Source organism: Brucella pseudogrignonensis, from assembly GCF_031454375.1.
In the GTDB taxonomy this organism is placed as follows: domain Bacteria; phylum Pseudomonadota; class Alphaproteobacteria; order Rhizobiales; family Rhizobiaceae; genus Brucella; species Brucella pseudogrignonensis_A.
The window spans coordinates 286,494-401,836 of record NZ_JAVDQT010000001.1; the positions used below are offsets into that span (position 1 = coordinate 286,494).

Sequence of the window (115,343 nt, forward strand, 5' to 3'; positions counted from 1 at the left end):
CGCAAGGTCGATAATGGTGCAACGCGGGCGATCACACAGTTCTTCTTCGATAACGATCTCTATGAGCGTTATGTCGAGCGTGTGCGTCGTGCAGGCATTTATATCCCAATTGTTCCGGGTGTCTTGCCGGTGCATAATTTCAAGCAGGTCAGCAATTTCTGCGCGCGCTCTGCCACACATATCCCAGCCTGGCTTGCAGAACGCTTTGACGGATTGGATAAAGACCCGCAGACGCACCAGCTTGTTGCTGCGGCCATTGCTGCCGAACAGGTTATGGATCTGATTGAGCGTGGTGTGCAGGATTTCCATTTCTATACGATGAACCGCGCTGACCTGCCATTTGCGATTTGCCATATGATTGGCATTCGGCCTAAAGCCGAGCCTGCGCTTGAAGTTGCATGATATGAAAAAAGCCCGGTTTAAAACCGGGCTTTTCTTTAAGTAAGACACATCAGTTCATCCTCAAAAACTGATGCCGTCTAATGGCTTAGGCTATCCCTCGTTCAGGGAATGACGCCTGCTATCAACGCTGCAACAAATGCAAATGCTGCACAGATCATGAGGACGTTCAAAGATCGTGTAAGTCCCATCGGTCTGTCTCCTTCTATGCACCCGACGAGCCAATGACTGATCGAATGCGCGCTGGTAGAGAACCTGAATCTAAGCGCAAAACGGTTTAAACAAAAGAAGATTTCTTACTGCAATATGGGGTGATTGCGAAAAAAACCTTCTGTTTACCACCTAAGTCTTTGAAATTTTGTCTGTAAAAATTTGTTCACATTTCATGAAAAAGCCATGAAACTGCAAATTTTGAGGGTGGCTTTTGCTGTTTTAGCGGATCAAGGCGAGAAAACCGGAGAGAGTCAGCACTGAAAGAACGGTCGAATAGAGAATGACATTCGACGTGATGGCAGCCTCGCGACGATAGTGTTCAGCCAGCATGAATGGGCCAGTTCCTGCAGGAAGGGCTGCAAGCAATGTGGCGCTTTGCGCGAGATGTGTTGGCAGATTGAAAACGTAAACCGCAAGCAGCCATGTTGCCAACGGCATGACAATGAGTTTGACCGAGACGAGGAAGGCGATGGCGTTGACGCTATCGCGCTCAATCTTACGCGGCTGCGCGAGGAACAGGCCAAGCGCAACCAATGCGCAAGGTGAAGCAGCACCACCCAGCATTTTTAAGAAGGTTTCGGCGGGGGCGGGAATGGTTAGGCCAGTCACAGGCATCAAGGCGCCGAGAAACGGCGCAACCAGTAGCGGATTACGCAACAGCGAGCGCGCAACTTTCCAGATAAGGCGCAGCGGCTTCTTTTCTGTTTGCAGACCGATTTCAATCAGCACAATCGCAAAAGCAAAAGTCACGCAGACGGTGATGATGATGGAGATTGTCGTTGCAGCAAGAACACCAGAGCCGAACGCAATCATCGAAAGCGGGATGCCCATATAGCCTGTATTTGGATAGGCTGCATTCAGACCATCAAGCGCATTATCCGCAAGTGAGAGCTTGCCGCGAAGACGAACAAGAAATGGAAGCACGAAAGCAATCGCGCTGCTGAGCAAAAAGACGCTGATAAAGCCAGGTTGCCAGAGATCGCTGCCATGGGTGTTGGCCATGATATCGAAAAGCAGGGCGGGCAGGGCGAGATAGACAACGAAGCGGTTGAGTTCTGCTATTGCATGCGGACCTAATATTTTTAGCTTGAACGCGAGCCAGCCTGAAAAAATCAGGGCAAATACGGGAAGGACGACGATCAAAGTAGAAAGCATGGCGAGATCAACTTACGAGGGGAATGCAAAAAGGCGCGGAGGTGGTCCGCGCCTTCGAGTTCTTCAATATCAGAGCTTTTCGAGCAGTTCCGGCGTTGGCCAGGAATCAGCAGGCATGCCCAAACGCAATTGTTCGGTGCGAACAGCATCGCGGGTCAGTACGCCGAAGACGCCGTCAATCTTGCCCATGTCGTAGCCACGCGCCTGCAACTTAGTCTGAAGTTCCTTCATTTGTTCCTGAGTCAGGCCTTGATCAGGATTGCCAGCGTTAAAGGCTGGAGCACCTGCAAGACGGGTCGCGAAATAGGCAGCGGTCGTTGCGTAAACAATCGACTTGTTCCATTCAACGAAGATGTCGAAATTTGCATAGGAAAGAAACGCGGGACCTTTGCGACCCAATGGCAGCAACAGCGATGCATCGCCATCATCCGGGCCGAGTGGACCGTTGAGGCCCGTTACACCGTGCTGCGCCCACCACGAATGTGGCTTGCGATTGGTGCGGATAGATTCTTCCCAAGGGAGATCCTGCGTGATGCGCACTTCTTCAAGCCATGGCTCGCCGCGCTTCCAACCGAGCTCGGAAATCATGCGGCCAGCGGTCATCATTGCATCAGGAATGCTATTCTTCAGATCCACCTTGCCGTCGCCGTCGCCATCAACGCCACGTTCAAGATAATCCTTCGGCAAAAGCTGCATCATGCCGATTTCACCAGCCCAAGCGCCGGTTGTGGCCGCATCGACAACGCCTGTGTCGAAAAGCTTAAGCAGAGCAATCAATTGCGGACGGAACAGGTCTGGACGGCGGCAATCGTAAGAAAGCGTTACCAGTGCATTCAGAGTATCGAAATCGCCCTGAATAGCACCGTAATCGGTTTCCAGTCCCCAGAAGGCTGCGAGAACCGGGCCGGGAACGCCATAGGTTTCTTCGACCTTTTTGAAGACATCAGCATGTTTGGCGAGGTTGTTCTGGCCATTTTTCAGGCGCGCTTCGGAGATCAGGCGCTTGGAAAAATCGGTGAAAGTGAGGTTGAAAACCGTCTGCTTGCGGTCGCGATCCAGAACTTTTTGTTCAAGCGTTGCCTTGTGCAGTTCAGCAATACCCTTTTCGCCAACACCTGCTTCGCGCGCTTCTTTGGTCAGATTTTCCATCCACTGACCGTAATCGATTTCGCATTCAGGCTTCGGCTGATTAGCCGTGTCCGTTGCGGCGGTCGGGGCCGGAGAAGCGAGAGCAGGGGAAATTGCAGTTGATGCCAGTAAAGCGGCAGCCATCACTGAAGCGATAAGTTTCATCGAGAGAACTCACAATTAAAGAGGGAAATAACGTCCCCATTTGTTTTTTAAGCTATTGCCTCATCACGTCATGGAAATGAAGCGAAACTTAGTGTGAGCTTCCGTTTATTGCTGAGTTAACGGACCTTGTTGCTTTCCAGCCACTTTTTCCATGCTCCCGCGCTGCCTGCGAAGACATTGATGTCTGCATCACCCTTGATGCCGGGAATGGTGCCGGTGCCGGTATATTGCCAGAATGTCCATGGATGCGGGCCGTATTTCTCCGTCGGATGACCGGCTGTCGAGCGCAACCAGAATGGATAACCGCTCAGCTGGTTGAGGTTGTTCTCATCGAAGAAGTCGACCGTCGTGTAAATGATTGGGCGCTTGCCATAATGCTTTTCGACGGCATCAAGGAAAATCTTCATTTCTTTGCGCACGACGACTTCATTCGGCCTCAGCTTGCACGAGGGCGAATGTGCGTTCCATTCCATGTCGAGTACGGGCGGCAATGCATTTGGATCACGCGGTACATTTTGGATATACCAGCGCGCTTGCTCGATAGCTGGACGGCAGAAATAATAGAAATGATAGGCGCTGCGCGGAATGCCAGCTTGTTTTGCGCCGTTCCAGTGTTCAGTGAAGCGATCGTCGAAGCGGTCGCCACCTTCAGTCGCTTTGATAAAGGCAAAGGAAATGCCGCTGCGCCGCACGGCGTTCCAGTCAACATCGACCTGATATTTTGAAACATCGGTGCCGTGGATTGGATAATGCCACGGCGTGCGGCCAGTCCATTCAAATGGCTTGCGATCACCAAAACGCGGTGCATTAACCGCGCCGGATGGTCGTGCCATTTGCTGCATTGAATTGCCGGATTTTTTAACGTCGGCGAAATCATAATCGACTGTCGTGCAAGCGGACAGAAGAAACGCCCCGAGGGCAAGAAAGCAGCGGCTGGCGGTAGCGTTCATACGATAGTCCCGGTGTCGCGAATCAGTCTTAATTAGGGTTACGCGATCCGGTTGTCTGCGTCACCCGCCGAGGCCGCAAAACTTTGCTTAGTATATATTGTGTCGCAGGTTTAGGGAGCTTTGCGGATAATAGCGATCCATGCAAAGCCGCGACGCAGGACTTTTCGCTCCAGATGAGCGCCTTGTTCTTTTGCAAGCTGCTCTGACACAGCAAACAGGTTTTCGCGCGGAGTGACATGAAACCAGTTAAGCCATGTGAAAAGGGCATTTTTGAAAAAGCTTGGTAGGCGTTGCTGATCGCCAAAATCGACAATATGCATTTCTCCGCCGGGCTTTAAGTGCCGAATGCTTTCCTGAATTGCCGACTGCCATTGCGGTATCATTGAGACGGCATAGGAAATGAAGATGCGTTCGAAGCTACCTACGTTGAAAAGTGAGGTGGGATCAAAATGTGTCGCGTCAGCGCGTTCGAGCTTTATGCGCTCCGCAATTCCGGCACGCTTTGCTGCAGATTTGGCGGTATCGAGCATCTCGGCTGAAATATCGATGCCGTAGAGTTTTGCGCTGGGGTAGGTCTTCGCGGTTTTGATCAGATTGCGTCCCGTACCGCAGCCTATTTCCAAGACGCTGCCACCTTCAGGCACGTTGAGACCTGCAATCATCGTATCGCGCCCTAGAAGGTAATATTTGCGCGTCGCATCGTAGAAGTGTCGCTGGTAGCGATAGACGCGGTCCATAAGACTGGCATGGTCTGCGCTGTTGATGTGTTTTTGATGGACGCTCATATTATGCGTCTTTCAAAACGTAGAGATGAAAGCCGCCATAGATGGAAGAGCGGTCGCGGTCATGCAAAGCACGAGATTGTTCAGCGCGATAATCCCAATGGTCGAGTATTGAGGTGTCAACCCGACCTGGCAGCAGGCTTGGCTCGGCTGCTGTGCGGAAGATAACGCGCGCACCGGGTGCAGCCGTGCGGGTAATCTCGCTCCAGAGCGCGTTGAGCTGTGCGTCGTTCATCCAGTCTTGCGCGTCGAGCAAGATATAGCGATCCACCGATGAAGCAGGCTTTTTGGCGAGAAATTCCGTATAATTGGCATTGCGCACGCTCATGCGATCAACGCGCGTGCGCACAGTGTCGAAGTTCACGCGCGAGAGATAAGGCGGCAGAGGGCCGGTCTCGTCGTCACTGCTATAGCCGCGTCCAAAAGCCTGCCATGCGAAATAGTTTTCGCTGAGAGGGAAGGCGCAGGCGAGTTTCTCAAGCCGAGCGCGGAGCACGAAAGCCATGTCGCCATTTCCAGCTGTTGCCAAGGCATCATATTGCTGTGGCGGAATGCCAAGGCCGAATAGCGATGATTTACGCGCTGTCGCCCAGCGGACCATTCGTTTTTCAAACAATGGTGCTAGGGCAGTATCAAAGAACGTGCGCTGTTCTTCCATGGTGCGTGCTTTGAGAATGTCGCGCGGGTCAATGCCATAAAGACGGGCAACGCGATGGCCCATGCCGATGAAAACGCCAAGCAGGCCATGGCGGTAGAGATCGCGAGAGAAAATCGAAATGCGCTGGCGGCCACTCCATTTGCGCTTTTCCCAATAGGCTCGGCTTTCGCTATCAAGATGCGGTTGGATAAAGCGCTGATAGGCCGCAAGATTGGCCTTGTCATCGGCTTTTCCATAGAAGCGGTAGAATGTTGAGTAGTCCGGCAAGTGTTTGAGCGCCGCGAGCTTCAGCCGATTAAACGCGACATGGGCATTGTTCAGATCGACCGCTTCTACCGAAGCCGGGTCAGCAGTCAGATAAGAAAGTGCGTTGCAGCCGCCCGACGCGATAGTCACTATACGGTGGCCTGTTTCAATGGCAAGCGCTGCCATATCAACTTCCGGGTCCTCCCATATTTGCGGATAAACCAGCCCTTTAAATAGCCAGGCAAATAGTCTTTCGGAAACACCGTCTTTTGAAAGTGCATTGTTTTGAGTGACTGCACGTTTGAGGATTGTATCGTTCGCGCTTCTCTTTTTCATGCCATGTTCCCGGTTATTGCGCTGCCAAATCACTGGTGAATCCAGACTTGTTTGGCAGAGTTAAACATTGTCGGGTAACAGGCGCGTGACGCAGAAAATTATGGTTAGCACTTTGTTATTATGGCGGTTTGTTACCGCTCGTAAGACTATTTGAGAGAACCTTTCCGCATGCTCGCCGTTTTCTAACGTGATGTTGGCGTCGTCAAACACATCGCTTGGAAATAGCTCTGGGGACAAAAGCGTGATGTGACGAATGTCTTTTCGAGGTGATTGGCCGCTAAACCGGTCACGCACAATAAATCAGAAAGCGTTGGCTATATCCCCGCAACGCTTCAATTTAGGGTAAGGAGAGCCACCGTGAAGAAGTTTTTGATTGCTTCAGTTGCTGCCGTATCGTTTTTGGGTCTTGCAGCTTGTAGCGACAATTCAAAAGACACCAGCAATGCTCCGGCTGCACCAGCGCCTGAAGCGCCAGCTGCACCAGCAGCGCCTGCTAATAACACGACAACGACTCCTGCTACACCTGCGCCTTCAACGCCGGGTACAACGGGAACTCCGCCTGCAAACTAGATTGCAGTTACGGTCGCGTGAATGCCCATGGTATTCGCCGGCTTCAGATAGCGGTCCATTTTCGGGCCGCTATTTGCCTCGAAGGGAGCGGAATAGGTGACAAATTCTGCGATTGTTAAAAACAAAGATGAGGTGAGTGCGTTTTCAGAGTTTAAACGTCGTCTTTCTTCAGTTATGGCTTTTGTCATGAGCCGTAATTTCTTGTTTTTGATTTCCGCTGTTGTTCTTGTTGCACTTGCTGCTTGCGGCAAGGGTAGTGACGATACGAACGCAGTATCCGCTGAACCAGAGCAAGAAACCTCTACTCCTGCGCAAGCCTTGCAAGAGCAGGATGGCCCTAATCTCATGAAGGCGCTGGAAGATAATTCCGGTGTGATGACACCAGAGCAGCAGGCTGCAGCCATTGAGCGTGCTCGCAGCAACGCAGAAGCCGCAGCCAAAGCAGTCGGACAAACCGAGCAACAGGCTCAAGCCGCAGGTGAAGCCGCTGCGAGTTCCGCGCAGCGTTCTTTTTCAGAACGTCAGTCCCAATAACTATTTTGTTTATTGCTAAATTATTGTTTTTTCGTCGATTGTCGCGAGTTGATGTTTCCAGCCTTTGCGGAATTCTATAGAAACGATTCATGTCGATCTGGGTTCAAATCGGTGATTTTTTCACCTCTATAACGCTCAGCGCTATTTCTAGCGTGATTGAAGCCGTGCGAACAGTTTTCGAAGGCGATGAAGACACGCGCAGACGTGTTGCTTTTTCCATTGCCATGATCGCACTGTCGGCCAAGATGGCTAAGGCCGATGGGGTCGTAACGCAGGACGAATTTCGCGCGTTTCAGCGGATCTTCTCCGTACCAGAAGAGGAACATGCGCATGTTGTGCGCCTCTATAATCTCGCACAGCAGGATGTCGCCGGTTATGAGAGCTATGCGCGTCAGCTTGCGGGGCTTTGTCGCGAAGGCGATGAGAATTGTCATCTGCTCGAAGATATCCTCGACGGGCTGTTTCATATAGCGACGGCTGATGGCTATGTGCATGAAAAGGAAATGGCGTTCCTATCGAACGTTGCTGAAATCTTTGGCTATGACGAAGAAGGTTTTGACCGCATCGCTTTGCGGCATGTCAGTCGCGGCGAGGGCGATCCCTTCGCCATCCTTGGTTTGAAACGTGGAGTTTCTTTTGAAGAAGCGCGCAAAAAATATCGCGCGCTGGTCAAGGAACATCATCCAGACAGGCTTTTTGCTGAAGGCCTTCCGCTAGAATTCATTAATATCGCAAATGCGCGCCTCGCTGCCATCAACAGTGCTTGGGCCAGTGTCGTGAAGCAACTGGAGGCCGTATGAGTGGTTCAGATATCAAGTCGATAGATGACTTGGCAGCGCTTGCGTTGGAAAAGCCGGATTATCCCACTGCTACTATTGATGCCTCGCCGAATTTCGGACCTCGTAAGGATGGTAAGACGGCGACTTATCTGATCCTGCATTATACGGGTCTGGCAACAGCAGAGGAAGCGCTCGAGGTTCTCAAGTCTCCTGAACGCGAAGTCTCGGCGCATTATCTGGTTCATGAAGATGGGCGCGTTGTGCAGATGGTGTCTGAAAAAGCGCGCGCATGGCATGCGGGAAACAGCTTCTGGAAAGGCGAAACCGATATTAATTCGGCTTCCATCGGTATTGAGATCGTCAATCCGGGTGTTCTCGAAAACTATCCGCCATTCGCTGAACGGCAAATCGCGGCGGTTATCGAACTGTGCCGCAGCATTTGCTCGCGTTATGAAATCCGTCCCGAAAACGTGCTTGCGCATTCAGACATAGCACCGGAGCGTAAGACTGATCCGGGGCACAACTTCCCATGGAAGCAACTGCATGAAGAAGGTATTGGCCATTACATCGAGCCAACGCCGATCCGTGGCGGTCGCTTTCTCGCACGTGGCGAACAAGGCCAGCCAGTCGAGGCTTTGCAATCGATGCTTGCGCTTTACGGATACAAAATTGAGATCAATGGTGCGTTCGATGAGGCCACTGAGATCGTGATTAAGGCCTTTCAGCGGCATTTTCGGACACAAAATGTGGACGGTGTAGCTGATGTATCTACTATAGATACCCTCTACAGGCTTATTTTTTCGCTGCAAAATGTTACCGCGTGAGCATCGCTATTTTTTAGGGTGCTCAGCGGCGAGAGTTTCATATTTCTGTAGTAATTTCATTAAATTAGACCGGAAGTCGCGCTGATTATTGATCTTTTTCCACTCATGCGCGCATCACGAAATGTGACAGCGTTTATTACAACCTGTAAGACTATTTTACTTCCCCTACCAATCTTCGGCTGCATTTCCCCATCACATGATCTGCCATTCCCGGCGGTGATGAGCGTGTGAAATGCTTGTTGAGCGGGATCATAAATAAAACGGCAATGCTGCCCCCAAGACCAGCAAAGCCCCATAAAAACGATCCAAGACGGTAGGTTATGAAGTCAAAATTTGTAGTTGTTTGCGCCCTCATTGGCGCCATGAGTTCTTTTGGTCTAAATTCTGCAATGAGTGCGCCGGTAAACGAGCCCACCAATCTCGCAGACCTTCTGAAAGCCCGTGCACAGAACCAGGCTGTTGAAGCCAACAAGTCAGAAAAGGCTTCGCGTTCCGCCCGCACAGAAACGAAGCAGACGGCTAAGAAGGCTTCGGTCATCACCAAGCGCGCAGCACCAGCAGCAAAAAGCGCAAAGCGTTCCAAGGCACGTGCTGACGCACCAAAGTCTGCACAGGTTAGCGGTAAGGCTTATTCGCAGATCATCAATCGTTATGCGTCAACCTATGGTGTGCCATCTTCATTGGCGCACGCTGTTGTTCGTCATGAGAGCAACTTCCAGCCAAATGTTCGCGGCGCAGCCGGTGAAATTGGTCTGATGCAGATCAAGCTTTCGACCGCTCGCGGTCTCGGCTACACGGGTTCTGCAAAGGGTCTCTACGAGCCTTCAACCAACATCCAGTTTGGCATGAAATATCTGGCGATGGCGCAGAAGCTTGGCGGCGGCAGCACTTGCGGCACCATCCTCAAGTACAATGCCGGTCATGGCGCAAAGCGTATGAACCCAACCTCTGCAAAATATTGCAGCTCGGTTAAGTCCTATATGGCTGGTCTGTAACATCTGAATTCATGTTGTCGGTCGCGTAGAGTTTCAGACTGATGATGTGAAAGAAAAGCCGGTAGCGGTTTCGCTGCCGGCTTTTTTGTTGTGTGGAGATTTTTTCGAAACACGGTTCCCACTTTGTCCGATCATGCTATATACGCGCCGTCAGTCGGTCGGGCAGCCGCGCTTGTCATATGTCGAAAGACGGCAGGTGAGGAAAGTCCGGGCTCCATGGAAATACGATGCCGGGTAACGCCCGGCGGGGGCGACCCCAGGGATAGTGCCACAGAAAGTAAACCGCCCCGTCTTCCGTACCGCTTGTCTAAGCGGCAGGGATGACGGGGTAAGGGTGAAAGGGTGGGGTAAGAGCCCACCGCGCCGGTGGCAACACAGGCGGCACGGTAAACCCCATTGGGAGCAAAACCGAATAGGGACGGCGCGCCGGTTCGCAAGGACCGGCAATCAGTTTCCGGATCAGTCGTCCGGGTGGGTTGCAAGAGGCGGGTGGCGACATCCGTCCCAGATGAATGGCTGCCACGTTGGACGCAAGTCCGGCCATACAAAACCCGGCTTATAGACCGACTGACACTCTATCCATTTGCTAGATCGGTACGCCCGTAAAGAAGTCGTAGATGAGCTTCATGTTTAGAACGACGATGATCACGGCGGTAATAGCAGCAAGGAATGTCACCCAGCGCGGTGCCACCAGTGCGCCCATCTTTTTCTTTTCTGCCGTAAACATTACAAGCGGAATGACGGCGAAAGGCAATTGTAGACTGAGAACAACCTGAGACAGGATCAGAAGCTCGCTGGTTCCCTGTGATCCATACATGATTGTAACGATAGCAGCCGGAACAATCGCGACAAAGCGTGTGATAGCGCGACGCAGCCATGGTTTCAGCTTGATGTCGATGAAGCCTTCCATCACGATCTGACCAGCCATAGTCGCTGTAATCGTCGAGTTAAGACCGCAACATAGCAGAGCTATTGCGAAGAGCGTTGGTGCCAGTGCTGAGCCGAGCAGCGGATTGAGCAAGGCATGGGCTTTGTCGAGGTCTTCGACGCCGGTATTGCCAGTCGCGTGGAAACTTGCGGCAGCGAGGATCAGGATGGAAGCATTGACCAGCAAGGCGAATGTCAGTGCGATGGTGGAATCAAGCGTGGCATAGCGAATTGCCTCGCGCTTTTCCGGCACTGTTTGCCCATAGTCTCGGGTCTGAATGATGCCCGAATGCAGATAGAGATTATGCGGCATGACCGTCGCACCGATGATGCCCAGTGCAATATAAAGCATATCCGGATTGCGCAGGATTTCGGTGGTTGGTGCAAAACCACGGATAACATCACCCCAATTTGGGTCTGCCATCAAAATTTGGATCAGGAAGCAGATTGCAATGACAGCGAGCAGCGCAATGATCAGCGCTTCAACACGACGAAAGCCTTTATTCTGAAGATAGAGAACCAAAAGCACATCGGCGGCGGTGAGGATGACACCAATTTCGAGCGGGATGCCAAACAGCAAATTGAGACCAATTGCCGTGCCGATGACCTCGGCAAGATCGGTGGCGCAGATCGCAAGTTCTGCCAGCAACCATAAAGGCCAGGCAAGAAAACGCGGATAGGCATCGCGGCAGGCTTGAGCAAGATCGCGTCCTGTCGCAACTGCCAGTCGGGTGCATAAAGCTTGCAGAAGAACGGCCATGAGATTTGAAAGCAGCACGACTGAAAGCAGCATATAGCCAAAGCGCGAGCCACTAGCGAGCGATGTTGCCCAGTTGCCGGGATCCATATAGCCAACGGCAACGAGATAGCCGGGGCCGAAGAAAGCCATGGCACGGCGGAGTTTAGAACCCGAGCGACTGACCCGTATCGAGCGATGAACATCTGACATCGACGCTTCGCCGCGATCCCGACGCCAGCCTTCAAAAGTAACGTCTTTCGCCGTGGTCGTCGTTGTATCCTGCGGGGCCATGCTTTGAGGTTCCAAAATGCAATTGCAAATTATTTGCAGTTAATAATCCTGTGCGGTGATTTCGTCAACGGTGGTGGGAAGGGCGCTCTTCATAACTATGTGATCGTGCATGCCGGATATTGGATGAATGAATTGTCGGCCAAACTGGCTCTGATGCAGCGAGGATAAGAGCAAACAAAAGTGCTTTAATTTATTGCGGGGAAAACTTTTCATACAAGACGGATTTATGAAGGTCGCTGCCAAAGGATAACGGTTCATTAAGCTTAATATCCGATAACTGTTTGAACGAATCCGCCAAATCGACACCCGTCTGAAATTGGCCGGAATGATGCGCAAAACACTGGATAGCGGGACGTGATCCCGGGAAAGGATCGTGATGATGGCTAGCCTCGGCGGAGACCAATCTCAAGCCGAAGGGGCTCAGGTCCGTCACGTTCCGGTGCTTATCTCCGAAGTGATTGACGCTCTGAAACCCGAAACCGGCAAAGTAATCGTCGATGGCACCTTTGGTGCTGGCGGTTATACGCGCTGCATTCTTGAGCAGAGCGCGAATGTCATTGCTATTGATCGTGACCCGACTGCGATTGCAGCAGGACAGGTTATGGTGAAAGAGTTTGACGGCAGGCTTGACCTTGTCGAAAGCCGTTTTTCTGCGCTGGATCAAGCGGTTGAACAGGTATTGGGAGCGGATGCCACGGTCGATGGCGTTGTGCTCGATATTGGCGTTTCTTCGATGCAGATTGATGAAGCCGAGCGCGGCTTCTCTTTCCAGAAAGATGGTCCGCTTGATATGCGCATGTCGCGCAAGGGACCAAGCGCTGCCGATGTCGTGAATCGTCTCAAGATGGGCGACCTTGCACGTATTTTTAATTTTCTGGGCGAAGAACGTCACGCTGGCCGTATTGCGCGGATGATCGAAAAGCGCCGTGAAGCACAGCCTTTTACACGCACGCTTGATCTCGCCAATGCTATTGAAGCGCTGGTCGGACGTAATCCAAAGGTGCCAATTCATCCTGCGACGCGTGTGTTTCAGGCGCTGCGTATCTATGTGAATGATGAGTTGGGCGAACTGGCGCGCGCGCTGCTTGCAGCCGAGCGCGTCTTGAAGCCAGGCGGGCGTCTTGTTGTTGTAACCTTCCATTCGCTAGAAGACCGTATGGTCAAGCGCTACTTTGCGGATCGTTCTGGCGGCAGTGCAGGATCACGGCATTTGCCAGCAACGCACGTGCGGCTGCCAAGCTTTACACCTGCGGTGAAGGGCGCTGTTGGCCCAACGGCTGAAGAAGAAGAGCGCAATCCTCGCTCGCGGTCTGCAAAATTGCGTGCAGGTGTGCGAACTGAAAATCCGCCTCTTGAAGATGATTTGACGCTTTTCGGGTTGCCTAAGCTGCCTGAAACGCACGAACTGGCCCGGAGTTGAACGAGTGCTGCGTACTTTTGAGCTCATCATGATTGCGGCGATGCTGGTGGCAGCAACGATCACCTATACCATCAAATATGATGCGGAGAGGCAGATCTCGGTTATTGCTAAACTCCAACGTCAGATTAACTCTGAGAAGGACACAATCACGCTTTTGCGCGCAGACTGGGCATTGATGAACCAGCCGGGACGTTTGCAGAGCCTTGTTGGTGTTTACTCTGAAGAGTTGAAGCTTGAGCCGATTGAAGCGCAGCAGCTGGCCATGGGTGTCGAAGATATTCCTGAGCGTCAGCTCGATGATATTCAGAAACTAATTTCCGGCAGCGACGAACTGGTCGCAAGCGGCGTTCTGGAACCAGACGCAACGACCACCGGAAGCGTTAAAAAGAATGGAGCGAGGCACTGATCATGCGGCTGAAGCTCGGATTTTCCAAGAAGAACAAAAATACGATTGATGACGGTAACATGCCGGCTGGCAATGAAAAGCTGGCTGGCAATATGGCGTTTGTGGGTTCGCGTAAGAAGCACGGCAATCGTGCGCGCAATCGTTTGTGGATGGCCATTGCCTGTTTCGTCGGTATCTATGGCGTTATTGGCGGCAAGCTCGTCTATTTCGGTGTCATTGGTGGCGAAGACGATGACTCCAACGGTCCTGCCGTACATCAGCTCGCTTCGCGTCCTGATATTCTGGACCGCAACGGCGAAATCCTTGCGACAGACATTAAGACCTCGTCGCTGTTTGCTGAACCACGCAAGATCGTTGATCCAGATGAAACCATTGAGCTGCTTTCAACGGTTATTCCTGATCTCGATTGGGAAGCCACCTACCGCCGCTTGAAGGGTGGCGCAGGGTTCGTATGGATTAAGCGCGGCCTCACACCGCGTCAGCAGAGCCAGATCATGGCGCTCGGTGTGCCGGGTATTGGTTTCCGTACGGAAAAGCGCCGTTTCTATCCCGGTGGTCCGACTGCATCGCATATTCTTGGTCTCGTCAATGTCGACAATCAGGGCATTGCCGGTATGGAGAAATATGTCGACAGTCAGGGACTAAGCGATTTGCGCGCGGCTGGCATGGCCACCGCGCAATCACTTGAACCAATCAAGCTGTCGATTGACATTCGCGTCCAGCACATCATGCGCGACGTACTCGTCAAAGCGGTCGAACGCTACCGCGCTATTGCTGCGGGTGCTGTTGTCCTCAACGTGAAGACCGGCGAAGTCATTGCTATGGCGTCCGTGCCGGATTTCGATCCGAACAATCCGGTGAATGCGCTGGATAAGGATCGCCTTAACCGTATGTCGGCGGGCACCTATGAAATGGGTTCGACGATTAAGAGTTTCACCACGGCTATGGCGCTCGACTCGGGCAAGTTCACGCTAAACTCGAAAATTGATGCCTCGCGTCCGTTGGTCATTGGTCGTCAGACCATCCGTGACTTCCACGGCAAGGGCCGTGTGTTGACGCTGCCAGAAGTCTTTATCTTCTCATCCAATATTGGTTCGGGACACGAAGCGAATGTCGTTGGTATTGAAGGCCATCGCGCGTTCTTGAAAAAGCTTGGTCTTCTGGATCGCATGCAGACAGAGCTTCCAGAAGTTGCGCGCCCGGTTGAACCGCGTGTCTGGAAGAAAGTTCATTCGATGACCATTTCGTTTGGTCACGGCATGATGACCACACCTTTGCAGACGGCAGTTGGTGCCGCGGCGCTTATGAATGGCGGCAAGCTGATCGAACCAACTTTCCTTGCGCGTACACAGGCTCAGGCCGATCAGGTTGCACAGCAGGTGATCCATCCGCAAGTCTCTGCCGACATGCGTTATCTCTATCGTCTGAATGCGACAGCACAGGGTGGTTCGGGTAAGCGCGCAACGGTTCAGGGCTATCGCGTCGGTGGAAAAACCGGCACGGCGGAAAAGGTTGTTCATGGCCGCTATTCGAAAGATGTACGCTTTAATGCCTTCCTTGCATCGTTCCCGATGGATGATCCAACCTATGTGGTTTTGACCATTATTGACGAACCGAAGCCGGAAGAAGGCAAGTACAGCGCGACCGCTGGTTTGAATGCTGCACCGATGGTTGCTGATATTATTCGTCGCTCAGCCACTTTTTTGGGGGTTAAGCCCGATTTTAAACAGGAATTTGCGCCAGCAGAGTCAGAAATCGCCGCGGCTGCTGCTGGATATGATTGATTCGTGTAATTGCATGTAGCGCGTGTTACGTCCCTTTATCTGGAATTGGTATGACCATGAAGTTGAAAGACATCGCACTTTTTAAGGATCTTACCTCCGGTTCCGCAGGTGATCTGGAAATTACTGGCGTTACTTCGGATTCCCGCAAAGTGGAGCCGGGCTTTCTGTTCGCAGCTTTGAAAGGCGTGAAGGCGGATGGCTCTGTCTATGCGATTGATGCGGCCAAACGCGGTGCCGTTGCGATTATTGCTGGTAAAAGCGCTGTTTTAGAAAATATCGGTGTGCCTGTCCTTCATGTTGAAGACCCGCGCCATGCGCTCGCGGTTGCGGCAGCTCAATTTTATGGCAAGCAGCCGGAAGTTATGGTTGCAGTAACAGGTACAAGCGGCAAGACTTCCGTGGCATCTTTCACGCGTCAGATTTGGGCCTATGCCGGTTTTCCTGCCGCTAACATTGGAACCACGGGCGTTTTTTCACCAACGCGCAGCGATTATAATTCGTTGACGACACCTGACCCGGTTGAGTTGCAGCGCCTTCTGGCCGAGCTTGCCGATGAAGGTGTGACCCACGCCGCGATGGAGGCTTCGTCGCATGGTCTTGATCAGCGTCGCCTTGACGGTGTGAAGCTTGCCGCTGGCGCTTTCACTAATCTTGGTCGCGATCACATGGATTATCACGCGACGATTGAAGAATATCTGCATGCCAAGATGCGCCTGTTTGATACGCTTTTGCCAAAAGGTGCGCCTGCGATTATTTTTGCAGATGACCAGTTTTCGCCACAGGCTATTGAAGCGGCAAAAGCCGCTGGCTGTGATGTAAAAACCGTTGGTCGTAAGGGTGATTTCATCACCATTAAGCGCGTTGAACATGAGCGTTTCCGCCAGCATGTTGAAGTGCGCATTGCTGACGAAATCTTCGAAATTGAACTGCCGTTGGCTGGTGACTTTCAGGTTGCGAATGCGCTGGTGTCGGCTGGTCTTGCAATGGTTACGGGTGTTCCTGCTGCTGCGGCAATGCGTGCACTTGAGCGTCTCAAAGGCGCTCCGGGTCGTCTTGATCTCGTTGGTGCTACAGAAGAGGGCGCTCCTGCCTATGTGGATTATGCCCATAAGCCGGAAGCGCTTGAAAATGTGCTGACGTCTGTGCGTCCGTTTACAACGGGCCGCGTGATCGTGGTATTTGGCTGTGGTGGGGATCGTGATAAGGGCAAGCGCCCGATCATGGGCGAAATCGCAGCGCGTCTTGCTGATGTGGCAATCGTCACCGATGACAATCCACGTTCAGAAGTGCCTGCGCAAATCCGCGCCGAAATCATGGCTGCGGCACCAGGCGCGACCGAAATCGGTGATCGTCGCGAGGCGATTTTCACAGCGGTTTCGATGATGATGCCGGGCGACACATTGGTTGTTGCGGGCAAAGGACATGAAGAAGGTCAGATCGTTGGTAATATTACATTGCCATTCTCTGATCATACGGAAGTGGCGGCAGCACTTGGCGCGCGCCTTGAGGAGCATAAGGGATGAGTGACTGGCTTTGGACATCTGCCGATATGGTGGAGGCCATGGAAGGTCGGCCTTTCGGTACGTTGCCTGCAGGAATTACCGGAATTTCCATCGATAGCCGCACGTTGAAAGAAGGCGAAGCTTTCTTCGCAATCAAGGGCGATTTGTTCGATGGGCATGATTTTGCAACGGCTGCCATGGCCGCTGGCGCAGGTCTGCTGGTGGTGAACGAATCTCGCCTTCCTGCGCTTGGTCATCTCAAAGTGCCGATGATTGTCGTTGAAGACGTGCTTGAATCTTTAACCAAGCTCGGGCTTGCCTCGCGTGATCGCTCCAAAGCGCAGATCATCGCTGTCACAGGCTCTGTCGGTAAGACGACGACCAAAGAGGCGCTGCGTCACGTGCTGGTAGATAGTGGTAAAGTTCATGCGTCGGTTGCCTCATTCAACAATCACTGGGGCGTGCCGCTGACGCTTGCCCGTATGCCAGCTGATACTGATTACGGTGTGTTTGAAATCGGTATGAACCATCATGACGAAATTCGTCCGCTGGTGAAGATGGTACGTCCGCATGTGGCGCTGATTACACTGATCGCGCCTGCGCATCTTGGCCATTTTGCCAATTTGGAAGAAATTGCAGTAGCGAAAGCTGAGATTTTTGAAGGCGTTGTTCCGGGCGGCTATGCGCTGCTCAATCGCGACGACAAGCGCTTCAAGCAGCTTGAAGAACTGGCTGAAAAGGCCGGCGTCGAGCACATCGTCACCTTCGGTGAAAATGCCCGTTCGGACTATCGTCTGCGCGAAGTCAAAATGCATCCAACCTGTTCATGTATGACCGTTAAAATCGGCAATGAAGAAGCTGTCGTCAAAGTCAGCATGCCGGGACGCCATATTGTGCAGAACATGCTTGCGGTTCTGGGTGCTGCTCATCTCGTTGGTGCGGACATGGCAAAGGTTGCCATTGCTATGGCAACGTTGAGCGCTGAAGGCGGTCGTGGTGCGCGTCATGTGCTGGAACATCCAGATGGCGGTTCTTTCACACTGATCGATGAGAGCTATAATGCCAATCCGACGTCTATGCGTGCATCGCTTTCGCTTTTGCAGGCAACGCCGCCGGAAGGTCCACGCGGTCGCCGTATCGCAATTTTGGGCGATATGCTGGAGCTGGGCCGTCAGTCTGGCAAGCTTCATGCTGACCTCGCGCGCCCGATTGTCGATGCCGAAGTGAACGTGCTTTATATCGGTGGCCGTGAAATGTCGGTGCTGAAAAATGCCTTGCCGGTTGAAATTCACGTCGAATACAGGCAGAGCACCGAGGAATTATTGCCATTGGTGATGAAAGCAGTCCGCCCCGGCGATGTGGTCATGGTGAAATCCTCCAAAGGGATCGGTTTCGCTAAGATCGTCAAGGCGCTGACAAACCAGTTTCCACCGGTGGTGCCTGCCGAATAGGCGTGTTTGAGGGATTTTTCTCCGTATGTTGATGCTTCTTGCAGTTTTTGCCGATCATGTGACACCGTTCAACGTGTTTCGCTACATCACGTTCCGCACCGGCGGTGCGATGATCACATCGGCACTGATCGTTTTCTTGTTTGGTCCTGCGATCATCAATTCGTTGCGTGCGCGACAGGGAAAAGGCCAGCCGATCCGTGCTGACGGACCTCAGACCCACTTCAAGAAAGCCGGTACGCCAACCATGGGCGGCCTGATGATTATGACCGGTATTCTCGTGTCATGTTTCTTCTGGGCAAATCTCTCCAGCGTTTATGTCTGGGTTGTGTTGATGGTCACGGTCGGCTTTGGCGCAATCGGCTTTTATGACGACTACCTCAAGGTCACCAAGCAGTCGGATAAAGGCTTTTCCGGCAAGTCGCGTCTTGGCATTGAATTTCTGATTGCCGCTGTTGCAGCTTTCATCATAATGCGAGCAGGGCAAGAGCCGTTCTCGTCGTCGCTGACATTTCCGTTTGTGAAGCAGTTCGTTCTTAATCTCGGTTGGTTCTTCATTCCTTTTGCAGCCTTCGTGATGGTTGGCGCAGGCAATGCGGTGAACCTGACCGATGGTCTTGATGGTCTCGCAATCGTTCCAGTGATGGTTGCTGCTGCTTCTTTTGGTTTTATTGCCTATCTGTCGGGTAATGCGATCTTTGCGGATTACCTGCAAATCCACTTTGTTCCGGGTACGGGTGAACTGGCTGTGGTTCTTGGTGCCGTGATTGGAGCGGGGCTTGGCTTCCTCTGGTTCAATGCGCCACCGGCAGCAATTTTCATGGGTGACACCGGTTCGCTTGCCCTTGGCGGTATGCTCGGAACTGTTGCTGTTGCCACCAAGCACGAGATCGTTCTTGCAATCATTGGCGGTCTCTTCGTTATGGAAGCGCTTTCGGTGATTATTCAGGTTGGTTCGTTCAAGCTTACTGGCAAGCGCGTGTTCCTGATGGCACCTATTCATCATCATTTTGAAAAGAAGGGCTGGACGGAAAGTCAGGTCGTGATCCGTTTCTGGATCGTGGCGATTATCCTTGCCATGATCGGCCTTTCCACACTGAAGCTGAGATAAGGCAGACGAATGATCCCGATCACCGCCCTTAAAGATAAGACTGTTGCCCTCTTCGGACTGGGCGGGTCGGGCATCGCAACGGCCAAGGCTATTGTGGCCGGTGGCGCAAAGATCATTGCCTGGGATGATAATCCCGACAGTGTGGCCCGCGCCCAAAGCGCAGGCATTGCAACAGGTGATCTGAGGCAGGCGGACTGGTCACAGTTCGCTGCCTTTGTGCTTTCGCCGGGTGTTCCGCTGACCCATCCAAAACCACACTGGACGGTGGATCTGGCACGCGCAGCTGATGTTGAGATTATCGGCGATGTTGAGCTTTTTGTGCGCGAGCGCAATCATATTGCACCCGATTGTCCGTTTATTGCCATTACTGGCACCAATGGCAAATCGACGACGACCGCGCTGATTGCGCATATCATCAAGGCATCAGGCCGCGATATGCAGCTTGGCGGTAATATCGGCACAGCGATCCTCACACTGGAAGCACCAGCGCCGAACCGTTTTTACGTCGTTGAGTGTTCGTCTTATCAGATTGATCTTGCGCCATCGCTTAATCCGACTGCTGGTATTCTGCTCAACCTGACGCCTGATCATCTTGATCGTCATGGTTCGATGGAAAACTATGCTGCAATCAAAGAGCGGCTGGTTGCGAAAAGCGGCGTGGCAATCATTGGCGTCGATGACGACTATTGCCTCAGCATTGCAGATCGCCTCGAAAACACTGGCGTAAAAGTCGCGAGAATTTCGAAGGACAAGCGCCTTGAGAATGGTGCTTTTGCGGACGGTGCAAAGCTGTATTCTGCTAAAGCTGGCAGCGTTGAAGAGCTTGCTTCGCTTGAAGGTATTGGTTCGCTGCGCGGCGCGCATAATGCGCAGAATGCGCTTGCTGCTATCACTGCCTGTCTTGCCGCTGGTCTGTCGATCGAAGAAATTCGTGCGGGCCTGAAAAGCTTTCCGGGCCTTGCGCATCGCATGGAGCAAGTGGGGCATCGCGGCAAGGTTCTGTTCGTGAATGATTCCAAGGCGACCAATGCGGAAGCAACAGCCCCTGCATTGTCGTCCTTTGCCAATCATATTTACTGGATCGCTGGCGGCGTGCCCAAGGCGGGCGGGATTGCCTCGCTTTCTGGTTTCTTCCCGCGTATCACCAAAGCCTATTTGATCGGTGAAGCTGCGGCGCAATTTGCTGCCACGCTTGGCGATGCGGTGTCGTTTGAGATTTCCGACACTTTGGCTGCGGCTGTTGAACATGCGGCGCGCGATGCTGGCAATGATGGCTCAAGCGAACCTGTTGTTTTGCTTTCGCCTGCCTGTGCGAGCTTTGACCAGTTTCAGAATTTTGAAAAACGCGGCGATGCATTCCGCAGCGCCGTTCTTGCGCTCCCGGGTATTGAGCCAATCGGAGGGAAAAGCTGATGGTAAGTCGCGTTGACCGTGGTGCTGTCGCCAATTGGTGGTGGACAATCGACCGTTACTTTCTGGCTGCATGTCTGGCGCTGATGGGCCTTGGTGTGCTGCTTTCCTTTGCGGCCAGTCCTGCTGTTGCACAGCGTATTGGCCTCGATAGCTTCCATTTTGTCGAGCGTCAGACGCTGTTCATGATTCCAGCTGTAGGCGTGATGATTGGCGTGTCGTTTCTCTCGCCACGCCAGATCAGACGTTTTGCATTGCTGCTGTTGGGCGCATCGCTGTTCCTGATGCTTGCGGCGCTGTTCATCGGCATTGAGATCAAAGGTGCGCGCCGCTGGGTTAGCCTTGCGGGTGTCTCCATTCAGCCGTCCGAGTTTATGAAACCCGCTTTCGTGGTGATTTGTGCGTGGCTTTTCTCGGAGCGCGAGCGCGGTGGCCATATGCCTGGCTATTTTCTGGCAATGGCACTGTTCTGTGTCACGGCTGGACTGCTGATGTTGCAGCCGGACTTCGGGCAGACAATGCTAACCACTGGCACATGGGGTGCGATGTTCTTTCTCGCTGGCCTGCCAATGTTCTGGATTCTGGTTCTTGGTGGTATCGCGGTTGTTGGTGCTTTCGGGGCTTACATGACGCTGGATCACGTTGCGGGCCGTGTGAACCGATTTATGACGGGTGAGGGCGATACGTTTCAGGTGGATGCAGGCCGCGAAGCCATTTTGCGTGGCGGCTGGTTCGGTCAGGGACCGGGCGAAGGCACGGTCAAGCGCATCATTCCAGACAGCCATACCGACTTTATCTTCTCGGTAGCCGCCGAAGAATATGGCATTATTCTTTGCATGATCATCATGGCACTGTTTGCGTTTATCGTGATCCGTGGCTTGTCGATTGCGCTTCGTGAGCGCGATGCTTTCACGCGTCTTGCTGTTTCCGGCATCGTGATCCTGTTCGGTTTCCAGTCGATCATTAACATGGCGGTTAATCTGCATCTGATGCCTGCAAAGGGTATGACGCTGCCATTCATTTCCTATGGTGGTTCATCGCTTGTAGCGATTGCGATCACGATGGGCATTTTGCTGGCGCTGACACGTCGTCGTCCGGAAGCGCGTATGACGCATACGGTCAGCATGGGTGAGCGCATTCCGGTTTTGTGAGGGGACTATGGGCAAAGGCGTAATCGTACTGGCTGCCGGGGGGACTGGCGGCCATCTGTTTCCAGCCGAAGCATTGGCGCATGAGTTGAAGTCTCGTGGCTGGGATGTGCATCTGGCAACCGATGCGCGCGCGCAGCGCTTTGCCGGGGCATTTGCAGAAGATCATGTGCATGTGATCCGTTCCGCTACCATTGCTGGGCGCAATCCGATTGCGCTGGCACGCACGCTCTGGTCGTTGTGGCAGGGCAATCTCGACAGCCGCAAACTGTTCCGTCGCTTGAAACCGAAACTGGTTGCTGGCTTCGGTGGTTATCCAACGCTGCCGCCGCTTTACGCTGCAAGCAATATGGGCATCCCGACGATGGTGCATGAGCAGAATGCTGTCATGGGCCGTGCCAATAAGGGTTTGGCATCGCGCGTGAAGGCAATTGCTGGCGGCTTCCTGCCAGAAACTGCCGGTACTTTTGCCGATAAGATTATTTCGACGGGCAATCCGGTTCGTCCGCCTGTGCTTGCGGCTGCCAAAACATCCTATCGACCAGCCAAAGAAGGTCAGCGTTTTCGCCTGCTGGTATTTGGTGGCAGTCAGGGTGCGCAGTTTTTCTCACAAGCTATTCCTGAAGCAATTGCGCTTTTGCCAGAGAGTGAACGTGCAAGGCTGCTGATTACCCAGCAAGCCCGCAAAGAAGACGAGGCGGCAGTTCGCGCCGCTTATCAGAATCTGCGTATTCTTGCGGATGTTGCGCCGTTCTTCAACGATATGCCAGCACGCATTGCCGATGCGCATTTTGTCATTTCACGTTCGGGGGCTTCGACTGTTTCGGAAATAGCAGCAATTGGCCGTCCGGCGATACTGGTGCCTTTCCCGCATGCGCTTGATCATGATCAGGCAGCGAATGCGGCAGCCCTTGCGAGTGCTGGCGGTTGCGAAGTCGTCCGACAGTCAGAACTGACGCCGCAGCGACTGGCTGACATCATCAGTGCAGCGATTAACGAGCCAGAAAGGCTTGAACAACAAGCTAAAGCTGCAAAAAGCGTTGGTAAGCCTGATGCCGCGCAGTTGCTTGCTGATCTTGCAGAGGCTATTGCAGCAGGACAATCAGTTCAGGAATTTAAAGAAGGAACTCGGCCATGAAAATGCCGCTCAACATCGGGCTTGTCCATTTTATCGGGATCGGCGGTATTGGCATGAGCGGCATTGCAGAGGTGCTGCACAATCTTGGCTATAAAGTTCAGGGCTCGGATCAGTCGGACAGCGCCAATGTGCAGCGTCTGCGCGAGAAGGGCATTGAAGTCTTTGTCGGCCATAAGGCTGAGAACCTCGGTGATGCGGAAGTGATTGTTGTCTCCACAGCAATCAAGAAGACCAATCCGGAACTGGCCGCTGCGCGCGAAAAGCTTCTGCCGATTGTTCGCCGCGCTGAAATGCTGGCTGAACTGATGCGCTTCCGTCGCGCGGTTGCCATTGGCGGCACGCATGGCAAGACCACCACCACATCAATGGTCGCAGCGCTGCTTGATGCCGGTCATCTTGACCCGACGGTTATCAATGGCGGCATCATCAATGCCTATGGCACCAACGCCCGCATGGGTGACGGTGACTGGATGGTTGTCGAAGCCGATGAAAGCGACGGCACGTTCCTTAAACTGCCAGCTGATATTGCGGTTGTAACCAATATTGATCCTGAGCATCTCGATCACTACGGTAACTTTGACAATGTGCGTGCAGCTTTCGCACAGTTCGTTGAGAATGTGCCGTTTTATGGTTTTGGCGTTATGTGCCTCGATCATCCCGAAGTGCAGGCTCTGGTGAGCCGCATTGAGGATCGTCGCATCGTGACCTACGGCCAAAATCCGCAGGCAGATGTGCGCTTCGTCAATCATCGCATGGAAGGTGCTGTCAGCGTATTTGATGTGCTGATTCGTTCGCGCAAGGGTGAGACGACCGAGATCAAGGATCTGCGCCTGCCGATGCCGGGTCTGCACAATGTTTCCAACGCAACGGCAGCCATTGCCGTAGCGCATGAGCTGGGCATTTCAGCCGATGATATTCGTCGTGGCCTTGGCGCGTTTGGCGGTGTGAAGCGTCGCTTTACGCATACAGGCTCGTGGAATGGCGTTGAGATTTTCGATGATTATGGACACCATCCGGTTGAAATTCGCGCGGTGCTGAAAGCCGCACGCGAAGCAACCAAGGGTCGTGTTGTTGGTATCGTTCAGCCGCATCGCTATACGCGTCTGCACAGCCTGTTTGATGAGTTTGCAGCGTGCTTCAATGATGCGGATACCGTCATTGTAGCTCCGGTTTACACTGCTGGCGAAGACCCGATTGAAGGCGTAAATTCGGAAACGCTCGTTTCGCGCATTAAGACCGCGGGTCATCGTGATGCACGTTATGCCAGTGGTCCAGAAACATTGGCACCGCTTGTTGCATCTGTTGCTGAACCCGGCGATTTCGTGGTTTTCCTCGGTGCGGGCAATATCACGCAATGGGCTTATGCACTTCCGAAAGAACTGGCTGAACAGGGTAAAAAGTAATGGAAAGCGGCGAAGCGCTTCTCAAAAAGCTCGACGGCAGGCTGTCTGGTCTTCGTGGGCGCATGATGCCGGACGCTGGCATGGACAAGATCACTTGGTTCCGTGCCGGTGGTCCTGCACAGGTCCTGTTTCAGCCCGCAGACGAAGAAGATTTGTCCGAGTTTCTGAAAGCTGTACCGGAAGAAATTCCGCTTCTGGTTGTAGGGGTTGGTTCCAACCTGCTTGCGCGTGACGGTGGTATTCCGGGCTTTGTGGTGCGTTTGTCAGCCAAAGGCTTCGGCAGTGTCGAGCAGGTGTCGGAAACGCAGTTGAGGGCAGGGACCGCAACGCCAGATAAGCGTGTAGCAGCGGCAGCCCTTGAGGCTGGTCTTGCAGGCTTCCATTTCTATCACGGCATTCCTGGTGCCATTGGCGGCGCTTTGCGGATGAATGCTGGTGCTAATGGTGTGGAAACCCGCGAGCGCGTGGTGGAAGTGCGCGCACTTGATCGCAAGGGCGAGCTGCACATTCTGTCCAATGCCGATATGGGCTATGCCTATCGTCATTCCTCAGCATCGCCTGATCTGATTTTCACCTCAGCTCTCTTTGAAGGTGTTCCGGGCGACCGTGACGACATTCAGAAGGCGATGGACGAGGTGCAAAACCACCGCGAAACGGTGCAGCCTGTGCGCGAGAAAACTGGCGGCTCAACCTTCAAGAACCCTGAAGGGTCTTCTGCTTGGAAGGAAATCGACAAGGCTGGCTGTCGTGGCTTGCGTGTTGGTGGCGCACAGATGTCTGAGATGCACTGCAATTTCATGATCAATACGGGTGACGCCACCGGATATGATCTCGAAATGCTAGGCGAGACAGTTCGCGCTAAAGTTTATGAGGCTTCCGGCATTCGCCTTCATTGGGAGATCAAGCGGCTCGGCTTGTTCCGCGAAGGGCAGGAAGTTAAAGAATTCGTATAAAAATTAATATTTTAAGAAGCCCGGATTTCCTACTGAAATTCCGGGCTTTTTTCTGCTTATTGAGTCGTTCGTAAGTTGCTCCCCTTTTGATAGGGGCTTGCCACGGAATCAACTCTCTGATTCTTTATGGTTAACCGTACAGTGATTTGATTCGTCAGAGTTTTCTGACTTGGGTGTCTGCTGCGTAGTGTAGCCGGGCTATCCTGATTCTATTTTTGATTCGAGCGCAGGGGATGCGCAGAGGGGATGACTAACGTGGCTGGACAGAAGGCTGTAAAGCATGTTGCCGTTTTGATGGGCGGTTTCTCTTCAGAGCGTTCTGTCAGTCTGTCGTCCGGTGCTGCTTGTGCAACTGCTCTCGAAGATCGCGGCTACCGCGTTACGCGTGTTGATGTTGATCGCAATATTGCCAGTGTTCTCGCTGAGTTGAAGCCTGATGTGGCGTTTAATGCGCTGCACGGCCCGTTTGGTGAAGATGGCACCATTCAGGGTATCCTTGAATATCTCCAAATTCCTTACACGCATTCCGGTGTGCTGGCTTCGGCGCTTGCCATGGATAAGGATCGCGCCAAGACGGTAGCGGCTGCAGCCGGCGTATCGGTTGCGCCTTCGCGCCTGATGAACCGTTTTGAAATCGGCAATGAGCATCCGATGCAGCCGCCTTATGTGGTGAAGCCTGTACGCGAAGGTTCAAGCTTCGGTGTTGTCATCGTTCAGGAAGATCAGACTCATCCTCCGCAAATCATCAGCTCAGCCGAGTGGAATTATGGTGCGGACGTTCTGGTCGAAAAATACATTCCGGGCCGTGAACTGACCTGCGCCGTGATGGGTGATCGCGCGATGGATGTCTGCGAGATCATTCCGGTGGGGCATCAGTTCTACGATTTTGATTCAAAATATGTGCCTGGAGCATCAACTCACGTATGTCCGGCAAAAATTTTACCAAATATTTACCAAAAAATACAAACAATGGCACTCACGGCGCATCGGGCAATCGGGTGTCGGGGCGTAAGCAGATCAGACTTCCGTTTCGATGACCGTTTTTCCGAAGAAGGCGAAGTTATTTGGCTGGAAGTTAACACCCAGCCGGGAATGACTCCTACCTCGCTCGTACCTGATATCGCGAAAGCGGCGGGTATCTCTTTTGGTGAATTGTTGAGTTGGTTGGTGGAGGACGCGTCTTGTTTGCGTTAAACGGCAGATCACATGAATACAGGCGTTCTGGCGCGATGCGTGATGCATCGGGTGCAGCCTTTGTTCTGCCGCGCTTTCTGCGCAAGCCCTTCCGCTTTGCTGTTCGTTTGTTTCAGGGCAACATCAATGTTCCGCGCTATGCTGGCACGATTGGTATGCTTGGCTTTCTCGGTGCAACCGGCGTTTACGGTATGGTTCTTGGTGGCCATTCCGAAAATATGGTCAAGGCAACTGCCTCGACTCTCGGTTTTGCAATCGAAGACGTGAAAGTCGTTGGTAACAACGAGACCTCCGATATTGATATTCTCGGTCAGCTTGAGCTGGATGGTGAAACATCGCTCGTTGGCTTGAGTGCTGAGGCTGCGCGTCAGGCGATTGCGAAGCTTCCTTGGGTTGAAAGCGCAGAAGTGCGCAAGGTTTATCCGGGCACGCTGCTGGTGTCGCTTGAAGAGCGTAAAGCTTTCGCGGTCTGGCAGAATGGTCAGGAGCTTTCGCTGATTGATTCTGCGGGTGATACAATCGTTCCGTTCCGTCCGGGTCGTTACAACGCTCTCCCGCTCGTGGTCGGTGAAGGTGCTGAAAAGCGCGTTAAGGGCTTCGTAGACGAGGTTGCCGCCTATCCTGCGCTGGCGGGCAAGGTTCGTGCTTATATTCGAGTTGCTGATCGTCGTTGGGACATTCTGCTGGAAAACGGCGTTCGCATCATGCTGCCGGAAAATGATCCGATGAAGGCTCTTGCCGAAGTCGAAAAGATGGATAGCGAAAAGCATCTGCTGTCGCGCGACATTGCTGCGGTCGATATGCGTCTTGATGATCGGGTGACGGTGCAGCTGACGGCGAGTGGCATGGAGCAACGCGAGAAGTTCCTGGTAGATCGTAAAAAAGAATTAGCCCGCACGGGGAAACGCGTATGAGTATTCTTGGCGGAAAAGGTTCATCACAAACTGGAACTGCAGGGCGCAAGGTGCGCCTGCTGACAGTTTTGGATGTTGGTTCAAGCAAGGTTTCTTGCGTGATTGCGCGTCTGCGTCCGCATGAAGCTGGTGCGCTGCTTCCGGGCCGCACGCATCGCATGGAAGTGCTTGGCATTGGCCACCAGCGTTCGCGCGGTGTGAAGTCTGGTGTCATCATCGATCTTGATGCGGCTGAACAGTCAATCCGCCTCGCAGTCGATGCTGCTGAGCGAATGGCTGGCCTGACAGTTGATAGTTTGATCGTCAACATTTCTGCGGGTCGTTTGAAGAGCGAGACGTTTACTGCGAGCGTTAATCTCGGCGGTCATGACGTTGAGCAGACGGATATCCGTCGCGTACTGGCCGCTGGTGCCAAGCAGGCATTGGCTGCGGAACGTCACCTCGTTCACTCGCTGCCTGTTGGTTACACGCTTGATGGCGAACGCGGCATTCGTGATCCACTCGGTATGCTGGGCGATAGCCTTGGCGTCGATATGCATGTGCTAACGGCTGATGCGGCACCGCTTCGTAATCTCGAATTGTGTATCAATCGTTGCCACCTTTCGGTCGAGGCAATCGTTGCGACGCCTTATGCGAGCGGCCTTGCAGCGCTCGTTGGCGACGAAGCTGAAATGGGTGCTGCCTGCATCGATATGGGCGGCGGCACGACCACAATTTCCGTCTTCTCTGAAGGCAAGTTCATTCACGCTGATGCGGTTGCTATCGGCGGTTCGCACGTCACCATGGATGTGGCACGCGGCTTCTCCACGCGGATGGAAGATGCTGAACGCCTTAAGGTTATGTATGGCTCGGCGCTGCCAAGTGCAGCTGACGACCGCGACCTCATCTCGGTTCCGCCAATTGGCGATGACGAGCGTGATGTACCCAATCAATATCCGCGTTCGGTTTTGACGCGGATCATCCGTGCACGTGTGGAAGAAACGCTTGAACTGGTTCGCGACAGGCTGAACCAGTCGGGCCTCGGACATATCGTTGGCAAGCGTGTGGTGCTGACAGGTGGTGCAAGCCAACTGCCGGGCATGCCAGAAGCAGCCAGACGGATACTTGCAAGGAATGTGCGTATCGGGCGTCCGCTAGGAATAGCGGGATTGCCTGAAGCGGCTAAGGGTGCGGCTTTCTCCGCGACTGTTGGACTTCTGATCTACCCACAAGTGGCAGGCATTGAAGAGCGGTCGGTGAAAGCAGCTTCCTCCGGTCTTATGACTGGTACGGGCGGGCGAATTCAGCGTGTCGGCCAATGGCTGAGAGAGAGTTTTTGAGTACACTGAGTGATTTCATTGCGTGATGTGGGCGTAACCATCAGCGTAATAACCAATTAGCACCGCGGCGGCGAAGCGGTGAGAGGCTTTAAGAGGAACGAGAACCATGACAATTAATCTGCAAAAGCCGGACATTACCGAGCTGAAGCCTCGTATCACCGTGTTCGGTGTCGGTGGCGGCGGCGGCAACGCGGTCAACAACATGATCAATGCCGGTTTGCGCGGTGTAGATTTTGTTGTGGCAAACACTGACGCGCAGGCTTTGACGATGTCGAAGTCAGAACGCATGATCCAGCTCGGCGCAGCTGTCACCGAAGGTCTCGGTGCTGGTTCGCAGCCTGAAGTTGGTCGCGCAGCCGCTGAAGAATGCATCGACGAAATCGTCGATCACCTCAATGGCACGCATATGTGCTTCGTCACTGCCGGTATGGGCGGCGGCACCGGTACGGGTGCGGCTCCTGTTGTGGCACGTGCTGCACGCGAACGCGGTATCCTCACCGTTGGCGTCGTCACAAAGCCTTTCCATTTTGAAGGTGCTCGCCGCATGAAGACGGCTGAGCTCGGCATCGAAGAACTGCAGAAGAACGTCGATACGCTTATCGTCATTCCAAACCAGAACCTCTTCCGCATTGCCAACGACAAGACCACCTTCGCTGATGCTTTCGCAATGGCGGATCAGGTGCTCTATTCTGGTGTTGCCTGCATCACCGATCTGATGGTCAAGGAAGGCCTCATCAACCTCGACTTTGCTGACGTTCGCTCGGTTATGCGCGAAATGGGCAAGGCAATGATGGGCACTGGCGAAGCTTCGGGCGAAGGCCGTGCAATGGCTGCTGCTGAAGCTGCGATTGCTAACCCGCTGCTCGATGAAACCTCGATGCGCGGTGCAAAGGGTCTTCTCATCTCGATCACCGGTGGTCGCGATATGACTCTGTTTGAAGTTGATGAAGCTGCAACACGTATCCGTGAAGAAGTTGATCCTGAAGCCAACATTATCCTTGGCGCTACTTTTGATGAAGGCTTGGAAGGCGTTATTCGCGTCTCTGTTGTTGCCACTGGCATCGACAAGAAGATCGGAGACGCGGCGCCTGCGCCGCTGGAATTTCGCCAGCCGGTAAAACCAGTTGCCCAGCAGGCAAAGCCAATGGCTCCACATGGCATTCTTCGTCCTCCAGTAGCTGAACAGCCACGTCAGGTTGAACAGCCTGCGCCAGTTGCTCAGTCGATCGAAACTGAAATTCCAGTTGCACCAGTAGCGCCTGCCGCTTCTGCTGCTCCTGAGTTCCGTCCGCAGAGCCGCATTTTCCAGGCGCCTGCTGCTGAAAGCTTTGAACGCGCACCTGTTGCCCGTCCAGTCGCTCCACAGCCGCAGATGCATCACAATCAGGCAACTGCTCAGGCTATGCAGCCACAGGCTTATCAGCAGCCACAGCAGATGCACGCAGAACCGGCTCCTCAGCCACGTCCTGCTCCGCGTATGCCAGCTGTTTCGGATTTCCCACCTGTTGCACAGGCTGAAATCAATGCACGTCGTGCAGCGCCTCAGCAGCCTGTTCAGGAAGAACGCGGCCCAATGGGTCTGCTTTCCCGCCTGACACGTGGTCTGACCCGTCGTGAAGAAGAGCAGCCAGCAGCTCGCCTTGAGCCAGCTCAGCAGCGCGAACCTGCGATGCGTCAGCCAGAGCAGCGCCGTCCAATGCAGCAGGATGCTTCGATCTATGCACCGCGTCGCGGCCAGCTTGACGATCAGGGCCGTCCACAGCCACGTGCTGCTTCGGAAGAAGATCAGCTCGAAATTCCAGCGTTCCTGCGCCGTCAGTCAAACTGATAAGCAAGCGCTGTTAGAAATAAAAAGCCGCAGGGAATTCCCTGCGGCTTTTTTCATTGGCGCTTCGTTATATTTTGTAAGAAAGCGTGATTTTGATCGCTTCCCGGCAACTACTATTTGTAGCTAATGCTTACATATCTGTGGGCGATGTTTCTGCGTAGTGGTAGCTCATTTTTGCCATATCTCTTTTATTTAAGGGGCATGAAGAAAGCTTCGTTACGTTGATTGGTCAGCTGAAAAGACTTTGGCCGGACGCTACTTCGCGCTTTGATACAAGATAGATTGGACCCCGTTTTGAGCGTTTATCAAAAGACAATTGGCCGTGTTTTCACGTTGTCGGGCGTAGGTGTCCATGGTGGTACGAGTGCGTCGGCCACGTTTTTGCCAGCAGATGCTAATACGGGAATTATCTTCCGCCGTTCTGATGTTAAGGGTGCGCCGGATACGCGTGCGCATGCCTCCGAGATAGGTGCAACCGATCTCTGTACGGCTCTTGGACCGCAGGAAGCGCGAATCAATACAGTTGAGCATCTTATGGCTGCGATTGCCGCTCTGGGCATCGACAATCTTATTGTCGAAGTTGAAGGGCCGGAAGTTCCCATTCTGGATGGCACCTCTGCGCGTTTTATCGATGCATTTGATGAAGCTGGTATTGTGACGCAAGACGCCAAGCGTCGGTTCATTCGCATTCTCAAAACTGTGCGCGTGGAAGCTGGCGGATCGTGGGGTGAGTTTCAGCCCTATTCAGGTACGCGTTATGAAGTCGAAATCGATTTTGAATGCCCGCTGATTGGCCGTCAGAAATACGCGAATGACATCAATGAAGAGGCCTTCCGTAAAGACATCTCCACTGCACGTACTTTTGGCTTCATGAAAGATGTTGAACGGCTGTGGGCTGCTGGTTTGGCGCTTGGCTCTTCGCTTGATAACTCGCTTGTCATTGGCGACGATAATTCGGTGATCAACCCTGGTGGCCTGCGTTTTAAAGATGAGTTTGTGCGCCATAAGACACTGGATGCCGTGGGTGATCTGGCGCTCGCTGGGCTTCCATTCATTGGCTGCTTCCGGTCCTATCGCGGAGGTCACAGATTGAATGCTGAAACAGTAAAAGCGCTTCTTGCTGACAAATCGAATTACGATATTGTTGAAGCAAGTGGCGTTCGCCGCAATTCCGATAATTCAGATCTCGTGACCGTGCGCCCAAATATTTCGGCACCGTGGGCACTTTAACGGTGTGATACGAAGGACTTAGATTTTATGGCCATAATTGGGCCGTGATCGCCGGGTCATGTCTGCTATGAGTCGGTGTGTCGTATGTGAAGTGATAGCCAGACCTCTCCATTGGATGAGGATGTAGCAATTGTTTGCAAAGATAATGCCCTAGGCCGTTCTGAATATGCCATTTTCTGACGTTTGATCAGCTAGACGATTGCCGATTACGCCAGCATGTGGTTTATGAACGGCCAAAACAGCCTTGGCTATGTTTACCTTTGTGCTGATGCTGATGTATTGAGTTGGATGGAAATAAGCACAGATACGTCTGTTTGCTTACGCCCTTACTGAAAAGACGTTGCCAGATGGCCGGAGACCGCATGACGAGTTCGAATTTCCCGGTGAAGACGAAAACCGCGCTGATGGTCAGCGCTCTTGCCGTTTTTGTTCCGCTTGCGGGATGTGCCAGCAAAAACGACGATATCGATCTGACCAAATATGTTGAGACGATCGATCCGGCGGATAAGCTTTACAACGAAGGTCTTGCGAACCTTGATGCTGGTCGTCTGGGCGAAGCTGCGAAGAAGTTTGCTGCGGTAGACCGTCAGCACCCTTACACCGAATGGGCTCGCAAGTCGCTCGTCATGGCAGCCTTTACCAATTATCGTCAGGGCAATTACGAAGAAGCGATCAATATGGCGAAGCGTTACAATACGCTTTACCCAACATCGCCTGAATCGGCCTATGCCTACTACATCATCGGTCTGAGCTATTTCCGTCAGATTCCTGACGTGACCCGCGATCAGGCTGCAAGCCGCCGCGCTATTGCTGCGATGCAGGAAGTCGTCGATCGCTTCCCGAATTCCGAATATGTTGACGATGCCAAGACCAAAATCCGCGTTGCGCGCGACCAGCTCGCCGGCAAGGAAATGCAGGTTGGCCGTTACTATCTTGAGCGCAAGGAATATCTTGCAGCGATCAAGCGTTTCCGCCTGGTTGTAGAGCAATATTCCAACACCCGTCAGGTTGAAGAAGCACTGGCGCGTCTGGTCGAAGCCTATTATGCGCTTGGTCTGACGTCTGAAGCGCAGATGGCTGCATCGGTATTGGGCAAGAACTACCCGGATAGCCGCTGGTATAAGGATAGCTACAAGCTTCTGCAGAGCGGTGGTCTGGAGCCACGTGAAAACGGTGGTTCGTGGCTGGCCAAGGCTTCGTCGCTCATAACGGGCGGCAACTAAGCCGATACCTGCATGCTGTCGCACCTGTCGATCCGCGATATTGTTCTGATTGAAAGGCTCGACATCGAGTTCAAGACCGGCTTGTCCGTGCTTACGGGCGAGACAGGTGCCGGTAAATCCATCTTGCTTGATTCGTTGTCGCTCGCACTTGGTGCGCGCGGCGATGCTTCGCTGGTTCGTCATGGTGCGGATCAGGGGCAGGTCACTGCGGTGTTCGACGTGCCCGGTGGCCATCCGGCGCGTAAATTCTTAAGCGAAAATGGTTTTGATGATGACGGCGACGTCATCCTGCGCCGTCTCCAAATGGGTGACGGGCGCACTCGTGTTTTTATCAATGATCAGGCGGCAAGCGTTGCGTTGCTGCGCGAGCTTGGCAAGCGCCTCGTTGAAATTCACGGTCAGCATGATGATCGTGCGCTGATCGACACTGATCTTCATCGTACATTGCTGGATGCTTTTGGCGCTCTTGATACTGAGGCTCAGACTGTTCGCGAGCGCTATAAAGCATGGCGCGACGCTGAAAGCGCATTGTCGAAGCATCGTGCGCGTGTTGAACAGGCCGAGCGCGAAGGTGATTATCTGCGCTCGTCAGTCGAAGAACTGACCAAGCTTGATCCACAGCCGGGCGAAGAAGACGAACTCGCTGAACGCCGTGCGATCATGATGAAGTCGGAAAAGATCGCCGGTGATGTGAACGAAGCCGGTGAGCTTTTGTCAGGCAATGGTTCGCCTGTGCCGACGCTTGCAAGCCTCGTGCGTCGTCTTGAGCGTAAAATCCCGGAAGCACCGCATCTTCTTGAGCCTGTTTGTAAGGCAATTGATGAAGCACTCAATCACTTAGCACTCGCGCAGGATGGTATTGATCATGCGATGCGTGAGATCGATTTTGATCCACGAGTGCTTGAGCAAGTCGAAGAGCGCTTGTTTGCTCTCAGAGCCGCGGCGCGCAAATATTCTGTTGCTGTTGAAGGCCTGCCAGCTTTGCGCGACAAGATGGATGCCGACCTTGCTGATCTCGATGCGGGTGCAGAAAAGCTCATCAAGCTCGAAGCTCAAGCTACTGAAACACGCGTTTCTTATGATGCCGCTGCCAAGGTTCTGTCTGAACGCCGTACGGATACAGCTGAGCATCTTAAAGTCGCTGTTATGGCCGAACTTCCGGCGCTGAAGCTGGAGCGCGCTGAGTTCATCGTCGAAATGACGACGGATACCAATGCTCGCGCTGCTGAAGGTATTGATACAGTTGAATATTGGGTTCGGACCAATCCGGGTACGCGTGCTGGTCCGATGATGAAGGTTGCATCGGGTGGTGAACTTTCACGTTTTCTTTTGGCCCTGAAGGTGGCACTTGCTGATCGCGGTTCAGCCCCGACGCTTGTGTTCGATGAAATTGATACGGGTGTGGGCGGTGCGGTTGCTGACGCGATTGGTCAACGTCTTGCGCGCCTTTCGTCGCGTGTGCAGGTGCTTTCGGTGACGCATGCGCCGCAGGTGGCCGCGCGCGCATCAACGCATTTCCTGATTGCGAAATCTGCGACCAATGAAGATCGCATGTCCACGTCGATCCGTTCGATTGGTGTCGATGAGCGGCAAGAAGAAATCGCACGTATGTTGGCCGGTGCCAGCATAACCGATGAAGCACGTAAAGCGGCTGAGCGTTTGCTGGCTGAGAACAGCGCGCTCGTCTCCTGACAGAACGCTGTCAGTGTGACCATGTGTTCGTAACTGCGCGCGGCTGTATGCGCAGCCTCATTTCTTAGCTATGTTGAGCAAAATTGAATCAGCAGGTTTTGCCACGCATATGTCCGATATTTCCGTCGAAAAACTGACCGACCTTGAAGCCACCGCAGAATTGGAGCGGCTGGCGCGTGAAATTGCGCATCATGATGAGCTTTACCACGCCAATGATCGGCCTGAGATTTCGGATGCTGACTATGATGCGCTGAAGCGGCGCAATGATGCGATTGAAGAGCGGTTTCCGCATCTCGTTCGGCCTGACAGCTCGTCCTTGCGTGTTGGCACGGCACCTGTTTCCAAGTTCGCTCAGATTACGCATGCACGACCGATGTTGTCGCTTGGCAATGCGTTTTCAGATGAAGACGTGCAGGATTTTGTCGGTAGCGTGTATCGTTTTCTAGGCCAAATGCCGGATAATTCCATTGCGTTCACGGCAGAGCCGAAGATCGACGGGCTTTCCATGTCGATCCGCTATGAGAATGGCGTTCTGGTGAGTGCGGCCACGCGTGGTGATGGCACGACCGGCGAAAATGTGACGGCTAATATCCGCACCATTGGTGAAATTCCGAATAAGCTTCCGGCGGGTGTTCCAGCCATCGTTGAAGTGCGCGGCGAAGTTTACATGGCCAAGAGCGACTTTCTCGCGCTCAACGAGCAGATGGTGGCAGAAGGTAAGCAAACCTATGTCAACCCGCGCAACACGGCAGCAGGCTCACTGCGCCAGCTTGATGCGAAAGTAACCGCCAGTCGTAAGCTGAGGTTCTTCGCCTATGCCTGGGGTGAAATGTCTGAAATGCCTGCTGATACGCAGCATGGAATGGTCGAGGTGTTCCGCGAATGGGGGTTCCCGGTCAATCCGCTGACCAAGCGTTTGCAAAGTGCAGATGAATTGATCGCACATTATCGCGCCATTGGTCTTGAGCGTGCCAAGCTCGACTATGACATTGACGGCGTTGTCTACAAAGTGGATCGGCTTGATTTGCAAACGCGGCTTGGATTCCGCTCGCGTAGCCCGCGCTGGGCCATTGCGCACAAGTTCCCGGCTGAACAAGCAACGACCATTCTGCGCGGCATTGATATTCAGGTTGGACGTACGGGTGCGCTGACGCCGGTGGCGCGTCTTGAACCGATTACTGTTGGCGGCGTGGTTGTCACCAATGCAACGCTGCACAATGAAGATTACATTAAGGGCATTGGCCTGAAGGGTGAACGTATCCGCGAGGACGATCATGACATTCGTATCGGTGATACGGTGATCGTGCAGCGTGCCGGTGACGTTATTCCGCAGATTGTCGATGTTGTGCTGGAAAAGCGTCCTGCTGATGCTGTGTCTTTCAACTTCCCGCACGAGTGCCCGGTTTGTGGCAGCCATGCCGTGCGTGAAGAAGGCGAGGCGGTCTATCGTTGCACGGGCGGTCTGACCTGTGCTGCACAAGCGGTTGAGCGCATTCGCCATTTCGTTTCGCGCAACGCTTTCGACATTGAAGGTCTGGGCGAAAAGCAGGTCGAGTTTTTCTTCCATGCCGAAGATGACAGTCTGAAAATCAAATCACCTGCGGATATTTTTACGCTGCAAAAGCGACAGGAAGCATCGCTCTTCAAGAAGCTTGAAAACATCGACGGCTTTGGCGCGACTTCGGTAAAGAAGCTTTATGATGCGATTAATGACCGGCGTGAGATTGCGCTGCATCGCTTTCTGTTTGGTCTTGGTATCCGCCATGTCGGTGAAGTGAATGCCAAGCGCTTTGCCAAGGCTTATCTGACCTACGACAAGTTTGCTGAAGCGGCAACAACAGCTGTTTCGCCAAAAGAAGGCGACCGTACCGATAAGGGCAATGAAGCCTGGCAGGAACTGATTGCCGTTGAAGGCATTGGTGGGATTGTTGCGGAAGCCGTTGTCGATTTTTATGCCGAGCCGCATAATCAGGAAGTGCTGAACGCACTTTTGGCTGAGGTAAAGCCGCTGAATGAAGTGGCACGCGTGGCAACAGGGTCGCCCGTTGAAGGTAAGACTGTGGTGTTCACTGGTAGCCTTGAACGCATGTCGCGAGATGAGGCGAAAGCCATGGCTGAGCGTCACGGTGCCAAGACTGCGGGTTCGGTTTCCAAGAAGACCGATCTTGTGGTGGCTGGCCCGGGTGCTGGGTCGAAGCTTGCGAAGGCATCAGAGCTTGGCATCGAAGTGATCGATGAAGATACGTGGCTTGCACTCGTTGGAGAAGGCTGATGGCTCCGTTCAAAGGTTTTGGCGATAAGGCTATTCCGTTTCTCAAAGCGCTTGATTTTCATCAGAACCGCGAGTGGTTTGTCGAAAACAAAGACCTGTATGAAGAGCATCTGAAAGAGCCACTTGGCGATCTGATTGAGGAACTGACGGCGCGCTTCGAAAAAGCTGGATTGCCGTTCAAGGGTGATCGGGTGAAATCGCAGTTCCGCATAAAGCGGGACACGCGGTTTTCTCATGACAAAGCGCCTTATAATCGGCATTTGTCGGCGCTTCTCTCAAACTCAGGTGCGAAGTGGGACGAGAGCGGCTGCTTTTATGTCTGCATCGGTCTGCCGGGCATTCGCGATTGTTATGCCGGTGTGGCGTGGTGGGGGCCGAAGAAAGAGCTGCTGCAAGCTATCCGCGAGGCAATTACCGAAAAGCCAGACGAATATCGTGCGGTCGTGGCAAAGCTCAAGAAAAGTGGTTTGCAGATCAGCGATCACGAGCGACTGAAGCGGACCCCACGCGGTTTTGAAACCGTGACAGATGCTGATCTTCTTGAGGGCATTCGCAACCGACATTTTGCTGTGCGGATGGAACTTGACCCGGAGAGCATCACGCGCCCTGATCTTGCTGATCGGCTGGTCAAGTTTGCTGAGCAGTCCCGCCCGCTGATTGATTGGATCAAGAAGATTGAGGGCACGGTTCCGCAAGCATCAGAATAATTCATTTCAGTATCACTCGTTTTTATCAGTGATGCTGAAATGCTGCGCGTATATTCTAATAGTATGATTTTTATCGAAAATTGATTTCAACTTGGCCCGAAATTCTCTAAGCACTCCATGAGTGAGGAGTGCTAATCGTGGATCAGGGTTTTCGGCCAGCACCTGCGTCAGCAGGCAGCGAGTTCTGGGGTGGTGTTAAACGTGGCTTGCCTATCGTTGCAGCTGGTGCGCCGTTCGGTTTGTTGTTTGGTGCTGTTGCAATAGACAACGGATTTACCATTGCTGAAGCCATTTTTATGAGCGGAATGATCTACGCAGGCGCCAGTCAGATGGTAGGGCTGGATCTTTTCGGCCAGAATATAGCGCCATGGATGATTGTGCTGTCGATCTTTGCGGTCAATTTCCGGCATGTGCTTTATTCGGCAACCGTTGGGCGGCGTATCCGCCATTTCACATTCATGCAGAAGGCACTTGCGTTCTTTTTGCTGGTCGATCCGCAATATGCTGAAGTTGAAATTCGCGCAGAGGCGGGCCGCAAAATCAGCTTCGCATGGTATATGGGGCTTGGCCTCACGATCTATATCTGCTGGCTGATCGAGACGCTTATTGGTGCGCTGTTTGGCAATCTGATTTCCGATCCTTATGCGCTTGGGATCGACTTTCTGCTGCCAATCTATTTCCTAGGCATGGTGATGAGTTTTCGTCATCGCGAACACTGGTGGCCGGTTGTCATCGTCAGTGCTGTTTGTGCAGTGGCGGCTTACAAGTTTGTCGGTTCGCCTTGGCACGTGACGCTCGGCGCAATGGGTGGGGTTGTGTTGGCCGCTGTTCTCGCAAAACCGCAAAAAGGGGAGGCATAGACCATGTCCACGACGATCTGGATCATTCTTGCAGGTGCGCTGTGCACTTATCTTACCCGCTTTGGCGGACACCTGATTTTATCGCGTTTTGAGCGTGTGCATTATCGCGTTGAAGCAGCGCTGAATGCTGTGCCTGCGGCCGTTCTGACCGCAATTGTTGCAGCACCTGCGTCGGATCATGGCTGGCGCGAATTGCTGGTACTGGTCTTCTGCGTGTTGTTATCATTGCGGGTTAGCATGATGACGATGTTTTTTGCAGGCGCAGCGCTTTTGATCGCGCTGCGCCATTTCTTTCCGGTTTAAAGCGCAGCGGTTGCTGCTTCGAGCCACTTAGCCTGCGCCTCATCCAGGTGCGTGATAAGCTTATCACGCACGCTTGCATGATAGGCATTCAGCCAGTCCAGCTCTTCCTGCGTGAGCAGTGATTTGTCGATCAGGCGGCGGTCGATCGGGCAGAAGGTAAGCGTTTCAAAGCTCATCATCGGAAGCTCTCCGCCTGCTGGCACTTCTGCTTCTTTCACGATGATCAGGTTTTCAATGCGGATGCCGTAAGCGCCCGGCTTGTAATAGCCCGGTTCGTTGGAAAGGATCATGCCAGGCAAAAGCTCCTGCACGCCTTTCTTGGAAATGCTCTGCGGGCCTTCATGCACCGACAAATAGCTGCCGACGCCGTGGCCGGTGCCATGCGCATAGTCGAAACCTTGTTTCCACAACGCGATGCGTGCCAGCACATCAATGTCCTGTCCGCGTGTGCCTTTGGGGAAGCGTGCGGTGGTGATCGCGATCATGCCCTTCAGCACAAGCGTGAAAGAGCGGATGGTTTCAGGCGTGATGGTGCCGACTGCAACTGTGCGCGTGATATCCGTCGTGCCATCGCGATACTGAGCGCCGGAATCGATCAGATAAAGCTCGCCATCGTTAAGCTTGCGGTTTGTATCGGTGTTGACGCGATAATGGATGATTGCGCCGTCCGGGCCTGCGCCGGAGATCGAATCAAACGAAATGTCTTCAAGCGGCATCTGGAAATCGTGGCCAGCCTTGTCGCGGCTTTGTTCCAGCTTTTGCGCTGCTGAGATTTCATCAACTGTGCCGGGCTTTTCGCCATCAAGCCATGACAGGAAATTGACCATGGCGACGCCATCACGTTCATGTGCTGCGCGGGAACCGTCAAGCTCTGCCTTGTTTTTGATGGCGCGAGGCAAGCGGGCAGGGTCTTTGCCATGAATGACGTGACCGCCAGCGGCTTCTACCGCCAGACGAATCTTTTCCGCAGCTAGCGCTGGATCGAGCAGAATGGTTTCGCCTTCTGCTGCGCGCGCACTCAAATGACCTTCAAGCTTTGCGGGTTCACAGAGTTTCGCAAGCTGCGTGAGGTAGGCGCGGGGTTCTATGGCAAGCTTGCGCTCGTCGATGAACAGTTCCGGCTCACCCTCTGCCGGGATGATGGCAAAGCTCAGGGGCAGAGGCGTGTTGGAGACATCCTTGCCACGAATATTGAACACCCAGGCAACCGATGAAGGGTCGGTCAGTACGGTTGCGCTTGCACCTGTTGCTGCTACGGCCTTTTGTATTTCCTTGATCTTGTCTTCAGCCTCGTGGCCCGAGAAACGGGCTGGCTGAATTGTGACCGGCGCAAGTGGCGCTTCCGGCTGATCATCCCAGATGAGATCAACCAGATTATGTGCAACCGGCACCAGCTTTCCGCCCTGATTTTCCAAAGCGTCGCGCAGGGCGGATGCTTCGGAAATCGTATGCAGCCACGGATCAAAGCCAATTGTCAGGCCTTTACCATTTTCGGCGAGCCAGCTTGCAGGCGGATTGGTGACGAGGCTTTCATAAGAAAACACATTACCATCCGTCTGATTGCGAACCTGCAACTCATAGCGGCCATCGATGAAGACGAAAGCCTTATCCTTGAGGACCAGTGCTGCACCCGCCGAACCGGTAAAACCTGTGAGCCAGCCAAGGCGCTGTGCACGTGGCGGCACATATTCGCCCTGATGCTCATCAGCACGCGGAACGAGAAAGCCGTCGAGCCCCTGTTCGGCAAGCTTCTCGCGCAGTTTGGCAACGCGTGGTGCACCATTGGCCGGATCGGTGGTTACATCAAAAGTCTGAAAAGCCATGAGCGTAACTCGCAATAAATAATGGAAAGCTATTACTTCAGGTGAATCGTGACCCAGCCTTCGCGGTGGAAGGTTTTCTGATGGGTTAGCCCCTGTGCCTGATAAGCGGCAAGCACCATGTCATGCTGGCTGTCGAGAATGCCGGAAAGGATGATTGAGCCGCTCGGTGCCAGATGTGATTTCAGTGCCGGTGCAAGTTCCATCAGCGGATTCGCGAGAATATTGGCGACGATCAGATCAAACGGTGTGTAGGAACGGAAGATCGCATGATCAAAGCCTTCGGCAGTTGCCGTGACGACATGTTCACTTACACCGTTAAGGACGGTGTTTTCAGCGGCAACCGTAACGGCGATTGGATCGATATCAGTAGCGAGAACCGGGATTGGCGCAAGCTTGGCAATGGCAATGGCCAGAACAGCTGAGCCGGTACCGAGATCAAGCGCATTGGTTGGATGCTCGCGCTCGACAACTTCCTCGATCATTTCGAGGCAACCCGAAGTGGTGCCATGATGGCCGGTGCCGAAAGCAAGGCCAGCATCAATCAAAATCGGAATATCATCGGCTTGCAGCTTGTCGCTATCATGCGAGCCATGCACGAAAAAGCGCCCGGCACGAACAGGTTTCAGGACTGAGAGCGAGTGTGTGACCCAGTCGATGTCTGGCAGCTCTTCAGTTTCAAATTTGCCAGCACCCACCAGAGCGTCGATACGCGCTGCAAGTTCCTCGGCTCCATCTTCGGTATAGACGGAAACTTCGAAAATCTGACGGTCTTCATCGATTTCGGTAATCGCAATCGGGAAGGCCTCATCCTCGAATGCTTGCTCGATGATGTCATAGATTCGTTCGGCTTCCGTCTTGTCAGCCGAAAAGAAGAGTCGTGATTGGGGCATGGATAATAAGCTCTCAAATCGAATTGGAAGCTTTGTTTACCCGTTTGTGCGGCCTTTGGCCAGATTCTTCAACTTTTCCATAGCAGTATCTGGGTTCTCCTGATAGGCGATGGTCCCACGGAAGCGGCCGCCCTTGTCGAGAAGGAAAACTGAAGCCGTGTGATCCATTGTATATTCGCCGTCTTCGGTCAGAACCTTCTTGGCGTAGATGTGGTAGGACTTCACCATGTCCGCAACGTTTTCAGGTGTTCCGGTCACGCCGATGATGCGGTCCGACACGTTGCTTACATAGGTTTTCATGATTTCCTGTGTGTCGCGTTCTGGGTCCACAGAAATGAAATAAGCTTTAATATCAGATGCTTCTGGTCCAAGCTGTTTGAAGTAGCCGTCCAGTTCGTAAAGCGTGGTGGGGCACACATCAGGGCAATGGGTGAAACCAAAGAAAACCACGGAAGGTGTGTCGCGCAGTTCTTTTTCAGTGAAAGGCTTGCCATCCATGGACACGAGATTGAACGGACCGCCGAAAGGCTGATCGGCGGAATTACGATCACGGATCATATTGAAGCCCGCAGCGCCAACTATCACAATGATGAAGGCGAAGATAAAGATGGGCAGGAATTTTTTCATGTCCGGTCAGCCTTGAATTTTGTTTTGCATTTATCGCAGATAAGCGCGCTATTTAGTGTTTACATCGTTATGCAATAGGAAAGCGCTTATTTAACGAGCGCATCTTATGTTGAAACGATAGATCCAGTCTAGCAGAGTACAAAGATTTCAGAAAGTTTTGAAATGACGCAGGGCGAAGACCTTCGTTTCCAGAATAGTGAACCGCGCATTCATTCGACCGCACAGCTGAAAAGCTCCAAGTTGGGACGCTATGCCGATATTGGTGAGCGTGTAATCCTGCGCGAAGTGACGGTCGGTGATTTCACCTATTTAGAGCGCAACAGTGAAGGCATTTACGCTGAGATTGGTAAGTTCTGCTCGATTGCTTCCAATGTGCGGATCAATGCACTTGAGCATCCGATGGAACGGCTGACGACCCATAAGGTGGGCTATCGTCCGAATGAATATTTTCGCTATCTGGGCGTGGACGGTGCGTTCCGTGAAAGGCGACAGGCCAAACGCGTGACAATCGGTAATGATGTCTGGATTGGCCATGGCGCTGTAATTACGCCCGGCGTCAATATTGGTCATGGCGCCGTGATCGGCGCGAATGCTGTGGTGACCAAAGATGTTGCGCCCTATCATGTTGTCGGCGGTGTGCCAGCTCGTATTATCCGCAAGCGCTTTGATGATGCCATCATAGATCGATTGCTGGCTCTATGCTGGTGGGACTGGCCGGTAGAAAAGCTTTATGATGCAATTCCTGATATTCAGACGCTTGAAATCGACGCGTTTTTGGAAAAATGGGGCGGTTGAGGCTTGTTCTCTTGCAATGCCTGATTTGCTACTCCACCTTTCAGACAGAAGTTGCTGGAGAGATCGAATGTCAAAGATGAACAGGTTCGTGGGATTGCTTGTCGCGCCAATGTTGCTGCTCGGCGCTTCTGCCGCTGTATCGGCAGAAGAAGTTGGCAAGGTCGGTGTTGACTGGCTCGGCAATGATATTGCGATTGATGCGGTTCAGGATCCGAAGGTGCAGGGCGTGACCTGCTATCTGGCATCTTTTTCGCGCGGAGTTATCGACCGTTTGCAGAAGGGCAACTGGTTTGAAAACCCGTCCAACGCATCGATTTCCTGCGAGCAGTCCGGGCCCATTACCATTGGCGACATTAAGCTTGGTAAGGGTGGTGAGCGGGTCTTCGCTGAGCGCACCAGTCTGATCTGGAAGAAGCTGGTTATCACCCGCATCTATGACCAGAAGAACAATACGCTTCTTTATCTCGCCCATGCGACACAGGTTCAGGATGGCTCGGCTAAGACATCACTATCGACCATTCCGCTCTTCAAAGGCGATGTGACCTGGGAAAAAGGAAAGCCGGAGTAAACTCCGGCTTTTTATCTTAAAAAATCAAGCGCGCTGGACGAAACTATCGAGAACGCGTTTTTGTCCGGCCTTGTCGAAGTCGATGGTCAGCTTATTGCCATCGATAGTCGAGATTGTTCCATTGCCGAATTTGATGTGGAATACACGGTCGCCGACGAAATAGGCGGATGGCTTATCGGTTGTCGATTTTGCAACCAGTTCGCCGTCAATCGTGCGCCCTTTTATCGAGCCGCGACCCGCACCAAAGCCGGAATCAGTTTCGCCATAGCCGACGCGTTCGACATTTGCACCGGAGCGTGAGCCCCAATTGTTACGCGTTGCATCGGAGCGGTTTTGTTGCGCGCGCTGCCAGCCGGGCGTTGCATAGGAGTTTTCAAACGGGTCAGCCTTGTCGAAGCGCGATTGTCCGTAACCGCTATTGCCATAGCCGCCGTAATTGCCTTCCATTTCCGCCACTTCGACATGCGTTTCTGGAAGCTCTTCCAGAAAGCGTGAAGGAATGGTCGACTGCCACATGCCATGGATGCGGCGGTTGGAAACAAACCAGATATGCAGGTTCTTTTTCGCACGCGTCACGCCGACATAAGCGAGGCGGCGTTCTTCTTCGAGACCGGAGCGACCACCTTCATCAAGTGCACGCTGATGCGGAAACAGGCCTTCTTCCCAGCCGGGCAAGAAGACGGTTTCAAACTCAAGCCCCTTCGCAGAATGGAGCGTCATAATGTTGACCGCATCCATATCGGTATTTTGCTCAGCATCCATGACGAGCGCGATGTGCTCGAGGAAGCTGCGTAGGCTCTCATAGTCCTCCATGGAACGGATCAGTTCCTTGAGGTTTTCAAGGCGTCCCGGTGCTTCTGCCGATTTGTCGTTCTGCCACATGGAAGTGTAGCCCGACTCATCAAGAATGGTTTCTGCGAGTTCTGTATGTGGGGTGTTGTCGAGAAGCGTTTGCCAGCGACGGAAGTTATTGACCACTTCGCGCAGCGCTGAACGTGGTTTTGGTTTCAGCTCTTCGGTTTCCACCAGATCACAAGCGGCTGCGAACATCGAGATGTCGCGCGCGCGTGCATAGTCGTGGATCAGGCGAATTGCCGCTTCACCAAGGCCACGCTTTGGCGTGTTGATGATGCGCTCTAACGCCAGATCGTCTGCAGGCTGGGCCACAACACGCAAATAGGCCATGGCATCGCGGATTTCGAGGCGTTCATAGAAGCGTGGTCCGCCGATAACCCGATAGTTGAGGCCAAGCGTCACAAAGCGATCTTCAAACTCGCGCATCTGGAAAGAAGCGCGCACGAGGATCGCCATATTGTTGAGCATATGCCCTTGGCGCTGCGCCTGTTCGATTGCTTCGCCAACGGCACGGGCTTCTTCTTCCGAATCCCATGCCGCATGGATTTTGACTTTTGGATCGTCAGGATTCGGCGCTTCGGTGAAAAGCGTTTTGCCGAGACGACCTTCGTTGTGGGCAATCAGATGTGCTGCCGTGCCAAGAATATGCGCTGTCGAACGATAATTACGCTCAAGCTTGATCACAACTGCGCCCGGAAAATCCTTGTCGAAGCGGAGGATATTGTCCACTTCCGCACCGCGCCAGCCATAGATCGACTGATCGTCATCGCCCACGCAGCACAAGTTAACTTTATTGTCGCTCACGCCTGCTGAAGTCTGCCGACCATCGGCCGGGACTGGAGCCGTGCTTTTCGATTGTGGCCTTTGAGCAAGCAGGCGTAGCCACATATATTGGGCCGTATTGGTGTCTTGATACTCGTCCACCAAGATATAACGGAACTTCGCGTGGTATTCGCGCAGAATGTCTGGGTTGTTGCGGAAGATACGGATCGGGTGCAGCAGAAGGTCGCCGAAGTCGCAGGCGTTCAACGTGCGCAAGCGTTCCTGATAGGCCTGATAAAGCTCGCGGCCCTTGCCGTTGCCAAACGAACGCGCGTCACCTTCGGGGATATCAGCCGGGCCAAAGCCCTTGTTTTTCCAGCCATCAATCATGTTCGCAAAAGTGCGAGGCGGCCAGCGCTTGTCGTCGAGACCTTCAGCCTGAATAAGCTGCTTGATGAGACGGATGACGTCATCTGTATCAAGAATGGTGAAATCAGACGTGAGATGCACCAGTTCTGCATGTTTGCGCAGCAGTTTCACGCCAATTGAGTGGAACGTGCCAAGCCAAGGCATGCCCTCAACAGCACCGCCGACCAGATGGCCTATACGTTCTTTCATTTCGCGCGCGGCCTTGTTGGTAAAGGTCACAGCGAGAATTTGGCTTGGATAGGCGAGGCCGGTCGTTACAATATGCGCGATGCGGGTGGTAAGAACACGGGTCTTGCCGGTGCCCGCACCTGCAAGAACCAATACCGGGCCTTCGGTGGTCAAAACGGCCTGACGCTGCTCAGGGTTGAGGCCTTTTAAATAATCGGGTTCGCCACGCTGCTGGTTGCGTGCTGCCATGGCGCGTGCGGCAATTCCGCCAGTCGCAGCAGGTGCGCGGTCGGCAGGAGTTTCATTGCCGAAGAACGGCATATCATCGGGAAAATCAGACATTGCTACCGAATGTAGTGATTCGTTGATCAAAAACCAGCGAAAGCGTTAAATTACTCAAGCTGTGAGATGCGACGGTCGGTGAAATTGAGCCGTTGCGAAGCAAGTGCTTCGACAAGGCCGCGCATTTCCGGCTCTCGTTGCAGCAGCTCATCAAGCTCTGTCATCTGGTTCATGGCGATCAGGCGCAGAATATCGTCGCGGATCGTGTCATCTTCCCGGCGCGGCAAATGCGCAACCGGCTGGATGAGTTCAAGCTTTGTGCCCTTAAGACGCGCACGCAGGCTTTTTTCGTCTGCATCTGCAGTTTCAACGAAGGCATAGAGGCCGACGCCTTTGGCGGGCAGTGAATAAAGCGCGAGCGCTACGTCTTTCACACGCGGGTCTGATTTCAGCGCAGCCATGATGGCCGGGCCTTCATTGTCGATACGGTCGCCCGTACCTTCACCATCGGACCAGCTGAAAATGCCACGGGTGATGAAGTTATAAACCTTCTTGCCCGTAGCGAGCCAAATGCGTGACGGCAGCGAACGACGCGCCAGAATACGCTTTTCCGTCGGTGTCATCAGATCGGGCGCAAAGGCGCGCTTTTGCTTGATGAGGTGGCGGAAATCTTCATAGGCGAGCAAGCGATAAAATCCGCCACGACGGCGATGCACACTTGCCAGCTGAAAATCGATAACCGCTGCTTCGCCTTCCGGCGTCATCAGCCAGTTTTGTGGCTTGGCCAGATCGTTGTGGGTAACGCCCATGCGACGCATATCACGCAGAATGCGATGCGCGGTGCGATACCATTTGAGCTGCGCCGGACGCGCAAGATGCAGCGGTGTGCCTTCCGTCCATGAACGATAGAGGCCGTCTTTGTCGGTATAGAGAAGCTGTGGAACACCTTCGATGCCGCGCACGGTTTTCAGGCCGCGAATTTCGCGTCGCGCCAGAATCCATGCCAGAGGCTTCGACCACCAAGGGGCTGCACTCACCACGCGGCGGATAATTCTTGTCTCGGGATCGCCCGCAAAATAGCCTGCGCGTGTTTCGGAAAAAACATCGCGTTTGAAAACTGCGGTCTCCACAAATTGCGGTATGCGGTCGCCTTGTGCGGGTACATCAATATTTGGGTTCTGAGCCATGCAGTTCCACTAGCCGCTTGCGCTCAATCAATCAAGTTTGATGGTGGTGTTCAACGGTTGCAATCATGTGAATGAGGGCGCAAAAGAACACAATAATTGTTTTGGGAATAGTTTTGGGGAGAAAGCGGATCATGGCGCAAAGCGACGATATCAAGCAGATAATCCGACAGGAACAGGCGCTTATTTTCACAAACTTTACGGAGAATGATGCGTTTTCCCTCGGTCATCGGCTACGCGATATTGCGGTGAAACAGAAGCTGGCGGTTGCGATTGATATTTCGCTCTGGGATCGCCGTTTGTTTTTTGCAGCCACGGCTGGAACGACCGCTGACAATACCGAATGGCTGCGGCGTAAGTTTAATGTCGTGCGTCGCTTTCACGCTTCGAGCTATCGCCTTGTTCTGGAACAAAACCGCGAAGATAAAATGTTTGCGGAACATAAGGCGCTTGATGTTGCCGATTATGCTTTGGCGGGTGGTGGATTTCCGATCCATGTCGCAGGTGCCGGTGTAATTGGAACGGCGATTGTTTCGGGCCTTCCGCAGCGTGAAGATCATAACCTTGTCGTGCGTGCCATTGCCGAACATTTGGGCCAGGATCCTGTCGCGCTGGCCTTAGCCGCAGCATAATTTGAAATACGGAGAATAAACGATGTCGCTTCAGAATGTGGTTGCCCTTCAGCGTAATGAAGAGGGCATTGCAGCCGCAGTTGCACTCCTCAAGCAGCGGTTTGGTGAACGCGCGCAGACCGGACAGGCAATCCGCGAGCAACATGGTCACACGACGACTTATGTGCCGACGCAGGCGCCCGACATTGTTATTTTTGCGCAAACGACTGACGATGTGCAGGATGTGGTCCGTATCTGTGCCGAGCATAAGGTGCCGGTGATAGCTTTTGGCGCGGGTTCCTCGCTGGAGGGGCAGGTGAATGCACCAGCGGGCGGCGTGTCGATTGATCTCACACAGATGAACCGTGTGCTGGCAGTTCATGCAGAAGACCTTGATTGTGTGATTGAGCCGGGAATTACGCGGCGCGAATTGAACGAATATTTGCGCGATACCGGGCTGTTTTTCCCAATCGATCCGGGTGCGAATGCGACCCTTGGCGGCATGGCCTCAACGCGAGCGTCTGGCACCAATGCCGTGCGCTATGGGACAATGCGCGAGAATGTTTTGGCGCTGAAAGCTATCATGCCCGACGGTCGCCTGATCGAGACGTCCAAACGTGTGAAGAAGACAGCCGCTGGCTATGATTTGACACGGTTGCTGATCGGTTCTGAAGGCACGCTTGGTATCATCACTGAGCTGACTTTAAAATTGCAGGGTATCCCGCAAGCTGTATCGGGTGGGATTTGCCCCTTCCCGGATGTTGAATCGGCCTGTCGTGCGGTGATTGAAACCATCCAGATGGGCATACCCGTTGCGCGTATTGAGCTTGTGAACAAGCTTCAGATGGAAGCGCTGATCCTGCATTCGAAGTTGCCTTATGAGGCGCAGCCTTATCTGTTTGTCGAGTTCCATGGCACCGAAACCGGCGTTGCCGAGCAGGCGGAAATCTTTGGCGAGATCGCTGCGGAAAATGGTGGCGGCGAGTTCCGCTGGACCAATGATCCGGAAGAACGCGACCGCTTGTGGCGTGCGCGGCATGATGCATATCTGGCATCCTTCCTTTTGCGTCCCGGTGCGAAGGGTGTTTCGACTGATGTTTGCGTGCCGATTTCACGGCTTGCTGATTGCATTTCGGAGACTGAAAAAGACCTAGCTGAAAGCGGGTTGATTGCTCCTGTCGTTGGCCATGTCGGAGACGGTAATTTCCATTTGCTGCTTTTGCTCGATACGGACAACACATCGGAAATGGAGCGCGCCGAAGAGTTTATGGATCGACTGGTAAAGCGTGCGCTTGCCATGGAAGGCACCTGTACAGGCGAACATGGTATCGGGCAGGGCAAGATGAAATATCTCGCCATGGAGCTTGGCGACGCGACCGACTACATGCGGATGATCAAGAAAGCGATCGATCCAGATAACATCATGAATCCGGGAAAAATCCTGATTTCCTGATTCAAATCAGTCTTTTGAATCGTCTTTTTAAGAAGGCGATTCAATGTCGCGGGTGAATCAGCGATTGCGCAGGCAATTTGCCTTGTTATCGCCGGATCGATCCCGCTATGTTGCACCGATAAAAATCGCGTGATTCAAGATTTGCATCACGCTCTGCATATTATCGGAGTTTCGCTTGGGCCGCATATTCGTCATCGTGGGTGGGTTGCTGGTGCTGCTTTTGACCGCAGCGCTGGTCGTTCCGCCATTTGTCGACTGGAGTGGCTATCGTGCCGAGTTCGAGCGCGAGGCAAGCCAGATTCTCGGGCGTCCGGTTCATGTGACAGGTGATGTCAGCGCCAGGCTTTTGCCGTTTCCATCTGTGACATTTTCTGATGTGCGGGTTGGTGCAGACAATGCAAATCCGGTGATGACCGTCGACAGGTTTTCGATGGATGCGGAACTGATGCCGTTTTTGCGCGGCCAGTTGCTGATTTTTGATATGCGCGTTGAGCGCCCCAATACGATTATTTCGCTCGACAAGAATGGCAAGGTTGATTGGGCCATTCGTCCCTCCACTCCACTTGATCCAGCACAGATCAAAGTCGAGCGTCTCTCAATTACGGATGGCACGGCGACCCTCATCGATGAAGCGAGCGGACGTGTTCATAATGCCAGCGATATAGATGCGGTTCTTTCTGCTAATAGTCTTGCAGGGCCGTGGATTGCCAACGGTACTTTGGAAGTTGAAGGACAGAAGCTGGCGCTTGATCTTACGAGCGGCGAAGCCAAGCCGGACGGTTCTCTGCGCCTTCGTGTGCGCATATCGCCCGAAGCTGTGCCTGCGTCGTTTGAGACCGATGGTGATATTACGCTTGATGATGGTCGCCTGAACTATGCTGGCAGCTTTTCACTCCGTTCTGCTGATGCGATTGCATCGGTTGCCAAGAACCAGAAAACACCCATTGAGAAGCCATTTTTCAGCGACCTCCGTGTCAGTGGCAAGTTTTCGGCAAACAAAAGCCATTTCGATGCCAGCGAGTTTCGCATGGAGCAGGGGCCAGCCGACAATCCCTATGTGGTGAACGGCAAGGCACTCATTGATTACGGAGATAAGCCACATTTTGAAATCAGCGCTGATGGCCAACAGATTTTCTGGGGTCCGGTAGAGACGACACAGGATCAGCAGCCAGCACCCGTCGCCGACGGCGAACGCCTTGAGACGTTACGGCGTATGCTTGAGCAATTGCCGATCCCCGGAATGCCCGGCAATGTTGATTTGCGGCTGCCTGCGGTAATAGCCGGTGGCACAACTATTCGTTCCGTGACGATCAGTGCGGAGCCTGATGGCAATGGCTGGAATATCGGTCAGTTTGAAGCCGATCTGCCGGGCCGTACAAAGATTGAGGCCAAAGGCAGGCTTTCGGTCGGGCGAGATTTCGGCTTTGAAGGCGATATGCTGGTTGCGTCACGCCAGCCATCCGGGCTTGCAGCATGGCTGAACGAGACTGTCGATGAATCCATTCGTAAACTCGATAGCGTGGGCTTTTCAGGCAAGGTGAATTTGCGTGAAGGCATGCAGAGTATTGATAATCTTGAAGTCGGGATGGGCCAAACGACGCTGAAAGGTACATTCCTGCGGCAAGTCGCTGGTTCTGCCGAACCAGCGATTACGTTGCGGTTGCAGGGTGGATCAGTTGATAGCAACGCGCTCCGCGCATTTACCGGCTTTTTCTCAGGTGGTCATGGCATTGCTTCACTTGATGGACAGGCGCTTGATATTGGTTTCACCGCTGGCCCTGTTCAATATGAAGATATGGAAGCGGCAAGTGTTGATCTTGCTGTTCGTATTCATAATGGCCGTTTTGATTTTGACCGTTTGATGGTCAATGATGTTGCAGGCACGACGCTGACCGCAACAGGTACCTATGAGCCTTTTGCTGCAACGCCGTCAGGCAAGCTTGATGCGACTTTGCTTTCCGCTGATCTGTCGCATTTTCTGACACTCGCTGCGCATAGGCATCCGCAAGTTCCATTTTTCCGTTCGCTTTCAGCGCGAGCAGATAATTATCCCGGTCTATTTGAGGATACGGAGATAAATATCATTGCTAATGCCGTAGCACCTACCGGCAATGGTGTAGTTGCTGCGCCGGTTGCGGGAAGTACCAAAGGATCACGCGCTAAGGAAGTGCCCACAAAAACACCTGCAAAGGGTGGCGAGGCATCGTTTAGTGTGACGGGCAAAGCAGGCGGTATGAAGCTTGACCTGTCCGGCACGACCAGCGGCGGAAGCGCTGAAAACGATCCCATGCAAATGCAGCTCAATGGAACTGCGTCTTCCACCAATGGCGAGACGGTTCTGGCTTTGTTGGGTGTTCCGACATTGCCGCTGGGACTTGCTGGTGAATTGACGGCTGATCTTACCATGCAGGGCGCGCCGAGTGCTGGTATGCGAACGCAACTCAGGCTGACTGCGCCTGACGGTACGGCTGTTGCGGATGGTATTTTGTCGATGGTTGGCGGTGATATTGCTGCGAGCGGCAAGGCTCAGGTGAAATCTGCTGATCTGCAACCGTTTATCGCGACAGCGGGTTATACGCTTCCGGGATTTGGCGAAGGACTGTCTGCTGATTTGTCGAGTGATTTCCAGTTTGCCAAAGGTTTGCTTCGATTCCCGAATTTCGCGGGTAAGCTTGGTGGCGAAGATATCTCCGCCCGTCTTGAAGCGAACTTCTCAGACAGTGGACTTCCTCAGTTCAAAGGTGAGGCAAAGCTGAACTCTGTTGAACTTGGCAGCCTTGCAGCGATCATGCTTGGTCAGGATGCACTTGAGCCGTCTTCGCCGCGTAAGGCTTCTATTTGGCCAAGTACACCATTTGCAACACGCCCATCTTTGCCCCTGCTGATGGATATGAAGCTGACAGCATCGCAAGCACATATGGATGGCTTTGGAACCGTAAGTGATTTTTCCACGCGCGTTCAGAAGAATATGGACGGGCTGGCGCTCAATGAGCTAACCGGAAACTGGGCTGGCGGGTATCTGGTTGGCAATGTTTCTCTACGCAACAACGATAAAACTGCGCTGCTGTCTTCTGATCTTAAATGGAGTGGTGCGCGACTTGAAGATTTCTATCATTCTTCGACGGGCAGCAGCCCATTGAACGGACCGATCAAAGCTGCTCTGACTTTGAATGGTAGCGGCTCGAATGTCGCCGAACTGGTTGCGTCTCTTGCGGGTTCAGGCAGCGTTGATGTTGAGAATCTCGTCATTAATGGCCTCGATCAGACGGCCTTTCCGGCAATGTTGACTGAGGCTGATGGCCTGGGCGATCAGCCCGCGGGTGCCACGCAGCTGGATGCGAAGGCGTTTGGCGCATTGACCGATAAAGCAATTGGTCAGGGTCGGTTTGCGGTTGGTAATCCGCGTTTTGATTTCACGGTTGCAGGGGGCATTGCACGACTTTCGCCAATCAGTCTTGCAACGGGAGACGCAACATTGAGCGGCGATATGCAGCTTAATCTGTCTACGTTGGGTCTCAGTGGTGAGGGCAGTTTCGCATATGAGCAAGCGGATGATGCGCAGCCTTCTACGACACCAAGCCTTCGTTACACTATCGGCGGAACTTATGACGATCCCACGGTTCAATTTGATAGGCAGCCGCTGGTTCAGTTTCTGACGCAGCGCGCATTGGAGCGTGAGCAGGAACGGGTCGAAGCGATGCAGGCGAGCATAATGGAAAAGCAGCGGCTGAGACGCCAGCTGGACCTGCTGGCTTCTGATGCCAAAGAGCGAGAGCGTGTGCGTCTTGAGGAAGAGGCTCGCAAAAAAGCAGGGGCTGAGGCTCGTGAACAGGCTGCCAGAAATGCATTGGAAGCACAGAAGCCAGCCGAGGGAAGCAATCCACCTGCGCAATTAAATGGGCAGGGCGGTCAGTCACTCAATGAGTTTTTGAAAGATCTGGAGCAGGCGCCAAATGTTGTGCCGAATTCTCAGCCTTGAGACTGAATTTTCGATTTTAGCCAGTCGAGGATATAGAGCCTGAGAGCGGAAGAGAGATTGACGCTGCGTTCGCGCTGTCCGTCAATCTCTGTTACGAGCGATGCGACAGACACTTGCCGCGTGTTTGCTATCTCTTCAAGCAACTCGAAAAAAGGGTCTTCAAGCGTATAGCTTGTTGCATGACCACGAATACTCACAGAGCGCTTTTTGAGCCGTCCTGTAATGCTGACGGAGCCGCTCACTCTTCAGCCTTCGGCTTGTTAATTGGCTCAAGCTTATTGTTTTTGAGAAAACTATTGGCTTTACGCGTTTCTTCTTTTGCGAAGCTTCTTTCGGCTTTTGTCCTGCCAAACAGAATGCGGTTCTGATCAGCTTGTTCTTCCCGCGAGGCACGCGCCTTGTTTTTTTTGAACTGGCGCAGATTGATAATTTCACTCATGAATGCCTGCCATGAATATCAGTGGGCGTGGTGTTATTTGTTCGGTGATTTTGGATTGGTCATCCACCAGATGATCAGCGAAAGTACCACGAGCAGCAATAGTCCGAAAGTCATTTGCCACATCGGAAAGTTTGGTGTGTCTTTAGCGACGAAGAAACCGGCAATAATACCGCTAAACCAAAGAACGATCTGAGCAATAATTCGCAACATGGTGGGCCTGTCCTGTGATGCGTTGTTTGTGAACCCAGTTTTACAGAGCATTTGTTGAGATGCTTTGATCGAAGTCAAGAGCAGCACGACTGCTATAAAAAAACACCGGCGGAATGCTCAGCCGGTGTTTGCTATCTCTAATGAAGACGGTGCTTATTTTTTACGGAAAGAATCAAGCGACACCACATCTGCCGATGGTTTGGCTTCAGCTTCGTCATCCTCAGATGCGGGCTCGTCCTTTGCAGCGGTTTCACCCTTTTCAGCAGCAGGTTTGCGCGATTTGGATTTAGGCTTTGCCTTTTCAGGTGTGTCTTCGGACGAGATCAATTCGATAGACGAGACATTACCACCTTCGTCGTTATCGCTTGTTGGCTGGACAACCGATACATCGAACTCAAGTTCAAAGTTGACCGATGGATCGTAGAAGCCACGAATGGCGGAGAATGGAATTGTCAGTTTTTCCGGCACATCACCGAAAGACAAGCCGATTTCAAACAGCTGATCGGTGACAACCATGTCCCAGTACTGGTGTTGCAACACCACTGTCATCTGCTCAGGATATTTTTCCTTAAGCCGAGACGAAATGCGTACACCGGGCGCTCCAGTAAGGAACGTGATGAAGAAGTGATGATTGCCAGGCAAGCCAGTCGCTGCCACTTCCGCAAGAACCTTGCGAATGACGCCACGGAGGGCTTCCTGAGCGAGAATATCGTAACGGATGAGATCCTGAACCATAGATTGCTTATCCCACGGATTCGCAGGTTGATGTCAAGTTTGTTCTCTGACGAATCTAAAATATATCAAGAAAAAAGTGAGGCCGGTGAGGTGCGGAAATGCTTACGCGCGCGCACCAAAGGCCATCAAAAAGGTGCGAACACCGTTGATCGCGCTTTTTTCAATGATGGAATCATCAACAGCCTGACCAGTTAGCAAGTGGTAATGAATATCCGCATTGATGAGCGCCAGATAATGTCGTGCTGCCAAATCAGGGTCTTCAATGACCAGATCTCCAGCCAGAGCTAAACGCGCAAGATGTGCGGCAATAGCTGGAACGGCCTGTGCCGGGCCTTTATTGCTGCAAACATTGCCATGCAGTGGCAGAGCATCCTCATCGGACTGAAACAGTTTGCGCAAAAACACGGTTGAAGAATCATGCACGCAATTGCGGCTCATCCTGATCGAGAAGGCGACCAGATTTTCTTCAAGGTTTTCACCGGACTGAGGAAAGGTAGCTAGTACAGCAAACAGACCAGACGACATTCTATCGAAGGCGTCGTCAACGACAGCTGCCAGCAGCGCTTCTTTGTCCTTATAGTGATTGTAAATGGTCTGACGCGATACGCCTGCTTCGCTGGCAATCAGATCGATGCTGGCGCCCTGAAACCCATCCCGATAAAAAACGCGTGCCGCCGCGCAAAGAATGAAGTCGCGCTTCATACATTGACCGGGTTTTAATCCCGATTTTGCGGACGCAGAATTTGCCCCTTCAGAAAGGAGAGGGCGTCTGTCTGCCAGAACGGCATTATCGAGCATGTCAGTAGGTTTCATATCCATAACATAATGCGGCTTGACGGTTTGGACAATAGTGTCTAATTTTACAGTAGTGTCAAAACAGTTATTAAAACTCGTCCATTATGGGGATGGCTACACGCTTTTGAGAGATTACGATACCCGGTTGGGGGCTGGGAATATCGCAAATGTCGCGAAATTATGTAGCATAAACATGTGGATAGTTGCCTAGTTGCGATATTTGGTCCCGGCTTAGCCATGCTCCCAAGCGATGTGCGGGAACCAAACTCGTAACGGGCGACTCACGAAACATTGATGAAAGTACGCCCCCAATGAGTTCAGGCTCTCCCACTTCAGGTCTCGTGCGCAACGCGATTATCCTTGGCCTTCTTTCGGCAATCGGCCCATTTGCCATTGATATGTATCTGCCTGCATTGCCAACCATCGCGACCGATCTCCATGCGGAGACGGGTGCGGTGCAAATGAGTCTTTTGGCATTCTTCATTGCTTTGGCGCTTGCGCAGCTTTTTGTTGGTCCCCTGTCGGACATGGTGGGGCGCAAGCTCCCGCTTTACGGCGGACTGGCGCTGTTTGCTGTCGGTAGTATCGGTTCAGCACTTGCGACCAATATCGATATTTTGGTCTTGTTCCGCTTCATTCAAGGGTTGGGTGCAGCGGCAAGCTCGGTCATCCCGCGTGCCATTGTGCGTGATCTTCACACAGGTGTTGATGCAGCAAGGCTGATGTCGCTGCTTATGCTCGTCTTTTCAATTTCGCCCATTCTCGCACCGTTGAGTGGATCGGTTCTTATCGATTTTTTCGGCTGGCGCGGTGTTTTCTGGGCTGTGTTCGTGGCGGCCATTGTAGGCGTTGTGTTGATAGCAACCGCGCTTAAAGAGACGAGGGGTAGCGAAGCGCGGCTTGATAGCAATATCAGCAGCGCGCTTGCGGGTTATGGTCGGTTGCTCAAGGATCGCTACTTTATGGGGCTGGCCTGTATTGGCGGCTTCGGCATCGCATCATTCTTTGTCTATTTGGCTAACTCATCGTTTATTCTGATTGATCATTACGGCCTCAGCCCAAGCCAGTATGCAATTGCGTTTTCCATCAATGCCGTTTCGTTCTTCAGCGTTTCACAGCTCAATGGTGTCTTGGGTGCACGTTTTGGATTGCGTCGTGTGATGCAGGTCGCTGTTTCAGGCTTTGCAGCTGTTATGCTTGCTATGTTTGCGGCAGTCTTGATGGGGCATACCGGCCTCTGGCTGATCGCTGGCTTTCTTTTCGTTGGCTACGGTTTTCTGGGGCTTGTCATTCCAACGACCGCTGTGCTGGCTCTCGAAGATCACGGCGCTATTGCTGGAACAGCATCGGCGCTGCTTGGAACGTTGCATTTCGTCATTGGTGGCATTGCGATTGGTGTAACCGGCGCATTCTTTGACGGTTCTGCCAAACCGATGATCGGCGGTATTGCGATCTGTTCACTGATCGCATTTCTGCTCAGCCTCGTTGTGTTTGCACGCAAAACACAGCCAGAAGCGGAAGTGGCAACAATCTAAAGATGGGAAAAGTGGAGGCTTCTGTTGCCAGGTGCCTCCGAACCCCGCCTCAAGGTGCTAACCAGAAGGACTTAGGTTGGGTTTCCCGCACCGCGATTAAGCAGCGAGAGCGTAACCCTGAGCTTTGTTGTCATTTGCAACTACTCAATTGACCCGATAACGGTGGTATCATGCCGAGCAAAAGAGCGATCTTTACACCCTTGTCGATCCTATTTCGCCCCCGCCACAGCGCAACTCGCGTTTACTGCTTCTTGCGTTCTGGTGGAGGCGCCGGGTACCGCCCCCGGGTCCAATAGGTTTATTACATCGTCCGTTTATCACCATAGTCAGCTTGCGCTGACACGACGTATATAGGCGTCCTTCTCCACGATTGGAAGAGGGGAGTTGTGATTTAACAGGTTGTTGGCGCTCGTTTGTCTGCGCTTTTTGCGTTCATTTTTCATTGACAGCAATCGCAGGCTGGTCAATCCTGACAAGACTATCGGTGCATGCCGGATTGGGATTGTCATTGTCCGGCTGTAGCGGAGGTTTAACCGGGGCTAAAGCCAATCGAAGGAGAGTGAATCTATGAGTGACTATCTCGCGGATGTCCGTCGTTATGATGCCGCTGCTGATGAAGCCGTTGTCGAGAAGATCGTAAAGCATCTTGGCATTGCGCTGCGTAATCGCGATTCCTCTCTTGTCTCTGCAACTGATCCTGAAGAACTTAAGCGCGTCCGTGACAGCTGGGTTCACAAGAAGCTTGGCGTAGCGGATGAAGCCAAGGCCGTCGAAGTCGTTAATCATGTTGCAGAAGTTATGAAGGGCGATCGTAACAAGGGTCGCGTCACCTTCTATTATCTGGTTGCGAAGCAGCTTGGTAAGCTCGGCGATCTTTAATCGTCGTCCACAGTCCAAACTAAAGACCCCGGTGTCATAAGCCGGGGTTTTTCTTATATTGGGTTAATACGAATCGACCCGGAAAGTACCCCTATGCGCACCTATCTCGATCTTCTCCAGCATGTGCTCGACAATGGCTCAGACCGTGGTGACCGCACCGGGACAGGCACGCGTTCGGTTTTCGGCTATCAGATGCGCTATAATCTGGCTGAAGGGTTTCCGGTTCTCACCACCAAGAAGCTGCATCTGCGTTCAATCATCCATGAACTTCTGTGGTTCCTGAAAGGCGATACCAATATCGCTTATCTCAAGGAAAACGGCGTTTCGATCTGGGATGAATGGGCCGATGAGAATGGCGATCTTGGCCCGGTCTATGGTTATCAGTGGCGCTCATGGCCAGCGCCTGATGGTCGCCATATCGACCAGATTGCGAATCTTCTCAAGATGTTGCGCGAAAACCCTAACTCACGACGTTTGATCGTATCTGCATGGAATCCGGCGCTGGTCGATGAAATGGCTTTACCACCGTGCCATTGCCTGTTTCAGTTTTATGTCTCGGACGGCAAATTGTCTTGCCAGCTCTATCAGCGCTCGGCGGATATCTTCTTAGGCGTTCCGTTCAATATTGCATCTTATGCGCTGCTGACCATGATGATTGCGCAGGTTGCAGGCCTTGAGCCGGGTGATTTTGTGCATACGCTGGGCGACGCACATATTTATTCCAATCATTTTGAGCAAGCGCGTTTGCAGTTGACCCGCACGCCGAAAGCTTTGCCAACCATGCGCATCAATCCGGATGTGAAAGATCTTTTTGCTTTCCGTTACGAGGACTTTGAGCTGGTGGGCTATGAAGCCGATCCATCGATCAAAGCACCGATTGCGGTGTAAGATATGACCATAAGCAAAGCCGTTCTTTCGATTGTTGTTGCCGCGTCCGAAAACAATGTCATCGGTCGCGACAATGATATGCCGTGGAAGCTTTCGACCGACCTCAAGCGGTTTAAGGCGCTGACGCTCGGAAAGCCCGTCATAATGGGGCGCAAGACATGGGAATCCATTGGTCGCCCGCTGCCGGGCCGTCCCAATCTTGTTGTGACGCGTGATGCAGGTTTCAAAGCCGACGGAGCGACCATTGTCAGCTCGCTCGAAGACGCGATTGAGCTGGGGCGCAAGTTTGCGACGGAGCTTGGCGTGGATGAGGTCTGCATCATCGGTGGCGGCAAGATTTATGCGCAAGCATTGCCTTTTGTGGATCGAGTGCATCTGACGCGCGTTCTCGCGACCATTGATGGTGACACGTTTTTTCCGGCACTCGATTCGAAAATCTGGAAAGAGATCAGCTCGGAAGATGTGCCTGTGGGCGAGAAAGATAGTCATCCGACACGCTATATTCGGTACGACCGACACGTTATGTAAATTATAACGCAGGAAATTTGCCGCTTCACGTTGAAAGCGGCCCTCGCGATGCCTATAAAACGGTAACATTAGTTGATGACGGGAAATTGAATAGGATTTTCCGTCTCCCGGACGAGAGGTGAGGATGCCCTGGAGTAATCAGAATGGCGGCGGCGGTGGCCCATGGGGTGGCGGCGGCGACAACAATAATAATGGCGGCAATGGCGGTAACGGTGGCCCTTGGGGTCAGGGTCCGAAAGGTCCACGCAATGGCGGTCAGAACACGCCTCCTGATCTCGAGGATATTCTTCGCAAAGGGCAGGATCGTCTGAAAAAAGTTTTCCCGGGTGGCAGCGGCGGCAAAGGCGGCAGCAATCGCGGTGTATTTTTCCTCATAGGTGCTGCAGTGCTTGGCCTCTGGCTTTACCAGTCGGTCTACACCGTGCAGCCAGATGAACTCGCTGTTGAACTCGTTTTTGGTAAGCCAAAGGCTGAAGTTTCCGAGCCGGGCCTGCATTTCCTTTTCTGGCCTGTTGAGACCGTTGAAAAGGCTCAGATCGTCGAAAAGCAGATCAATATCGGTGGTCAGGGTTCACGGACTGCGACGCAGGGCCTGATGCTGACTGGTGATCAGAACATCGTCAATGTTCAGTTCTCGGTTCTTTATCGCGTTTCCAATCCGCGTGATTATCTTTTCAACGTAGAGAATCCGGATGCCATGGTGCAGCAGGTTTCTGAGAGTGCGATTCGTGAAATCGTTGGTCGTCGTCCTGCACAGGATGTCTTCCGTGATAATCGTGCTGAAATTGCGCAGAGTGTACGTGACATTATTCAGGCTACGCTTGATCGTTACAATACCGGTATTCAGGTGAATGCAGTTTCCATCGAGGATGCATCCCCGCCGCGTGAAGTAGCCGATGCGTTTGATGAAGTGCAGCGCGCTGAACAGGATGAAGACCGCTTCGTCGAAGAGTCCAATCAGTATTCTAACCAGCGTCTTGGTCAGGCACGCGGTCAGGCAGCACAGCTGCGTGAAGAAGCTGCGGCTTACAAAAACAGTGTTGTTCAGGATGCGACAGGTGAAGCACAGCGCTTTAGCTCGGTTGTCGATCAATACAAAAATGCACCAGAAGTAACCCGCAACCGCTTGTTCCTCGAAACCATGGAAGAAGTGCTTGCTGGCACCAAGAAGGTTATCGTGGAAGCTGGTAAGGATGTCGTGCCTTACCTGCCATTGAGTGAACTTATGCGCCAGCAGCCGCGTCCGGGTGCCGCTGATGCAACGACGAATAGCGGAGGTAACTAATCATGGCCAATAACAGGCTTCCGTTTATTTTTGGCATTATCGCCATCGTTGCTTTCGCACTTTATTCGTCTGTATTCATTGTTAATGAACGCCAGCAGGCAATCGTTCTGCGCTTTGGTCAGATCGTTGATGTGAAAACCGAACCGGGCATCTATTTCAAAATGCCGTTCGGCTTCCTTGACGCGGATACGGTTCAGCTGATCGATGATCGTCTGCTGCGCTTTGACCTTGACGATATTCGCGTTCAGGTTTCCGGTGGTAAGTTCTACGACGTGGATGCATTCCTCGTTTATCGCATCACAGATCCGCGCAAGTTCCGTGAAACCGTATCGGGTAGCGTTATGCTTGCAGAACAGCGTCTGCGTACACGTCTTGATGCTGCATTGCGTGGTGTTTACGGTCAGCGCGGCTTTGAAGCTGCTCTTTCCGAAGAACGTGGCGATATGATGCGTGAAGTTGCAAATCAGCTTCGCCCTGATGCGACATCGCTTGGCATCACCATTGAAGACGTTCGTATTCGTCGTACGGATTTGACGGCTGAAGTATCACAGCAGACCTATGAGCGTATGAAGGCAGAGCGTCTTGCCGAAGCAGAACGTCTGCGTGCGCGTGGCCGTGAAGCAGCGCAGCGTATTCGCGCTATTGCCGATCGTCAGGTTGTAGAAACTGTTGCTGAAGCGCGTAAGGACTCGGAAATCCTTCGCGGTGAAGGCGATGCAGAACGTAGTGCGATCTTTGCTGAATCCGCATCGAAAGACCCGGATTTCTATGCCTTCTATCGTTCGATGGCAGCTTATCGTAAGGCACTTGAAACGCCTGATACAACACTGGTCATTTCGCCAGATTCGGAGTTCTTCAAGTTCTTCCGTGATGCTGGTGGACAGTTGCCTGCGACAGCGCCTGCAACAGTGCCAGCGCAGTAAGAGAGATTATCGCAAATGAGCGATTTTCTAGCCGCCGTAGGACTTCTCTTCGTATTCGAGGGGCTGCTCTACGGCGGCTTTCCTTTGATTGCCAAAAAGCTGGCGCGTGACGCATCTCATGCGCCGGAAGGCATGTTGAGGATTGCCGGGCTTTGCGCCTTGGCTATTGGTGTCTTTATTGTCTGGCTTGTCAGGGGATAAGCCACTCCATCCGTGATATTTCTGCTCTCCACTCTATGCGGGGCCGTAAACAGGCCGTATTTTGCAGCGATCTAATCTTTTCGCTTTTTCATGCAGACAGAAACGGAGCGGAGCTTCATGGCAATTGCATCCAAGGCGGGATTTGGCCGCACCCTTTTAGCAACCGTTGCTCTCGGAGCGATGAGTTTTACAGGGACAGTTGCAATTGGCATATCTCCCTCTTTCGCTCAGCAAACTGCTCCGATCAGGCAGGGCCCCGGCTCCGTTGCCGATTTGGCTGAAGGTTTGCTTGACGCGGTCGTGAATATTTCGACATCGCAGACAGTTAAAGAAGACGGCGAAGAAGACAGCGGCGTGCCGATGCCCCAAGTGCCGGAAGGTTCACCGTTTCAGGAGTTCTTCAACGATTTTTTCAATGAAAAAGGCGGCGATAAAAAGGGCGATTCGCGCAAAGTGCAGTCGCTGGGTTCTGGTTTTGTGATTGATGCCGAAAAGGGTTTCATCGTCACCAATAACCACGTTATCGCTGATGCCGACGAGATTGAAGTCAATTTTGTCGACGGTTCCAAGCTGAAAGCGGAGCTTGTCGGAAAGGACACCAAGACCGATCTTGCCGTGCTGAAGGTTGATCCGACCAAGCATAAGCTCAAGGCTGTTGAGTTCGGCAATTCCGACAAAGCGCGTATTGGTGACTGGGTGCTGGCAATCGGCAATCCGTTTGGCCTTGGCGGCACGGTGACTGCGGGCATTATTTCCGCGCGTAAGCGCGATATTCAGTCCGGCCCTTATGATGATTTCATTCAGACCGATGCCGCGATTAACCGTGGCAATTCCGGTGGTCCGCTGTTCGACATGGACGGTAAGGTGATCGGCATCAATACCGCTATTTATTCGCCGTCGGGTGGTTCAATCGGCATTGGCTTTGCCATCCCCGCGGAAATGGCTGTTGGCGTTATCGATCAGCTCAAGGAATTTGGCGAAGTGCGTCGTGGCTGGCTTGGTGTTCGCATTCAGCCTGTTACCGATGATATTGCGCAGAGCCTTGGCCTGAAAGATGCTAAGGGCGCGCTTATCGCCGGTCTCATAGAGAACTCAGGCGTTGATAATAAAGCGATCAAGGCGGGCGATGTTGTTATCCGCTATGACGGAAAACCTGTCGAACGTGCGCGTGATCTGCCGCGTCTTGTGGCCGAGAGCGCCGTGGGCGATGAGGTTGAAGTTGTTGTCGTGCGCGATGGCAAGGAGCAGTCCGTCAAGGTTAAGCTCGGCCGTTTGATCGAAGACGATAAAAGCACAGACGAAGCCGTTGAAGATCAGGCTCCTCCGCCAGATATGGAAGAAGGTGAGGAGGGACAGGAGCTTCCGGATGCCCCAAAACCTGATACCAAGAAAAAAGAGCATAAGGAGCAGGCAGCCGCAACGGTGCTGGGCATGAAGCTATCGGAACTCAATGAAGATGTGCGCGGCGAATTTGGCATTGCCGAAGATGTCGAGGGCGTTGCAGTTCTTCATGTTGTGCCGGGTTCTGCTTCCGCTGAAAAGCGTATCGAAACGGGCGATGTAATCGTGGATATTGGTCAGGTTACGGTTAAGACGCCAGCCGATGTTAAGAAGCGCATTGATGCACTGCGCCGCGAGGGTCGCAAGAACGCGCTTCTGATGCTGGCTTCGCGCTCTGGCGAGTTGCGGTTCGTGACGATCCGTATCGACTAGCTTTTTCGTAAACTGGAAATGCAAAAGGCGTCGCAACTGTTGCGACGCCTTTTTTGTTTGTGTTTAGAATCCCTTGCCGGAATAGGTTCGGAATGTGATTCAGTTTTTCGATGGGTTTGCTGCGGAATAAACGACGTGACGTTTGAGGTGGGGCATGTCGTCGGGCACCTTGGGGTGGTCGAAGTCGCGGGCTTCATCCCGCACCATTCCGATGCGTTGCATAACCGATGTCGAACGGTCGTTATTGAAGACAGCAAATGAGACAACTTCAGGAAGTTCAAGCTTATCGAAGGCGTAAGCCAGCAGTGCTTTTCCTGCCTCGGTCATGTAGCCTTTTCCCCAGAAGGGTGGTGTAAGTCGCCAGCCGATTTCCACCGTGCCGTCAGGGAGGCACGGTTCGAGATCTGTGAGGGCGAGGCCAGCAAAGCCGATTGATTGTCCGCTTTGTTTTTCCTCAATAGCGTAAAAGCCATACCCTGTTTCTGTGATCATTTTTTGCAGACGCTCAAACAATGCGTCTGATTCTGTGCGAGAAAGCCGAGATGGGAAGAAACGCATTACCTCAGCATCTGAGTTAATTTCGTGAAGCAATTCGCGATCCCGGTTTTCCCAGTTGCGAATAACGAGGCGAGGCGTTTCCAGAATAATCATTCGACAAAATCCGATTTACGATAGCCTTGAATATAAAGAAGGGCGGTCAGATCGCCATGATCGATACGCACTTTGGCCTGTGCCGCGACCGCCGGTTTTGCATGTAGCGCGACGCCGGTTCCGGCAAGCTGAATCATGCCAAGATCGTTTGCGCCGTCACCCACGGCGATTGCGTCCTGTGGTGTGAGGCCAAGACGCTCTGCGATTTCAACGAGCTTTTCGACCTTGGCTTCGCGACCGAGGATCGGGTCGGAAACGGTGCCGCTTAGATGCGCGCCATCATGTAAAAGCGTGTTAGCGCGATCTTCATTGAAGCCAATCATTTCTGCAACGCGCTTTGTGAATGAGGTGAAGCCGCCGGATACGAGCGCTGTATATGCGCCGTGCTTGCGCATGGTGCGAACCAGTTCGACACCGCCGGGCATCAGCGAAATACGGGTAGAGATAACCTTGTCGATAACCGAAAGCGGCAGACCCTTGAGAAGTGCTACGCGTTCACGCAGAGCGGGTTCGAACTCGATTTCGCCGTTCATGGCGCGTGCAGTGATGAGCGAGACCTGTTCACGCAGACCTGCTTCTTCAGCCAGTTCATCGATGCATTCTTGCTGGATCATGGTGGAATCCATGTCGGCAATCAGAATTTTCTTGCGTCGGCTGTCCTGTTCCTGCACCACGACATCAACTGGCGCGCCATCAAGGGCGGCTCGCAGAGTTTGCTCAGCCTCGTCTGAGGTGATGGTTGATGGAAGTGGTATGTCGCAAGCAATGCCATCTGCCAGCCAGTAAAGTCCGGTTGCATTCACTGCTGCCGAGGCTTTAATCCCCAGCGAAGGAATAAGCTGTGCTTTGGCTGGATTGGCAATCAGTGTAGCAATAAGAGAAGCGGATCGGGACATGAGGAGCATTTCCTGCGATGAGTGAAGCGGCGAAGGATGCAATCCTGATAGCTGGCCCGACGGCCAGCGGCAAGTCGGCTCTTGCCCTTCATCTGGCAAAGAAGACCGGCGGCTTCATTGTAAACACCGATTCCATGCAGGTTTATGATGTACTTGATCTGTTGAGTGCACGTCCGCAGCCCGATGAGTTGCGTGAAGCTGAACATTATCTTTATGGGCATGTTGCTCCATCTGTTTCCTATTCAACCGGCAAATGGTTTTCTGACGTTGAGGCGCTGTTGTCGCGCAGCGACCTTAAAGGCCGCACGCCAATCTTTGTTGGGGGGACGGGGCTCTATTTCCGTGCTTTGCTTGGCGGGCTTTCGCAGATGCCGGAGGTGCCTGCCGATGTGCGTGAGTATTGGCGCAACAAAATGAGCGAGGATGGAGCGGAAAGGCTTCATATGATGCTCGCGGAACGCGACCCGGAAATCGCTGCCACGTTAAGGCCGACCGACAGTCAGCGTATTGTGCGTGCACTTGAAGTGTTTGAAGGAACCGGAAAGTCGCTGCTGCACTGGCAGAAAAACACAGGAACGGCGCTTGTCGACGATACGAGTGCGCGCAAGATCATTTTGTTGCCAGATCGTCAATGGTTGGGCGAGCGGATTGCACAGCGGTTCAATCTGATGTGGGATCATGGTGCACTTGAAGAGGTGCGTGCATTAATGGCGTTGGAACTTGATCCGGCATTGCCAGCTTTAAAAGCTATCGGTGTGCGCGAGATTTCGGCTTTTTTTGCCGGTGAGATGTCTCGGGAAGAAGCCATTGAGCTTTCGGTTATCGCGACCCGCCAATATGCCAAACGGCAATCGACTTGGTTCAGAAATCAGCTCGATGATAGCTGGAAAAGATATATTTCGGGGCAAGAAGCACTGCTAAGGCAATAATCTTATCAAGAATGCTCTTTTTATATAAGAAAATATCACGTTTTATGCATTTTCGCGTTGACGGCGCGATTTTCGCTGATTAGTCTCGCCGCCATGAACAGAACAGCTCTTATTCTTGTGGTACGTACGCGCATGGGCAGGATGGTGTAACCATCCGGCGAAAGCTCCCATGCGCGAAAGACAGGCTCCCTCGGGGGCCTTTTTTGTTATCTAAACACCAACGAAATTGAATATGTAAAGCAGACGGGAAGTGACGACGATGACGGCAGCAAAAAGCGAGGCGGCAACGATCTCCGCAGGACAACGCGAAATGACCGGCGCGGAAATGGTGGTTCAGGCTATGATCGATCATGGCGTGGAGCATCTTTTCGGCTATCCGGGCGGTGCCGTGCTGCCGATCTATGACGAACTTTTCCAGCAGGACAAGGTTGAACATATTCTCGTTCGCCACGAGCAGGGCGCTGGCCATGCCGCTGAAGGCTATGCACGTGCAACCGGCAAGGTTGGCGTTATGCTGGTGACGTCTGGTCCGGGTGCGACCAATGCGGTTACGCCTTTGCAGGACGCTTTGATGGACTCAATCCCGCTGGTTTGCATTTCCGGTCAGGTTCCAACATCGCTGATTGGTTCTGACGGTTTTCAGGAGGCGGATACCGTTGGCATTACGCGCCCATGCACCAAGCACAACTGGCTGGTTCGCGATGTAAATGACCTGTCGCGCGTTCTCCACGAAGCGTTCCATATCGCCTCAACCGGTCGTCCGGGTCCGGTTCTCGTTGATATTCCGAAGGACATTCAGTTTGCGACCGGCATTTATACGCCACCGCAGACATCGCCGCGCACAAGCTATCGCCCGACTATTGAAGGCGACAAGACTGCAATTGCTCAGGCGGTTGAATTGCTGTTGAGCGCCAAGAAGCCAGTCATTTATTCGGGTGGCGGCGTTATCAATTCCGGTCCAGCAGCCACCAAACTGCTGCGCGAACTGGTTGAGATCAGCAATTTCCCGATCACATCGACACTGATGGGCCTGGGTGCTTATCCTGCGTCGGGTAAGAACTGGCTCGGTATGCTTGGCATGCACGGTACATACGAAGCCAATATGACTATGCATGATTGCGATGTCATGCTGTGCGTTGGTGCACGTTTTGACGATCGTATCACTGGCCGTCTCAATGCGTTTGCACCGCATTCGCGCAAAATCCATATCGATATTGATCCATCCTCGATCAACAAAAATGTCCGCGTTGATGTTCCGATCATTGGTGACGTTGCGCATGTTCTGGAAGACATTGTTCGCCAGTTCCGTGCGGCTTCTAAAAAGCCGGATGCAAACGCGATTGGCGCATGGTGGGAGCAGATCAATCGCTGGCGTGCGCGCAAGTCATTGGCTTACACACCAAACAAAGACGTCATCATGCCGCAATATGCCTTGCAGCGTTTGAACGAACTGACGAAAGATCGTGATACCTATATCACGACCGAAGTTGGTCAGCATCAGATGTGGGCAGCGCAGTTCATGGATTTTGAAGCGCCGAACCGCTGGATGACATCGGGTGGTCTCGGTACCATGGGGTATGGCTTGCCTGCGGCTCTCGGCGTTCAGATCGCGCATCCAGATGCGCTGGTTATTGATATTGCTGGCGATGCATCAATCCAGATGTGTATTCAGGAAATGTCGGCGGCCATTCAGTACAATGCGCCAATCAAGATTTTCATTCTGAACAATCAATATATGGGCATGGTTCGTCAGTGGCAGCAGCTGCTGCATGGCAACCGCTTGTCGCATTCTTATACCGAAGCAATGCCTGATTTCGTGAAGCTTGCAGAAGCTTACGGTGCCCATGGCATTCGTTGTGACAAGCCAGCTTTGCTTGATGATGCAATCATGGAAATGATTGAAATCAAAAAGCCGGTTATCTTCGATTGCCGCGTTGCAAATCTGGCCAACTGCTTCCCGATGATCCCGTCTGGCAAGGCGCATAATGAAATGCTGTTGCCAGATGAAGCGACTGACGAAGCTGTTGCCAATGCTATTGACGCCAAGGGCCGTTCCCTAGTCTGATCTGGAGTAAAGAACATGAATGCACAAAATCTAGCATCCGGCTCGGCATATTTCATTGCAGCGGATACCCAGACACCAGAAACACATACGCTTTCGGTTCTCGTTGATAACGAGCCGGGTGTTCTAGCCCGCGTCATCGGCCTGTTTTCAGGTCGAGGCTACAATATTGAAAGCCTGACGGTTTCTGAAACCGAGCATGAGCAGCACCTGTCGCGCATTACGATTGTAACGCGCGGCACGCCCAATGTGCTTGATCAAATCCGCCATCAGCTGGAACGTATTGTTCCGGTGCATCGCGTGGTAGATATGACCCATCGCGCTGTTGAACTCGGCCATGAGCGCCCGATTGAGCGTGAATTGGCGCTGATCAAGGTTGCAGGCAAGGGCGAGGCGCGTGCCGAAACTCTGCGTCTGACCGATGCTTTCAATGCAAAGATCGTTGATGCAACGACCGAGCATTTCATCGTCGAGATTACCGGCAAGACCGCTAAGATCGATCAGTTCATTTCGCTGATGAAGCCGCTTGGTTTGGTGGAGATTTGCCGCACTGGTGTGGCTGCAATGAACCGGGGTCCGCAAGGTCTCTAAGCTTACTCAGCACCGATACAATATCCTTTGAAACCGGCACAATGTTTTGATTGTGCCGGTTTTTTATTGGGCTAACTTCTTCTCATCCGAAGCTGCCGATTGCTCAAAAGGTGAATGATGTCTGTGCTTCCGACTTATGATGATGTGGTATCTGCTGCTCGATTGATTGAAGGCCATGCGCATAGAACGCCAGTCTTCACGTCATCGACCATTGACGCCCAAACGGGTGCAGAGTTCTTTTTCAAATGCGAGAATTTTCAGCGCATTGGGGCGTTCAAGTTTCGTGGTGCTTACAATGCTTTGGCGCGCTTTACGGATGAGCAGAAGAAGCGCGGTGTGCTTGCGTTTTCGTCTGGTAATCATGCGCAGGCGATTGCCCTTTCGGCAAAGCTTCTTGGTATTAGTGCAACGATTATCATGCCTGAAGACGCACCGGCTGCAAAACTAGACGCCACACGCGGCTACGGTGCAAAGGTCGTCACTTACAATCGCTATACCGAAGATCGTGACGCGCTTTCTAAGAAGCTTGCGGACGAGGGCGGTCTAACGCTCATTCCGCCATTCAATCATCCTGATATTATTGCAGGGCAAGGCACAGCAACCAAGGAGCTGATCGAAGAGGTTGGGCCACTGGATGCATTGTTCGTCTGTCTCGGAGGTGGTGGCCTGCTGGCAGGATCAGCATTGGCTGCGAAAGCGCTTGCGCCCTCATGCGATGTTTATGGTGTTGAGCCAGAAGCCGGCAATGATGGCCAGCAGTCGTTTCGCTCTGGCCAAATCGTGCATATTGATGTGCCAAAAACCTTGGCCGATGGCGCGCAGACGCAGGCGCTCGGCGATATGACTTTTGCGGTCATTCAGAAAACTGTTCGGGATATTTTGGCAGTTAGCGATGATGAACTGGTGCAAGGTATGAAATTCTTTGCCAGTCGCATGAAGATGGTGGTCGAACCGACGGGTTGCCTTGGCTTCGCTGGGGCTATGCAAATGGCACCTCAACTTAAAGGCAAACGTGTTGGCGTGATCGTCAGCGGTGGCAATGTTGATCTCGAGAGATTTGCGGCGCTCGTTAGAGCGTGACGCGCTTATTCGTACCCACAGCGCTCGCTCTAACTCCTTATTCTTATGCATGTCGTTATCGGTAAACCGGTTCCCACTTTTCCGCGACATGCTTTAGCTAAAACATCTGATCACGGTTTGATCTTGTTTTTGAATGCCGAATCCTGTCTGAACAGGGGATGCAGTTTTCACCAGAACAGGATCAGGCTTTAAAAGCCGTTGGGAAATGGCTGAAGGAAGGGCGTTCGCCTATCTTCAGGCTGTTTGGTTATGCCGGAACAGGTAAAACCACACTTGCGCGCTATTTTGCCGAGCATGTTGATGGTGAAGTGCAGTTTGCAGCATTTACCGGTAAGGCGGCGCAGGTTCTGCGCTCCAAGGGTGCAAATAATGCCCGCACGCTGCATTCGCTGATTTATCGTCCGCGTGGTGAAGAAGCCGTTGAAGACGAAACGACTGGCAAGACATCGATTGCGCCGACGTTTTCGCTCAATCGTCAAAGCCCGGTAGCTAAGGCAGCCCTCATCGTTGTGGACGAATGTTCGATGGTCGATGAGCAGCTTGGCCGCGATCTGATGACCTTTGGCACGCCTATTCTCGTGCTGGGTGATCCGGGGCAGTTGCCGCCCATTTCGGGTGGTGGATTCTTTACTGAACATGAGCCGGACTATCTGCTCACCGAAATTCATCGTCAGGCACGCGACAACCCGATTATTCGTATGGCGCTCGATGTGCGTGAAGGCCGAGAGCTCAACTATTGCGATGAAGGTCGGGCAAAGATTATTTCCAAATCTGAGGTCAATCAGGATCTGGTTCTTTCCGCCGATCAGGTGCTTGTGGGGACCAACCGCACACGCAAGCGCTATAATCAGCGACTGCGCGAGCTGAAAGGCTTTAGCGCTGAATATCCGCAGGCAGGTGATAAGCTTGTTTGCCTGCGTAATGATCCGGCCAAGGGCCTGCTGAATGGTTCACTTTGGAAAGTCATGACATCTTCTAAGGAAACTGTGAAGCCGGGTATTAATCTGCTTGTTTCGCCAGAAGATGAAGATCGCGGCGTTGCCAAGATCAAGCTGCTAAAAGCCCAGTTTGAAGACCCGGATGCTGAAATTCCATGGCAGACGAAGAAGCGCTTCGATGATTTCGATTATGGCTATGCCCTAACGGTGCATAAGGCGCAGGGTTCACAGTGGGACAACGTCGTCTTGTTTGACGAGAGCTATGCGTTTCGTGACACGCGTGAGCGCTGGCTTTACACAGCTATAACCCGCGCGGCAGAGCAGCTTACAATCGTCAAATAGTTACTGGTCAGCGGGTTCGGCGTTTAGCCATGCCCATGCTTTTGGTTCATCTTCCGCTTCAAAAGTTTTCATTTCGATGGAGAGGAATGGCTGCATCAGCGTTACGCTGGCTTGTATCCATAAAGGTCCGCCAACAATCGCATAGCGACGCAGGTGACGGAGCGACTTGGCTCGCATCGACAGCATGCTTTCAGAAAAAGCAGAGCCCCAATCGACACCTTCATATCCGGTCAGACGAATGAGAAGATCGATTTCTTCGTGCCCTTCATAGGCCGCGTCGAGCAAGCCATAGAGATTTTCGAGGGCTGCGTCATCAAGATGTCCTTCGATTGCAAAGGCAAACACATCTTCACGATTGGTTTGAATGCGACGGACGACTGGAATGTCTTCATTACGCATAAGGACCTCCATTTGTAGAACAGTGCTTTTTGAAAACGTCATGTATTTTGTTGGCCTTAACGTTTTTGATGGGGCAAAAGTTGCGTTCAGACAGATAAAATTTGAGTAATGTATTTCTTGACGATTCATTGTGGGGTGCGACCGGAAAGCACTGACATTTTTTACCAGCGCGGGATATAAAGCCATATCCTTATCTGTGGGAGCTATGCTCTATGCCTGCAAAATTGTCCGTCAATCTCAATGCTATAGCGATGTTGCGCAATCGCCGCGATTTGCCATGGCCAAGCGTTACAGGCCTTGGGCGAGCAGCGCTTGCAGCCGGTGCCGCCGGTCTGACGGTGCACCCACGTCCCGATCAGCGCCATATTCGTTTTTCCGATCTGGGTGACATTCGTGCGCTCATTGATGATGAGTATCCGCAGGCTGAGTTCAACATTGAAGGCTTTCCGACAGAGGCATTTCTTGATCTGGTTGATAGACACCAGCCGGAACAAGTGACGCTGGTTCCTGATGATCCGATGCAGGCTACGTCCGATCATGGTTGGGATTTTGAAACCAAATCTGATTTCTTGGCTCCAATTGTTCAGCGCCTCAAGGCAAACGGTATGCGTGTGTCGCTGTTTGCTGACCCTGATCCACTTGGCTATGATAAGGCTAAAGCGATTGGTGCTGATCGTATCGAGCTTTACACTGGCCCTTATGGCGCGACCTATGACGATTCCTCGGCTGCAACGCGGGAGCTTGTCCGTATCGGTAAGGCAGCTGATGCTGCCACGAAGCTGGGGCTCGCAATCAATGCCGGGCACGATTTGACAGTTGAAAATCTGCCTGCACTGGTCAAACGTGTACCGCAGTTGAGCGAAGTTTCTATCGGTCATGGCCTGACGGCAGATGCTTTGATGTATGGTATGCCGGTTACGGTCAGTCGCTATATTGCAGCGCTGGCGGGATAGGTGGTGCGTAAAACGCATGGCTGCTAAACAAGCTGTGCGAAATCTGCATTTGTGCGCGGACGTAACAAGTTATAGACCGCGCGCCTGATGTTTATGTGCTGGGGGCATGCAGGATCAATTAAGGGAAGCATAAATGAAGTTTTCCGCAGTCCAAGATTTGTACCCCGGCGATTGCTTAAGTTATCCGAAGTTTGTTTTCGTCGAACTGTTGAGTTGTTAGCGGACTGAACGAGGAACTTTTACGTCTGGCCAGAGTTTTTTCTGACGAAGATTTTCCTCTTTTTCTTTTTTCCTGCAGGTTTACAAATTACGGCCTTGTGAGGTGTCTGCATATGAGCAGCGAGAATACCGATAAGAACCAGCCAGTTGCCGATGAAGCGCAGGCCGGTTCTCAAAACACGCTGCCTGTTGGCGTTATTCCTGAAAACGGTACAGTTTCCGAAGAGAACGATCACTCGCAAGACAGTATGAAAATGCTTGTGCTTGGGGCATTGGGCGTTGTTTATGGCGATATTGGAACCAGTCCGATCTATGCGTTTCGCGAAGCGTTGCACGCCGCGACATCGGATGGCTTCCTTTCACGAAGCGATATTCTTGGCGTCGTTTCGTTGATCTTCTGGGCGCTTCTGCTCGTTGTGACCATCAAATATGTGATCTTCGTGCTCCGCGCCGACAATAATGGCGAAGGCGGTATTCTCTCTCTGATGGCTTTGGTACGGGCTGCCTTGAAAGGGCGGCCCGATGTCATTCTGGCAGCGGGCATCTGTGGTGCGGCGTTGTTTTTTGGTGACGCGGTGATCACGCCAGCGATCTCTGTGCTTTCAGCCGTGGAGGGTGTGCAGATCGTTGCGCCCCACATGACGCCCTTTGTGGTGCCCATTACGGTGGTTATCCTTGTCGTTCTGTTTTCGATTCAGAAATATGGAACGGGCAAGGTCGCGATTGTTTTTGGGCCGATTATGGCTGTGTGGTTTCTGGCGCTCGGCGCTTCGGGGCTCTGGCACATCTTTGATGACCCGACCGTTATGGCGGCACTCAATCCATATTATGCGCTGCGTTTCCTCGTGGTTAGCCCGGGTGTGGCATTCATCACCGTCGGCGCAGTGTTCCTTGCGATGACAGGTGCTGAGGCACTCTATGCTGATCTTGGTCATTTTGGCCGCAAGCCGATTGTTCGCGCTTGGCTTTGGATCGTGTTCCCATGCCTGTTGCTCAACTATTTCGGGCAGGCGGCATTCGTGCTTTCGCATGGCGAGGCGGCTGCATTGCCATTCTTCGAGATGATGCCGGAATTTGCACTCTGGCCGATGGTGTTGTTGGCGACTGCTGCAACAGTGATTGCCAGTCAGGCGGTTATCAGTGGTGCGTTTTCAGTGGCGCGTCAGGCGGTGCAGCTTAATATTCTGCCGCGTCTGGAGATACAGCATACGTCGGAAAAGCTGCATGGGCAGATCTATATTCCGCGCGTCAATCTCCTGCTTGGTCTGACTGTCATCATACTGGTGCTTGGCTTCGAGAAGTCGAACAATCTTGCTTCCGCTTACGGTATCGCCGTGACGGGCAATATGCTGGTGACGACCGGGCTTCTTTATTTCGTCATGACGCGCATCTGGAACTGGCGTGTCAGCCGCGCACTACCAATTATTGTTGGGTTTCTGATCATCGACTTGCTGTTTTTCAGTGCGAACATCATCAAAGTGCATGATGGTGGTTGGGCGTCGATCCTGTTTGCTGCCATTCTCGTGGTCATCATGTGGACGTGGGTGCGCGGTACGCGTCATTTGTTCCAGAAAACGCGTAAGGCGGAAGTACCGCTTGATCTCATCGTAGAGCAGATGAACAAGCGTCCGCCCACGATTGTGCCCGGCACAGCTGTGTTCCTGACAGGCGATCCCAAGAGTGCTCCAACTGCGCTGATGCACAGTCTCAAACATTACAAAGTGCTCCATCATAACAATGTGATTTTGACTGTAGTAACCGCATCTAAGCCTTGGGTTTCGAGTGCAGACCGTGTGCGTGTCTCGCAATATAATGAGCGTTTCATGCAGGTGACGTTGACGTTTGGCTACATGCAGCAGCCGAATATCCCGCGAGCCTTGGGGCTTTGCCGCAGGCTTGGCTGGAAGTTTGATATCATGACGACGTCGTTCTTCTTGTCGCGCCGCTGGCTGAAAGCGTCAGCGCATTCCGGCATGCCGCTCTGGCAGGATAAGCTGTTTATCTTGCTCGCGCGCACGGCATCGGATGCGACGGAATATTTCCAGATTCCAACGGGCCGTGTTGTAGAAATTGGAACACAGGTGAATATCTGAGGTTTCAGCGATAAAATCTCTAAGGGCGTCTTCTCAGGAATTGATTCCAGAAGGCGCCCTTTCTTTTTGAATTCGCTAGCTTCTTTTTGTTGTCAGACACAGTGTTCGGATCACAATTCTAAAATCTGCATTCGCTTTAAAAAATCCTGCTTGACGGTGGCCATATCTCAGACTAATAAACGGAACCGTACCGTACGGTACAAGTTGGAGGGATCAACCGGTGACTGATAAAAGCGAAGAATTGCAGGCTCAGAAGCAGCCGTCTTTCTCGCCGCGTCAGAACGAAGTTCTGGAGCAGGCGTTGCGCCTTCTTGTTGAAGGCGGGGACCGCGCTTTGACAACGGCAAGCATTGCGCGCGCTGCCAATTGCTCCAAAGAAAGCCTCTATAAATGGTTTGGTGATCGCGATGGTTTGCTGACTGCGATGGTCCGCTGGCAGGCATCGAAGGTTCGCGTTGTGCCTGTGGCACGCGAGAAGCTGGATGCTGAATCGCTTTTCTCCAGCCTTGAACATTTTGCTCGTGACTGGTTGCTGGTTTTGTCGGGACGCACATCCGTTGCGTTGAACCGTCTGGCCGTCAGCCACTCTGCCTCTGGTAAGTCCGCATTGGGTGACATCGTTCTCTCAAATGGTCCGGTTGCCATGGCCAAGCGTCTTAAGCCGATCCTTGAAATGGGACAGGAAGCAAAGCTTCTGGCTTTCGACGATATTGATGAAGCTTTTCGTGCGTTTTTCGGGCTTGTCGTCCGGGATATGCAGATCCGGTTGCTGCTCGGTGACCGGTTGGAATTGACTGACGAAGTGGTAATCCGGGACGCCCGGCGCGCTACAAAGCAGTTTTTCGCTCTATACGGAGCTTAGTTTTCTGCGGATACGAGGATGCCGCAGAATAATCTGAATGAAGGGAATATCGAAATGCGCGTTTATTACGATCGTGATGCAGACGTTAACCTGATCAAGTCGAAGAAGGTCGTTATCGTCGGCTACGGCAGCCAGGGTCGCGCTCATGCGCTGAACCTCAAGGACTCCGGCGCTGCCAATGTGCGCATCGCTCTTCGTGAAGGTTCGGCAACTGCAAAGAAGGCAGAAGCTGACGGCTTCGAAGTGATGAATGTTGCTGATGCATCCAAGTGGGCTGACCTGTTGATGATGGCAACCCCTGATGAACTTCAGGCTGACATCTACAAGGATCACATTCAGGACAACATCCGTGACGGCGCAGCGATTGCTTTCGCACACGGCCTCAATGTTCACTTCGGCCTTATTGAGCCAAAGAAGACCGTTGACGTTGTCATGATCGCACCAAAGGGCCCAGGCCACACGGTTCGCGGCGAATACCAGAAGGGCGGCGGCGTTCCTTGCCTTATCGCTATCCATCAGGATGCTTCAGGCAACGCACATGACCTCGCTCTATCCTACGCTTCGGGCGTTGGTGGCGGCCGTTCGGGCGTTATCGAAACCACCTTTAAGGAAGAGTGCGAAACCGATCTGTTCGGCGAACAGGCTGTTCTTTGCGGCGGCGTTGTTGAACTCATCCGTACAGGTTTTGAAGTTCTGGTCGAAGCTGGTTACGCACCAGAAATGGCTTACTTCGAGTGCTTGCACGAAATGAAGCTCATCGTAGATCTGATCTACGAAGGCGGCATTGCCAACATGAACTACTCGATCTCCAACACTGCTGAGTGGGGCGAATACGTCACTGGTCCACGCATCATCACTGCAGAAACCAAGGAAGAAATGAAGCGCGTTCTGAAGGACATTCAGACCGGCAAGTTCACTTCCGATTGGATGCAGGAATATCGTGCAGGCGCAGCGCGCTTCAAGGGTATCCGTCGCAACAACGACAGCCACCAGATCGAAGAAGTTGGCGAAAAGCTCCGCGGCATGATGCCATGGATCGCAGCGAACAAGCTCGTCGACAAGGCACGCAACTAAAAATCTGCGGTATTCAGACTCTGGCCGTCTGCAAATGGCATTTTGTTTCACTTCCGGTGCTCACGTACTTTATGTACGCTCCGCTCCGGTTCTCACAAAACACCATTTTCGGGTAGAGCGCCGTGGGCCCGATAGGGCGCACAAAGGTCGCTCTAATTTTCAGATAGACGCATCGATCTATCCAAAAATCGAAAACGATTTTTGGGCCGATGCCTCGGCCAGAGTCAGAATTTCATCAGATTTTGCAGTGCTCTACCATCAGAGAAAAAGAGGGGCGTTTCTTACGCCCCTTTCATGCATAAGGCTTTAGTCGTGTGAAACGTAGCGCACGAAAAGATCGCCAAACGCTGTTTGAATTTATGTTTTGTGCTTTGTTCAGCCAAAACAATTCAGAATATCTTTATTCCGTCTGAGCATGGAAGAAAGTGTTCTCGTTAGCAAAAAATTGCGCTATCGCTAGAACTTTATCTGGCGAGTTTGAGGAGGCTTTGCCTCCATCGTATTGAGGAGATTTCCGGTGCTGGACTGGGAAACTGTATTTGCAACGCGTTCGAAGCGTATGCGCGCTTCCGAAATCCGTGAACTTCTGAAATTGCTGGAGCGTCCGGATATTATTTCCTTTGCTGGTGGTATTCCGGATCCGGCATTGTTCCCACATGCTGAATTTCAGAGCGCTTATCAGGATATTTTTGGTGGTCCTGAAGCCAATGCAGCTTTGCAATATTCGGTATCCGAAGGCTATAAGCCGCTGCGCACATGGCTGGTAAGCGAGCTCGCTAAGATCGGCATTCCATGCACCGAAGATAATGTCTTCATTACCTCCGGCTCGCAGCAGGCGCTCGATTATCTCGGTAAGCTTTTCATTTCGCCCAATGATACGGCACTTGTGACGGCGCCGACCTATCTTGGCGCGTTGCAGGCATTCAATGCCTATGAGCCGACCTATGACATTCTCTCGCTCAATGGAAACCGCACGCCGGCTTCTTATAAGCAGCATGCGGGAGATGCTGGCGGTCAGGTCAAGTTTGCGTATCTCTCGGCAGATTTCAGCAATCCAACCGGCGAAACCGTTGATCTCGCAGGCCGTAAGAAGCTTATGGCCGATGCGGATGAGCTTGATATTCCGATCATCGAAGATGCTGCCTATCAGTATCTGCGTTATAATGGCGAAGCCATTGCGCCGATCTTGTCGCTTGATATAGCGCGTAACGGCGGTGACATCGAAAAAACCCGCACGATCTATTGCGGATCGTTCTCGAAAACACTCGCGCCCGGTTTGCGTGTTGGCTATGTCGTTGCTTCGCAGTCGGTTATCCGCAAGCTCGTTCTGATGAAGCAGGCTGCTGATCTTCATTCTTCGACCATCAACCAGATCGCCATTCATCGTGTTGCCTCGACCGGTTTTGATAAACAGGTTGCCAAGCTGCATGGTGTTTATAAGCACCGTCGTGACAAGATGCTGGAAGCGTTGGCCAAGTATATGCCGGAAGGTACAGACTGGACCAAACCTGAAGGCGGCATGTTCATCTGGGTTACACTGCCAAAGGGCATGGATGGCGCGGCACTTCTTGCCGCTTCTATCGAAAGCGAGAAGGTTGCATTCGTCCCGGGCAAGGCGTTTTTTGCCGATGGCACAGGCGCTAACACGCTGCGTCTCAGCTATTCATGCGCCAATGATGAAATGATTGATGAAGGTATCATGCGGCTTGGTCGCTTGATCCGCACCCATTCCAAATCGGAAGCTGCATAAAATCAGAAGCCGGGCATTGCCCGGCTTTTTATTTATTGGAATGGTGAATTGCAGCCCGTGCGCGGCCCCGCCAACGGCTGATAGGTGTTATCCGACGTGCGATAGCTGCGGTAATGGTTTGAACACCATGAAATATGGTTGCTGCTTGGACCAAAAGTTTTGACAGCAGTGCGATCAGCGGGGCGAACCTGAAGCGGATCGCCATTTTTGTAGATAGGAATACCTTCGCGCGAGATGTAATTGCCGCTGTCGCGGCAACCCGCGCCATAGCATTTCGGCGATCCGGCTTGTGGCTGATAGGGGCGTGGCAAAGCGCCAGCGATAGGCGGCGTGCTTGGGCGCAAGGACGGCACATAAGGCGTATTCAAATCAACAGCCGCAGCGCTGCCGACGAGGCTTGCCGCAAACAGACCTGTGCAAATTGCGATGCGTCCTATCTTTCCAAGCATTTCGTTATCCCGATTTATAATATTATATGGTGACTTTTCAGAGCAAAACCAGCGTGGCTTTAAAATCCTGAAAAGAACCACTTGCTAATCATAGCGCAAGTCGCGAGATTGCGCAGGCATGTTTACGATAGCCACATTTAATGTTGAAAATCTGATGCGCCGGTTTGATTTTTCCGGTTTTCGCAATGAATTGCATCAGGACCGCTCGCTTAAGCTCTTTGAGATCAGCGATGAACAGCAATACCGTCTGCTTGAGCAGGCGCGGGCCGTTGCCCATACCGACGACACGCGGCAGATGACGGCTCTGGCCATCGCTGAAACGCGCGCCGACGTGCTTTGCCTGCAAGAGGTCGATAATCTCGCAGCACTTAATGCCTTTGAATATGGCTATCTTTTCAAGATGGTCGGGCAGGGTTATCGCAACAAATATCTAATCGATGGCAATGATAGTCGTGGCATTGATGTGGCCGTCATGGCGCGGGATACGACGCGCGATGGTCAGCGTATTGAAGTGCTTGAAGTCACCAGCCATGCCCATGTGACCTATAAGGAACTCGACCTGTATCAGCCGGTGTTGGCTGAGCTGGGACTAGAGCCGCATGACCGCATTTTCAAACGCGATTGCCTTTGTCTCGATATGCGTATCGACGGTAAGCTGCTAACATTGTTTGTCGTTCACCTGAAATCAATGGGCGGTTCCCGCAACGGACTGGATGGGCGCACCGCCTCATTGCCAGTTCGGCAAGCTGAAACGCGTGCGATCCGCCATATCATTGAAGAGAAATTTGGCGTGAACAATACGGCAGATAAGCGCTGGCTCATTTGCGGCGACTTCAACGATTATCGCGAACGGATCATCATCGAGGGTGATGAGTGGAACGGCTATCAGTTCACGCCGGTCAAAGAAGCGGCAAGCGCGCTTGATACTCTGTTGAGCGATGGCTTTGCGATCAATCTTGTGGAACGTCGCCCAGAGATGGATCGTTGGACGCTTTATCATACACGTGGGCCGCAGGAGCGCCATCTTTGCCAGCTTGATTACATCCTTGCGTCGCCAGCACTGGCAGACAAAAACGGTGGTGCGATCCCGCAGATTATCCGCCGTGGTCAGCCATGGCGCACGGTTTTTCCGCCGGGACAGGAAGTGGATCGCTATCCACGGACTGGATGGGATCGTCCGAAAGCCAGCGACCATTGCCCGGTGGCTGTGACGCTGAACATCGTTTGAGAATGAGTCGCCTGATGCAGAATGTAAAAGAAAACACGGTTTATGAAATTGACCATGTGAATGTGCAGATTTTGCCGGGGCCGCTCGATTATGCGCAGGTGAACGAGGCAGCCATTGCCGAAAATTGGCAGCGCGAGCGTCAGGCCAATCCGACATTGTTTGATGGCGAAATTTATCTGGCACCTGAAGCACGGCTTGAAGGCCGATCATTCACCGCTGGTTTTCATCGCACCAGCTTTGCAACGCTTATGTATTGGCGCAAAGATATGCAGAATGTGCGTCCATGGCACATTTTTGGTGTGGGAGTGATGGTATCATCTGAAGGCCATCTTATTGCAGCTCGCATGAGTTCACACAACGCGGTTGCTGGGCGCGTTTATTTTCCGGCAGGCTCTATTGATGACAATGATGTTGTCAATGGACATGCGGATTATGAAGCCAATATGGCGCGTGAAGTCTTTGAGGAAACGGGCCTAAAGCTTAGCGATGCCAAGGTGGAAGCAAAGACGCATCTGGTTACGGCTGACGGGAGCATCGCGCTTTTTCGCCGATATTACTTTGAACTTTCGACGGCTGAATTGTTGAAACAAATTGAGGCCAATCTGGCGCTACAGGCTGAACCGGAGCTTTCAGAAATCATTCCGGTCACACAGGCGGGCGTAATGGGGCAGGCGACGCCGTCTTATGTACGGGCTTTTGCCGACTGGCATTTTGATAATCAACAGTAACGATTGGTTCTTACAGATGACAGCGCCGAGAAATTGGCTATGCTCGCAGCTTAAGGCTATTCGCCGACTGTGATCTGAGGGAGACGTGAACGATGACCGAAGCTGCCAGTACCGGCCGGTATTATGAGGTTTTTGATGTTTTTGCCGATAAGGCATTGGCTGGAAACCCGCTGGCTGTCGTTCATGACTGCGAAGGTTTGACCGATGCGCGCATGCAGGCGATAGCGCGGGAGTTTAATCTATCTGAGACGGTGTTCATTTTCCCGCCAGAAAATCCAGTGCACGAAGCGGCGGTTCGTATTTTTACACCGGATTACGAACTGCCTTTTGCCGGGCACCCGACTGTTGGTGCTGCCGTATCACTGGCACGACATCGCAGAACTGGTGATGAGTCGGACCGGATTGTTACGCTTGAAGAAAAAGTCGGCGTTGTGCGTTGCGGGGTCATTCTGGGCGAGAACAGTGCGTTTGCCGAATTTGATCTGCCACGCTTGCCAGAAAAGATCGATATTAAGATCGAGAAAGAAGAAGCGGCTGCCGCTATCGGGCTTGGCACGCATGAAATTGGCTTTGAAAACCATATTCCTGCGATCTGGAGCGCTGGTACGCCCTATCTTCTGGTGCCCGTGCATAATCTGATTGCGGCTGCAAAAGTCTCTATCGACCCCGTCTATGTTAGCGAAAGCCTGCCGCATGTCGGCGACCGGCCATTGCCAATATATGTTTATTGTCGTGAGACAATTCTGTTCGATAGCAACTATCATGCACGTATGTTTGTGACCGGATCGAATGTCTATGAAGACCCGGCAACAGGATCTGCGGCAGCTGCTTTTGCGGGCATGATCCTCGCCAAAGACAAGCCGGTAGATAGCAGTTCGCAATGGTGGATTGAACAGGGCATGGAAATGGGCCGCCCATCGCGTATTCGTCTTGAGCTTGATGTTTCCAAACAGGTACTCACCGGCGCGCGTATTGGCGGGACGGCTGTGAAGATTGCTGAAGGGCGCTTGTTCGTTTGATTTTCATGTTTTGATTGCAGTCAAAGCATAATCATTGCTCCATAGTAATCTATTGTTAGGTTTGATGAACAAGGGATGCTGGATATGTTAATCAAAGAAATGTCTGAAATTGATGTCCGCGATATGATCCAGCATACCGAGATCGGGCGGCTTGGTTATGTGCTTGATAATCGACCCTATGTCGTACCGCTTGGGTTTAAGTTCAGCGGCGGCGCGCTCTATTCGTTTACTACAGACGGTCAGAAAACTGAGGCTATGCGGAAGAACAGTGCTGTCTGTATTTTATTCGATCAGATCGTATCAAAGACGCAATGGCGTAGCGTTGTCGTGAATGGCCATTATCGCGAAATTACGCGGGATCAGGAAAAGGCCGCCATCGTGAATATGCTCTCAAATGAGCCAACTTGGTGGGAACCAGCCTATACCAAGACGATTACCAGTGGCGGCACACAACGCAAACTGGAGCCAGTTTTCTTCCGCGTTGATATTGAAAGCGCCACTGGACACCAGACAGCTTAATTCTCTCTTTCGCGTATGATCCCACACAAAACCGCTTCGCACTTTGTTGGAAATGTTTTAGCGAACCACCAGCACTGGAACCTTGCTGTGCGTCACGACTTCATAAGTCTGGCTACCCAGCAACATGCCCTTGAGGCCGCGGCGACCGTGTGACGCCATGACAATCAGGTCGTTGCGCAGTTCTTTTGCGGTCTCGATAATCGATGTCGCCGGGTGCTGCGCTACGACGTGCAATGTGTGGATTTCAACACCTGCTTCATTTGCCAATTCACGGGCGCGAGCGAGAGCCGCGTCGGCATAGTCGTTCCATTCTTCTTCGTAACGTTCGATGAAAGCCGGACTATCAGTAAATCCACCCGGAAGGCCGGTGAGCGAATAGGGGGCAGTCACTATGAGGACGGTTGCTTTGCTGCCCATGGATTTTGCCGTATCAAACCCGTGAATAAGGCCGCGTTCGGCAAATTCTGAACCATCGGTGGTTATCAGTATATTCTTGTACATCGTGCCCTCGCTTTGACTTTTTACAAGTTTAAAGTAGTTACTCAGCCGACCATATCAAACCGTATATGTCGTTGATATAAAATAGAATAGGGCCTCGATAATCCATGCCACTTGATTGCGATACATTTCATGCGAGCTGGGTTGCGACTGTTCTTAATCTGGATTGGCCATCAAGAGCTTCTACACAGATTGAAAATGACTCCGAGCGGGTAAAGCTTCAGAAGCAAGAACTGGTGCGCATGTTTGATGAGGCAACCGAACATGGCATCAATGCCGTGATTTTTCAGGTTTCGCCTGCTGCGGACGCCTTTTATAAATCAGATTATCTGCCGTGGTCGTCTTATCTCACCGGCACGCTCGGAAAAGATCCGGGCTTTGACCCGCTGCGCTTTGCAATTGCCGAAGCCCATAAGCGAGGCATTGAGCTTCATGCTTGGCTTAATCCTTACCGGGTATCGATGGATGTGCGGCCCGCTACACGCAAAGAGCTGAAGAGTTCTTCCAATGATTCTCCGCCGAGCGTCTATAAGACCAATCCGGAATGGGTGGGTATTTCAGCCGATCGTTATGTCCTTGATCCAGGCATTCCAGCTGTGCGCCAATGGGTAAGTAATATCACTGCTGAAGTGGTTCAGAAATATGATGTCGATGGTATCCAGTTCGACGACTATTTCTATTACGAAACTCAAGGCTCGCCGCTCAAGGATGATAAAACCTACAAGCGTTTTGGGACAAAGTTCGCCAGTAAATATGACTGGCGACGCTATAATACCTATACGCTGGTGCAAGAAATTTCAGACCGTATCAAAGCGATTAAACCGCATGTTCGCTTTGGTATTAGCCCGGGCGGTGTTTGGCGCAATCAGGCGGATGATCCGCGTGGTTCCGCGACGCGTGCAGGCAAAACCAATTATGATGGCGACTTTGCTGATACGCGTGCTTGGGTCAAGGACGGTTTGATCGACTATATCGCGCCGCAGGTTTACTGGTCGTCGGGTCGCAAAGATGTGCCCTATGGCCCAATTGTCCGCTGGTGGGCTGATACTGTGCGCGGTACGAAGACTGATCTCTATATCGGTATGGCGCTCTATCGTGCTGGTAGTTCTTCTAAGTCTGAACCAGAGTGGCTTGAGGGAAATGGCGTCGATGAAATCAAGCGCCAGCTTGATCTCAATGACTCCATACCAGAGGTAAAAGGCAGCATTCTTTTCCGCCAAGGATTTCTGTCTGACCCCAAACTTAAAAGCGTTTCTGCATATTTGAAAAAGACCTGGGGTAGCTGCCGCCCGAAAAAATAGCGGGTGAGATCGCAGATATTTATTATCTAATTGATTTAAATCAAAGAAAGCATCTGTGCGCTGGTGCTAGTGATTGATCGTTGTCAGGTTCCACCAGAACTGACGGCCCGGGATGTCGAGGCCCAACCTAAAGCGGCATCCCGGCTAAGAATTTCTCATTCAAGGATCTGTCGAGCGCACCAGCGCGATCTTTTTTTGCAGTGTTGCCCTGATCGACAGTCAGCGGGTGCTGTCAACATTGCCCTCCATCTCTCTCAATCAGCACCCGCGAAAACTCCTTTTCAAAACGCGTGATGATTCAATTGCTTCTGAATGTTTGCTGCCAATGTGATTCAGAGGGGCATTATGTTGCAGTTGATAATCTGCGATCCGCTTGCTATCGCTCGCCCTAGGATACGGTTCTGCCCGCAAGGGTGGATGAAAAGGGAACACGGTGAGGCTTGTTTGAAGAGCTGAGACCGGGACTGCCCCCGCAACTGTGACCGGAGAGTCGTTCTCCCATGATCATTATCGCGATCATAGCCACTGAACATTCGTGTCCGGGAAGGCGGAGGATTGATGAAGACCCGGAAGTCAGGAGACCTGCCGCATCCAGTCACCCATGGCTGACACGAGGGGTGTTCAGTCGCGGCCGTCCGTAGCGGTGACATTGTGAAATGTTGCCGTGGGACAAAGACGGGGCGCTAGCGCCCTGATTTCTGACACCTGCGGTGAAGCAAAGCTCGCGCGCAGGAAGTAGACTAATGCATATTCTCAGACTATCGGCCTATCTCGCATCAACCATTTTGGTTGCTATGCCGCTTGACGCATTCGCCCAGACGAACGCGAATTCTCAAGATGGTCTTGTGCTTGATACGATTGTTGTCACACCGCTTCGTCGCGCAACGTCGTTGCAGCGCTCCACATCCTCCGTCACGGTGATTGATCGCCAAGAGATAAGCCGCTCTGCCGCGCCTGATCTGCAATCGCTCCTGCAATATTATCCGGGTATCTCGATCACCACCAATGGCGGGCAGGGTTCATCTTCCAATCTCTATATTCGTGGCATGTCGTCAAAACAGACAGTTGTTTTAGTCAATGGCGTGCGAACTGCATCGGTCACGACTGGCGCAACATCGCTTGCCAATATTCCACTTAGTTCAATTGATCGTATTGAAATCGCTAAAGGCGCGCATTCCTCGCAATATGGTGCGGATGCGATGGGCGGCGTGATTAATATCATCACCAAGCAGGGCGGAGCCTGCGGTGAGCGTTCTTTCTGTGGCAGTGTTACGACCGGCGTTACCCATCCATGGGGCGGTTATGCGTCTGCGTCTCTGCAAGGCCAAAGCAAAGACGGCATTGATTATGCTTTTGGTGCGGCGGTAACAGGCACGCAAGGTTATAATTTCAAACAGCCGGGGACATTCGGTTATGAACCGGATCGTGACGGATTCCTGCAAGGCTCGTTCAATTTCTCCCTCGCAAAGGATTTCGACTGGGGGAAGATGTATACAGACGGACTTCTAAGCCGCGGCCGCAATCAATTTGATGCCGCACCCCGTTTTCCGAACGAAGCTTACACAACTGCGTTTAGTGGCAAACTGGGTGTACGTATCGATCACACCGCAGATTGGTCTTCGACGATTGAGCTGAGTTCGGGGCTGGATCACAGCCGAAACTTCCGCAAGGGCGTGAGCGAGTCTGATCTGTTCGAAACCAAGCGCTATGGCATTTTTACTTCGACTGAGAAGCGGTTTGAAACGGGTAGCGTTTCTCATGCGGTGACGGGAGGTGTCGAAGCCTATCGCGAGGAGGTCAATGCCACGACTGTCTATGCGGAAACCAGCCGTGATTTGGCGGCGGTGTTCGGGCAATATTCGCTGGAATATGATGCGCTGCGCTTTGACGGCGGCATGCGTTACGATCACAACGAGCAATTTAGAGATGTTGTGACTTACAATGCCGGAGCCAGTTATGAGGTTTTGCCTGATCTGGTTTTGCGTTCTTCATTTGGCACAGGCTTTCGAGCGCCCACTTTCAATGAGCTTTATTATCCCGGTTATGCAAATCCTGATCTGCAACCAGAAAAATCCCGGTCTTATGAAGTTGGTCTCAACTGGCAGGCAACAGATAAAACGAGCCTGGATATGGCTTTTTACCAAACGTGGTTGCGTGATGCGATCATAAGCACAGCGCCTTCTTATCTGCCCTATAATGTTGCGCGAGCAAAGATCACAGGTTTTGAAGTCACGCTGTCTCATCGCTTTAATGAGAACTGGGGCGTGAAAGGCTCTATTGATCTGAAACGCCCGATTGATGAAGACAGTGATAATGATCTGGCTTATCGTGAAAGGGTCAAAGCAACGGCAGAAGTTAGCTACAAGCCAGTCGATAAGCTCGATCTGACTGCACGGTTGCTCTATGGTGGTTCACGCTTCACGAATGCGGCCAACACCAACAAGCTTGATCCCTATGTGACGGCAGATTTCATCGCGCTTTATGACGTTGATGCACAGTCGCAATTCAAGCTCTCGGTAGAGAATATTTTCGATAAGGATTATCAGACGACGTCAGGTTACATAGCTCCAGGACGCACCATAAATATTGGGCTAACGCGGAATTTCTGATTGCAGATGATGTGGGCGCGTAGACAGACAGTTAGGAGGAATATCGGACTTTGTCTTATGGCAGGTCTGTTTCTCTTTGGCTTTCGTTCTGCATTCGCAGAAGATCGGCCTCAACGCGTCGTGTCGATCAATGTCTGCACGGATCAGCTTGCGATGTTGCTGGCTGATCCCGCGCAATTGCAATCGGTGTCCTATCTCTCGCGTGATCCGCTTTTATCGGTGATGAGTGAGAAGGCAAAGGGATTGCCAGTCAATCATGGGCAAGCCGAGGAAGTCTTCCTGATGAAGCCTGATCTGGTGCTGGCGGGTACATTTTCTTCGCGTGCAACAGTTGGGCTCTTGCGTGATTTGGGTGTGCGGGTTGAGGAGTTTGCGCCAGCACGATCATTTCAAGATATCAAAGCACATATGAAGCGGCTGGGAGAGTTGTTGGGGCGTGAAGAAGAAGCCGAGCGTCAAATCGCGGCTATGGATACGAATTTGTTGGCAATCAGAAAACCTGATCGCAAGCAAACTGTGGCGCTTTATTATGCCAATAGCTATACGGCGGGGCGCGGTACGCTGATTGATGAAGCGATCCGTCTGGCAGGGCTTGATAATATTGCGAACAAGGCAGGCGTTCGCGGCTCAGCCATGCTGCCGCTGGAGATGCTGGTAATGGAGAGACCTGATATCTTGGTTCGCGGTTCGCGCGGGCGACCGCCTGCACTGGCCTTTGAGAATTTCGAGCATCCGGCATTGCGTGCTCTTGAAGGCCATACGCGGATGGTAGCACTCAACGATAATCTGACAGTGTGCGGCGGGCCATTCAGTGTTGAGGCTGTCGCAAAGCTCGCGGAGGCTGCGCGTGACTGAAACTGGCCGTTTTTATCTCCTGCTTGTTGCTCTGGGTTTGCTGGTTCTCGCGCTCTTTGCGCTTTCGCTGCTGGTTGGTCCGGCATCGATAAGTGTTGGTGAGAGTATCCGAGCACTTTTTGCCGGGCAGGGCGATGTGATTGCGCTGGTTATGCGTGAGATACGCCTGCCACGTGCAATCCTTGCCTTGCTGATCGGTGCTTCGCTCGGGCTTTCAGGCGCGGCCCTCCAGGGCTATTTGCGCAATCCTTTGGCAGAGCCGGGATTGCTTGGGGTGAGTTCCTCGGCATCCCTTGGTGCAGTGATCGCAATCTATACCGGGCTTTCACAGGTCTTTCCGCTCGCTCTGCCATTGTTGGCGTTGGTCGGTGCGTTTCTGTCAGTCTTTCTGGTAAAGGCTCTCGCAGGCCGTCATGCCGGAACGTTGACGGTTATTCTTGCAGGCGTTGCCGTAACCAGTCTCGCCGGGGCGATGACGGCGCTTGCGCTTAATCTGTCGCCTAATCCATTTGCGGCCATGGAAATTGTGTTCTGGATGCTGGGCTCGCTCGCTGATCGTTCAATGACGCATGTGTGGCTTGCAGCGCCATTTATCTTGATTGGCTGGGTGATGTTATTTTCGCTCGGACGCGCGCTCGATAGTCTCACATTGGGATCGGATGCTGCCGCCAGTATGGGCGTTAATCTTTCCCGCGTTCAGGTCATGGCGGTTCTTGGCACTGCGGCCAGTGTCGGGGCCTCGACTGCCGTGGCGGGTGCAATCGGTTTCGTTGGACTGGTGGTGCCGCATTTGTTGCGTCCGCTGGTTGGATCAAGACCATCGCGACTGCTCGTTTCCAGTGCCTTTGGTGGGGCGGCGCTTCTTTTGGCTGCCGATGTTCTTGTGAGAGTGATCATGCCGGGACGCGAATTGAAGCTTGGTGTGTTGACCGCAATCATTGGCGCTCCGTTCTTCCTGTGGCTGGTGTTCAAATATCGGAGGCGGTTGGTATGACTATGCTCTCCGTTAAAAACCTTGATGTGTCGCTCGGTCACAAAGTCGTTCTTGAAGCTGTCAGTTTTGAGGTGGGTGAAGGCGAATTTATCGGTCTGATTGGGCCGAATGGTGCCGGTAAGACAACGCTTTTGCGTGCGCTTCTCGGGCTTACGCCTTCAGCTGGCACCATTTCACTTAACGGTTCGGACTTGAGACGCATGCACGTCGCTGACCGTGCCAAAGCAATCGCCTATCTGCCGCAGGAGCGTGATGTTGCCTGGCCGGTCACGGTTCGGATGTTGGTATCGCTCGGACGCTCGGCGTTGAAGCCGGTTTTTGCCGGTTTGGACGGTGGCGATGAAATCGCAATTGAAACAGCAATGCAGCGTATGGGTGTGGCTGAGTTTGCGTCGCGCCCTGCCAATGAATTATCGGGCGGTGAAAGAGCGCGCGCTTTGATCGCGCGTGTTTTGGCGCAGGATACACCTATCATCTTGGCAGACGAGCCGGTCGCCGGACTGGACCCCGCGCATCAGCTAGAACTGATGGAAGTGTTTGCGGGACTAACCGCCGAGAAAAAGACAGTGATCGCCTCGCTGCATGATCTTGGTTTGGCAGCAAAATATTGCACGCGGTTGATCGTTCTTGATCAGGGAAAACTCGTTGCCGATGGCATATCGGAAGAGGTTCTTACTCCTCAATTGCTCAACGAGGTTTATGGAATCGATGGGCAGTTGTTGAAAATCGATGATGATTTTGTTCTGCATACGCGCAAACGACTACGGTAGATTTTTACAGTTTCCATGGAATAAATTTGCAAAATTGCGAGCATTTTTCCACCGGATGGTCAAAAATCCCAAATTTCGGCCAATCCTGCTTGCTCTTACAATTTCTTGTGATTAACCAATCATCTATCAGATACCGTTGAAATTGCGCTGAAAGGATGAGAAATCGTGGAGCAGGCAACGAGCGGAAAACGCAAAGGCGGACGCAAGGCGCTTTGGGCAGCAGTAGCAGTCATCGCCATCGCCGCTGCAGGTGCAGTCGGATACAAGATTACACTTGAAAAGACCATCAATGCCCAGCTTGAACGGCGCGGCGGTAAAGCTGCTTCGGTTTCGGCTGACTTCCTTGGTCATATCAAGCTGACCGATGTGGTCCTTCCTCTTAAAGACGGCACCGACATTACGATTGGTTCGATTGAAGGTCGTCCAAAAATCCTGTTCCTGAATGGCATGCTGGACGCCAAAGACATCAAAACAGAAGTCGCGCAGTTCAAAATTGCACTGCCGAGTGTTCTTATTGATGACGCCAATTTCGACATTGGCATGCTGCGCGATACTTTTGGGAATGGCGAACTGAGCCTTGCCGAGCGCGTTGGTCGTTTTTCTGCAAAGCGCATGTCTATTCCAGAAATCAATGTCGTTCAGATGCTGAACGACAAGGAACAGAAGACGTCTTACAAGGATGTCACGCTTGAAGATATCGTGCATGGTCACGTGGCGCGCTATACCTCGTCTGGAGCGACCTTTGATCTTGATCTGACATTGCCAAATGAGTCAGGCAAGATTGAAGAAGAACGCATGGCCGGTACGATCGGCGTTTCAGAAGGTAAAGATATCGACGGTGTTTTCATCGCGCGTCTTTATACCGAAGCTGCGGGTCCAAATGATACCGAAGCCAAGCCGGTTTATGGGCCATTCTCTGCAAAAGACATCGTGATCAAAAGCACGAAATCGAATTTCAGCTATGCTGAAATCCGTAGCAATGGCTTCACGATGCGCTTGCCAGCGGAGCCTTTGACGGAGACTTTGCAGAAACTTGAAGCCGCTCAGGATATTGATGCGCTTCCGCCTGAAGAGCGTAAAGAGTTCTTTGTCCGTCTGATCGGTCTTTTTGATACGATTGGTAAGGGCGATGTCGAATTGCTTGGCATGAAGATCCAGCCTGGCGATCCTGAAAAGGGTCAGGGCAGCATCGAAAAAATGTCGATGGCGTTTGATAATAAGAAGTTTGATATGTCGCTCAACGGTTTCACAGCTGGTAGCGGCAAGGATTATGTCAAGTTAGACGAGTTTTCGCTTAAGGGCTTCAATTGGGCGCCTTCCGTGGAAGCAATAACGAAGTTTGCCGCTCTGAACGAAGAGGAAATGGAGAATTTTCCGTTCACGACGATGCTGCCAGAGTTTGGGACAATCGTTGTTAAAGGCATCGAAGCCGATGTTCCTTACGACAACAACGCCAACGACGATATTGATGTTGAGGATGAAGACGGCAATCCAGCACCAAAGCCGGATGGCCTGCCGCATCGCTTGAAAATTGGCGTTAAAAGCTATGAAGTCGCGCTGAACAAGCCAGTGAATGGCATTCCGTCCGATATTCGTATTGCGTATGAAGATATGTCTTTGCCTGTTCCAGCTGATAGCAGCGAAGAAATCTATCAGCAGCTTCGTAAGCTTGGTTATGAGCGCGTCACGATTTCTTCAAACGTGGAAGCGAACTGGGACGAGCCGACGCAGAGCCTCATCATTAAGGACATTTCTGTAAGCGGCAAGGATATGGGTAAGATTTCCATGTCTGGCCTGATGGGTGGCTTTACCAAGGAGTTTTTCTCTGGTGACAAGGTGCTTGCTCAGGTTGCTCTTCTCGGACTTAAAGCGCGTGAAGTGAAGCTGAAAGTTGAGAATGAAGGTCTCGCTGAAAAGGGACTGAAGCTCTATGCAGACGAAAACGACATGTCTGTTGAAGAAGCGCGCAGCACACTCACGCTTATCGCGAGTGCAGTCTTGCAGGAACTTGCTGCAGACCAGCCACAGCTTGAAGGCGTAATCTCGGCGTTCAATACGTTTTTGGCTAAGCCGAAGACCTTTGAAGTGACTGCAAAGTCCAAGTCTGAACGCGGTATCGGTGCATTGGAAATGATTGCGGTTTCGCAAGATCCGATGTCGATCCTCGATAAGATCAATATCGAAGCAACTGCCGACTAATACGAGCGTTCTTTAATAGCTGAACAAAAGCGCCGGCTCATGTAGCCGGCGTTTGCATTCTGAGCTGAATTTCAGATAGGGTGCGCAAATTCAAGTTCATCATTCGGAATTCATCAATGCTCAAAAACATAAATCCACTGCTGACCGGTTCCCTTCTCGAAGTGCTTGCGGATATGGGGCATGGCGACGATCTGGTTATCGTTGACGCCAATTACCCTGCACAGGCTTCTGGCGTACAGGTGATCGATTTGCCGGGCATCAGCGCAACTGACGTCGCAGAGGCTGTTCTGTCGCTTTTGCCGCTTGATGACTTTGTCGATCTGCCTGCGGCTGTCATGGAGTGCCCTAGCGAGACGCCTGCGATTTTTGGTGAGTTTGAAGCGATCATTGAGAAGGCAGAAGGTCGCAAAATAGCGGTTGATCCGATTGATCGCTTTGCTTTCTATGACCGTGCAAGTGCTTCTTATGCTGTCATCCGTTCGGGTGAAAAGCGCCTTTATGGCAATATCATTTTCAAGAAGGGCGTTATTCGCTCGTAATTGAAACTGAAAAAGCCCCGCCATGCGGGGCTTTTTTTTAATGCTGTTTTACTGCTGAGGCTTTGGGTGATGATGTTCCATCTTGCCCTTGCCACCGTGATGCGGACCCTTTGGGCCGTGGTGGAGTTTCTTGGCCGCGCGCAGTTCATGACGATCAAGCTGACCATCTTCGTTGCGGTCAAGTGCTGCGAATTCCTTCTGGCGCTGCTTCTCAATAGCTTCCAGTGTGATTTTACCGTCACCCTTAACGTCAAGGCGGCGTTCTAAGCGATCTGCTGCACGGCTTACCATGCGCTTGAGGGCAAGCGCTTCGATTTCATCGCGAGACAGAACGCCGTCACCATTGGTATCTGCGGCTTTTAGTTCATCCATGCGGGAGAACTTTTCCAGATCAATTGGTCCGCGCTTGCCTTTGGTTCCATCAGTCTGCGTAATGGAAGTATCCGTCGCCGATTTTCCTGTATTTTCGGTTGCTTTTTCCTGCGCAAAGGCCGCGGTAGAAAGCAATGCTGAGGCGATAACTGCAACATACAAGGTCTTCGATTTCATGGTTCTATAACTCCATCACTCTATACAAGGGCGCCATTGATTGGCGTGTGAGTAATGTCTGCCATTTTAGGTGAACCTGATATGAACAAGCCAATTAATAATTGGTAATGTTAAGCTGCCCGTTTTGCGCGCAATCTTTCTCTGAACATTGAGAAGAGGCCAGCTGCCACAACAATGCTTGCGCCTGTCAGGACGTTCCAGGTTAGCTGTTCGTGGAAGACCAGCACTGCAATCAAAGCGCCCACAACCAGCTGTAGATATGTTAGCGGCTGCACTTCAACGGCTTCAAGAATGTCGTAAGCGCGAATGAGGCAATAGTGGCTCGCAATACCAGTCACGCAGAGCGCCGCCATCCATGGCCAATCGTGTAGAGCGATAGACTCTACATGGAATAGGCCGATCATGGTGAGTACAGCCGCGCCACCAATGCCGGTATAGAAGAAGCTGGTCATTGAAGTGTCGGTTTTGCTGACTGCGCGCGTTGCAATGGCATAAAATGCAAATATGACGGTGGCGCTAATCGGAAACAGCAGTGCCCAGTCAAACTGGACATGGGTCGGGTCGATAATCAGCAGGACGCCAAATAAACCCACGAAAATCGCCACCCAGCGACGCCAGCCAACCTTTTCGCCAAGCAGCGGCACTGAAAGCATTGTGATCAGCAGCGGGGCTGCCTGAAAGATTGACTGCGTCATGGCCATACCGACACGGCTGAGACCGTAAACCAATATGACGATTTCAGCTGCGAGAAGTATTCCGCGCAGAACCTGCAAGACTGGACGTTGTGTCGAAGCTGCGCGCGCAATTCCCCCTGAGCGCGTTGCTACAAGAATCACAAAGGCTGCAAAAACCCAGTAACGCACCATCGTTATAAAGATGGGCGAATAATGTGAACCGAGATACTTCGAAATGCCGTCCTGTGTGGCGAAAATTGTGACAGCGAGAAGTGTGAATGTGTAGCCAAGGCTTTTGGGGGTCATGGGGCACTCATAGTACCACTGCACCAGTTTCGCTATGTCTATTTGTAAGGAATCATTCTTTTAAGCGAACAAAAAATCGACAAAGAATAGGTAGGAATTTTTCGAAAGAGTTTATCCGTTGCCCTTGCTCGGGCATTCGGTAATCAGCGGTAACTCTTTGTAAGAAAGAAGAAAATGGTGGGTGATGTAGGGATCGAACCTACGACCCGCTGATTAAGAGTCAGCTGCTCTACCAACTGAGCTAATCACCCACTCGCTTCTCCGAGGCAGCGGCCCCGGTGAGGTGAGCGGTTCTATAAAGGCCGCTTTTCTTTGTGTCTAGCCTTCAATTGAAAAAAAACGAAAAAAAGTTGAATGAATTTCAAAAGGCCCAGAAATGCTGGGTTTTTCTAAATTACCATTTACGCGTATATCGGGCATATCTGTGATCTGCGCCTTGTGATTGCTGCTTTGATACCGAATCCAAGGAATCAATTTGTTCATGATTCTGTTTTTGAAACATTTTTTCAGTGTGTGGTTGCAACGAAGCGCCTGAATTTCCATATGCATGGAGCTCAAATCACATGCTTTTGTGTATCGTGATGAGGATCGCTTTCGGCTTTTCATGAGCGCGCCGCAAATGTCGCAGTCATGTCATCAATTTTTGATGCTTGTCTGAGATGCTTCGGCATATAAAAGACTTGATAGGCGAATATGATTTTTGCCATTGAGAAGATGCTGCAAGCGTTTGTTACGCGCAGGCAGGCGAGGGGTTCACGCACCGGATTGTCCTCGTTTAAGAAAACCCGAAGCCGCAACCCGTGTTGGGATGCGTTTTCATAATCCGGTTCGCGGCATTTTGAGGACGGAATGGAAAGCATAATCAGCGACCTCGGACAGTTCATCTCCGATCATCGGGCATGGGCCGCTCCTATCGTGGGCGTAATCGCCTTCGGCGAGTCCCTCGCTATTATTGGTATGCTTATTCCAGCGACGCCGATCATGCTCGCGATTGGTGGCCTTGTTGGTGCTGGTATCGTTGAGCCATGGCCAATTATCATTGGTGCGATTATCGGTGCCGTTATCGGTGATATCGTTTCCTATTTGCTTGGCTGGTGGCTTGGTCGCAGCATTATTCACAAATGGCCGCTCAACAAACACCGCACGGGAATCGCGCGCGCACGCTTGCTGTTTCGCCGTTATGGTTTTTCGGCTGTCTTCCTCGGACGCTTCTTTGGTCCGGTGCGCTGCACGGTGCCGATGGTTGCAGGCATGATGTCGATGGATCAGAGGCGATTCCAGACGGCAAACGTTCTTTCTGCTATGGTCTGGGCACCCGTTATGTTTCTGCCGGGCTGGCTCGCTGGTCGTGGAATCGGTGTTTTTGCCAAGATGGATGGCGATCACATGTTCTGGGCCGTCGTCGGAATCACTCTTGTGACGATTGTTGCAACCTTGGTTGGTATGCGCTTTTTCAAGGGCCGTCCGCGTCGTGAGCGTAAGCGCGGCGTTCATGTTTCTCCAGCAGAATAGCATATGGTCTTGCGCGTGAGCCGCGCGTCTGCATAATGCAGCAATCTTTTGCTTATTTAACAACATGGCATTTGAGGGTGAGCAAGCCGCTCCCTTTGTGTCTTTTATAAAGGTTCATCGCGCTTTATGCCCGACGACAGTTCTGACGACCCGTCTTCACGAAGTCCCGCTCCCTTTCAGGGAGCGTCGGACTTAAAAGGCTTTGAGCTTACTCACGCCGTTTGCAATTTCTTCTCGCCGATCCGTGTTTCTACGGTTCGGGAAGAAAACGCATGCGGCGTTTTTACTGTTTCTTCTTCTTTTTGATTTTATAGGAGCCGACACATCATGGATTGGTCCATGGACTGGATTGCCGACCCCAATGCCTGGATAGGTCTGGTAACATTGGTGGTGCTTGAGATCGTTCTCGGCATCGACAATCTCGTTTTTATCGCAATTCTCGCCGATAAACTTCCGCCGCATCAGCGTAATCGCGCGCGTATAATTGGTCTTACACTGGCCTTGGTCATGCGCCTTGCGCTGTTGGCGTCGATCTCATGGATCGTGACGCTGCGCGAACCGCTGATTAGCGTCATGGAGATATCGTTCTCTGGTCGCGACCTTATCATGCTGGTCGGTGGTCTGTTCTTGCTCGCAAAGGGTACAATGGAGTTGCATGAGCGCCTTGAAGGCGCCCATGGCCCAAAGAACTCGCGCGTTGTTCATGCTGTTTTCTGGCAGGTTATTGTTCAGATCGTTGTTCTTGATGCGGTATTCTCGCTCGACAGTGTGATTACAGCTGTTGGCATGGTGCAGCATCTTCCTGTGATGATGATCGCAGTTATCATTGCTGTTGGCGTTATGATGCTTGCATCGCGTCCGCTGATGGACTTTGTGAATAAGCATCCAACGGTTGTTATTCTCTGCCTTGGCTTCCTGATGATGATCGGCTTCAGTCTGGTTGTCGAAGGTTTTGGCTTCCACATTCCGAAGGGCTATCTCTATGCCGCGATCGGCTTCTCGGTATTGATCGAGGCTGCCAACCAGATGGCGCGTAAGAATCGTGAGAAGCTGGTGACAACCAACGATCTGCGTGAGCGCACCGCAGGAGCCGTCTTGCGGCTCCTCGGAGGTCAGCGCGACGACAATCCGCTCTCCGATACAGTTGACGTGATTGCGCAGCAGACGGCATCCAACGACATCTTCCTTCCAGAAGAAAAAGAGATGATCCGTGGCGTTCTCGATCTTGCAGATCGCCCTGTGCGCACCATCATGTCGCCGCGCAATGAGATCGAATGGCTTGATCTCGATGAAGACGAAGCGGAATTGCATCAGGCAATTCGGGAGCTCTCGCATTCGCGTGTCGTTGTGGCGCGCCGTCAGGTTGATGAATTTGTTGGTGTGGCGCTGGTCAAAGACTTGTTGCTTGATATGAGCGATAAGAAGCCAATTGACTGGGACAAAGTGGTCAAGCAGCCGCTCGTGGTTCATGAAAATGCGAATGTCCTGCGTGTCATGGAGCAGTTGCGTGTTTCACCAGTACAGCTTGCTGTCGTGATTGATGAGCATGGCTCGTTTGAAGGTGTGGTTACCCCGACGGACGTGCTTGAAGCCATTGCCGGTGAATTTCCGGACGAAGACGAAGAAGCATCTGTCGCAGAATCAGATGGAAAGGGCGGCTATCTGGTTGATGGCTTCACCGACATTCGTCGTATGAGCAGCATCCTTCAACGCGATCTCGTGGATGACAGTGATCGTTACACGACGCTTGCCGGTTATGTCATTTGGCACCTCGGGCACTTGCCGCTGGGTGGCGAGAGCTTCATTGCTGATGGGTACGAGTTTACGATCCATTCGATGAACGGTCGCCACGTCGAAAAGGTTCATATTCGGCCGGTTGACGATTACGAGGTGTAAAATGGAATAATTTTGCGAGCAACTGAACGGTTGCTCGCAAAATATTTCACCCTGTTAATTCCTATAGAATAAGTGGGATATTGACTTTCTGAGCGAAGCCTTCAAAATTAACACATCGTTCAATGTTGTGGCGAAAACACGGCTTTGAAAAGATGTGCGAATAGGAGGCTCTTATGAACCGCAAATTTCTATTGCTGACTAAAAGCCTGAAAAGCGGCGTACAGGCAGTCATGGCTTCTTTGGAGCAGCCATGGCGCGGTATGAAGCTGAATGCCGAGGAAATTGCGCGGCGACGCCGTAATCGTGTTGAACGCGGCGAGCAAAATTTTCTCTGGTGCTGGCAGCATCGCGGGTTCTGGTAGGTATTAATAGCCGGGAAAAGTTTCGAAAGCCGGAAGCAAAAGCTTCCGGCTTTCTTGTTTTTGTTGCGCGTTTTAAAGACTCTTTGGAAAATTATTCTCCAGCGGATTTTGCTGTTAGGCGGGGTTTCCAAGAATGGTTCTGAAAGTAGTTTATATATTTAAATCAATGATTTAGATTGATTCTTGTCTATCTCTCTGTAGATTTGTTTCCCAATGAAAGTCGATTTATGGGCGCTTTGCGCAAGCAAAGTGAGAAGGGTGCGATCTATGAAGAAAATTATTCTATATGCGGCGGTGGCTCTTGGTTTGGGCGCGGTCCCAGTGCAGGCGCAGCAGCCGACAGAAATTCTCAACGTTTCCTACGACATTGCGCGTGAGCTTTACGAGCAGGTCAACAAGGCATTCGTCGCTGATTGGAAAGCTAAGAACGGCGAAGACCTCACCGTCAATCAGTCTCATGCCGGTTCCTCCAAGCAGGCCCGTTCTATCCTCGAAGGCTTGGAAGCTGATGTTGTAACCTTCAATCAGGTAACAGATGTTCAGGTTCTGCATGACAAGGGTGATCTGATCCCGGCTGACTGGCAGAAGCGTTTGCCGAATAATTCATCGCCATATTATTCGTTCCCGGCTTTCCTTGTGCGTGAAGGCAATCCAAAGGGCATCAAGAATTGGGACGATTTGGCGCGTGAAGACGTGAAGGTTGTGTTCCCGAACCCTAAGACTTCGGGCAATGCACGCTATACTTATCTTGCAGCGACTGCCTACGCGAATGAAGCCTTCAAGGGCGACCAGGACAAGGTTCACGAATTTATCGGCAAGATTTTCAAGAACGTTCCAGTGTTTGACACCGGCGGTCGTGGTGCAACGACAACCTTTGCTGAACGCGGCATCGGTGATGTTCTTGTGACGTTTGAAGCGGAAACCCGTGGAACTGAAAAGGTTCTTGGCGCCGACAAATATGATGTCGTGGTTCCTGAAGTGAGCTTGCTCGCGGAGTTTCCGGTAACGGTTGTTGATAAGGTCGTCGACAAGCGTGGTTCGCGCAAGATTGCTGAAGCTTATCTGGATTATCTTTATTCGCCGGAAGGTCAGGAAATTCTCGCGCAGAATTTCAACCGTGTTCACGACAAGGATGTGATTGCGAAGCACAAGGATATCTATCCTGATGTTCGTCTTGTGACTGTTGAAGATGCTTTTGGTGGTTGGGACAAGGTGCAGAAAGATCATTTCGCCGAAGGTGGCGTGCTTGATAAGCTGTTCACTGCTAAGTAAACAAAACTACCCGGCGGGGACATTCGATCCCCGCCTTTCTTTTGGAAAATCTAAAGTGCATCCCGAAAAGTGTGAAACGGTTTTCGGAGTAAGATGCGCGTAAAACTAGATAGAGCATTTCAAATGCCTCAAACTATATTGGAAATGCTCTCGTGTCGCTTCTGAGCATGAAACGCAATTCGGTGCTGCCGGGGTTCGGGCTGACCCTCGGCTGCACTTTGCTTTATCTGGCGGTGATTGTTGCCTTGCCGCTACTGGCAATGATCCTGAAAACTGCAAGCCTTGGCTGGAGTGATTTTTGGCGTATCGTCACCTCAGAACGCGCTTTGGCAACATTTCGCATTACGATTAGTGCAGCAGCGGTAGCTACCGTCTTCAATGGTCTGTTTGGTTTGCTGTTGGCATGGGTTTTGTCGCGTTATCAGTTTCCGGGCAAGCGGCTGATCGATGCCGCTGTTGATTTGCCATTTGCACTGCCGACAGCAATTGCGGGTCTGGCACTGGTGACGCTGTTTGCGCCCAATGGCTGGTTTGGAAGATATCTTGAGCCGATTGGTATCAAGGTTGCCTATGCACCTATCGGCATCATGGTTGCGATGTTTTTCACCAGCATTCCCTTTGTCATTCGCACGGTGCAGCCGGTGTTGGAAGATATGAGCGCTGATGTTGAAGAGGCTGCACGCAGCCTTGGTGCAAAGCCGTGGCAGATTTTCTCGCACATCATCTGGCCGACGATCTTTCCAGCATTCCTTGCGGGTGCTTCGCTATCTTTCGCACGTAGTCTTGGCGAGTTTGGCTCGATTGTTTTCATTTCCGGCAATCTGCCTTTTGAAACGGAAGTGACCTCGCTTTTGGTCTTCATCCGGCTCGATGAATATGATTATCCGGCAGCGGCTGCTTTGGCTTTTGTCATGCTGTTGATGGCTTTCTTCATGCTTCTTGTGACCAATCTTATTCAGGCAAGGCAGCTTCGTTATGCAGAGCGCTAGTGTTCAGGCGCGCAATGCGCCCGGTCCCGTCCGTAATCTGCTGATTGGCCTTGCAGCTATTCTTTCCGCGATCTGTATTGGCGCGCCGCTGGCAATTATCTTCTCCTATGCGTTCAGCAAAGGCGTCGGTGTCTTCTTCAGCGAAATCCTGAAGCCCGATACTCTGCATGCGGTCTGGCTCACGATCATGACGGCGATTGTCGTTGTGCCAATCAATATGGCCTTCGGCGTTTGTGTGGCATGGCTTGTTACGAAGTTTCGTTTTCCGGGACGCAGGCTTCTGATTACCTTTGTCGAAATTCCATTCTCGGTGTCACCGATTGTAGCGGGTGTTACCTATCTCTTCTTATATGGCTCTCAGGGACTGCTCGGCCCGTTGCTTGAGAGTTATGACATCAAGATCATGTTCACGGTTCCGGCGATCTTTCTGGTGAGTCTGTTCGTGACATCACCCTTTGTCGCGCGCGAGCTTATTCCGCTGATGGAAGTGCAGGGCAGCGATGAGGAAGAGGCTGCTCTGACGCTTGGAGCGAATGCCTGGCAGACGTTTTTCTATGTCACACTGCCAAACATCAAATGGGCGCTGCTTTACGGTGCTGTGCTTTGTAATGCGCGTGTGATGGGTGAGTTTGGAGCTGTATCTGTCGTATCGGGCGCTATTCGTGGAAAAACCAATACGCTGCCTTTGCAGGTCGAGCTGCTGTTTAATGATTATAACGTAGCAGGCGCATTTGCTGCCGCTTCGACTTTGGCTGGCATTGCGCTTTTGACACTGGTCTTAAAAATCTGGCTTGAGCGCAAACAGCATAGCTAAAGCGCATCCCGAAAAGTGTTAAGCGGTTTTCGGCGAAGATGCGCTTATGAAAAATGAAACCGCCCGGCTTCAAGAAAGCGGGCGGTTCGCGGTCACGCTGCTTGGGAGAGCGTGTGTGTTATTGGTTCTCTTTGTAGCGACGAGGCGAGGATCACGCCTTCCGGCCAATGCGTGAAGCCACTGGCCACATTGATATGTCCAGCATGGCCAATATCAACAAAGCCAGAACCCCAGACATTGGCGATAGCTTCGGCCTTGGCGAAGCTCATATATTCGTCATCGCGGCTGGCGACGACAATCGACGGAAACGCCAGTTCATGACGTGGTAAAGGTGCGAAGCTCGCAAAACGACTGTCGCGGCGCGACATGGTTTCAACGTCTGCCGGAGCGACCAGAAGCGCGCCAGCAACGTGTGCCGCAGCTGGACGGCTTGGGAGATGCGAAACAAGAATACAACCAAGACTATGGGCAACCAGAACTGCACCGGGATTTTCGGCGAGTTTGGCTTCAAGCGCGTGCATCCAGTCGGATAGCACCGGATAGTGCCAGTCGTCTTGTTCGACGAGCACTGCTGACGGATCGTCATGCAACCATTGGCGCTGCCAGTGGCCTGCTTCCGATCCCTTATAACCGGGGATGATCAATGTCGCAGGCATGCGTTAGTTCCTCTTGGAAAATGCCTTGGGAGGCTGTTTTTGCTCTGCATTGGGAGGTTATGCGAAGCAATTTCCAAGATAAGGGCTATTTCATATCATTTTAAGGAAAATAAATTCAATTAGAGGCGGGAGTGTAAAAAATAATCCCACCTCTGCAATCCTATTTCTTTTGCTTATCGTTCCAGCGAAGCACGAATTGCGATTTTTCGAAAACGAGTACGACAATCAACGACATTGCAAATGGAATGAGAAGATAGAGCAGACGGAAAACGATGAGAGCCGCCAGAACATCGGCTGGGTTCATATCCGGCAAGCCAGTGAGGAACACGAGTTCAAGTACACCGAGGCCGCCCGGCGCGTGTGAAATAAGCGCGGCTGAGAATGATACCAGAAAGATGCCAAGAATGATCAGGAAGCCCGGATTTCCGGCTTCCGGGAGTGCGAAATAGATAATTCCAGCCGCACCAATTAGCTCCAGTGGAGCGACGATAAGCTGCTGTGTGACCACAGGCAGACGCGGATATTCCAGACGAAACTTGCCGATCTGCAAAGGTCGAAGCTGTAGCCAGCTGCCAAAGACATAAAGCAAGACAAACGCCAGCATAACCAACGCGATAATGATCGAAATGGTCGGTGTCAGTTCTTCATTGAAGCGCATCAGAATATGCGGCTCCAGTAGCAGAACGATACTAGAAGTGATGATCACGCCCAGAATGAATGTGAAGGAGCAGAAGGCAATCAGGACAGCGATTTCACTGCCCGGCATGCCCTGTGAGGAATAGGCGCGGTAACGAACCACAGCACCCGATACGACCGATGCGCCGATATTGTGCGACAAGGCGTAGGTTGTGAACGAGCAAAGGGCGATGAAGAGCCAGGATATTTTGCGACGCAGGTGAAGAAGTGCGATGCGATCATATCCAGCGAGCGAGCTATAAGCGAGAAGGGCAGCTGCTGCAGACAGAAGCCAGTGATGCGCGCGAATTGCGTAAAGACTATCCAGAACGTCGTCGAGAGAAATGCTACGCAGTTCCCGATAAAGAAGCCAAACAGATATAGCGACTGCACAAAGGCCAATGATTGGCCAGATATAATCCTTGAACTTCATTAACTGGCCACCGCACGTTCAATTCGCATTAAATTCCCCTTTGACATCCGCCCCGGACTTTGCGTGTATCGTGGAAACGCTCGTAATCCGTTCTTCCTTGTTTATCGCCTTTTCCATTGCTGCGGCGATTTCTGCTTCGCCGAGAATGACAGAGTCTGCACCGAGATCGTGCAGATATTGAGCTTCAGCTTGCGAACAGGCACGCACAACAATACGCACATTTGGATTCGCCTGCCTTGCAAGACTTGTGATGCGTCCTGCCTCAAAAGCGTTCGGAATTGCAATCACAACATTTTGGGCAAAAGATGGATTCGCCGTATCCCATATTTCAGCATCCGAGCCATTGCCCGCAATAGCTTCAATGCCGATTTCTTTCAATCTGAAATAAATCTTTGGCGAATCTTCGACAACAAGGAACGGAATGTGATTTTCCTGAAGACTTGCTGCCACGCGACGGCCAATCTGACCATATCCGACAATCACCGTATGATCCCTGAGCTTGCTTTGCGGTAGTCGTGCAGGTTCAGAAATCCTGACGTCTGCCTCCGTGCTATCGCTATCGGATGGCTGAATGCCGAGGCGTTTTTCGATCCGTGGTCGCAGACGTTCTGCTACAATGAACATAACTGGATTGAGGAAGATCGACAGGATAGCGCCAGCAAGGATCAGGTCGCGTCCCTCTGGTGGCAGAAGATTAAGCCCAACGCCGAGCCCTGCAAGAATGAACGAAAATTCGCCTATCTGCGCTAGGCTTGCGGAAATGGTGAGCGCTGTTCCGACAGGACGTTTGAATGCGCGAACGATAAAGAATGCGGCAACCGACTTGCCCACGAGTATGATGGCAAGCGTTGCAATGAGGGGCAGGGGATCACTGATGAGGCTCATCGGATCAAACAACATGCCCACGGATATGAAGAAGAGCACTGCGAAAGCATCGCGTAGTGGCAGAGATTCTTCTGCTGCGCGATGGCTGAGTTCAGATTCACTCATCACCATGCCAGCGAAGAACGCACCGAGCGCGAAGGATACGCCAAACAGATGCGCTGCGCCAAAGGCGACGCCGAGTGCAATCGCCAAAACGCCTAAGCGGAACAATTCGCGCGAGCCGGTTTGAACGATGACGTTCAAAAGCCATGGGATCACTTTGCGTCCCACAACCAGCATGAGCGCTATGAAGACGACAACTTTGGCAATCGTCAGCAGAATAATGCCGCCAATGCCAAGGCCCAGCCATTGAGCGATGGGGTCGCTTGTCGCGGCATGACCAGCTTCACTGCCAATACTTGCAAGGGCTGGCAGAAGCACCAGCGCCATGACCATGGCGAGATCTTCCACAATCAGCCAGCCGATCGCAATGCGACCGCGCTCTGTATCGATGAGGCGCATATCCTGCATTGCGCGCAGGAGGACGACGGTACTTGCCGTTGAAAGTGCGAGACCAAAAACCAGACCGGCTTTTACATCCCAGCCGAGCGCTAAGCCAAGCGCGGTGCCGAGTGCTGCAGCTGTCGCAATCTGCGCCAGCGCGCCGGGAACGGCGATAGCTTTAACGGAAAGAAGGTCTTTGAGAGAGAAGTGCAGGCCGACGCCGAACATCAGCAGAATAACACCGATTTCGGCCAGCTGCAGGATCAGGTCCTGATCAGCAACGAAACCCGGTGTATGCGGGCCAGCAATGACGCCTGCGAGAAGATAGCCAACGAGAGGAGAGATTTTTAGTCGGGTGGCGATAGTGCCGAAGATGAATGCCAGACACAGACCGATGACGATTGTCGCAATCAGAGGCGTGTCATGGGGCATAGCGGGGCCTTCCCGATTTCAATCATGCAAAGTTTTATGGAAGAAGCCGGGCATGGCGAAAACCATGCCCGGCAATGAGTTTACTTCTGTGTTGAAGTGCCGTTTTCAAGAACAGCCTGATGTGCTTCCTGACGGTGCTGCCACCAGTTGCCAAGCAGAAGCAGGATCGGTGCTGCAATGAAGATCGACGAGGTTGTTGCGATAAAGATACCGAACAGCATTGGCACGGCAAAATTATGCACAGCACTTCCGCCCCAGATTGCCATTGGCAGCAAGCAGAGGAACGTCGTCACAGAGGTGTAGATACAGCGGATAAGAACCTGATTGATACTCATATCCACGATCTCACGCAGCGGCTTTGATTTATAAAGACGCATGTTTTCGCGCATGCGGTCATAAACCACGACCTTATCGTTTACCGAGTAACCGATAGCGGTCAGAAGTGCTGCAATGGCCGTCAGGTTGAAGTCGAGCTGTAGCAGCGCGAAGAAACCAACCATCTTGGTGGTATCGAGAATGAGTGTGATGATCGCGCCAACCGCGAAGAACCACTCAAATCGCCACCAAAGATAGATGAGCATACCAAGTGCTGAAAGTACGACGGCGATGAAGCCAGAGCGCGCGAGTTCGCCCGAGACTTTTGGTCCAACGACTTCAACACGTTCGATCTTTGCGCCAGCGTCGATTGCGGCAATCGATTCACGCATCTTGTTAACGGCAACGGTTTGCGCTTCTTCGCCACCATCCTGACGCTGAATGCGGATCAGAACATCATTTGGACCGCCAGCGGACTGAAGAGCGACTTCACCAAGTCCAAGAGCGCCAAGCTTTTCACGCAATTGCGCGAGATCGGCTGGCTGTGACGTGGTGACTTCTGCCTGAATACCGCCCTTGAAGTCGATGCCGTAATTCAGGCCCGGCTTGAAGAACAGGCCAATCGAAGCAAGCGACAGCACGATGGACACGGCAATACCAAGGAAGCGTGCATTCATGAAGCGGAAGTTTGGATTTTCCGGTGCGATCTTCATGAAAGGCTTGATGATAAGCACCTTGAGCTTACGCGTGCGGACATACCAAGCCATCGCCATGCGAACGAGTGTTACGTCAGTAAACATCGAAATGACGATACCGAGCATCATGGCGACAGCAAAGCCGCGTACAGGGCCAGTGCCGAACATGAAGAGAAGAAGAGTCGAAATCAGCGAGGTGACGTTCGAGTCAACAATGGTTGCAAAGGCTGCATGGAAGCCTTTATCGAGCGCTGCCATAGCGCCAAGGCCTTTGCGGGTTTCTTCTCGAATACGTTCGTTGATCAGAATATTCGCGTCAACCGCGATACCAATACCCAGAATAATACCTGCAATACCGGGCAATGTCAGTGTTGCTCCGATAAGACTGAGGGCTGAGAAGGTGAGGACGGTATGTAGCAGAAGCGCTACGTTGGCAATAAGACCCCAAACGCCATAAAGTAGCTGGATAAAGACCGCGACGAGGATAAACCCTGCAATACCGGTGACCAGACCCATCTTAATAGCGTCGCCGCCAAGGTCAGGTCCAACAGTACGTTCTTCAATCACGGTCAGCGGAGCAGGCAAGGCACCAGCGCGGAGCAGTGCAGAAAGTACAACACTGTCCTGAACTGTAAAGCTGCCGGTGATCTGGCCAGAACCGCCTGTAATCGGTTCATTGATACGTGGCGCGGTCAGCACTTTGCCGTCGAGGACGATAGCGAAGGGACGGCCTGTATTTTTGGTCGTAATATCTGCAAACTGACGTGCACCAAGGCTATCGAAACGGAACGAAACGATTGGCTCATTGGTGCGCTGATCAAATCCTGCACGCGCATCGGTCAGGCGTTCACCCGAAAGAGCAATCTGATCTTCAACCGGATATTTGATGTTTGGATCTTTAGAATCCGGCAGGATGCTGACACCCGGAGGCGGTGCGTCATTTGGATTGGCATCAGCTACCATGTGGAAGCTCATCTTCGCGGTGCTGCCCAGAAGCTGGCGAAGATGTGCTGGGTCTTGAAGACCTGGAAGCTGAACAACGATGCGGTCAGAGCCAACACGCTGGATTGATGGTTCGGCAACACCGACCTGATCAACGCGCTGACGAATGATTTCAAGGCTCTGTTGAAGGGCTGCATCAAGGCGGTATGTAAAGCCAGCTTGTGTCAGCGTCAGACGAATCTGATTGTCACTGCTGGTTACATCAATGTCGTTGATCGCCGTGCCGAAGCCAGTCGTGTTAACCTGAGAGATCAGGGTTTTAAGCGCTGTATCGGCTTTCGCGCGCTGATCGGCATCCGGGATCGTTACAATAACGGAGTCGCCAACTGCTCGGATAGACTGAGGCTGAATGCGTTCAGCACGCAGTTTTCCACGCGCATCATCAAGCAGCGCGCGCATACGGTCACTCTTGAGGCTCGTTGCATCCACTTCGAGAACGAGGTAGGAGCCGCCACTCAGATCAAGACCTAGTGTAACCTGTCGTTTTGGGAACCACGAAGGCATTGCTTCGAGTTGCGTTTTTGTAAAGAAATTGGGCAAGGCAATGATGATACCGATCAGAACGATCAGTCCATAAAGCACAGCGACCCATTTAGAAGTACGCATGAGTTGAAATTCCGGCTATTGAGTGCTTATAAGTTTGCAATAAAAACAAACGCTTATCGCACATTTTTTCGTAATTGATTCAGGGTTGGCCGAAGCCGCCTTTAAAAGAAGGTTTCACGCCATCGCTGGCGGTGCGCGTGCAGAAACAAAACTGCTTTGCGAAAGCCGCAAAAAATGTGGGCTTGTGGCGGTTTCGACAGGTTGCCCATCGTAAACGACAATCTCGCTGGCGAGAGTTGCGATCCCATCGCCATTCCCGTGAGGATAAGCTGCCTTGATTTTAGCTGCAATCGCATCTGTCAGGACAGCACGCATCGGCTGGGTTGCCGGTGTGGATTGCTGACGGGGGGGAAGTGCAGGTGCGTTATCGACCTGCTGCGCAGCCATTTTTCCGGGGAGCGAACGGTTCACTTCGCCGCCAAGTGCAGAAAGGTCAATCGCGAACAGAAAGGCGGCGAACGACAGAACGCACGTCACAACCAGCATGAAACCATGCTGATGATAACGATCAGTGCGCTGATCTGCGTTGTTCATGCCTTTAATCAAAACGCCCGAACTTTCTTCGACAGTCTTTCCGTAGAAATAAGCCAGTTTCAGAATGATTTTGCCTATAGCTAAACCGTTCTGTTTATTCGATTTTATGCAATGCCCGATTCAAAAACATCGTATTTTTACCGGGGCTTAGCGATGACACCTACAGCATCGATTCAAAAAAGGGAATCGTTTTCTGTATGGAGCTGGTCATGCATTGAAATCACTGAATAAAATCAAAAGCCCATTTTGGTATCGAGTTCGCCATAGTATTGCTTCTGTTATCATGCGCTTTATGTTCAAAAGCAGATCGAGAAACCGGCAGAGTTGAAATTGACATATTTATCGACGTTCCGCGCAGTTGCATTTGCAATGACAACTTTGGCTTTTTCGCTTGGCGCGATTGGTCACTCGAATGCGCAAGATCCGAAAGTGTCGAAGCCGCAGGCTCCAGTGGCCGCTGAGCAGTCTGTTCCAGAAGAAAAAGCTGTTGTTGAAAATAGCGCACCTGTCTCAGGCGTCGTGCAACAGCAGAAGCCAGTTATCAACGATCTTAAGCAGCAGACGAAAACGATCAGTGATCAGTTGCAGAAATCTGTAACGAACGATGAATCCCTAGCGAATTTCAAGTTGCAGCTCGATGGTCTTTCCAAGAAGCTGCTCGATGCTGGCGTTGCGTTTCGTCCGCGACTGACGGAAATCAATACCCGACTTGAACAGTTGGGCGCGGCGCCTTCTGGTGATCAGGCAGCGGAGCCAGCAATTGTTGCTGAAGAGCGCGCGCGGTTAATCGCTGAAAAAGCCGAAATCAATGCGGTTATTGGCGAAACAGAAGATGCATCACTTGCCGTCAATCAGATGTCGGCAAAAATTGGCAATATGCGCCGTGACCTCTTCGCGCAGACATTGTCTCAGCGTGTGAACCTTGATCTGACGCTTGGTTCAGAGGTGACTGCCGCCGCTGGCAATCAGATGGTTTCACTGTGGAGCATCGTGAAATCATGGTGGCGTTTCGTTTTCACCTTCAAGCTGAACTCATTTCTGGCTGCAGCTTTCTTTGCCGTTATTGCCGCGTTGGTTATTCAGCTCGGCGCGCGGCGGGTTCTGGGATCGCTTTACGAGCGTGATGTCACCAACGACGCGCCTTCCTATCTCAGCCGTTTGTCGGTTGCCTTCTGGTCTACCGCGATCCCTTCGGGCGCAGTCGCTGTTTTTCTCGCCACGACCTATTTCTGCCTTGATTACTTTAATGTGCTTAGGCCGGACATTGGGACGCTGCTGCAATCGCTCTTTATTGTCCTCGGCATTGTCTTCTTTATCAGCCGGTTGGCCTTTGCCTGTATCAGTCCTTACACGCCCGCTTGGCGATTAGTGCCTATTGCACCGCGTCCGGGCAGGGCGCTGGTTTGGCTGATTACAGGTATGGCGCTGATTAACGGGTTGGATTCGTTCTTCAGTAAGGTCAATCAGGTTTTGTCCTCACCACTGTCTTTGACAATGGCCAAAAGCCTGTTGTCGACTGTTGTGATTGGCGTTCTCATCCTCATAATAGCGCTTGTCAAACCAATTGAGAGAAATGTTGGAGAGGCAGTTCGCCCTTGGCCGAAAGCCTTCCGTGTATTTCTCATTCTGCTTGGTCTTATCCCGATTGTTGCAGCCTGCTTCGGCTTCATTGGTCTTGCGCGCTTTATGGCGCAGCAGATCGTTGTTACCGGCGCATTCCTCGTGACGATGTATCTCGGCTTTTTGACGGGACGTGCGATTTCTGAAGAACAGGCCTTTGCGTCCAGTCCGATTGGCCGGGTGATGCGTGATCGCTTCCATTTTGACGAAGCAAAGCTGGATCAGCTTGGGCTTGTTGTTGGTATTCTTATCAATCTCGCAGTTGCCTTAGTCGGCATACCGCTGGTGTTGATGCAGTTCGGCTTCCAATGGGTCGAACTCAAAAACACGTTCTATCATTTGATGACAGGCTTCCAGGTTGGCAGCATTTCCATATCGCTGATGGGAATTCTGACTGGCGTGGGCCTGTTTATCATCGTCTATTTGCTGACGCATTGGTTCCAAAACTGGCTGGATAGCAAGGTTCTTGCGCGTGGTCGTGTTGATTCAGGCGTTCGCAATTCTATCCGCACTGTTATCGGTTATGTTGGGCTGGTGCTCGCCGGATTGGTTGCAGTATCTGCCGCTGGCTTCAATCTATCCAGTCTTGCGCTGATCGCTGGTGGTCTTTCGCTTGGTATTGGTTTTGGTCTTCAGAATATCGTCCAGAATTTTGTCTCTGGTCTTATTTTGCTGGCAGAGCGCCCGTTCAAAGTCGGAGATTGGGTGGAAGCCGGAACTGTCAGCGGTATTGTCAAAAAGATCAGCGTCCGTGCGACCGAAGTTGAAACCTTCCAGAAACAATCGATTGTCGTTCCGAACTCGACGCTGATTAACGGAAATGTCGGTAACTGGACGCTGCGGAATAAGCTGGGGCGTATCGATATTAACGTGCAGGCCGCCTATACCGATGAACCGCGCCGTGTTCACAGCTTGCTGCTGGAAATCATTCGCGGTCATCCATCGATTTTGAAAAATCCGGAGCCATTTGTTGCGCTGCAGAGCATGACGGATTCACTGCTCGTATTTGATGTCTATGCGCATGTCGCAGATATTACATCGACCGGTGGTATCAAGAATGAGCTGCGGTTCCAGATTGTTGAGCGGTTCCATGCGGAAGGCATTCAGCTGGCGTCTTCTTCAACGGATCTGGTTCTAGGGATGCCGGAAATTGAAAAGCTTTCGGACCTGATGAATAGGGAAGTACCCCGCGCTGCAAAGCCGCGAAAGGAAAAGGCTGTGGAAGCAGACAAGCCAGAACATGATGACAAGGTATGAACGGCCTGTTCAGTTGCGGTTCAGTTTTGAAGTCTTATAAGTAATACAGAATGAGAGCAGGGGACTGCTTAAACGAGTGGGGCCGATTTTCGGCTTGTAGCGGGAGCGGCGGTAACGCCGAAAAGATATGAATAAAGTTCAGGTCCATTTTGCTGGCAAAGTCGCACTCGGCGCAGTGCTTGCACTCTCTTTTTCTGTGCCAAGCCTCTATGCTGCGAGTGTTTCCAATAACGATGCAGCTGAACAGACGATTGTTGTGACCGAAGGCGCATCAAAGCGCGAGATGCTGATTGCTGCGGGTGAGACCGTCGAATTCTGTGATGGTGGTTGCTTCGTGACTTTTCCAAATGGTGATCGTGAAGCGCTGAAAGGCGATGAAAAGATTGTCATTTCCGGCGGCAAGGCATCTTTTCAGTAAGCATAGTTTTTGAATGAAGAGCCGGGGTTTTGCCCCGGCTTTGCTTTTTTCGCGACATGCATCAGCTTCGCGGCTTAAGATTTTCCGGGTCATAAAGCGGTTTATAGCCAATCGATACGACTTCGACCGGATAGGTCTCGCCAAAATATTCCACATTCAGCTTGCGCCCTTCCTGACAATAGGACCATGGCAGATAGGCAAGAGCGATATTTTTGCCGATGGTTGGGCCATAGGCGATGGACGACGTGAATGAGCGGCGTCCGAGTTCATCGACAAGAGTTTCACCTGTTTCAGGATCGAGCACCGGCAAAATACCGACCGGATAACGTGCAACGCCTTTGGAATCGACGTTCTCGCTCATAACCAATGTGCAAAGCATTGCTGGTTGATGTTCGCGAGCTTTATATTCGAGGTGCTTTGCTTTGCCGCAAAAGTCTGCTTCCTTGATCTTCGGGCGGGCGAGATCCGCTTCCAGCAGGTTATATTCGGTGAGCAGGTCTGCATTCTGAAGACGCAGACTTTTTTCCATACGGCGTGTATTGGCATAGGTTTCAACGCCAACAGCAATGGCACCCGTCGAACGCAGCGCATCCCAGACGGCAAGACCGTCTTCGTATTTCATGTGCAGTTCCCAGCCCTGTTCGCCGACATAGGAAATGCGGAACGCAGTAACGTCTTTACCTGCAATACGGATCGGCTTGATGGCGGCAAAGGCGAAGTTTTCGAGATCAAGACCATCCGGGTCTTCGACAACCTTTTTAAGACTATCGCGGGCATTCGGTCCCCAAATGCCAATGGTGACGTATTTTTCCGTCACATCGGTGATGGTGACATCAAAGCCTTTATCCTCAGCCACCCGGCGCATGTAATGGAAATCGCGGGGACCAGCATCTGCACCGTTGATCATACGAATCCGGTCGGCCATGCGGATTGCGGTGAAATCGGCGCGCACCATCCCTTCATTGTCCAAAAAGTGCGTGTAAATGCCTTTGCCGATATTGGCGTCACCGCCCATCTTCGCAGCACAGAGCCATTCCATCAGGTCGACATGGTCCGGGCCTTCAATGTCATACATTGCGAAATGCGAGAGATTGATGATGCCGCAATCTTCACTTAGTGCGAGATGTTCGGCATTGGAGACACGCCAGAAATGGCGATTATCCCATTCGTTTTCGCGGACCGGAATGCGATCACCATATTTTTCCAGCAGATACTCATTAGCCGCATAGCCATGCGCACGCTCCCAGCCGCCCAACTCCATGAAGTAGCCGCCAAGTTCTTTCTCTCGCTCATAAAATGGCGAGCGTCGAATATTGCGGCGTTTGGAGAATGGCTCACGCGGATGCACTGCCGGATTATAGACCTTCATCGCGGTTTCGGTGCAGCGATCCCAGATGAACTGCTCCGTCATTTGATGCGGATAAAAGCGCGAATAGTCGATAGCGTGATGATCAATTGATGTCCGACCATCGGTCATCCAGTCGGCGATAAGCTTGCCCATGCCCGGGCCATCCTTGACCCAAATCGCAACTGCGTACCAGAGGCCGCGCACCTTTTGGCTTTCGCCCATCGATGGGCCGCCATCGGTTGTTACCTGCAGGAAGCCGTTGAAGGAATGGCTCTCATTGTAGCCCAGTTCGCCCAGGATAGGGGTCAATTCAATGGCGCGTTCGAGCGGTTCGAGCACCTGTTCCATGTCAAGATCGCGCTGCGATGGTGATAGACGTGCTTCATGCTTTTCCAGCAAATCGCGTGGGTGGCAAAGGCGCGGATTGGTTTCCTCGTAATAGCCCCATTCGATCTGGCCGCCTTCGGCAGTCTTTGGGTCGCCCGTGTCACGCATATAGGCCGAATTGCCCTGATCGCGCAGAAGCGGCCAGCCGATTTCCTTGCCGGTGCCTGCAAACTCATTATAGGGACCGAAGAAGGTCAGCGGATGGTCGATCGGCATGACGGGCAGGTCTTCGCCAACCATTTCTGCAATCAGACGGCCCCAAAGTCCGGCACAAATAACGACATAATCCGCTTCAATTGTGCCGCGATGCGTGACAACGCCCTTAATGCGACCGTTTTCAATGACAAGCGATTGGGCCGGAGTATTGGCGAAGCTTTGCAGCTTGCCAGCAGCTTCCGCCTGATCGATCAACTTGCCAGCAACGGTTTGTGAACGTGGAATAACAAGGCCTGCATCTGGATCCCAAAGACCGCCTTGAATAAGGCTTTCTTCAATAAGTGGGAACTTCTCTTTGACTTCGGAAGGCTCCATCAGTCGAGCGCGAGTGCCAAAGGCTTTGCCAGATGCGACCTTGCGTTTTAGCTCTTCCATACGGGAATCGTCACCGACGCGAGCTACTTCGATGCCACCGACGCGGGCGTAATGCCCCATCTTTTCGTAGAAATCGATGGAGTAAAGCGTGGTCCAACACGATAGGAAGTCGTGACTGGTGGCATAGCAGAAGTCAGAAGCGTGGGCTGTGGAGCCGATATCGGTCGGGATGCCGGATTTATCGATGCCGACAATGTCGTCCCATCCGCGCTCAATCAGATGATGGACGACCGATGCACCGACGATGCCGCCAAGTCCAACAATGACGACTTTTGCCTTCTTAGGAAACTCTGCCATTTTATGCGATCCCATTTATAATTTGATGGAATCATAGTGATTGGTGTGAGCCAACAATAGTCATTCTACGACATAATCAGAGCGTCCGGCGACCGAAGTTAAATGTGTATTTGATTGAGCTGTTATGTTGATTCTCATAGGCGTGCGATATTGAAAGTTTGATTCATGGTGCGTGGCTATCACACTGATTTAAAATAAAAAGCCACGCTTTGTAGCGTGGCTTTTAAAACGATCAGGCTGCTATAAGCATTTTACGATCTGCTCGTTCCTGTTGCGGTGAACGACCATAAAGTTCGCGATAACACTTGGAAAAATGCGACGCGGAAACAAAGCCACATGCAACAGCCACTTCCACCACCGGCATAGAGGATTGCAACAGAAGATGTCGCGCCCGATCAAGGCGGATTTCGAGATAATATCTGGCTGGTGAGCGGCCCATTTCCTGCCGGAACAGCCGCTCAACCTGACGGCGCGACAAGCCAATACTATGCGCGACATCAATGAGAGTTTCCGGCTCGGAAAGATTGGCTTCCATCATTTCGATGATGGTCAGAATTTTTGAGTTCTGAATGCCAAGACGTGCGCGCAATGGTAAGCGCTGACGATCATGCGGATTGCGGACGCGGTCGGTGAGTGCCTGTTCGCAGATACGGTTGACCAGATTGTCATCGAAATCATCGCCAATCAGTTTCAGCATCATGTCGAGTGCTGCTGTGCCACCAGCGCATGTGTAAATATTGCCGTCCACCTCAAAAAGGTCGGCATAGACCTCTGCTTTAGGAAACGCTTCGGAGAACCCTGGCAAGTTTTCCCAGTGTATCGCGCAACGTTTACCAGAGAGGAGACCTGCGGCCGCTAGAATATGCGCGCCCGTACAAAGGCCGCCAACCGCGACGCCGCGGTTATATTCCTCACGCAGCCAGGCAAAGACAGACTTGTTGCGGAACTCTTCAACGTAAACGCCTGAGCAAACGAACACCATGGATGGGCGTTGCTCACGCTGAAGGAAACGACGTTCGTCTTCCAGTGAAGCGTTGACCGCACATTCCACGCCGTTCGATGCTTTGACCGGCTTGCCATCACTTGATGTGAGCCGCCAGCGATAGGCTTCATAGCCCAGCATGCGATTGGCAATGCGCAGCGGTTCAATCGCTGTCGCAAATGCGATCATCGAAAAGTCCGGCACCAGAAAAAAAACAATAGATCTCTTAACCGATGAAGCTTCAATCATAGCCTGACCGTTCCCATTCTTAAAAGCCTTGTTGCGGTTCCCGACGCAATTCAGGCCTTGTGCCTCCGTCATGACACCGGAATTTTACCGGTCTTGTCATCCGGTCGTTTTTTGACCGGTCATCCTGTTGCGATAGCCTTGTTTTATAAGGGGGTGGCTATGGCGCAAACAGAACAGACATATTGAGACATAGAACGTTCAGATTGAATAGTGCGGCTAAATGCCTGCCGTAAATTGGTGCCTAGATGTCGCTAAATTGAAGGCATGGAATATCCTGCCCTCAATTTGCAATATTACTAACGTCTTTCGGCTTTTAGCGTTGGAGCAGGCAGCCGATCATCAACACAAGGCCAGCCGATATCGTGCAGAATGTGTTCCGGCAAAGCCTCCAGTGCCCTGCGGCTCCTTTTAACGCGTCGCTGGTATCTCCAGTTGGAGTAAAGTGCGCTGAATGTTGCTAAGCTTGCCTTGAGCCAGCTTGGGATCAAAGACGAGCGTGACCCACATTCGTTTTGTAGTGCTTCACATTGAATGCTCATTTTCGTTCTCCAGACAAAATTGAGATCACGTGTTGGGAGGTGTTTGATCTCTATGCACAAAGCTTGCGGCCATCTTGACGTTCAATCAAACGAAATATACAAAGCCATAAGATCAGAAAAATTGAACTAGCGAAAAGCTATGGAGTTCAACATGACAGCGCCGGTTCAGCATCCAATGCCCATGCTCGACATTGATGTGTTGCGTACATTTGCGGCTATCGCAGACACGGGCAGTTTTTCTGCCGCCGCGAATGTCGTGTTTCGCACACCTTCTGCCGTCTCCATGCAAATCAAGAAGCTTGAAGAGCAAATAGGCGTTGTTGTGTTTGATCGCGACGCGCGGTCTGTGACATTGACCAGCGATGGCGAGATGCTTCTCGGCTATGCACGGCGGTTGCTGGCTCTCAACCGCGAAGCTGTTGCGAAGTTTCTGGCGCCCACGATCACTGGCGTTGTTCGTCTGGGGTCGCCTGATGATATTGGTGAGTGCGTTCTGCCGCTGGTG

General features: G+C 52.3%; 102 protein-coding genes, 1 tRNA gene, 2 other RNA genes and 1 riboswitch (2 of these 106 cut by a window edge). Of the genes, 72 read left to right on the plus strand and 33 right to left on the minus strand.

The genetic code is table 11. The features are described from left to right. On the plus strand, positions 1-402 hold the 3' portion of the coding sequence (gene metF, locus J2782_RS01360) for a methylenetetrahydrofolate reductase [NAD(P)H] (protein WP_310009807.1). It extends 510 nt beyond the left edge of the window; the window shows 402 of its 912 coding nt (coding positions 511-912); the start codon falls outside the window, past its left edge; the stop codon is at positions 400-402. Between the two features lie 429 nt (positions 403-831). Here the strand turns inward: metF and J2782_RS01365 are convergent, their stop codons facing one another. From J2782_RS01365 to J2782_RS01385, 5 genes are all read right to left on the minus strand, one after another. Next, positions 832-1,767: an AEC family transporter gene (locus J2782_RS01365; RefSeq protein ID WP_310009808.1), complete on the minus strand. Its 936-nt coding sequence runs from the start codon at positions 1,765-1,767 to the stop codon at positions 832-834. 69 nt (positions 1,768-1,836) lie between these two features. Beyond that, a complete protein-coding gene (locus tag J2782_RS01370; protein WP_250038836.1) occupies positions 1,837-3,060 on the minus strand; it encodes a lytic murein transglycosylase in 1,224 nt (407 codons plus the stop codon). 116 nt (positions 3,061-3,176) lie between these two features. Beyond that, positions 3,177-4,010, minus strand: coding sequence for a glycoside hydrolase family 25 protein (locus J2782_RS01375; protein ID WP_310009809.1), 834 nt, complete (start codon positions 4,008-4,010; stop codon positions 3,177-3,179). 110 nt (positions 4,011-4,120) lie between these two features. Beyond that, complete coding sequence (locus J2782_RS01380; protein ID WP_310009811.1) at positions 4,121-4,795, minus strand: class I SAM-dependent methyltransferase; 675 nt, start codon at positions 4,793-4,795, stop codon at positions 4,121-4,123. Position 4,796: 1 nt separating this feature from the next. After that, positions 4,797-6,032: a BtaA family protein gene (locus J2782_RS01385; protein ID WP_310009812.1), complete on the minus strand. Its 1,236-nt coding sequence runs from the start codon at positions 6,030-6,032 to the stop codon at positions 4,797-4,799. Between the two features lie 357 nt (positions 6,033-6,389). On the opposite strand from J2782_RS01385, the gene J2782_RS01390 reads away from it, so the two are divergent. From J2782_RS01390 to rnpB, 6 genes are all read left to right on the plus strand, one after another. Continuing rightward, a complete protein-coding gene (locus J2782_RS01390) occupies positions 6,390-6,602 on the plus strand; it encodes a hypothetical protein (RefSeq protein WP_310009813.1) in 213 nt (70 codons plus the stop codon). Between the two features lie 96 nt (positions 6,603-6,698). Next, on the plus strand, positions 6,699-7,136 hold the full coding sequence (locus J2782_RS01395; RefSeq protein WP_310009815.1) for a hypothetical protein: 438 nt from the start codon (positions 6,699-6,701) through the stop codon (positions 7,134-7,136). 89 nt (positions 7,137-7,225) lie between these two features. Then, on the plus strand, positions 7,226-7,936 hold the full coding sequence (locus J2782_RS01400; protein ID WP_310009816.1) for a TerB family tellurite resistance protein: 711 nt from the start codon (positions 7,226-7,228) through the stop codon (positions 7,934-7,936). Continuing rightward, positions 7,933-8,739, plus strand: a complete 807-nt coding sequence (locus J2782_RS01405) for an N-acetylmuramoyl-L-alanine amidase (RefSeq protein WP_310009817.1) — start codon at positions 7,933-7,935, stop codon at positions 8,737-8,739. The genes J2782_RS01400 and J2782_RS01405 overlap by 4 nt, the downstream gene beginning before the upstream one ends. 320 nt (positions 8,740-9,059) lie before the next feature. After that, positions 9,060-9,734: a lytic transglycosylase domain-containing protein gene (locus J2782_RS01410; protein WP_310009818.1), complete on the plus strand. Its 675-nt coding sequence runs from the start codon at positions 9,060-9,062 to the stop codon at positions 9,732-9,734. A gap of 150 nt (positions 9,735-9,884) precedes the next feature. Continuing rightward, positions 9,885-10,309: RNase P RNA component class A (rnpB, locus tag J2782_RS01415), an RNA gene on the plus strand. 11 nt (positions 10,310-10,320) lie between these two features. On the opposite strand, the gene J2782_RS01420 is transcribed toward rnpB, so the two are convergent. Then, positions 10,321-11,610: an Nramp family divalent metal transporter gene (locus tag J2782_RS01420; RefSeq protein WP_404989602.1), complete on the minus strand. Its 1,290-nt coding sequence runs from the start codon at positions 11,608-11,610 to the stop codon at positions 10,321-10,323. A gap of 457 nt (positions 11,611-12,067) precedes the next feature. On the opposite strand from J2782_RS01420, the gene rsmH reads away from it, so the two are divergent. From rsmH to J2782_RS01530, 22 genes are all read left to right on the plus strand, one after another. Continuing rightward, positions 12,068-13,111, plus strand: coding sequence for a 16S rRNA (cytosine(1402)-N(4))-methyltransferase RsmH (gene rsmH / locus J2782_RS01425; protein ID WP_310011033.1), 1,044 nt, complete (start codon positions 12,068-12,070; stop codon positions 13,109-13,111). Between the two features lie 4 nt (positions 13,112-13,115). Then, on the plus strand, positions 13,116-13,517 hold the full coding sequence (gene ftsL / locus J2782_RS01430) for a cell division protein FtsL (protein WP_310009820.1): 402 nt from the start codon (positions 13,116-13,118) through the stop codon (positions 13,515-13,517). A 2-nt stretch (positions 13,518-13,519) separates the two neighbouring features. Beyond that, positions 13,520-15,301, plus strand: a complete 1,782-nt coding sequence (locus J2782_RS01435; protein ID WP_310009821.1) for a peptidoglycan D,D-transpeptidase FtsI family protein — start codon at positions 13,520-13,522, stop codon at positions 15,299-15,301. A 50-nt stretch (positions 15,302-15,351) separates the two neighbouring features. After that, positions 15,352-16,824 (plus strand): UDP-N-acetylmuramoyl-L-alanyl-D-glutamate--2,6-diaminopimelate ligase, encoded by a 1,473-nt coding sequence (locus J2782_RS01440; RefSeq protein WP_310009822.1) that lies wholly within the window; start codon positions 15,352-15,354, stop codon positions 16,822-16,824. Further along, the gene (locus tag J2782_RS01445; protein WP_310009823.1) at positions 16,821-18,254 is read left to right on the plus strand and encodes a UDP-N-acetylmuramoylalanyl-D-glutamyl-2,6-diaminopimelate--D-alanyl-D-alanine ligase; all 1,434 of its coding nucleotides are present in this window, start codon (positions 16,821-16,823) and stop codon (positions 18,252-18,254) included. The genes J2782_RS01440 and J2782_RS01445 overlap by 4 nt, the downstream gene beginning before the upstream one ends. Positions 18,255-18,279: 25 nt before the next feature. Beyond that, a complete protein-coding gene (gene mraY, locus J2782_RS01450) occupies positions 18,280-19,362 on the plus strand; it encodes a phospho-N-acetylmuramoyl-pentapeptide-transferase (RefSeq protein WP_250038850.1) in 1,083 nt (360 codons plus the stop codon). A gap of 9 nt (positions 19,363-19,371) precedes the next feature. Then, a complete protein-coding gene (gene murD, locus J2782_RS01455) occupies positions 19,372-20,775 on the plus strand; it encodes a UDP-N-acetylmuramoyl-L-alanine--D-glutamate ligase (RefSeq protein ID WP_310009824.1) in 1,404 nt (467 codons plus the stop codon). After that, positions 20,775-21,923, plus strand: a complete 1,149-nt coding sequence (ftsW, locus tag J2782_RS01460; protein WP_310009825.1) for a putative lipid II flippase FtsW — start codon at positions 20,775-20,777, stop codon at positions 21,921-21,923. The genes murD and ftsW overlap by 1 nt, the downstream gene beginning before the upstream one ends. A gap of 7 nt (positions 21,924-21,930) precedes the next feature. Beyond that, positions 21,931-23,058 carry an undecaprenyldiphospho-muramoylpentapeptide beta-N-acetylglucosaminyltransferase gene (gene murG, locus J2782_RS01465; protein ID WP_310009826.1) on the plus strand — a complete coding sequence of 376 codons (1,128 nt, stop codon included), beginning with the start codon at positions 21,931-21,933 and terminating at the stop codon, positions 23,056-23,058. Continuing rightward, positions 23,055-24,461 (plus strand): UDP-N-acetylmuramate--L-alanine ligase, encoded by a 1,407-nt coding sequence (murC, locus tag J2782_RS01470; RefSeq protein WP_310009827.1) that lies wholly within the window; start codon positions 23,055-23,057, stop codon positions 24,459-24,461. The genes murG and murC overlap by 4 nt, the downstream gene beginning before the upstream one ends. Continuing rightward, positions 24,461-25,414: a UDP-N-acetylmuramate dehydrogenase gene (gene murB, locus J2782_RS01475; protein ID WP_310009829.1), complete on the plus strand. Its 954-nt coding sequence runs from the start codon at positions 24,461-24,463 to the stop codon at positions 25,412-25,414. The genes murC and murB overlap by 1 nt, the downstream gene beginning before the upstream one ends. 246 nt (positions 25,415-25,660) lie before the next feature. Next, positions 25,661-26,608 (plus strand): D-alanine--D-alanine ligase, encoded by a 948-nt coding sequence (locus J2782_RS01480; protein WP_404989585.1) that lies wholly within the window; start codon positions 25,661-25,663, stop codon positions 26,606-26,608. Beyond that, on the plus strand, positions 26,596-27,522 hold the full coding sequence (locus J2782_RS01485; protein ID WP_310009830.1) for a cell division protein FtsQ/DivIB: 927 nt from the start codon (positions 26,596-26,598) through the stop codon (positions 27,520-27,522). The genes J2782_RS01480 and J2782_RS01485 overlap by 13 nt, the downstream gene beginning before the upstream one ends. After that, on the plus strand, positions 27,519-28,841 hold the full coding sequence (ftsA, locus tag J2782_RS01490; protein ID WP_310009831.1) for a cell division protein FtsA: 1,323 nt from the start codon (positions 27,519-27,521) through the stop codon (positions 28,839-28,841). Before J2782_RS01485 ends, ftsA begins: the two co-directional genes overlap by 4 nt. 106 nt (positions 28,842-28,947) lie before the next feature. After that, on the plus strand, positions 28,948-30,669 hold the full coding sequence (gene ftsZ, locus J2782_RS01495; protein WP_310009832.1) for a cell division protein FtsZ: 1,722 nt from the start codon (positions 28,948-28,950) through the stop codon (positions 30,667-30,669). A 294-nt stretch (positions 30,670-30,963) separates the two neighbouring features. Then, the gene (gene lpxC / locus J2782_RS01500; RefSeq protein WP_310009834.1) at positions 30,964-31,899 is read left to right on the plus strand and encodes a UDP-3-O-acyl-N-acetylglucosamine deacetylase; all 936 of its coding nucleotides are present in this window, start codon (positions 30,964-30,966) and stop codon (positions 31,897-31,899) included. Positions 31,900-32,261: 362 nt separating this feature from the next. Further along, positions 32,262-33,122 carry an outer membrane protein assembly factor BamD gene (locus J2782_RS01505; protein WP_310009835.1) on the plus strand — a complete coding sequence of 287 codons (861 nt, stop codon included), beginning with the start codon at positions 32,262-32,264 and terminating at the stop codon, positions 33,120-33,122. Positions 33,123-33,134: 12 nt separating this feature from the next. Continuing rightward, entirely contained in the window at positions 33,135-34,814 is a 1,680-nt protein-coding gene (gene recN / locus J2782_RS01510; protein WP_310009837.1) for a DNA repair protein RecN, read from the plus strand. A 109-nt stretch (positions 34,815-34,923) separates the two neighbouring features. Beyond that, on the plus strand, positions 34,924-37,086 hold the full coding sequence (gene ligA / locus J2782_RS01515; RefSeq protein ID WP_310009838.1) for an NAD-dependent DNA ligase LigA: 2,163 nt from the start codon (positions 34,924-34,926) through the stop codon (positions 37,084-37,086). Further along, a complete protein-coding gene (locus J2782_RS01520; RefSeq protein WP_310009839.1) occupies positions 37,086-37,793 on the plus strand; it encodes a DUF2461 domain-containing protein in 708 nt (235 codons plus the stop codon). The genes ligA and J2782_RS01520 overlap by 1 nt, the downstream gene beginning before the upstream one ends. 137 nt (positions 37,794-37,930) lie before the next feature. Then, positions 37,931-38,653, plus strand: a complete 723-nt coding sequence (locus tag J2782_RS01525) for an AzlC family ABC transporter permease (RefSeq protein ID WP_310009840.1) — start codon at positions 37,931-37,933, stop codon at positions 38,651-38,653. 3 nt (positions 38,654-38,656) lie between these two features. Continuing rightward, on the plus strand, positions 38,657-38,956 hold the full coding sequence (locus tag J2782_RS01530; RefSeq protein WP_250038865.1) for an AzlD family protein: 300 nt from the start codon (positions 38,657-38,659) through the stop codon (positions 38,954-38,956). Here the strand turns inward: J2782_RS01530 and J2782_RS01535 are convergent. The 3 genes from J2782_RS01535 to J2782_RS01545 are packed head-to-tail and all read right to left on the minus strand — an operon-like array spanning position 38,953 to position 42,296. Next, positions 38,953-40,779, minus strand: coding sequence for an aminopeptidase P family protein (locus J2782_RS01535; protein ID WP_310009841.1), 1,827 nt, complete (start codon positions 40,777-40,779; stop codon positions 38,953-38,955). The genes J2782_RS01530 and J2782_RS01535 overlap by 4 nt on opposite strands. Positions 40,780-40,811: 32 nt before the next feature. Then, positions 40,812-41,669, minus strand: coding sequence for a 50S ribosomal protein L11 methyltransferase (locus J2782_RS01540; protein ID WP_310009842.1), 858 nt, complete (start codon positions 41,667-41,669; stop codon positions 40,812-40,814). Between the two features lie 36 nt (positions 41,670-41,705). Then, complete coding sequence (locus J2782_RS01545; protein ID WP_310009843.1) at positions 41,706-42,296, minus strand: SCO family protein; 591 nt, start codon at positions 42,294-42,296, stop codon at positions 41,706-41,708. Positions 42,297-42,458: 162 nt separating this feature from the next. On the opposite strand from J2782_RS01545, the gene J2782_RS01550 reads away from it, so the two are divergent. Together J2782_RS01550 and J2782_RS01555 are read left to right on the plus strand one after the other, a co-directional pair. After that, a complete protein-coding gene (locus J2782_RS01550; protein WP_310009844.1) occupies positions 42,459-43,091 on the plus strand; it encodes a DapH/DapD/GlmU-related protein in 633 nt (210 codons plus the stop codon). A 67-nt stretch (positions 43,092-43,158) separates the two neighbouring features. Next, on the plus strand, positions 43,159-43,659 hold the full coding sequence (locus J2782_RS01555) for a CreA family protein (RefSeq protein ID WP_310009846.1): 501 nt from the start codon (positions 43,159-43,161) through the stop codon (positions 43,657-43,659). A gap of 24 nt (positions 43,660-43,683) precedes the next feature. On the opposite strand, the gene J2782_RS01560 is transcribed toward J2782_RS01555, so the two are convergent. Together J2782_RS01560 and J2782_RS01565 are read right to left on the minus strand one after the other, a co-directional pair. Beyond that, on the minus strand, positions 43,684-46,215 hold the full coding sequence (locus tag J2782_RS01560; RefSeq protein ID WP_310009848.1) for an ATP-dependent helicase: 2,532 nt from the start codon (positions 46,213-46,215) through the stop codon (positions 43,684-43,686). Between the two features lie 50 nt (positions 46,216-46,265). Beyond that, positions 46,266-47,342: a serine/threonine protein kinase gene (locus J2782_RS01565; RefSeq protein WP_310009849.1), complete on the minus strand. Its 1,077-nt coding sequence runs from the start codon at positions 47,340-47,342 to the stop codon at positions 46,266-46,268. A gap of 131 nt (positions 47,343-47,473) precedes the next feature. Between J2782_RS01565 and J2782_RS01570 the strand changes: the two genes are divergently transcribed. The 3 genes from J2782_RS01570 (at position 47,474) to J2782_RS01580 (ending at position 53,382) form a co-directional block, all read left to right on the plus strand. Further along, positions 47,474-47,971 carry a heme-degrading domain-containing protein gene (locus J2782_RS01570; RefSeq protein ID WP_310009850.1) on the plus strand — a complete coding sequence of 166 codons (498 nt, stop codon included), beginning with the start codon at positions 47,474-47,476 and terminating at the stop codon, positions 47,969-47,971. 22 nt (positions 47,972-47,993) lie between these two features. Continuing rightward, positions 47,994-49,403, plus strand: coding sequence for an FAD-binding oxidoreductase (locus J2782_RS01575; protein ID WP_310009852.1), 1,410 nt, complete (start codon positions 47,994-47,996; stop codon positions 49,401-49,403). Between the two features lie 175 nt (positions 49,404-49,578). Then, entirely contained in the window at positions 49,579-53,382 is a 3,804-nt protein-coding gene (locus tag J2782_RS01580) for an AsmA family protein (RefSeq protein ID WP_310009854.1), read from the plus strand. Here J2782_RS01580 and J2782_RS01585 read toward each other — a convergent pair. The 5 genes from J2782_RS01585 to J2782_RS01605 form a co-directional block, all read right to left on the minus strand. Next, complete coding sequence (locus J2782_RS01585) at positions 53,373-53,624, minus strand: ribbon-helix-helix domain-containing protein (RefSeq protein WP_310009856.1); 252 nt, start codon at positions 53,622-53,624, stop codon at positions 53,373-53,375. The genes J2782_RS01580 and J2782_RS01585 overlap by 10 nt on opposite strands. Continuing rightward, positions 53,621-53,821, minus strand: coding sequence for a DUF4169 family protein (locus J2782_RS01590; protein WP_310009857.1), 201 nt, complete (start codon positions 53,819-53,821; stop codon positions 53,621-53,623). Before J2782_RS01590 ends, J2782_RS01585 begins: the two co-directional genes overlap by 4 nt. 33 nt (positions 53,822-53,854) lie before the next feature. Beyond that, the gene (locus J2782_RS01595; RefSeq protein WP_310009859.1) at positions 53,855-54,031 is read right to left on the minus strand and encodes a hypothetical protein; all 177 of its coding nucleotides are present in this window, start codon (positions 54,029-54,031) and stop codon (positions 53,855-53,857) included. Between the two features lie 153 nt (positions 54,032-54,184). After that, positions 54,185-54,766: an SspB family protein gene (locus J2782_RS01600; RefSeq protein WP_310009861.1), complete on the minus strand. Its 582-nt coding sequence runs from the start codon at positions 54,764-54,766 to the stop codon at positions 54,185-54,187. A gap of 102 nt (positions 54,767-54,868) precedes the next feature. Next, on the minus strand, positions 54,869-55,585 hold the full coding sequence (locus J2782_RS01605) for a TetR/AcrR family transcriptional regulator (RefSeq protein ID WP_310009862.1): 717 nt from the start codon (positions 55,583-55,585) through the stop codon (positions 54,869-54,871). Positions 55,586-55,872: 287 nt separating this feature from the next. On the opposite strand from J2782_RS01605, the gene J2782_RS01610 reads away from it, so the two are divergent. Beyond that, entirely contained in the window at positions 55,873-57,096 is a 1,224-nt protein-coding gene (locus tag J2782_RS01610; RefSeq protein WP_250038881.1) for a multidrug effflux MFS transporter, read from the plus strand. Between the two features lie 10 nt (positions 57,097-57,106). On the opposite strand, the gene ssrA is transcribed toward J2782_RS01610, so the two are convergent. After that, positions 57,107-57,476: a transfer-messenger RNA gene (ssrA, locus tag J2782_RS01615) on the minus strand. Between the two features lie 187 nt (positions 57,477-57,663). Between ssrA and J2782_RS01620 the strand changes: the two genes are divergently transcribed. From J2782_RS01620 to J2782_RS01650, 7 genes are all read left to right on the plus strand, one after another. Beyond that, a complete protein-coding gene (locus J2782_RS01620) occupies positions 57,664-57,975 on the plus strand; it encodes a DUF2853 family protein (RefSeq protein WP_250038882.1) in 312 nt (103 codons plus the stop codon). A gap of 93 nt (positions 57,976-58,068) precedes the next feature. Beyond that, positions 58,069-58,863, plus strand: coding sequence for a thymidylate synthase (locus J2782_RS01625; RefSeq protein WP_250038883.1), 795 nt, complete (start codon positions 58,069-58,071; stop codon positions 58,861-58,863). A gap of 3 nt (positions 58,864-58,866) precedes the next feature. Further along, positions 58,867-59,391, plus strand: a complete 525-nt coding sequence (locus tag J2782_RS01630) for a dihydrofolate reductase (RefSeq protein ID WP_404989586.1) — start codon at positions 58,867-58,869, stop codon at positions 59,389-59,391. A 124-nt stretch (positions 59,392-59,515) separates the two neighbouring features. Then, positions 59,516-60,676, plus strand: coding sequence for an FtsH protease activity modulator HflK (gene hflK, locus J2782_RS01635; protein WP_310009863.1), 1,161 nt, complete (start codon positions 59,516-59,518; stop codon positions 60,674-60,676). A gap of 2 nt (positions 60,677-60,678) precedes the next feature. Next, positions 60,679-61,599, plus strand: a complete 921-nt coding sequence (gene hflC / locus J2782_RS01640; protein ID WP_310009864.1) for a protease modulator HflC — start codon at positions 60,679-60,681, stop codon at positions 61,597-61,599. 15 nt (positions 61,600-61,614) lie between these two features. Then, a complete protein-coding gene (locus J2782_RS01645; protein WP_310009865.1) occupies positions 61,615-61,800 on the plus strand; it encodes a DUF2065 domain-containing protein in 186 nt (61 codons plus the stop codon). 117 nt (positions 61,801-61,917) lie between these two features. Further along, positions 61,918-63,513 carry a Do family serine endopeptidase gene (locus J2782_RS01650; RefSeq protein WP_310009866.1) on the plus strand — a complete coding sequence of 532 codons (1,596 nt, stop codon included), beginning with the start codon at positions 61,918-61,920 and terminating at the stop codon, positions 63,511-63,513. Between the two features lie 99 nt (positions 63,514-63,612). Here the strand turns inward: J2782_RS01650 and J2782_RS01655 are convergent, their stop codons facing one another. Further along, the gene (locus J2782_RS01655) at positions 63,613-64,164 is read right to left on the minus strand and encodes a GNAT family N-acetyltransferase (protein WP_310009867.1); all 552 of its coding nucleotides are present in this window, start codon (positions 64,162-64,164) and stop codon (positions 63,613-63,615) included. Beyond that, positions 64,161-65,060: a phosphoserine phosphatase SerB gene (serB, locus tag J2782_RS01660; RefSeq protein ID WP_310009868.1), complete on the minus strand. Its 900-nt coding sequence runs from the start codon at positions 65,058-65,060 to the stop codon at positions 64,161-64,163. The genes J2782_RS01655 and serB overlap by 4 nt, the downstream gene beginning before the upstream one ends. 17 nt (positions 65,061-65,077) lie before the next feature. Here serB and miaA point away from each other — a divergent pair, with 17 nt between their 5' ends. The 5 genes from miaA to J2782_RS01685 all read left to right on the plus strand — a co-directional run bounded on the left by miaA (position 65,078) and on the right by J2782_RS01685 (position 71,002). Then, on the plus strand, positions 65,078-65,989 hold the full coding sequence (gene miaA / locus J2782_RS01665) for a tRNA (adenosine(37)-N6)-dimethylallyltransferase MiaA (RefSeq protein WP_310009869.1): 912 nt from the start codon (positions 65,078-65,080) through the stop codon (positions 65,987-65,989). Positions 65,990-66,248: 259 nt separating this feature from the next. After that, positions 66,249-68,054 carry an acetolactate synthase 3 large subunit gene (locus J2782_RS01670; protein WP_310009870.1) on the plus strand — a complete coding sequence of 602 codons (1,806 nt, stop codon included), beginning with the start codon at positions 66,249-66,251 and terminating at the stop codon, positions 68,052-68,054. 15 nt (positions 68,055-68,069) lie between these two features. Then, complete coding sequence (gene ilvN / locus J2782_RS01675) at positions 68,070-68,642, plus strand: acetolactate synthase small subunit (protein ID WP_007875697.1); 573 nt, start codon at positions 68,070-68,072, stop codon at positions 68,640-68,642. Positions 68,643-68,759: 117 nt separating this feature from the next. Beyond that, positions 68,760-69,722, plus strand: a complete 963-nt coding sequence (locus J2782_RS01680; RefSeq protein ID WP_310011036.1) for a threo-3-hydroxy-L-aspartate ammonia-lyase — start codon at positions 68,760-68,762, stop codon at positions 69,720-69,722. 158 nt (positions 69,723-69,880) lie between these two features. Beyond that, the gene (locus J2782_RS01685; protein WP_310009871.1) at positions 69,881-71,002 is read left to right on the plus strand and encodes an ATP-dependent DNA helicase; all 1,122 of its coding nucleotides are present in this window, start codon (positions 69,881-69,883) and stop codon (positions 71,000-71,002) included. Here the strand turns inward: J2782_RS01685 and J2782_RS01690 are convergent, their stop codons facing one another. Further along, positions 71,003-71,401, minus strand: coding sequence for a SpoIIAA family protein (locus tag J2782_RS01690; RefSeq protein ID WP_310009872.1), 399 nt, complete (start codon positions 71,399-71,401; stop codon positions 71,003-71,005). It lies immediately after the preceding gene. A 212-nt stretch (positions 71,402-71,613) separates the two neighbouring features. Between J2782_RS01690 and J2782_RS01695 the strand changes: the two genes are divergently transcribed. From J2782_RS01695 to J2782_RS01715, 5 genes are all read left to right on the plus strand, one after another. Continuing rightward, a complete protein-coding gene (locus J2782_RS01695; protein WP_310009873.1) occupies positions 71,614-72,354 on the plus strand; it encodes a pyridoxine 5'-phosphate synthase in 741 nt (246 codons plus the stop codon). Positions 72,355-72,821: 467 nt separating this feature from the next. Beyond that, on the plus strand, positions 72,822-74,666 hold the full coding sequence (locus J2782_RS01700) for a potassium transporter Kup (RefSeq protein WP_310011037.1): 1,845 nt from the start codon (positions 72,822-72,824) through the stop codon (positions 74,664-74,666). A 220-nt stretch (positions 74,667-74,886) separates the two neighbouring features. Further along, entirely contained in the window at positions 74,887-75,528 is a 642-nt protein-coding gene (locus J2782_RS01705; RefSeq protein WP_250038896.1) for a TetR/AcrR family transcriptional regulator, read from the plus strand. Between the two features lie 54 nt (positions 75,529-75,582). Continuing rightward, complete coding sequence (ilvC, locus tag J2782_RS01710) at positions 75,583-76,602, plus strand: ketol-acid reductoisomerase (RefSeq protein ID WP_250038983.1); 1,020 nt, start codon at positions 75,583-75,585, stop codon at positions 76,600-76,602. A 517-nt stretch (positions 76,603-77,119) separates the two neighbouring features. Further along, entirely contained in the window at positions 77,120-78,352 is a 1,233-nt protein-coding gene (locus tag J2782_RS01715) for an aminotransferase-like domain-containing protein (RefSeq protein WP_310009874.1), read from the plus strand. Between the two features lie 32 nt (positions 78,353-78,384). Here J2782_RS01715 and J2782_RS01720 read toward each other — a convergent pair whose 3' ends face one another. Further along, positions 78,385-78,801: a BA14K family protein gene (locus J2782_RS01720; RefSeq protein ID WP_310009875.1), complete on the minus strand. Its 417-nt coding sequence runs from the start codon at positions 78,799-78,801 to the stop codon at positions 78,385-78,387. A 118-nt stretch (positions 78,802-78,919) separates the two neighbouring features. Here J2782_RS01720 and J2782_RS01725 point away from each other — a divergent pair, with 118 nt between their 5' ends. From J2782_RS01725 to J2782_RS01740, 4 genes are all read left to right on the plus strand, one after another. Continuing rightward, positions 78,920-80,029, plus strand: a complete 1,110-nt coding sequence (locus J2782_RS01725; protein ID WP_310009876.1) for an endonuclease/exonuclease/phosphatase family protein — start codon at positions 78,920-78,922, stop codon at positions 80,027-80,029. Positions 80,030-80,043: 14 nt separating this feature from the next. Next, entirely contained in the window at positions 80,044-80,757 is a 714-nt protein-coding gene (locus J2782_RS01730; protein WP_310009877.1) for an NUDIX hydrolase, read from the plus strand. A gap of 92 nt (positions 80,758-80,849) precedes the next feature. After that, positions 80,850-81,776, plus strand: coding sequence for a PhzF family phenazine biosynthesis protein (locus J2782_RS01735; RefSeq protein WP_310009878.1), 927 nt, complete (start codon positions 80,850-80,852; stop codon positions 81,774-81,776). Between the two features lie 84 nt (positions 81,777-81,860). After that, positions 81,861-82,295 (plus strand): pyridoxamine 5'-phosphate oxidase family protein, encoded by a 435-nt coding sequence (locus J2782_RS01740; protein ID WP_310009880.1) that lies wholly within the window; start codon positions 81,861-81,863, stop codon positions 82,293-82,295. 57 nt (positions 82,296-82,352) lie between these two features. Here J2782_RS01740 and J2782_RS01745 read toward each other — a convergent pair whose 3' ends face one another. Next, complete coding sequence (locus J2782_RS01745; protein WP_310009881.1) at positions 82,353-82,796, minus strand: universal stress protein; 444 nt, start codon at positions 82,794-82,796, stop codon at positions 82,353-82,355. 104 nt (positions 82,797-82,900) lie between these two features. Here J2782_RS01745 and J2782_RS01750 point away from each other — a divergent pair, with 104 nt between their 5' ends. The 7 genes from J2782_RS01750 to J2782_RS01780 all read left to right on the plus strand — a co-directional run bounded on the left by J2782_RS01750 (position 82,901) and on the right by J2782_RS01780 (position 92,060). Beyond that, a complete protein-coding gene (locus tag J2782_RS01750; protein ID WP_310009882.1) occupies positions 82,901-84,094 on the plus strand; it encodes a glycoside hydrolase family 10-like protein in 1,194 nt (397 codons plus the stop codon). 379 nt (positions 84,095-84,473) lie between these two features. Further along, positions 84,474-84,698, plus strand: a riboswitch (cobalamin riboswitch). Between the two features lie 139 nt (positions 84,699-84,837). Further along, the gene (locus tag J2782_RS01755) at positions 84,838-86,703 is read left to right on the plus strand and encodes a TonB-dependent receptor plug domain-containing protein (RefSeq protein ID WP_310009883.1); all 1,866 of its coding nucleotides are present in this window, start codon (positions 84,838-84,840) and stop codon (positions 86,701-86,703) included. 9 nt (positions 86,704-86,712) lie between these two features. After that, positions 86,713-87,558, plus strand: a complete 846-nt coding sequence (locus J2782_RS01760) for an ABC transporter substrate-binding protein (protein ID WP_310011038.1) — start codon at positions 86,713-86,715, stop codon at positions 87,556-87,558. Further along, positions 87,551-88,552: a FecCD family ABC transporter permease gene (locus J2782_RS01765; protein WP_310009884.1), complete on the plus strand. Its 1,002-nt coding sequence runs from the start codon at positions 87,551-87,553 to the stop codon at positions 88,550-88,552. The genes J2782_RS01760 and J2782_RS01765 overlap by 8 nt, the downstream gene beginning before the upstream one ends. Continuing rightward, positions 88,549-89,322 carry an ABC transporter ATP-binding protein gene (locus J2782_RS01770; RefSeq protein ID WP_310009885.1) on the plus strand — a complete coding sequence of 258 codons (774 nt, stop codon included), beginning with the start codon at positions 88,549-88,551 and terminating at the stop codon, positions 89,320-89,322. Before J2782_RS01765 ends, J2782_RS01770 begins: the two co-directional genes overlap by 4 nt. Positions 89,323-89,487: 165 nt before the next feature. Next, positions 89,488-91,521, plus strand: a complete 2,034-nt coding sequence (locus J2782_RS01775) for a hypothetical protein (protein ID WP_310009886.1) — start codon at positions 89,488-89,490, stop codon at positions 91,519-91,521. A gap of 116 nt (positions 91,522-91,637) precedes the next feature. Beyond that, complete coding sequence (locus J2782_RS01780; protein WP_250038909.1) at positions 91,638-92,060, plus strand: RbsD/FucU family protein; 423 nt, start codon at positions 91,638-91,640, stop codon at positions 92,058-92,060. A 48-nt stretch (positions 92,061-92,108) separates the two neighbouring features. Here J2782_RS01780 and J2782_RS01785 read toward each other — a convergent pair whose 3' ends face one another. The 4 genes from J2782_RS01785 to J2782_RS01800 form a co-directional block, all read right to left on the minus strand. Next, positions 92,109-92,609, minus strand: a complete 501-nt coding sequence (locus J2782_RS01785; RefSeq protein ID WP_310009887.1) for an EF-hand domain-containing protein — start codon at positions 92,607-92,609, stop codon at positions 92,109-92,111. A 110-nt stretch (positions 92,610-92,719) separates the two neighbouring features. Next, positions 92,720-93,589, minus strand: a complete 870-nt coding sequence (locus tag J2782_RS01790; protein WP_310009888.1) for a DMT family transporter — start codon at positions 93,587-93,589, stop codon at positions 92,720-92,722. A 175-nt stretch (positions 93,590-93,764) separates the two neighbouring features. Next, positions 93,765-93,840, minus strand: a tRNA-Lys gene (locus J2782_RS01795). Positions 93,841-94,191: 351 nt separating this feature from the next. Then, positions 94,192-94,449 (minus strand): hypothetical protein, encoded by a 258-nt coding sequence (locus tag J2782_RS01800; RefSeq protein ID WP_310009889.1) that lies wholly within the window; start codon positions 94,447-94,449, stop codon positions 94,192-94,194. Between J2782_RS01800 and J2782_RS01805 the strand changes: the two genes are divergently transcribed. The 6 genes from J2782_RS01805 to cysW all read left to right on the plus strand — a co-directional run bounded on the left by J2782_RS01805 (position 94,439) and on the right by cysW (position 100,434). Then, positions 94,439-95,101: a DedA family protein gene (locus tag J2782_RS01805; RefSeq protein WP_310009890.1), complete on the plus strand. Its 663-nt coding sequence runs from the start codon at positions 94,439-94,441 to the stop codon at positions 95,099-95,101. The genes J2782_RS01800 and J2782_RS01805 overlap by 11 nt on opposite strands. A 327-nt stretch (positions 95,102-95,428) precedes the next feature. Then, positions 95,429-96,997 carry a TerC family protein gene (locus J2782_RS01810; RefSeq protein WP_310009891.1) on the plus strand — a complete coding sequence of 523 codons (1,569 nt, stop codon included), beginning with the start codon at positions 95,429-95,431 and terminating at the stop codon, positions 96,995-96,997. 173 nt (positions 96,998-97,170) lie between these two features. After that, on the plus strand, positions 97,171-97,359 hold the full coding sequence (locus tag J2782_RS01815) for a hypothetical protein (RefSeq protein WP_310011131.1): 189 nt from the start codon (positions 97,171-97,173) through the stop codon (positions 97,357-97,359). A 267-nt stretch (positions 97,360-97,626) separates the two neighbouring features. Continuing rightward, positions 97,627-98,631, plus strand: coding sequence for a thiosulfate ABC transporter substrate-binding protein CysP (cysP, locus tag J2782_RS01820; protein ID WP_250038915.1), 1,005 nt, complete (start codon positions 97,627-97,629; stop codon positions 98,629-98,631). A 167-nt stretch (positions 98,632-98,798) separates the two neighbouring features. Beyond that, the gene (gene cysT, locus J2782_RS01825; protein ID WP_250038985.1) at positions 98,799-99,620 is read left to right on the plus strand and encodes a sulfate ABC transporter permease subunit CysT; all 822 of its coding nucleotides are present in this window, start codon (positions 98,799-98,801) and stop codon (positions 99,618-99,620) included. Continuing rightward, positions 99,607-100,434 (plus strand): sulfate ABC transporter permease subunit CysW, encoded by an 828-nt coding sequence (cysW, locus tag J2782_RS01830; protein ID WP_310009892.1) that lies wholly within the window; start codon positions 99,607-99,609, stop codon positions 100,432-100,434. Before cysT ends, cysW begins: the two co-directional genes overlap by 14 nt. A gap of 92 nt (positions 100,435-100,526) precedes the next feature. Here cysW and J2782_RS01835 read toward each other — a convergent pair whose 3' ends face one another. The 5 genes from J2782_RS01835 to J2782_RS01855 all read right to left on the minus strand — a co-directional run bounded on the left by J2782_RS01835 (position 100,527) and on the right by J2782_RS01855 (position 107,150). Further along, entirely contained in the window at positions 100,527-101,090 is a 564-nt protein-coding gene (locus tag J2782_RS01835; RefSeq protein WP_310009893.1) for an alpha/beta hydrolase, read from the minus strand. A gap of 160 nt (positions 101,091-101,250) precedes the next feature. Further along, a complete protein-coding gene (locus tag J2782_RS01840; RefSeq protein ID WP_250038918.1) occupies positions 101,251-102,198 on the minus strand; it encodes a lysylphosphatidylglycerol synthase domain-containing protein in 948 nt (315 codons plus the stop codon). Between the two features lie 18 nt (positions 102,199-102,216). Beyond that, complete coding sequence (ybaL, locus tag J2782_RS01845) at positions 102,217-103,998, minus strand: YbaL family putative K(+) efflux transporter (protein WP_404989587.1); 1,782 nt, start codon at positions 103,996-103,998, stop codon at positions 102,217-102,219. Positions 103,999-104,078: 80 nt separating this feature from the next. Next, positions 104,079-106,616: a protein translocase subunit SecD gene (gene secD / locus J2782_RS01850; protein WP_310009894.1), complete on the minus strand. Its 2,538-nt coding sequence runs from the start codon at positions 106,614-106,616 to the stop codon at positions 104,079-104,081. A 114-nt stretch (positions 106,617-106,730) separates the two neighbouring features. Then, positions 106,731-107,150, minus strand: a complete 420-nt coding sequence (locus tag J2782_RS01855; RefSeq protein WP_310009895.1) for a hypothetical protein — start codon at positions 107,148-107,150, stop codon at positions 106,731-106,733. A 330-nt stretch (positions 107,151-107,480) separates the two neighbouring features. Between J2782_RS01855 and J2782_RS01860 the strand changes: the two genes are divergently transcribed. Both J2782_RS01860 and J2782_RS01865 read left to right on the plus strand, forming a co-directional pair. Next, the gene (locus J2782_RS01860; protein ID WP_310009896.1) at positions 107,481-110,027 is read left to right on the plus strand and encodes a mechanosensitive ion channel family protein; all 2,547 of its coding nucleotides are present in this window, start codon (positions 107,481-107,483) and stop codon (positions 110,025-110,027) included. Between the two features lie 127 nt (positions 110,028-110,154). Beyond that, complete coding sequence (locus J2782_RS01865) at positions 110,155-110,445, plus strand: hypothetical protein (RefSeq protein ID WP_310009898.1); 291 nt, start codon at positions 110,155-110,157, stop codon at positions 110,443-110,445. A 61-nt stretch (positions 110,446-110,506) separates the two neighbouring features. On the opposite strand, the gene J2782_RS01870 is transcribed toward J2782_RS01865, so the two are convergent. Next, a complete protein-coding gene (locus tag J2782_RS01870; RefSeq protein ID WP_310009899.1) occupies positions 110,507-113,068 on the minus strand; it encodes a GcvT family protein in 2,562 nt (853 codons plus the stop codon). Between the two features lie 232 nt (positions 113,069-113,300). Continuing rightward, complete coding sequence (locus J2782_RS01875) at positions 113,301-114,299, minus strand: GlxA family transcriptional regulator (protein WP_310009900.1); 999 nt, start codon at positions 114,297-114,299, stop codon at positions 113,301-113,303. A gap of 690 nt (positions 114,300-114,989) precedes the next feature. Between J2782_RS01875 and J2782_RS01885 the strand changes: the two genes are divergently transcribed. Continuing rightward, positions 114,990-115,343: the beginning of a LysR substrate-binding domain-containing protein gene (locus J2782_RS01885; protein WP_250038927.1), read on the plus strand. It continues 594 nt past the right edge of the window; the window shows 354 of its 948 coding nt (coding positions 1-354); the start codon lies at positions 114,990-114,992; its stop codon lies beyond the right edge, outside the window.

Coding starts and splice junctions, on each gene's coding strand:
- miaA (WP_310009869.1), top strand. CDS start 65,078: ATGAGTGAAGCGGCGAAGGATGCAATCCTGATAGCTGGCCCGACGGCC.
- ftsW (WP_310009825.1), top strand. CDS start 20,775: ATGGTAAGTCGCGTTGACCGTGGTGCTGTCGCCAATTGGTGGTGGACA.
- hflC (WP_310009864.1), top strand. CDS start 60,679: ATGGCCAATAACAGGCTTCCGTTTATTTTTGGCATTATCGCCATCGTT.
- J2782_RS01505 (WP_310009835.1), top strand. CDS start 32,262: ATGACGAGTTCGAATTTCCCGGTGAAGACGAAAACCGCGCTGATGGTC.
- secD (WP_310009894.1), bottom strand. CDS start 106,616: ATGCGTACTTCTAAATGGGTCGCTGTGCTTTATGGACTGATCGTTCTG.
- ybaL (WP_404989587.1), bottom strand. CDS start 103,998: ATGCCCCATGACACGCCTCTGATTGCGACAATCGTCATCGGTCTGTGT.
- J2782_RS01630 (WP_404989586.1), top strand. CDS start 58,867: ATGACCATAAGCAAAGCCGTTCTTTCGATTGTTGTTGCCGCGTCCGAA.
- ftsZ (WP_310009832.1), top strand. CDS start 28,948: ATGACAATTAATCTGCAAAAGCCGGACATTACCGAGCTGAAGCCTCGT.
- J2782_RS01755 (WP_310009883.1), top strand. CDS start 84,838: ATGCATATTCTCAGACTATCGGCCTATCTCGCATCAACCATTTTGGTT.
- J2782_RS01695 (WP_310009873.1), top strand. CDS start 71,614: ATGCCTGCAAAATTGTCCGTCAATCTCAATGCTATAGCGATGTTGCGC.
- J2782_RS01575 (WP_310009852.1), top strand. CDS start 47,994: ATGTCGCTTCAGAATGTGGTTGCCCTTCAGCGTAATGAAGAGGGCATT.
- J2782_RS01810 (WP_310009891.1), top strand. CDS start 95,429: ATGGATTGGTCCATGGACTGGATTGCCGACCCCAATGCCTGGATAGGT.
- J2782_RS01380 (WP_310009811.1), bottom strand. CDS start 4,795: ATGAGCGTCCATCAAAAACACATCAACAGCGCAGACCATGCCAGTCTT.
- J2782_RS01595 (WP_310009859.1), bottom strand. CDS start 54,031: ATGTTGCGAATTATTGCTCAGATCGTTCTTTGGTTTAGCGGTATTATT.
- ilvC (WP_250038983.1), top strand. CDS start 75,583: ATGCGCGTTTATTACGATCGTGATGCAGACGTTAACCTGATCAAGTCG.
- J2782_RS01625 (WP_250038883.1), top strand. CDS start 58,069: ATGCGCACCTATCTCGATCTTCTCCAGCATGTGCTCGACAATGGCTCA.
- J2782_RS01855 (WP_310009895.1), bottom strand. CDS start 107,150: ATGAACAACGCAGATCAGCGCACTGATCGTTATCATCAGCATGGTTTC.
- ftsA (WP_310009831.1), top strand. CDS start 27,519: ATGAGTATTCTTGGCGGAAAAGGTTCATCACAAACTGGAACTGCAGGG.
- J2782_RS01835 (WP_310009893.1), bottom strand. CDS start 101,090: ATGCCTGCGACATTGATCATCCCCGGTTATAAGGGATCGGAAGCAGGC.
- J2782_RS01590 (WP_310009857.1), bottom strand. CDS start 53,821: ATGAGTGAAATTATCAATCTGCGCCAGTTCAAAAAAAACAAGGCGCGT.
- ligA (WP_310009838.1), top strand. CDS start 34,924: ATGTCCGATATTTCCGTCGAAAAACTGACCGACCTTGAAGCCACCGCA.
- J2782_RS01370 (WP_250038836.1), bottom strand. CDS start 3,060: ATGAAACTTATCGCTTCAGTGATGGCTGCCGCTTTACTGGCATCAACT.
- murC (WP_310009827.1), top strand. CDS start 23,055: ATGAAAATGCCGCTCAACATCGGGCTTGTCCATTTTATCGGGATCGGC.
- J2782_RS01555 (WP_310009846.1), top strand. CDS start 43,159: ATGTCAAAGATGAACAGGTTCGTGGGATTGCTTGTCGCGCCAATGTTG.
- cysW (WP_310009892.1), top strand. CDS start 99,607: ATGCAGAGCGCTAGTGTTCAGGCGCGCAATGCGCCCGGTCCCGTCCGT.
- J2782_RS01445 (WP_310009823.1), top strand. CDS start 16,821: ATGAGTGACTGGCTTTGGACATCTGCCGATATGGTGGAGGCCATGGAA.
- J2782_RS01520 (WP_310009839.1), top strand. CDS start 37,086: ATGGCTCCGTTCAAAGGTTTTGGCGATAAGGCTATTCCGTTTCTCAAA.
- J2782_RS01550 (WP_310009844.1), top strand. CDS start 42,459: ATGACGCAGGGCGAAGACCTTCGTTTCCAGAATAGTGAACCGCGCATT.
- J2782_RS01840 (WP_250038918.1), bottom strand. CDS start 102,198: ATGAAGTTCAAGGATTATATCTGGCCAATCATTGGCCTTTGTGCAGTC.
- J2782_RS01780 (WP_250038909.1), top strand. CDS start 91,638: ATGCTCAAAAACATAAATCCACTGCTGACCGGTTCCCTTCTCGAAGTG.
- J2782_RS01700 (WP_310011037.1), top strand. CDS start 72,822: ATGAAAATGCTTGTGCTTGGGGCATTGGGCGTTGTTTATGGCGATATT.
- J2782_RS01620 (WP_250038882.1), top strand. CDS start 57,664: ATGAGTGACTATCTCGCGGATGTCCGTCGTTATGATGCCGCTGCTGAT.
- J2782_RS01650 (WP_310009866.1), top strand. CDS start 61,918: ATGGCAATTGCATCCAAGGCGGGATTTGGCCGCACCCTTTTAGCAACC.
- J2782_RS01440 (WP_310009822.1), top strand. CDS start 15,352: ATGACCATGAAGTTGAAAGACATCGCACTTTTTAAGGATCTTACCTCC.
- J2782_RS01410 (WP_310009818.1), top strand. CDS start 9,060: ATGAAGTCAAAATTTGTAGTTGTTTGCGCCCTCATTGGCGCCATGAGT.
- J2782_RS01735 (WP_310009878.1), top strand. CDS start 80,850: ATGACCGAAGCTGCCAGTACCGGCCGGTATTATGAGGTTTTTGATGTT.
- J2782_RS01750 (WP_310009882.1), top strand. CDS start 82,901: ATGCCACTTGATTGCGATACATTTCATGCGAGCTGGGTTGCGACTGTT.
- J2782_RS01655 (WP_310009867.1), bottom strand. CDS start 64,164: ATGATTATTCTGGAAACGCCTCGCCTCGTTATTCGCAACTGGGAAAAC.
- J2782_RS01770 (WP_310009885.1), top strand. CDS start 88,549: ATGACTATGCTCTCCGTTAAAAACCTTGATGTGTCGCTCGGTCACAAA.
- J2782_RS01535 (WP_310009841.1), bottom strand. CDS start 40,779: ATGGCTTTTCAGACTTTTGATGTAACCACCGATCCGGCCAATGGTGCA.
- recN (WP_310009837.1), top strand. CDS start 33,135: ATGCTGTCGCACCTGTCGATCCGCGATATTGTTCTGATTGAAAGGCTC.
- J2782_RS01405 (WP_310009817.1), top strand. CDS start 7,933: ATGAGTGGTTCAGATATCAAGTCGATAGATGACTTGGCAGCGCTTGCG.
- J2782_RS01790 (WP_310009888.1), bottom strand. CDS start 93,589: ATGACCCCCAAAAGCCTTGGCTACACATTCACACTTCTCGCTGTCACA.
- rsmH (WP_310011033.1), top strand. CDS start 12,068: ATGATGGCTAGCCTCGGCGGAGACCAATCTCAAGCCGAAGGGGCTCAG.
- J2782_RS01435 (WP_310009821.1), top strand. CDS start 13,520: ATGCGGCTGAAGCTCGGATTTTCCAAGAAGAACAAAAATACGATTGAT.
- J2782_RS01385 (WP_310009812.1), bottom strand. CDS start 6,032: ATGAAAAAGAGAAGCGCGAACGATACAATCCTCAAACGTGCAGTCACT.
- J2782_RS01730 (WP_310009877.1), top strand. CDS start 80,044: ATGCAGAATGTAAAAGAAAACACGGTTTATGAAATTGACCATGTGAAT.
- cysT (WP_250038985.1), top strand. CDS start 98,799: ATGAAACGCAATTCGGTGCTGCCGGGGTTCGGGCTGACCCTCGGCTGC.
- J2782_RS01685 (WP_310009871.1), top strand. CDS start 69,881: ATGCAGTTTTCACCAGAACAGGATCAGGCTTTAAAAGCCGTTGGGAAA.
- J2782_RS01610 (WP_250038881.1), top strand. CDS start 55,873: ATGAGTTCAGGCTCTCCCACTTCAGGTCTCGTGCGCAACGCGATTATC.
- J2782_RS01875 (WP_310009900.1), bottom strand. CDS start 114,299: ATGATTGAAGCTTCATCGGTTAAGAGATCTATTGTTTTTTTTCTGGTG.
- J2782_RS01690 (WP_310009872.1), bottom strand. CDS start 71,401: ATGCGTAATGAAGACATTCCAGTCGTCCGTCGCATTCAAACCAATCGT.
- ilvN (WP_007875697.1), top strand. CDS start 68,070: ATGAATGCACAAAATCTAGCATCCGGCTCGGCATATTTCATTGCAGCG.
- J2782_RS01375 (WP_310009809.1), bottom strand. CDS start 4,010: ATGAACGCTACCGCCAGCCGCTGCTTTCTTGCCCTCGGGGCGTTTCTT.
- J2782_RS01815 (WP_310011131.1), top strand. CDS start 97,171: ATGAACCGCAAATTTCTATTGCTGACTAAAAGCCTGAAAAGCGGCGTA.
- J2782_RS01600 (WP_310009861.1), bottom strand. CDS start 54,766: ATGGTTCAGGATCTCATCCGTTACGATATTCTCGCTCAGGAAGCCCTC.
- murB (WP_310009829.1), top strand. CDS start 24,461: ATGGAAAGCGGCGAAGCGCTTCTCAAAAAGCTCGACGGCAGGCTGTCT.
- J2782_RS01605 (WP_310009862.1), bottom strand. CDS start 55,585: ATGGATATGAAACCTACTGACATGCTCGATAATGCCGTTCTGGCAGAC.
- J2782_RS01540 (WP_310009842.1), bottom strand. CDS start 41,669: ATGCCCCAATCACGACTCTTCTTTTCGGCTGACAAGACGGAAGCCGAA.
- J2782_RS01680 (WP_310011036.1), top strand. CDS start 68,760: ATGTCTGTGCTTCCGACTTATGATGATGTGGTATCTGCTGCTCGATTG.
- J2782_RS01805 (WP_310009890.1), top strand. CDS start 94,439: ATGGAAAGCATAATCAGCGACCTCGGACAGTTCATCTCCGATCATCGG.
- J2782_RS01725 (WP_310009876.1), top strand. CDS start 78,920: ATGTTTACGATAGCCACATTTAATGTTGAAAATCTGATGCGCCGGTTT.
- serB (WP_310009868.1), bottom strand. CDS start 65,060: ATGTCCCGATCCGCTTCTCTTATTGCTACACTGATTGCCAATCCAGCC.
- J2782_RS01720 (WP_310009875.1), bottom strand. CDS start 78,801: ATGCTTGGAAAGATAGGACGCATCGCAATTTGCACAGGTCTGTTTGCG.
- J2782_RS01870 (WP_310009899.1), bottom strand. CDS start 113,068: ATGGCAGAGTTTCCTAAGAAGGCAAAAGTCGTCATTGTTGGACTTGGC.
- J2782_RS01570 (WP_310009850.1), top strand. CDS start 47,474: ATGGCGCAAAGCGACGATATCAAGCAGATAATCCGACAGGAACAGGCG.
- J2782_RS01740 (WP_310009880.1), top strand. CDS start 81,861: ATGTTAATCAAAGAAATGTCTGAAATTGATGTCCGCGATATGATCCAG.
- J2782_RS01565 (WP_310009849.1), bottom strand. CDS start 47,342: ATGGCTCAGAACCCAAATATTGATGTACCCGCACAAGGCGACCGCATA.
- J2782_RS01545 (WP_310009843.1), bottom strand. CDS start 42,296: ATGAAAAAATTCCTGCCCATCTTTATCTTCGCCTTCATCATTGTGATA.
- J2782_RS01865 (WP_310009898.1), top strand. CDS start 110,155: ATGAATAAAGTTCAGGTCCATTTTGCTGGCAAAGTCGCACTCGGCGCA.
- J2782_RS01645 (WP_310009865.1), top strand. CDS start 61,615: ATGAGCGATTTTCTAGCCGCCGTAGGACTTCTCTTCGTATTCGAGGGG.
- mraY (WP_250038850.1), top strand. CDS start 18,280: ATGTTGATGCTTCTTGCAGTTTTTGCCGATCATGTGACACCGTTCAAC.
- murD (WP_310009824.1), top strand. CDS start 19,372: ATGATCCCGATCACCGCCCTTAAAGATAAGACTGTTGCCCTCTTCGGA.
- hflK (WP_310009863.1), top strand. CDS start 59,516: ATGCCCTGGAGTAATCAGAATGGCGGCGGCGGTGGCCCATGGGGTGGC.
- J2782_RS01785 (WP_310009887.1), bottom strand. CDS start 92,609: ATGAAATCGAAGACCTTGTATGTTGCAGTTATCGCCTCAGCATTGCTT.
- J2782_RS01670 (WP_310009870.1), top strand. CDS start 66,249: ATGACGGCAGCAAAAAGCGAGGCGGCAACGATCTCCGCAGGACAACGC.
- J2782_RS01560 (WP_310009848.1), bottom strand. CDS start 46,215: ATGTCTGATTTTCCCGATGATATGCCGTTCTTCGGCAATGAAACTCCT.
- J2782_RS01400 (WP_310009816.1), top strand. CDS start 7,226: ATGTCGATCTGGGTTCAAATCGGTGATTTTTTCACCTCTATAACGCTC.
- J2782_RS01760 (WP_310011038.1), top strand. CDS start 86,713: ATGTGGGCGCGTAGACAGACAGTTAGGAGGAATATCGGACTTTGTCTT.
- J2782_RS01530 (WP_250038865.1), top strand. CDS start 38,657: ATGTCCACGACGATCTGGATCATTCTTGCAGGTGCGCTGTGCACTTAT.
- J2782_RS01480 (WP_404989585.1), top strand. CDS start 25,661: ATGACTAACGTGGCTGGACAGAAGGCTGTAAAGCATGTTGCCGTTTTG.
- murG (WP_310009826.1), top strand. CDS start 21,931: ATGGGCAAAGGCGTAATCGTACTGGCTGCCGGGGGGACTGGCGGCCAT.
- cysP (WP_250038915.1), top strand. CDS start 97,627: ATGAAGAAAATTATTCTATATGCGGCGGTGGCTCTTGGTTTGGGCGCG.
- J2782_RS01745 (WP_310009881.1), bottom strand. CDS start 82,796: ATGTACAAGAATATACTGATAACCACCGATGGTTCAGAATTTGCCGAA.
- J2782_RS01800 (WP_310009889.1), bottom strand. CDS start 94,449: ATGCTTTCCATTCCGTCCTCAAAATGCCGCGAACCGGATTATGAAAAC.
- J2782_RS01420 (WP_404989602.1), bottom strand. CDS start 11,610: ATGTCAGATGTTCATCGCTCGATACGGGTCAGTCGCTCGGGTTCTAAA.
- J2782_RS01365 (WP_310009808.1), bottom strand. CDS start 1,767: ATGCTTTCTACTTTGATCGTCGTCCTTCCCGTATTTGCCCTGATTTTT.